Below are 110,793 nucleotides of genomic sequence, written 5' to 3' on the forward strand. Positions count from 1 at the left end.
GGTGGCTACGACGGGATTCGAACCTGTGACCCCATCATTATGAGTGATGTGCTCTAACCAGCTGAGCTACGTAGCCAAAACCATATTTTTGTTCTCAACGCTTTGTTGCCTTGTCGTTGGGAACGGCGCGCATTATGCGAAGTTGAGTGAGATCCGTCAACAGTTTTTTTTAATAAATTTCGGAAAAAACCTCGTTCGCTTCCTTTTTAAACAAAGAGGCGTGTTTATGATCTAAAACTGGAAATAAATTAGCTTGCAGTTGCGTAATTTATTTTTGTTCATTTACTTAAGGTATTAAAAAAGCCAGCTTAACAGCTGGCTTTTAGTGTAAATGAAGTGTTTAGAATTCATTCATTTAATTAAACATTGAAGCGGAAGTGTACAACATCGCCATCTTTTACGATGTAGTCTTTACCTTCTAGACGCCATTTACCTGCGTCTTTTGCGCCATTTTCACCATTGAATTGGATGAAATCGTCGTAACCAACTACTTCTGCACGAATAAAGCCTTTCTCGAAGTCAGTGTGGATCTTACCTGCCGCCTGAGGCGCAGTTGCACCAACAGGGATTGTCCAAGCACGTACTTCTTTAACACCTGCTGTGAAGTAGGTGTGTAGAGTCAGTAGTTCGTAACCAGAGCGAATTACACGGTTCAGGCCCGGCTCTTCGATCCCCATATCTGCTAGGAATTCTTCGCGATCTTCATCTTCTAGTTCAGATAGTTCAGATTCGATAGCTGCACATACAGGTACAACGACATTGTTTTCTTTTTCTGCGAACTCACGAACCGCATCTAGATATGGGTTATTTTCGAAGCCATCTTCGTTTACGTTTGCAATGTACATAGTTGGCTTCAGTGTTAGGAAGTTTAGGTAGCCGATTGCTGCTAACTCTTCTTTAGATAGCTCAACTGTGCGTGCCATGCCGCCTTCAGTTAGTACTGGTAACAGTTTTTCTAGTACGGTTAGTTCAAATTTTGCGTCTTTATCGCCGCCTTTTGCCTTCTTCGCGTTACGTTGAATCGCTCGCTCACAAGAATCAAGGTCAGCCATTGCAAGTTCAAGGTTGATCACTTCGATATCTTCGATAGGTGAAACTTTACCTGAAACGTGAACAATGTTTTCGTTTTCAAAACAGCGTACAACGTGGCCAATCGCGTCTGTTTCACGGATGTTAGCTAGGAATTTGTTACCTAAACCTTCACCACGTGATGCACCAGCAACAAGACCAGCGATGTCCACGAACTCCATCGTCGTTGGAAGAACTCTCTGTGGGTTAACGATCTTAGCTAGTGCGTCTAGACGTAGATCTGGCACAGGAACCACACCAGTGTTTGGTTCAATGGTACAGAACGGGAAGTTTGCTGCTTCGATACCCGCTTTAGTTAGTGCGTTGAACAGAGTTGATTTACCTACGTTAGGTAGACCAACGATGCCACATTTAAAACCCATGATAGTAACCTTATTCAGCTTTGAACGTGTGGAGGCGATTTTGTGCTTTAGATAGGCCATCCTTAATCAGGATATCTAGACAACGAACAGCCTCATCAGCTGCTGCATCTAAAAGCTCTTGCTCTTTAGCTGGCGCTTTACCTAATACAAAACCCGCCACTTTATCTTTGTGTCCCGGATGACCAATGCCAATACGAAGACGATAAAAATCTTTGTTATTGCCCAGTTTGCTAATGGTGTCACGCAGACCGTTGTGTCCACCGTGACCCCCACCTTTTTTAAACTTAGCGACACCTGGCGGTAAGTCTAGCTCGTCATGAGCAACCATGATCTCTTCAGGTTTAATTTGATAAAATTTCGCAAGCGCTGCGATCGATTTACCTGATAGATTCATGAAGGTGGTTGGGATAAGCAAACGGAGATCCTGGCCATTGACCATAATGCGTCCTGTTAGACCAAAAAACTTTGGTTCGTTCTTCAGTGTAACGTTGTGAACGCGTGCTAATTCTTCTACAACCCAAGCGCCCGCATTGTGACGAGTTCTGGCGTATTCTGGTCCTGGATTAGCAAGACCAACAAGAAGTTTGATTTGTTGACTCAAGGTTAGGATCTCTCTGGAATCTCAAAAAGCGCAGTATGATAGCACAGAAAACTCGCGGTGGGCGACCAAGGGATTTTCTAGTTATCAGTACAAATAAAAAAACACCCCAAAGAGGGGTGCTTTTGAAATCAGTGTAACTGAAATGTTCGTATTAGTTGAACATTGCAGAGATTGACTCTTCGTTGCTGATACGACGAATCGCTTCAGCTAGCATGCGAGATAGGCTTAGTGTTGTCACTTTACCTGTTGCAGCCATCTCTTTAGACAGAGAGATAGAGTCAGTTACGATAACTTGGTCAAGAACTGAGTTCTTGATGTTATCCGCAGCGTTGCCTGAGAATACTGCGTGAGTAGCGTAAGCGAATACACGCTTAGCACCGCGCTCTTTTAGTGCTTCAGCTGCTTTACATAGTGTGCCACCTGTGTCGATCATGTCATCAACGATCACACAGTCACGACCTTCAACATCACCGATTAGGTTCATTACTTCAGAAACGTTTGCACGTGGACGACGCTTATCTACGATTGCGATGTCGATGTCGCCTAGTGCTTTTGCTGTTGCACGAGCACGAACAACGCCACCTAGGTCAGGAGATACCACTACAGGGTTATCTAGACCGCGAGCCTGCATATCTTCAAGTAGCACTGGCGTGCCGAAGATGTTGTCTACAGGTACATCGAAGAAGCCTTGAATTTGCTCTGCGTGTAGGTCGATAGTTAGAACGCGGTCAACACCAACGTTAGATAGGAAATCAGCAACAACTTTTGCAGTAATTGGCACACGCGCAGAACGTACACGACGGTCTTGGCGAGCGTAGCCGAAGTAAGGGATAACTGCAGTGATACGGCCTGCTGAAGCACGGCGCATTGCATCAATCATAACAACCAATTCCATTAGGTTGTCGTTAGTCGGTGCACAAGTGGATTGAATGATGAAAACATCGCTACCACGAACATTCTCATTGATTTGAACTGCAACTTCGCCATCAGAAAAGCGAGAAACAGATGCATCACCAAGAGAGATGTAAAGACGATCAGCAATACGTTGGGCTAGTTCAGGTGTTGCGTTACCAGCAAATAGCTTCATATCAGGCACGGTGGAAACCTCGGGTTTGCGTCCAGTTTAAATAGGTCGGTGTGAGGCTGATTGGTATTCAGCCAAAGTCTCTTTTAATGGCGAAATATTGCGCCCTTGAGCGACAAATGCCGAGACTTTATCAGAGAGTTGTGCAAGGATAGTTTCTGCTTCAGATTTGCTCGAAAATTCAGCAAAAACGCAAGATCCTGTCCCCGTCAATCTTGACGGCGCGTATTGTAGCAGCCAAGAAAGTTGCTTATCAACCTCTGGGTAGAGCATTCGTACAATTTTTTCGCAATCGTTTACGCTTGGCGTATTTAAAAGTGTTTCTAGATCTCGTTTTGGGGTGTTTCGCGTCAAATCTGGATGACAAAAAACGTCGACGGTTGCGATAGATACATTCGGTCTGACGACTAAATACCACTTTTCTTCGGGATAAGCAGGAGAGAGTTTTTCACCAACACCTTCAGCAAAAGCTGCAAATCCGCGCACAAATACGGGCACGTCTGCGCCCAGTTTTAAACCAATTTCAGCCAGTTCGTCGTCAGTTAGATTCAGTTGCCATAAGTAATTCAGTGCCACTAATGCTGTAGCTGCATTCGATGAGCCCCCACCAATGCCTCCACCCATAGGCAGCACTTTCTGTAGCTCAATATGCGCGCCAAAAGGGCAGTTTGAGTAAGTTTGAAGCGCGGTTGCTGCTTTCCAAATTAAATTGTCTTGAAGGGGCACACCTTCTATGTCTGGAGAAATCGTAATATCACCAGAATGGTTCGCTTGAATGGTGAGCTCATCGCCGTGATCGACGAATTGGAATAAGGTTTGTAACTCGTGGTAGCCATTCTCTGTACGGCCGTTGATATATAGAAAGAGATTCAATTTCGCTGGTGATGGCCAGCGTGTTGAAAGTTCAATCATTGGGTGATGTTCCATTTTGTGATCACTAGATTTATTTTGACATCAGCTGTGGTGAGTTTCAGCTTATTTGGCAGAGGGAGAGACTGTTCATGCCATTGAACGTCGCCATATCGTTGATAAGCAATACTCCAATCATTTAAACCAATTTGTTTGTTTAACGCTTGCAGTGTATTGGTTGGAGACAGTTGGAATTTGTCGGCATCGGTCGGTAGACCTAATAGCCAGTCAGGCATGTGATCGACGGGCATCATTAACCCTGTAAGACGGTAAATCAGCTGGTTAGCACTGCGAGAAGAAAGGACCTGATCGTCGTAAGTTTCTACTGTGGCGCCTTGTGGGGTGATGGTGAGCTTTAATGCCGTTTGTCCGAGAATCGTTGTTAAACGCAACTGGCTTAGTGCTGAAGAATGTTTCCAGTAGAAGTTTAAATTTTGTCTTTGGTCTGGGCCAATATAACCAAGTTTCCCCGTTGCTTGAAAATCTCGGATGGTTTCGAGTCGCTGCTCATGAGCTTGCCATTCAACGCTGGTAACACTTTCAGGAACGGACGAACAACCAGCGAGCAGTAAGCTCGACAAGAAAAAAAGAATAAAGGAGCGTAACGTCATGTTTGATGGCTTATTAATCAGTTTCATCGGGAATCGCTCACAACTATAGCATTGAAAAGTCGCACTTAGGAAAACAAATCCGGCTTACCCTTTCAATAAATGCGTGCTTACAGTAAAATTCTGGACCTATTTTATAACCTATCCCAGAGATACCACGTTAGATGTCCTTGCTTGCTATTGGAATTAATCACAATACAGCGTCTGTCGACTTGCGAGAGAAGGTGGCGTTTGGTCCGGATAAACTCGGCCCTGCACTCGAGCAACTTAGAGAGCACGAAGCGGTTAACGGCAGTGTGATTGTTTCAACCTGTAACCGAACTGAGTTGTACTGCGATGTTAAGCAAGGAGCGCGAAACAAGTTGATCGATTGGCTTGCTCAATTTCATCAAGTGAGCCGCGAAGATTTAATGCCGAGTTTGTATGTTCATGAAGAACAAGCTGCAATAAAGCATTTGATGCGCGTATCGTGCGGTCTTGACTCTCTGGTGTTGGGTGAGCCTCAAATTTTAGGGCAGGTAAAGCAAGCATTTTCTGACTCGCGAGATCATCAAGCCGTCGATGCCTCGATTGATAAACTGTTTCAAAAGACGTTCTCAGTCGCCAAACGGGTGAGAACAGAGACAGATATTGGTGGTAATGCCGTGTCCGTGGCTTATGCGGCATGTACACTGGCAAAACATATTTTTGAGTCGTTATCAGATTCAACCGTGCTTTTAGTTGGTGCGGGTGAGACGATTGAATTGGTCGCGAAGCATTTAGCGTCCAACGGTTGCACAAAAATGATTGTCGCGAACCGCACTAAAGAGCGCGCGCAAGGCTTAGCGGACCAATTTGGCGCAGAAGTGATCAGTTTGAACGAAATTCCTGAACATTTGGCGAAAGCGGATATTGTGATTAGCTCAACGGCGAGCCCATTGCCTATTATTGGCAAAGGTATGGTCGAAACGGCTCTAAAGCAGCGCCGACATCAACCTATCTTGTTAGTCGATATTGCGGTGCCGCGAGATGTAGAGTCGGAAGTCGGTGAACTGAACGACGCATATCTGTATTCTGTTGATGACTTGCAATCTATCATCGACAGCAACATTGAGCAGCGTAAAGTCGAAGCGATTCAAGCTGAAGCGATTGTTAGTGAAGAAAGCGCTGCGTTTATGACATGGTTGCGTTCACTGCAAGCCGTCGATAGTATTCGCGACTATCGCAAATCAGCCAACGAAATTCGTGAAGAGTTACTGAGCAAAAGTTTGCAATCTTTAGCGGCAGGCGCAGATCCGGAGAAAGTGCTGCGCGAGCTGAGTAATAAACTCACCAACAAACTGATTCACGCTCCAACTCGCGCATTGCAAAGTGCAGCAGAGCAAGGCGAACCAGCAAAATTAACGATTATCCGCCAAACACTTGGCTTGGATGATCTATAACTCACGCTTTTTATTAAGAAAACGACACTATGAAAGCCTCTATTCTGACTAAGCTAGAAACGCTAGTAGAACGTTACGAAGAAGTTCAACATCTTCTTGGTGATCCTGATGTAATTGGAAATCAGGACAAATTCCGTGCTCTATCAAGAGAGTACTCTCAGCTAGAAGAAGTAACCAAGTGCTTCCAAGCTTATCAACAAGCACAAGAAGATCTTGTCGCCGCTGAAGAGATGGCAAACGAAGACGACGAAGAAATGCGTGAAATGGCGCAAGAAGAAATCAAAGAAGCGAAAGCGACGATTGAGCGTCTTACTGATGAGTTACAGATTCTTCTTCTGCCAAAAGATCCGAACGATGATCGTAACTGTTTCCTAGAAATTCGTGCAGGTGCGGGTGGCGACGAAGCGGGTATCTTCGCGGGTGATCTATTCCGTATGTACAGCAAGTACGCAGAAAAGCGTGGCTGGCGCATCGAAGTCATGTCTTCAAACGAGGCAGAGCACGGTGGTTACAAAGAGATGATCGCGAAAGTAAGCGGCGACGGTGCGTACGGCGTGTTGAAATTTGAGTCAGGCGGTCACCGTGTACAGCGTGTTCCAGCAACAGAGTCTCAAGGTCGTGTGCATACTTCTGCTTGTACAGTAGCAGTAATGGCGGAAATCCCTGAAGCGGATCTGCCAGAAATCAAAGCAGCAGACCTGAAAATCGATACGTTCCGTGCATCTGGCGCGGGTGGTCAGCACGTTAACACCACGGATTCTGCAATCCGTATTACCCACTTACCAACGGGTACGGTAGTAGAGTGTCAGGATGAGCGTTCACAGCACAAGAACAAAGCGAAAGCAATGGCGGTTCTTGCTGCTCGTATCGTTCAAGCGGAAGAAGAGCGTCGTGCCGCAGAAGTGTCTGATACACGTCGTAACCTTCTAGGTTCTGGTGACCGTAGTGACCGTATTCGTACATACAACTACCCACAAGGTCGTGTGTCTGATCACCGTATCAACCTGACCATCTATCGTTTGAACGAAGTGATGGAAGGTGACCTGCAGAGCTTGATTGATCCTGTGATTCAAGAGCACCAAGCAGACCAACTTGCGGCGCTCGCAGAGAACGGCTAATCGATGAGCCAAGTTCAATCGATTGAGCAAGCACTGAAAAGTGCGACGGCGAAACTGGCAGAAGGCGGCAAAGAGTCGCCTTCTCTCGATGCAGCTGTACTCCTTTGCCATGTCCTTGGCAAACCACGAACTTATCTACTGACCTGGCCAGAAAAAGCATTAGAAGCAGAGCAACAAGCAAAATTCGACGCTCTACTTGAACGACGTTTAACTGGTGAACCCGTCGCTTATATTATTGGTGAGCGAGAGTTTTGGTCTTTACCGTTCAAAGTTTCTCCCTCTACCTTGATCCCAAGACCGGATACAGAACGTTTGGTCGAGGTTGCACTCGATAAGACCTACGAGCAAACTGGGCCTATTTTAGATCTTGGAACGGGGACGGGGGCAATTGCTATCGCACTCGCATCTGAAATGCCAAAACGTCAAGTGATGGGCGTAGATCTCAAACAAGAAGCGAAAACACTTGCAGAGTACAATGCTGAGCAGCTAAACATCAAAAATGTGACCTTTGCTCAAGGCAGTTGGTTTGAGCCTATTACAGAAGGTACGAAGTTTGCTTTAATTGTCTCCAATCCGCCGTATATTGATGAAAAAGATCCACATTTATCCCAAGGTGATGTGCGCTTTGAGCCAAAATCTGCATTAGTTGCTAAAGAGAATGGCTTAGCTGATATTCGTCATATCTCGGATCTTGCTCGTCAGTATCTTGAAGTGGGCGGTTGGCTGGCATTTGAACATGGTTATGATCAAGGTGAGGCGGTGCGTGAGATAATGCGTGGCTTTGGTTACCAACAGGTCGCTACGGAAAAAGATTATGGCGGTAACGATCGAGTAACGCTTGGTTGTCTGGCCAGTTAATCATGGAAGTCAGCAAACACTAACTAAAAAGAGAAGAAAAATGTACGTAGCTCTAAAACACATACACTTAGTGACGATCGCTCTCAGCGCGACGCTACTATCGATCCGATTCGTGTTAATGATGATGAACTCACCGAAGCGAAATAATCGCTTTTTGAAAGTGTTTCCCCACATCGTTGATACTGCATTGCTAGTGTCAGGTATCGCGCTTATTTTCATTACGGGTTTCATCCCGTTTACCGATGCCGCACCGTGGTTAACAAACAAAATCACCTGCGTACTGGCGTACATTGCGCTTGGATTCTTCTCATTGAAACTTGCGAAAAACAACCTACTGAAGATATTTGGCTTTTTCGGCGCATTAGGTTGGTTGGTCATGGCTGCAAACATTGCTGTGTCTAAGAGCCCTACGTTATTTGGATAGACGTCATGTTAGAGTTTTTTGACGAAGATTTTGACAATATACCGTTGGTGGAGGGTGCGCTTGAGCTAAACAAAGCGATTAACCCAGAAACCAAAGTACATTGGGCGAAACAAGAGTTAGAGCGTCTTTACAAAGATGCAGAAGCCACGCTTGTTCATGAAACCGATGAAGAGCAACGATTTGATGCATTCCTACGACTGTTTTTCCACGAGTGGGGGTTTAAAGGCGACGAGCAGGAATACTTTATTTCGGACAACAGCTTCATCGATAAAGTGTTGGAGCGCAGAAAAGGTATTCCTGTGAGCTTAGGTTCGATTTTGTTATACCTAGGCAAAAAGCTGGGGTTCCCGTTGAAGGGAGTTACTTTCCCTACTCAGTTCCTGTTAAAAGTCGACTGGATGCATAAGAAGCCAGACTACATCAACCCATTTAATGGTGAGTATGTAGGTGAAAGGATTCTTCAAGCTTGGCTTATTGGCCAAGAAGGACCGCTAGCTCAGCTAAAGCCTGAACATTTTGAGGAAGCTGACAACCCAACAATTATTGGTCGCTGGTTGGCGTTGATTAAAAGTGCGATGTTGCGTGAAGAGCATTATACGCTGGCATTACGTTGTACAAATCTTGCTCTAACATTTGTGCCAGATGACCCATACGAAATTCGTGACCGTGGTTTTATTTTCCAACAGCTAGAGTGCCCTCAAGTAGCGGTATCAGATTTTCAGTACTTTATTGACCAATGCCCTGACGATCCGGCTTCCGAGCTACTAAAATCACAAGTTAATGTGATGAGTGAAACGCACGTCACACTTCACTAATTTTATCGATGTGCCGAACGGTGGCGTATCGTGGACAGAAAAAGAGAATCAAAATGGAACAGAAAATCGTTAATATCGGCGACATTCAGGTTGCTAACGACAAGCCATTCACCCTATTTGCAGGTATGAACGTTCTTGAGTCTCGTGATCTTGCGATGCAGATCTGTGAGCACTACGTAAAAGTAACGGAAAAACTTGGTATTCATTACGTATTTAAGGCGTCGTTTGACAAAGCAAACCGCAGTTCTGTTCATTCATACCGCGGTCCAGGTCTGGAAGAAGGTATGAAAATCTTTCAGGAGCTGAAAGACACTTTTGGTGTAAAGATCATCACGGACGTTCACACTGAAGCGCAAGCTCAACCTGTCGCTGACGTGGTAGACGTTATTCAGCTTCCTGCATTCCTAGCTCGCCAAACTGACCTTGTTGAAGCTATGGCCAAAACAGGTGCGGTTATCAACGTGAAGAAACCTCAATTTATGAGCCCTGGTCAAGTGGGAAACATCGTTGAGAAGTTCGCAGAGTGCGGTAACGACAAGATCATCCTATGTGAGCGCGGTTCTTGCCACGGTTACGATAACCTAGTTGTAGACATGCTTGGTTTTGGTGTGATGAAAAATGCTTCGAAAGGTAGCCCAATCATCTTTGACGTAACGCACTCACTACAAATGCGTGACCCATCAGGCGCAGCATCTGGCGGCCGTCGTGAGCAGACAGTTGAGCTTGCAAAAGCGGGTCTAGCGACAGGCATCGCAGGTCTATTTATCGAAGCGCACCCAAACCCAGACCAAGCGCGTTGTGATGGCCCATCTGCACTGCCTCTAGACAAGTTAGAGCCATTCTTAGCACAAATGAAATCGCTTGATGATCTGATCAAGAGCTTTGCAGATATAGATATCAAGTAAACGCCAGATGACTGGTGGTAACAAATACTATAGCCAACCGAGTGTTGGCTATTTTTTTATCTGAAAAGCCGTGAATTCTCAAACTTGTTACTGATGAATTTGTTATTGCTAAACAATGCATCATAATTATTAAATCAATGTGTTAGGGTGCACGTGGTTTTCAAATAGATCGAATGCTTAAAATGTGCTTCAGTAATCCCAATAAGAAAAAGGTAAATAAATGAATCAGCGTCTGATGATCAAAACTGTTTTGAGTGCCGCTATCTTGGCCTCGTTAGCTGGGTGTGCTACGCAACCTGCACCAGAATGGAATGCCGATACAACCTATAAATTGACCGTGTTGCACACTAACGATCATCATGGTCGCTTTTGGCAAAATCGATACGGTGAATATGGCATGGCGGCGCGTAAAACGTTAATCGATGATTTGCGCGAAGAAATACAGGCTGAGGGGGGCAGCGTGTTACTGCTTTCTGGTGGTGACATCAACACAGGAGTACCTGAGTCTGATTTACAAGATGCCGAGCCGGATTTTAAAGGCATGAGCAAAATTGGTTACGATGCGATGGCTCTAGGTAATCATGAGTTTGATAATCCATTGGACGTGCTATTCAAGCAGCAAGAGTGGGCAAACTTTCCGATGTTGTCTGCCAATATTTACGATAAAAATACTGGCAAGCGTTTATTCCAACCATATGCGATGTTTAAAAAGCAGGGCATTAAAATTGCGGTCATTGGCCTTACAACCGAAGACACAGCGAAACTTGGCAACCCTGAATTCATTGAACAAATTGACTTCCGTGACCCAAAAGAAGAAGCCAAGAAGCTGATTGCAGAACTGAAAGAAACAGAGTATCCAGATCTGATTTTTGCTGTCACGCATATGGGACACTATGAAAATGGTAATAGAGGCATCAATGCTCCTGGCGATGTGGCGTTAGCTCGTTATTTGAATGACGGCGATCTCGACATGATCGTTGGAGGACACTCACAAGAACCTGTGTGCATGGAAGGTCCAAACGTTATCAAAAAGAACTTTAAACCAGGTGATGAATGTCAGCCCGATAAACAAAATGGTACCTTTATTGTTCAGGCACATGAGTGGGGGAAATATGTGGGACGCGCCGATTACGAGTTTCGTAATGGCGAACTCTCGATGGTGAGCTACGATCTAATCCCTGTAAACTTGAAAAAGAAAGTTAAAGTTGATGGTCAGTCGCAACGAGTCTTGATCCAAGATGAGATTAAACAAGACGAAATGATGCTTGAGTTTCTTCGTCCTTATCAAGAAAAAGGTCAGGGCAAACTAAACGTGAAGATTGCAGAATCTAACGGTAAGCTTGAGGGTGACCGCAATGTGGTTCGTTACCAGCAAACAAACTTAGGTCGATTAATTGCAACGGCTCACATGGAACGTGCGAAAGCAGATTTCGCCGTAATGAATTCTGGCGGCGTTCGCGATTCGATTGCAGCAGGTGAGATTACCTACAAAGATGTGCTGACTGTTCAGCCATTTGGCAATATGGTCTCTTACGTTGATATGACGGGCAAAGAAGTATTGGATTACCTAAATGTCGTTGCAACTAAACCTGTCGACTCTGGAGCTTACGCGCAGTTTGCCGGCATTGCGATGAGTATCAATAATGGTGAGGTAACCAATGTGTTCATTGGTAATAAGCAACTTCGCTTAGATGGTAATTACCGCTTTACCGTACCAAGCTATAATGCTGCTGGTGGAGATGGTTACCCTAAAATCGACGATCATCCAGGGTATGTAAATACAGGTTTTACCGATGCTGAGGTTTTGAAGGATTATTTAGAAACACATAGCCCTATTGATGTTAATGAGTATGCCCCTTCAGGTGAAATCACGTATTTAGTTGATACGGCGATTGATCAGTAACCCAACAGAGAAAAAGCGATTGACTCAAACTCGCTGATATCATTAACTAAAAGCGCAGATCCAATTCAATCTGCGCTTTTTGTTTTTATGAGGAGAATCTTGATGACTCCGGCCATTAATCTTGCGAAAAAGAAAAAAATTCCACACACGATTCATCAGTATGAGCATGACCCTAGAGCCGATAGTTATGGCTTGGAGGCTGCTGAAGTACTGGGGCAGGATCCGAAAACAGTATTTAAAACCTTGCTGTTCTGCTTGAACGGGGAGCCAAAGAACCTTGCGGTTGCGATTATCCCTGTTGACCAAAAGCTGAACCTAAAACTGGCGGCGAAAGCAGCGAAGGGCAAAAAGGCCGATATGGCTGATCCGGAAATCGCCCAAAAGACCACAGGTTATGTCGTTGGTGGAATTAGCCCACTAGGGCAGAAGAAAGCCTTACCTACTTTTTTGCACGAAAGCGCAGCAGAGCAAGACAAAATCTGTGTGAGTGCTGGTAAACGTGGTTTAGAAATTGAGTTAGCCCCGAGAGATTTGCTGAGCTTAACTCGTGGTCAGTTTGCACCTCTTTGTTTGTAAACTCATGACAAATAAAAAGGACGCTCATGAGCGTCCTTTTTTGATCTTGCCTGTCAGTGAAGCGTTACTTCTTCAGACTCAATGTACCACCAGTGCGTTTAGCTGGTTTGCTTGGTTTCGCGGCATTTGGGTTCATGTAATGCTGCTTAGGCTTACTCAGTGATTGAGGCTTGTTTGCTGAATGCGTATTGCTCGATGCATCTGGTTTACGGTGCGATTTACCATGCTCGCCTTGCGGTCTGCTGCGTTCACCTTGTGATTTCGCTTTGTAATGTTCTTTAGCTGGACGTCCGCCTTCATCATCACGCTGACGACGCTTTTGTTGACCTTTTTTCGAGTTTGGTGCATGACGGAATTCATCAGCATTGTTACCGCGGAAAGTTCGTGTCTTCTGGTTACGACGAGCAGTAGAATCTTGGTTTTCTTCACGGCTATCAAACAGCTTCGCGTCGGTCGCTTTACGAATGTTGCGACCTCTAGAGTCTGTTTTTGATGCTTCTTCTGTACCTACCGAGCCTTCACACATTGCTAGGATCTCTGCCACTTCTTCGTCACTTAGATAACGCCATTTCCCATTGGGAATACCATCAAGAGAGATATTCATGATGCGTACGCGACGCAGCTTGAATACTTCATAGCCCAGCGCTTCACACATGCGACGGATCTGACGGTTAAGTCCTTGAGTGAGCACAATACGGAAAGAGAATTTAGTTTCTTTCGTTACCTTACAAGGTAGGGTGACTGTGTCGAGAATCTTAACGCCACTCGACATCTGTTTGAGAAACTCGCCTGTAATTGGCTTGTCCACGCGTACGACGTACTCTTTTTCGTGGCTGTTGCCTGCGCGAAGGATTTTGTTCACGATGTCGCCATCGTTGGTCAAAAAGATCAGACCATCAGAGGGTTTGTCTAAGCGGCCGATCGGAAAGATACGTTTTTGGTGGCCGATGAAATCAACGATGTTTCCAGGGACGTCTCTCTCAGTTGTACAGGTGATGCCTGTTGGTTTATTGAGAGCGATATAAATCGGCTTCTCTTTTGCTGCCACTGGCTTACCATCCACACAAACATCATCACCAGGTAGCACTTTTGTCCCCATTTCAGGTTTGTTGCCATTAATGGTGACACGGCCTTGCTCAATCAGTCTGTCTGCTTCACGGCGTGAGCAAAACCCCGTTTCACTGATGAATTTATTTAATCGTTTAGCGTTGTCTTGTGACATTTTTGTCTCCTAACGTTTCACAACGGCGAATGAAGCTCCCTTCCTTTAAGGGGAAGGAAGAATAAGGGCGGGCATTCTAGCATTAGGGTGAAATTTAGCCTAACCGTTTTTGGTGACGTTCGCGGGTTTCTAATTTCTTTTCCGCACTTTTTCTAAGTAGGACGTAAACGGCTCCAGTTCCACCGTGAAAGCGTTGCGCACTATGGACGCATTGGACTTCCTTTATTTGTCGTAGCCAACTGCTAACAAAGCTTTTCATCATTGCAGGTGGATTTGAGCGTTCTCCTCGACCATGGACGATAACGACCGTTCTAATGTCCATTGATAGGCATTGCTTTAAAAACGTCACGACTTCATCACGTGCTTCTTTCAATGTTTTACGGTGCAAATCCAAGCGAGCTTGGATTGGATACTTACCAAGGCGAAGTTTGCGGTAAACCCCGTCCTGTACACCATCACGTTTGAACTCAACAAAGTCCTCTGGCTTGAGCATTTCAGCGTGATCAAGTGATAGGTATTCTGGGTCATCTTCCGTTAACCAGATTGCTGCTTCGCGTTTTGCGAGCTGTGCTTCTGTTACTTGGTGTACTTTTTTGTGTTCGGTGGTGTCTTGAGTGATTGGCTTTACATCGCCCATCATCTGTTGAAATAGATCAAAATCGTCGTCGTGAGACATAGCAGTAATCTCATTAAGAACAGGGAAGAATAATAGGATTATATCAATGAGTGGTGCATTGAGATCAAATAAAAAACCGGAGTAGGCAAGTAACCGACTCCGGTGCAAAGCGTTTCTAGAGCTAAGCGAGATCTAGTGAGGAGATTTGTCGTTCATGATCTTGTATATGAAGAAACCGCCGTAAAATAACATCAGACCAATTGCCCCAAAAATTACTATCATTGACGATAGACCCACTGCATTACCAAATAGGAGATCAAGCCAAAAGTCCATACGTTTCCTCCAAGATGTTCCCGACAGGAATAAACTAAATGGCGGTGTCTTGTTGCACACTGATCTGGATCAATTATGTTGCTAAGGTTAATAAACTGTATTTTGTTGTGAGTTATCAGTCACATTTTACGTGCTAGTGTTCAGTTATTCATCAAACGAATTAAGACCTAAGGTTTTTTTGTAAAAAGCACTTGCGCCACAGTTCAGAATCCGTAATATACGCATTCGTTGACGGGGACAATTCCTCAGTTAAACATCTCGGTGAATAGCGCAGCTTGGTAGCGCATCTGGTTTGGGACCAGAGGGTCGGGGGTTCGAATCCCTCTTCACCGACCACTTTTAGAAAGCCTGCTCAATGAGCAGGCTTTCGTCGTTTTTAGCGCTAGTAATTTTAGACTTCAATAGTATCGAATCAAATTGGGGTTCGCCTGATGTTCGAATATGGCACTTCACCGACACGTATTGAGAGGAAGGCTCTACAGAAATGTAGGGCCTTTTCATTTTTTAGAGTGAGTAAATTTATTACTTGATGTCACACGAGATAGTATTGATAGGAGTTTCAGAAGTAGTGAAGCAGACATAAGCGGTCTTTGGGTGATTTGGACCAATCTTGACGTAACCCGCTTTTAAATCGTCTTCATCAAACGTTACTGAGTGAGATTTGCTTGTATTTCCATCATAGTAAACCGCTTCAAAGCCTTGGTTTATCATATGTGCAACGCGATTTCGAGTGTGGGCTGTTGAAAACGTGATGTTCGCGCAACGCATCATTGGTTTTTCGGTAATAAGAAATTGACCACTCTCTTTATCTAAAACACCGCCTTTTACTTCCGGAGTTATATCAATAGCTTGAAAAGCTTCTACGTTGCATGGCGGTTTAGCATAAGACAGCGAAGAAGTGAGCATAATTCCAATCGTGTATAGGAATAAATATTTAAATTTCATATGAGTTGTTTTGTATCCACTTAGCTTAACGGTGTTTTATAAGAAAGTTTGAATGAATTTTTAAATGGTTGTATTTAAATAATTGTATTTAAATGGCATTTTTCAAACAATCACTAGATATCACAATTTGCTTGGCGCGTCTTACCCAGTGGTTTGATGTTAAATCCCCGATTTTTAAGCAGTTCAATCAGGTTATCTTTACCTACTAAATGCAAGCCACCAACAACAACGGTGAAGCGACCCGATTGTTGAGGTAGAACACTGCCAGTGTCGAGTTTTTTAGCCCAATCTCGATTACGCTCGTATAAAAAGGCTTGGTTAAACTCTTCTGTTGTATGATCGGTCAAAGAGGCTTCGACCAACATGCTACCATCACCACTCTTCCAACTCTCTATCAAGCATTGAACCAACTCTTCTCCGCCATCATATTCTTCAATTGACGAGAGAAGTATCTCTTTACCGCCTTCTGATTGACCTGCGATTAAATCGATTTGGAATTGCACTGACTCTAGTGGAATGACCGGGATTTGCTTTTTATCAGCGAGTCCTATTAGGTGCATGTCGACCCCTTTATCAGAGACATACCCCAGTTTGTTGACTAAAGCGAGTTGGATGGTGAATGCAGCCATCCAAGGTGGGGAATTTAGGAGTTGAGTTTCTGGCAAACCTAAATCTTGGGCAATTTCAATTAAGTGGCGACGTTGAGCTCTGTCTAAAACATCTTTAGAAAGAATGGTTGTTTGTGGGTAAACCAAGCCTTCAGAATTCCTGACGTCTGCTTCAATAATCAACCCTGCGCTTTGGCTTAAATACTGGATGACCGTTCTAGGGAGTGGGTACATCGTTTTATCCCCCACATGTACCGAGCCAATAATCATAAGTTCGGTTTCCCCTTTTTTCGCTAACCAATGCTGTGGCTCTGCATAAGATGAAAAAGGCGTTAAAGTAACAAGTAGAGATGATATGAGCGTCAAGAGACGAAACATAGAATGGTCCTCAGATAAGATACCTTGAAACTTTATACGCAAAATAGCGTGAGGTTAAGTGCAATTTCTCCAGTGGTGTATTCGACAAAATCGTCATTTATAAAAATATTGACGAGTTTTGACGACGAATAAATGAGAGTCACTTCACGAAAGGTAAATAGGTAATTCGCTTACTAATGGTTCACAAAATAATTAGGCGTGATCCAAATCTTACAAAATCAGTCGTAACTCATGAATATAAGTGACCTAGATCGCAGCAAACTCGTCAAAACAAGTTGTTCGATTTTGACGTGTATTGTAACTCCATGAAAATTAGGTTTTTATTGTTTTTGCTGAGTGTCATTTTTTGAGCTGGATCACTTCCTATTTCTATTTATTTTACGCTTAGAAATAACAGGTTGTATGTTGAATGTAACGGTTAGGTACCTCGCATTTGAGGGGCCGAGATTTTTATCATTGTCGTTTTGAACCACTGACTTTTTTGGGGAAGTAAGATGTTTAAACCTAGTCTGATTGCTGTTTCTGTTATCACTACATTAGCAGGTTGCTCTGCGCTGCAAAGCTCTGAACAACAAGTTGTAAATTCGTTGGCTAATAATCTTGATATTCAATACCAAGTGTTGACTAACCACGGTGCAAACGAAGGTCTTGCTTGTCAGGACTTAGGGGCTGAGTGGGCGTCTTGTAACAAGGTAAACATGACGCTGGTTAACCAAGGTGAAGCGGTTGACTCAAGAGATTGGGCTATTTACTTCCATAGCATTCGTCTGATTCTGGATGTTGAAAACGAACAGTTTAAAATCTCTCGCGTAACGGGTGATCTACACAAACTAGAACCAACAGATAAGTTTGATGGTTTTGCTGCGGGTGAAGAGGTTGTGCTTCCTCTTGTTGCTGAATACTGGCAGCTATTTGAAACTGACTTCATGCCAGGCGCTTTCGTTGCTGCACCAAATGCAGAGCCTAAGATGATCGCTTCTCTTAACACAGAAGACGTTGCATCTTTCGTGACTGGCCTTGAGGGTAACAACCTAAAACGTACGCCAGATGACAACAACGTATTTGCGAGCGCTGTGTCTCGTTTCGAGAAGAACGAAGATCTAGCAAAACAAGACGTATCAACCACGTTACTACCAACGCCAATGTCTGTTGAAGCAGGTAAAGGTACGGTAGATATCGCGGCGGGTATTGCGCTGCCTAAAGACGCATTCGATGCGGCTCAATACGCAGCAATTCAAGGTCGTGCAGAAGTGGTAGGTGTGGATGTTCGTGGTGATCTTCCTGTAAGCATCACTGTTGTTCCTGCAGACTTCACCGGTGAATTGGCAAAATCTGGTGCTTACGAAATGAGCATCAAAGGCGACGGTATTGCGATTAAAGCGTTTGACCAAGCAGGTGCTTTCTACGCAGTACAATCTATCTTTGGCCTGGTAGATAGCCAAAATGCTGATTCTCTACCACAACTGTCTATTAAAGATGCGCCGCGTTTTGATTACCGTGGTGTGATGGTGGACGTGGCTCGTAACTTCCACTCTAAAGACGCGATTCTTGCAACGCTTGACCAAATGGCCGCGTACAAGATGAACAAACTACACCTTCACCTAACGGATGATGAAGGCTGGCGTTTAGAAATCCCGGGTCTGCCTGAGCTGACTGAAGTGGGTGCTAACCGTTGTTTCGATTTGGAAGAGAAAAGCTGTTTACTGCCTCAGCTTGGCTCAGGCGCAACGACAGACAACTTTGGTTCTGGCTTCTTCAGCAAAGCAGACTACGTGGACATCTTGAAGTACGCGAAAGCGCGTAACATCGAAGTGATTCCTGAAATCGATATGCCAGCACACGCTCGTGCAGCAGTGGTATCAATGGAAGCACGTTACGACCGTCTAATGGAAGAAGGTAAAGAAGCAGAAGCGAACGAGTACCGCCTGATGGATCCTCAAGATACATCGAACGTAACGACGGTTCAGTTCTACAATAAGCAAAGCTTCATCAACCCATGTATGGAATCTTCAACTCGCTTTGTTGATAAAGTGATTTCAGAAGTAGCAGCAATGCACCAAGAAGCGGGCACGCCGCTAACAACATGGCACTTTGGTGGTGACGAAGCGAAGAACATCAAGCTAGGCGCTGGTCTGCAAGACATCAACGCAGAAGACAAAGTAAGCTGGAAGGGTAACATTGATTTGTCTAAGCAAGACAAGCCATTCGCACAGTCACCACAATGTCAGACGCTAATTGCAGACGGTACGGTAAGCGATTTTGCTCATCTACCAAGCCACTTTGCAGAAGAAGTGTCGAAGATGGTGGCAGAGAAAGGCATTCCAAACTTCCAAGCTTGGCAAGATGGCCTTAAGTACAGTGAAGGTGAGAAAGCGTTCGCAACAGAAAACACACGTGTTAACTTCTGGGACGTTCTTTACTGGGGTGGCACATCATCAGTGTACGAATGGTCTAAGAAAGGTTACGACGTTATCGTTTCTAACCCAGACTACGTATACATGGACATGCCGTACGAAGTTGACCCGAAAGAGCGTGGTTACTACTGGGCGACGCGTGCAACAGATACTCGTAAGATGTTTGGTTTTGCACCAGAGAACATGCCTCAGAACGCAGAAACCTCTGTAGACCGCGATGGTAACGGCTTCACTGGTAAAGGTGAAATCAAAGCGAAACCTTTCTATGGTCTATCAGCACAGCTGTGGTCTGAGACAGTACGTAACGACGAGCAATACGAGTACATGGTATTCCCTCGCGTACTGGCAGCCGCTGAACGTGCATGGCACCGTGCTGATTGGGAAAACGACTACAAAGTGGGTGTTGAATACTCGCAAAACTCTAACCTAGTAAACAAAGCTGCGCTAAACCAAGACAACAACCGCTTTGCGAACGTACTTGGCCAACGCGAACTGGCTAAGCTAGAAAAAGCGGGTATCGACTACCGCCTACCTGTACCAGGCGCGAAAGTTGAAGAGGGTAAACTGGCAATGAACGTTCAGTTCCCGGGTGTGAAGCTTCAATACTCTCTAGACGGCAAGAACTGGCTAACTTACGTAGATAATGCTCGTCCAAATGTGAAAGGTGAAGTGTTTATCCGTTCTGTGTCAGCAAGCGGTGAGAAAGCAAGTCGAGTGACCAGCGTGAAATAACTCGATTCTTGTAAGTTAATTTTTTGGCAAAGCCTCAACATCATGTTGGGGCTTTCTTTATTTTTTGAGGAAATTAAGCGTGATCGATGTCTAATTATTTTTCATTGATAAATAAGTTTTTGGTTGTAATGGTCAAGGTTATTGTGAACTTGATCGACTTAATCTGCTAAATATCAATAAATTATCTGTTTACGATCACACTTCTATTTTTTGAATAATTTTATAAAAATACGATAAGTGCCTGTATTTTCCATGTTTTTATCAGGGTTGTTGAGCTTCGGTTTGAACAAGATCACTTTTTAAAATGTTTTATTTTTCATCGCGAATTAATTAAAACAATATTGCGAACGCCAAGGAGGCACATTCCAAAGTTTGCGATAAAAGGGAAGAGATGCCCTCTAAAACTATCGCATAACGTGAATAAATAAAGGCAGTAATTATGAAAAACATTTTTGCACTGAGTGCTCTTTCTCTCGCTTTCGCTTCTAGCGCTTTTGCTGGTTCTTCTTACGTAACAGGTAATGTTCAATTCCACGATGATGGTCGAATTCATGGTTCGGACGTTACGTCTACACTGGAAGCTGGTCATACTTTTGATAACCAATTCGGCGGCTTTACGGTTTACACCGAATTTGATGGTATTCAGTTGGGTAAACTGGAAACAGAAAACGGTGGCGCAGGTAACACAACACCAGCAATCACTGTGGGTGGTGAGCAGTCATTTAATATTACCGATCATTTATGGGTTGCCGCGGGTTACCAACACCTGTTCTCTGCTGGCGAGAATGTACAGTACCGTCCATTGGTTAAGATCGGTTACAACTTCGATAACGGCATCTCCTTAAGTAACCGTACTCGTGCGCACATTGATGCGACAGACGCAGATGCGGATACAGATTACCGCATGGACAACCGCATCGGTTACGTGATGAATGAGGATGTGACGCTAAGCTACAACAACGTCTACATGATTAAAGCGGAAACCATGGACCACGAGCTTCGTGCAACGTGGACTCGTAAAGGTGTTCAACCTTACTTTGAGTTCCGTAGTCAAGCACACGGTGCAGAAAACGCGAGTGGTGACAGCCTAGTGAATAACGCTTTTGTATTTGGTGCCTCTTACGGCTTCTAATTTTATATTTGTCTTAACTGTCCATTAAGAAAAAGCCCAGCGGTTTATCTCGCTGGGCTTTGTTTTTATTGGTCGTTGCCTTCGTGGTGGCTATATTCGAACACTTGGCCTTTTTCGTTAAAGGCGTAAACGGTGTAGCTGTCTTTTTTGTCGCCATATTCCATACCAGGGGAGCCCATTGGCATGCCTGGTACTGATAGGCCTTTTGCGTTACGTGGTGGATTTTTCAAAAACGCTTTAATGTCTTCGGCTGGAATGTGACCTTCAAACAGATAGCCGTTGATCTCTGCCGTGTGGCAAGAGTAAAGCTGTTCATTCTTGATGCCTAGATCGCGTTTGATGGCGTTCATGTCATCGTGCAATTTTTCTTCGACCGTAAAGCCGTTCTCTTCCATGTGTTTTGTCCATTCTCCACAACAGCCACAGTATGGCGATTTATGGTTAATGACATCGGCTGCCAATACGTTGGCGGACACGGTCGCAAGCATTGCAAAGGTCAATAGTTTCAACTTCATAATACCCTCAAAAAGAAGTGGTTATTTTACTGAAAACAGTCGTAGTCGATTTGCATTACTAACGACAGTAATTGAAGACAGTGCCATTGCCGCTCCTGCGACAACAGGACTGAGCAAAAATCCAAACGCTGGGTAAAGCACACCAGCGGCAACTGGAATACCCAACGAGTTGTAAACAAAGGCACCAAATAGGTTTTGCTTCATGTTCTTAAGTGTAGCGCGAGAGAGTTCAATCGCATGTACTACCGCCATTGGTGACGTGTTCAGGATGGTCATTTGCGAACTTTCAATGGCGACATCACTGCCGCTACCCATGGCAATACCTAGGTTGGATAACGCGAGAGCAGGGGCGTCGTTAATGCCATCCCCCACCATTGCCACGACATGTCCTTGAGATTGAAGTTGCTCAATGTGCTGAGCTTTCTCATCTGGCATTACTTGGGCAATCACTTCATCAATACCAAGTTCTTGGCCGATAGCATTGGCAACGTGTTGGTTATCGCCCGTCAGCATTACCGTTTTGATGCCTTGCGATTTTAATGCAGAGAGCGCTTGCTTCGCATCTGATTTGATCGGGTCGGCAATGGCGATCAGACCGATCAGTTCGCCGTTCAATGCCACAGCTACCGGAGTCCACGCATTTTTTGCGCATTCATCGATGGCGGGTTTTAGTGCGCTGGTCTCGACGTTCTCTGCTTGCATAAATTGAAGCGAACCAATGAGCAGCGGTTTATCTTGATACGTCGCCCAAATGCCGCGCCCGCGAACGTTCTCAAACTTGTCTAATGAGACATCCTTTGCGTCGTGTCGTTTGGCGTAATCACATACCGCTTTTGCCAGTGGGTGCTCAGACTGACGCTCTGCCGCATACGCTAAAGCCAATAGATCTTCTTGGCTGGTGGCGTGAGTAAACACTTGCTGAACGCTAGGTTTACCTTGGGTAAGCGTGCCAGTTTTGTCGAATACAACCGTGTCGACTTTGCTTGCCAATTGAAGGGCGTCGGCGTCTTTGATCAGAATGCCGAGCTCTGCGGCTTTACCCACTCCCACCGTGACAGAAAGTGGGGTTGCTAAGCCTAGAGCGCAAGGGCAGGCGATGATCAGGACGGTTGTGGTGACCACCAGCATATAACTCGCTTTTGGCTCTGGACCAACGGCAAACCAAACGAGCGCGGCCAGTATTGCTATGCCAACAACGACAGGGACAAACACCGATGAAATCTGGTCTGCCAGTTTCGCGATGGCTGGCTTACTGCTTTGCGCTGTGCGCACCATGCGGATGATACGAGCCAGCATGGTATTTGCGCCAATGCCCGTTGCCTCAATGACTAATCCACCATCGGTATTTAATGTCCCAGCAGACACTTGAGCCTCTTGCGCTTTTAATACTGGTACTGGTTCACCAGTGAGCATCGACTCATCAATGTATGATTCACCTTGAATCACAACACCATCAACAGGCACTTTCTCGCCTGGTTTGATACGCAGTTTCATGCCTAGCGTGATTTGCTCAACCGCGATTTGTTGGTCGCCTTGTTCCGTGATTACCGTAGCTTGCTGAGGTTGCAGGTTAATCAGAGCTTGTAAGGAACGTGTTGTGTTTGCTTTGGCTTTTGCTTCAATATAGTGCCCAAGAGAAATTAAGCCGATGATCATTGCACTCGCTTCAAAGTACACGTGGCGTGAAGCAAGAGGGAACCAGTCTGGGAAAATCACCACAAGCATCGAATAGAACCACGCTGCGCCAGTACCGAGCGCGACTAACGTGTCCATGGTGGCGCGCTTGTGAGTAGCTGCTAACCAAGCGTTACTGAAGAAGTGTTTCCCTGCTGTGGCAAGAAGGAGTAAACATACGATACCGATCGCGCCCCAAGCTAATTGGTCGTTGGTGTTGCGAATCATCATATTGCCGCCAGCAACGCCCCAAATCATTAAGGGGGCACCGACGACAAGGCCAGCAATAGCATCCAGTTTAAAGCGTTTTTGTTGCTGACGTTGTTGCTGCGCTTGCTTTTCTTGCTGGGTTGCGGCGTCTTGTAGGATCTCTGCTTGGTAACCGGCTTGTTTTACCGATTCAACAATTGCGTTAAGGAGGTCATCAGAGTCTTGGCTTGCGAATACTAGTGCGCTTTGTTCTGCGAGGTTGACCTGTGCTTTCTCAACGCCTTCTACGTTAGTAAGTGCTTTCTCTACTGAAGAGACGCAACTCGCACACGTCATGCCTTGAATCAGCATTTGCAATTGAATACTCGCTGGTGGCACCTGCGTATCTTTAATATTGCTTTGCTTTTCTACCTGTTCGGTCTCTGGTGAGCTTTCGTTCTCTACTTCAACAGAATCAAGGTTGGCGGTATAGCCGAGTGTTGCTATTAAGTCGATCACTTGTTGCTCGGAGAGGAGGGTACGAATCTCTAAGTGCGTTGTTGAAGCCTCAAAAGAAATAACGTCTTGATTAGATTCTAATAAAGATGAAAGTTTTCTGACGCAACCGCCACAGCTTAAGCCTGAAAGGTTTAGTTCGTAGTGATTTCCTGCTTGGTAACCAAGAGATTCAATCGACGAGACGAGCTCTTTAAGAGAAGACTCGGTTTTGACCTCTACTTGCGTCGGGGACAAATTGAGGATCTCCACATCGTGATTCGCATGTAAAGCATTCTCAACTTTTCTCGCACAGCCCATGCAGTTGAGCCCTGATAAAGGTATAACTAACTGATACATAATCTGCACCTCAATAGTAGTGATGCTATGAGCTTAAACCTTCCTGCAAGGGTAAGGTCAATACCCATTTGCTACTCACAACAATTTCGTCAAAATCTCTCGAATCCCACAAGTGCACGGTCATTTTACTTGCGAGTGATCTCAAGGTTTTTTCTCTTTGAATATAAAGTTCCGTTAAAACACCTAAAAGATGAATGAAGTCGCTCACGTTTTTTAGATACTCTCAATGTCTGTTCAGTGTCAAAACGTACTTTTAACGTTTTTTATTTTTTATATTTGATGTTAAGTAATTGTTTTTTATTATTTTATTTTATTTTTGATCTTCTCATTTTGAAGTCGCTCAGATTGCTGTAGGGAAAGTTTTTTAGTGCGAAAAAAGTTTGTCATATTTGCCCCGTCCAAACACTGTTTCAAGTTCCTGCCATGTCCTAGTTAGTGAATTTGAAAATGGAAAAAACTAAAAATATAGGGGTTTATAATGTCTTACCTAAAGAAAAGCCTACTTGCCACGGCAATTACCGGCATGATGTTCAGTGGTGTTGCATTTGCTGATGGTGCAAACAGTGACGCAGCAAAAGAGTTTCTAACCAAAGATTCATTTTCTTATGAAGTTTACGGGATCATCGCGATGCAGGCCGCGTACCGCGATTACGATTCTGGCAGCAAAGCAACGGACGATGATTTGGGTGGCATGCAGCTAAACAACGAATCTCGTATTGGTTTCCGTGGTAAAAAACAATTTGCTAACTTCGACCCTACTTTTATTTGGCAAATCGAAGGCGGTTATGTAGACCCTAGCTTTGGTGGCGAGGGCGCAGGTCTTGGTGAACGTGACACATTCGTCGGTTTTGAAAGTGCATCTTGGGGTCAAATTCGTCTGGGTCGCGTTTTGACACCTATGTACGAATTGGTTGACTGGCCAGCATCTAACCCTGGTCTCGGCGATGTATACGACTGGGGTGGTGCTATTGGAGGCGCCAAGTACCAAGACCGTCAATCAAACACTATCCGCTGGGACTCTCCAATGTTTGCTGACAAATTCTCCCTAGATATCGCAGCTGGTGCAGGTGATAAAGCAGGTCTAGGTGAAGGGGATGACTACTGGGGTGGTATCGCAGCACACTACAAAATTGGTCCTATCCAGTTAGATGCGGCATATGAAGGTAACCGTAATATCAAGATGGAAAGCCAAACGTGGGAAAACAACACGTACTTGGTAGGGGCACAAGGCTGGTTTGATAACGGAATCTCTTTCTTCGCGCAATACAAATACATGGAGGCGGACGCAAGCAATGGTGTGAGTGAAAAGCAAGATGCAATGTCTGCCGCTATCATGTACACCACGGGTGATTGGCAATACAAACTGGCTTACGCCGCTAACTTTGATCTAGAGCGTGATGGTAAGAAAATTAACGATACAGCGGACGATGTGTTATCAGCACAAGTTATGTATTTCGTAGACCCATCGGCAGTGCTGTACGTACGTGCTCGTACTCTAGACTTTGGCGACGGTGCGTCTCAATTAGATAAACCAACAGAAGCACGTTGGAAGTCTGCTGACTACGACGAGTTCTCTGTAGGTGTTGAATACTACTTCTAATTAAAGAAGCAGCTAAAAGGGCGGAAACGCCCTTTTTATCTTGATACTTATTCAAATAAGCCTTTGAAATGACTGGCCTGTAAATTTTAGAGGCTTATCTAAATTGGTATAAAGTGAGAAACCATGATGAAAAAAACAACGACACTTCTCGGACTTTGCGCAATGCTTTCGGCGCCAGCTTTTGCTGCTCAACTCACTCTGCAATCTGAATTAGTTCCTCGCGTTCTCAACGGCGAGTTCGTCTACCCTGAGTGGATATCCAAGAACAACAGCATCGAGTTAAAGGATGGGGAAAACCAATTAGCGGTAACGGTTGGACAAATCGTATTTGAAGATGGAAAGCGCCGTAAATTCGATTCGCAGCCGCTGGTATTAGAGTTTGATGCAGAAAAAGACACCGAGCTTTCTCTGGCTTATCAAACATTCCGTACTATTGAAGAGGCGAGAGCCTTCGAACTCGATCCTAAAGTGGTATTGAAAGACAAAAACGGAAAAGAAGTGGCATTCTCTATGGTTCAACTTCGTAAAGGTGGTTTGCAAGGTTTTCGTGATTACGAACGAGAAGTTGCCGACTATAATAACGCAATGAATAAAGAATCGACTAAGGCAAGCATTGCGTCTTCTCCAGCGGAAACCAAAACAATCAAAGCATCGTTTAATGAATTGAGCCGTGAAGAGCAGCAAGAATTTATGCAATGGGCAATGCGTAACCTGAAGTAATTTCGTCTCGTGCTTTAACAGTAAATAGCAGAGCTGTGCCTTTTTGGTTCTGCCCTGTTTTTATTTCTGGTGTCAAACCGATTGTAGAATTGACTTACGGTGGTAAAATGTCGCCACTTTTATCCTTGACATTACAACGAGAGATCTCTCGTTGCTCATTACCCCTAAGGAACTCAAATGACGGTTAAAACTCGTTTTGCTCCTAGCCCAACTGGCTATCTACACGTTGGTGGTGCGCGTACTGCACTTTACTCTTGGCTATACGCTAAAAACCAAGGTGGTGAATTCGTTCTACGTATCGAAGATACAGACCTTGAGCGTAACTCTCAGGAAGCGGTTGATGCAATTCTTGAAGGCATGGAATGGCTAGGCTTGGAGTGGGATGAAGGTCCTTACTACCAAACTCAACGTTTTGACCGTTACAACGAAATGGTTGATAAGCTTCTTGCTGAAGACAAAGCTTACAAATGTTACGCGTCCAAAGAGCTGCTAGATGAAATCCGTGCAGAGCAAGAAGCAAATAAAGAAATGCCTCGCTACGATGCTAACCATCCAAAAATCAAAGCAGCAAACGAAGCGGCAAAAGATGGCGATCCATGTGTTATCCGTTTCCGTAACCCGAAAGAAGGTAGCGTAGTATTTGATGATCAAATCCGTGGTCGCATTGAAATCCGCAACGATCAAATGGATGACCTAATCATTCGTCGTACTGACGGTTCACCTACTTACAACTTCTGTGTAGTAGTGGATGACTGGGACATGGGTATCACTCACGTTGTTCGTGGCGAAGACCACATCAACAACACGCCTCGTCAAATCAACATCTACGAAGCACTAGGTGCGCCAGTACCTACATTTGCACACTGTGCAATGATCCTGGGTGATGACGGCGCGAAACTGTCTAAACGTCACGGCGCTGTATCAGTCATGCAATACCGCGATATGGGCTACCTGCCTGCGGCACTAAACAACTACCTAGTGCGCCTTGGTTGGTCTCATGGGGACCAAGAAATCTTCTCTCAAGAAGAGATGATCAATCTATTTAGCCTAAACGCAGTATCTAAGTCAGCGTCTGCTTTTAACACTGACAAACTGCAATGGTTGAACAACCACTACATCAAGAACTCAGACCCTGCGTACGTTGCTGAGCATCTACAATGGCATCTAGATCAACAAAAACTAGACGTAACGAATGGTCCTGCTATCACTGACGTGATCAAGCTAGTGGGTGAGCGTTGCAACACACTAGTTGAGCTAGCTGAGCAAATCCGTTACTTCTATGAAGATTTCTCTGAGTTTGAAGCGGGCGCAGCGAAGAAACACCTACGTGGCGTGGCTAAAGAGCCTCTAGAACTTGCATTAGCGAAAGTGGAAGCACTAACTGAGTGGACGACAGCGAACATCAAAGATGGCGTTATCGCAGCAGTATGTGAAGAGTTGGAAATCGGCATGGGCAAAATCGGTATGCCATTACGTGTTGCTGTAACAGGCGGGGGTCAGTCTCCTTCTGTCGATGCAGTAATGGAGCTGGTTGGAAAAGAGCGTTGTATTGCTCGCATTAAGATGGCGCTTGAGTTCATTGCTGAGCGTGAAGCAAACGCATAATTGCTTTGAACTGAACGTTCTTTTGAATAAATAGTCACAAAGCCGCGGTGAGCAACCGCGGCTTTTTTGTATCTTCAATTTAGATAACGAGAAACTTTCTCTCATATTGGTGAATGAAGAGATGGTTTCACCTGTAATTTACCTCAATATGGATAAGATTTTTTAATCCAAATATCGTTGGCATGAATAAAAAACGAGCGATTATATATCAAATATCTGATTGATTTTTATCCATGTTCCTTAAAGTTCCATTTTGTTTGTCTCATTTTTAAGAAAAACCTTTGCTTTAGCTATTTTGTTTCAAAAAACAAAGCAAACGTTTGCGTGGTGATTGCGTGGGGATTTTTTTGCTTAAGATCACATGTTGTCGAGATTTTTGATGACAATAAATTGACAGAATTGGGATTTTTCTCGCGATTTCTTAGCGTTATAGTTCATTCCGTCAGCGATACCGAGATGGCGATATGTATCACTGAACAGGAAATATACGTAAGTTGCTTCCATAAAAAAAAATGCATGTGCATAAAAAGAAGCTGACTAAGTATCTCACTCAAGGAATGAATAAGAAGAATTGAAATACAACGTCAGTCAGACGGCGCATTTCGGCATCTAACAAAAGAACTTCTTTAGAGGAATCAATAATGAAAAAATTAGCAGCGGTAATTTCAGCGTCTCTACTTATGGCTTCAGCAGCACAAGCAGAAGTATACGTTGGTGGTAAGATGGGTAAGTCATGGATGGAAGACGCGTGTGTAGCGGGCCAGGCTTGTGACAAAGACGATTCTACTCTTGGCGCTTTTGTTGGTTACGAAATGAATAAATACTTCGCAGTAGAAGCGGGTTTCGACAACATCGGTGATTTTAACCAAACTTCTTTCGGTGGCCACGTAGAAGCAATCACTCTTGCTCCTAAATTTAGCCTACCAATCACTGAAGACATCGCACTTTACGGTAAAGTGGGTGGCGCTTACGTAATGTTTGATGGCAAAGATGATTACTCTTACCTAGGCGCGGCTGGTCTTGAATTCAACCTAAGCCAAAACGTAACAGCTCGTGCGGAATACCAAACACTGACTGACATCAGCAACGATGTAACTCGTGCGACAGGTAACACTGCAACACTAGGTGTTTCTTTCAAATTCGGCGGCAACGATGAGCCAGTAATCGTAGAAGAGCCAGTTGTTGTTGAAGAAGTGGTTGTAGAAGAAGTGGTAGAAGAGCCAGTTGTAGTTACGAAAACATTCGAAACTCAAACAATTGGTACAGGTAGCTTCGATCTAAACAGCACAACTCTAAAACCAGAGAGCGCTGCAAAACTTGATAACCTAGTTGCTTTCCTAAACGAGCACCCACAAGCGAACGTTGAAGTTGTAGGTTACACAGATACGTCTGGCCCAGCAGCTTACAACCTAAAAGTTTCTGAGAAACGCGCTGAGTCTGTTGCTAACGCACTCGTTGAAAAAGGTATTGATTCATCACGTATCCAAGCTCGTGGCGAAGGTGAAAACAACCCAATCGCTTCAAACGACACTCGTGAAGGTCGTCAACAAAACCGTCGCGTAGAAGTCGTTGTTCCAGAATTTGAATACCAAGTTCAGCAATAAGCTCCTATTCGACCGTAGTATAGAAGACTGAAGCTGAAAGCCCCAAAGAGTTCGCTCTTTGGGGCTTTTTATTTCTCTTTAAAAACTGACTGAAATGTTCAAAGTGGCCAGGTATTATTTAAGATCAATGCTGTTTAAACGCCCCATGAATGTCAGGATCTCCAAGTTATCTTTATGTGCTTCTAACAACGCTTTTTTGGTTTGCATGTAGGCGGCAAGTTTGCCGTACTTACTAATAGAGCGAACCACCGTTTTATATTTATACTCACCGTCATCATTGAACTCTCGCCACTTGGCGATGTAACACGTATCTCGGTTGTCAGGGTTTTCAAGAGTAGGGTTAGGCTTGTGAACGATTTTAGGCTCAACGCTATGTGGAAGCCTGGTCATTAGGTAAGGGTCTTTCAAAAGACGTCGCCAGAATTTGCCCCACATTTGCCGGCCTAACTCGTTTCTCAGCTTAATGGCTTTTTGTAAGCCTTTCTTTTCTCCAATACGAACAAATCCTACCGAGCGGTGTAGTACCGTATCCTCGGGGGTATGGATATGTATCTTAAAGGCTGTCTTGCCTTTAGAAATAAAGCGGTGTCCAGTGTTAGTTATTAAATTGCTCTTAGACATAGTGCTAACTAATAATTTTATTAATAGCTAAAAGGGTAAGCAAAACTCATAGATAATTAAAGTAATAAAATACAAAACTGTAAATAGGGCTTGTTGAAATGATTTCAAGGGGAAGAAGTCAGATCAGTAGAAGGTTTTATCTCGTAACCGAAACACCCGATCCGATCATATTGATTACTGGGAAGATTATCTAACACGATGTACTAGGGGGAGCAATGCGAGGCTTGAAATTGAAGATACAAAAAAGCCTTAGCTCAAGTGGGAGCTAAGGCTATGATATGGCACCCCCAGTAGGATTCGAACCTACGACCTGTCCCTTAGGAGGGGACTGCGCTATCCAGCTGTGCCATGGGGGCGTAATACCAATAGTTGCAGTTCATTGCGCTGTTTTACTGAGTTCAAATCTAGCAATCTACCAGATCTGTATCAGCATCACGTTGAACGATTCGCTACGGTCATTGGTATAATCAAATAAGATGCGCTGCCTATGATATTCAAAAGTGAGCATATCTCAAGACTTAATGTTTGCTTTTATAGGATCTTGTTCATTACGTCGCCAATTTGAACGCTAGACGCTAAATTTGGCTGATCAATCGTCAGTTCCGCTTCGTGTTCGTATATGCGTGATACCGTTAATGTAATTTCGCTTTGCGAGACTTTGTTTCTTGGCAATCCATTTTGGTCGATAAACGACGCGGTGTGCCAAAGCTGTAATTTGTCTCCCTCTTTTACGCCGTGCATACGGCCGAGATCCATCGTTACGGTATTACCGAAGACTGCCACAACCTCTGGCAGTGTAATTTTGCAAGATAGCTCCGACTCCAGATCCAACATAATATTGCGACTAACGCGAAGCATCATCTCGCCATAGGTCGATGCCCAAAAACGTGCACTACGAGTGTCCACTTGACTCGTCTTAGCAAATGGCCAACGCGCGACCTCACGGTAGGCTTTGTTGAAGATTTCATGGCCAGTTTTACCATCAAATACTTTCATTTCTAACGCAAACTGACGATTGATGATGTCATCTTGCAATAGTTGAGATTCGACCGTTGCAGTGAGATCGGTAATGACCCCTCCAATGATGTATTGTGCGCCATTGTCTTGCGCGATCATTTGAGTGCGAGCAGGATAGTTGCTGCTTATTGAGTAGTCCGTTGTACCAACAGACACAAAGCTGCGTGAGGTTTGATCAAGTTGACGGTTCACTACGTGGCTAAAATCGTCACCAACTTGATAAATTTGTCCCATCACTGCTTGTTGTGGTGATGCGACCTCAATATTGCCGACCAGCATTGTCTTTTTGTATTGATCGGTGTGGCAACCCGTTGCCGATGGATAAATATCAACGCGGATTTTTACCTCGACTTTACCGCGACGTTTACGTTCAGACTCGACCAAAATGTAACGGACTTCATGATTGGTAAACTGGTATTCGTTGCGGCTTTCTTCTAATAGCGGCATCAAGTTGCTAATACTGCCAATATCTGCGCCCGAAAAATTGACGGCTTTGAACAGCGCGTCTTCCAACGCATGGAGCCTTGCCGTCTCTTCTGAAGAAACGATGGTGGCAACGCCTGTGACTTCATACCAAGATGCCATTACCTTAAAAGGCACAAGCATCGCTAAAGTGATTGAAAACAGACTGTTTAATATTTTTTTCATTGGTTACAACCGTTCGGGTATAAATATTGCTTTAACAAATTCAGTGAAGTTTGGTGGGTTTTTCTTCGTTAGGCAAACAAAGAAAAGCAAAGACTGTTCCAATATTCACTTTCTTGGAAAGGAATTAATAAAGAACGGTATCACCTAAGATTATCTGGAGAATCAAACCATGAAAAAGTGGCTTGTCGCCGCATCGATGATGACGCTTCTGACATCGTGCGCGTACTCACCGATTTACAATGGTAAAGAACCTTACTCGGGAAGCCAGTTCATGCTGATGGATAGTCCGCGTCATACGATGGACTTTTTCATTGAGAGCATGACAGAAGACCTGATGGTTTCTAATGTGGCAGTATCAGCGCGGACACCGATTGCGATTACCTCGTTTGTTGATCTACAAAATATGGATGCAACAAACTGGTTAGGTAACTCGGTCTCTGAAGGTTTTATCCATCAGTTTCAGCGCCGAGGGTTTAAAGTGGTTGATTTCAAAACTACGGGCTCTATTCAAGTGACGCAGCAGGGCGATTTTGCTTTAAGTCGTGATTGGCAAGATTTAGCTCAAGAGCAGCAAATTCAGTATGTACTGACCGGAACAATGCTGCGCCAAGAGGGCGGAGTGCTTGTCAATGCACGCGTGGTTGGCATGCAAAGCCGTGTAGTTGTAGCGACAGCGCAAGGTTTCCTTCCGGCTGACCGTATTGGGCGTGACTTAGATACGTTAAATAGCATCCGCACACAAGATGGTGTGTTGATTCGTTCTGATCCTACCATTCGTCAGCCGTACACTGTGATTCTCCGTCCATAGGATAGAAGCATGAAGAAGTTATTATTTATTGTTGCCACACTGATATTGGTGGGGTGTCAGCCATTACAACAGATGCGTCAAGATGAAATCTTAGTGGCGGTGGGTTACGCCAGCGTCAGTGAGCAGACAGGCCGCACAGTAGAAGAAAAGCGTGTACGAGCAATGCGCGCATCAAAAATTGATGCTTATCGTGAGCTAGCAGAGCAAGTTTATGGCATGCGTGTTAGTGGACGAGCAGAGCTGCAAGACCAGCGTTTGGGTATTGAAAGCACCACTGGTGCCGTCGATGGTGTAATTCGTGGTGCAGAAGTTGTGCGTAGTTATCTTGTTGAAGACAGTTATGTGACTGAGCTGCGTCTGGATATCCGTAAGATGGATAAGCTACGTGATTATGGAGAAGTTCAGCAGGTGCCTGAGAAGCGTCAGCAAACCTTGTTTTAAACCATTTCACTAGACAGATAATCTTTTTGAGCGGCTGATTGGTAACAATGAGTCGCTTTTTTATATCTACGTGAGCGCGGGAATTGAGGGTAAGAGTGACGTTTAAGCTTTTATATTGGTGCCAAGCGTCGAGATGGTGTGGGTTTTTCCGCCCGCATTGTAGGTCATGCCAACTTTGCCATGAGTTCGCTGGAGCATGTTGTTGAGTTTATTGAAGCTCAGCTGTGCGCGACTAAGCGATTCGCCATTTACTTGGTTAACTTGTTGACAGTCGAGGACGATCGATTGGATTTGAGCAACAACCTGACTTAGGTGCTCATCTTCAGTAAGTTGATTGACGTGCGGGTGAGAGGCGATTCGCTGATCAGTTGTTCTGAGCTGATCAATGAGCGTCATCTTCTGTTTGGCAATGTTCTCAATCTCGGTAGAGACACGCGCCGTTATTGCTTGTGTTTCTTGGCGTAAAACAGCGGAAAGTGCCTTAGCATTTTCTAGCTGGAAATTAACGAGATCGACTAATGCTGCCATAAAATACTTACCTTCGGCCTAAGTCAGTTAGCTTTTGCCTTGCAATTCGTTTTCAAACTTAATCATGTTGTCAGCCAATTTTTCAGGATCGACTTTGTATGAACCGTTTGTGATAGCTTCTTTGATTGCTGCAACTTTGGCGCTGTCATATGCCGGAGAAGCTGCCATATCCTTCTGGAGTTTACTGACGGCTTTACTTTGCTGGCTGAGTGATACTGCGTCTTGTTGCGCTGGCGCCTTTTTTGATTCTGTCGTGCTGGTAGCATTGGAATCGTTACGTGCAGGTGCGCGACTTGTTGTCGTCATCATTTGCCCTGAACGTATATTATCTATACCTGCCATGTTTAACCTTTGCCTTGTATCGTAATACTGGTATCCAGACTATCGACCAGCGCAAAAATAACTTTAGTCATTTTTTGCATTTTTATTGATCAGTTTAAACACGCTACCAGTGGGTATTAAAAATTAACAGTGATTTCCGCAATGTCAGTCACTATGCCTTCTATTATACGTTGCGACTTATCATTTTTCACTCTTACTTGATCGCCAGCTGAACCATCCTGCAATGCTGTGCCTTGCGTTGTGATCGTCATGCCAGAATTCACCGCTTTGATAATGACCTTTTCATTTCGGCATACCACACAAACATCATTTCTCTCTACGACATCGCCTAAGCGAACATTACGCTTTAGCTTTGCCCCAACCACTTGATCGTAGCTAGAAAATCCATCTTTACGAAAGCGCTGTAGCTCGATCATGGAAGTGGTAACATCCGATGCGCTGACGATTTCTCCTCTCCCTAGTGTTCGTGTAGCGACGATCATTGGTACTGATACCGAGATCCTCACAGGGACATAGACTTTCCAGTCATCCGGTTGGCATTCCACTAACACATTGATGTTACTTCTCGTGCTGCTGGTGGAAGAGGCAGATGTATCTAACGGAACAGGGCAATCCGTTGCTTTTATTCTCGAGTCGATCTCTGCCGCATTAACAGATAGCTCGCCACCATCAGGCTGATCGACCGTAGCAAGAATATGTTGTTCTGCTGCTGTTTTTATTTGCTCGATCTGATTATCTGAAGCTGAATGAACAAAAAAGCTAAACATACTGAGCAAAATGCCGATAGACTTAGCGTACTTTGTAATTAGCGCTCTACATATTGTCATAGTCAATGGTGTCGAAGTGAAAGTGAAATACGCCATACTGTCTCCCTGGTATCGTGCTTGCCAGTGGTAGAGTATCATTTAAAAACAAAAAGTTTGAGATGGAGATGAGCATATGACGGGGATTCTTGACTCGGTGAATCAGCGTACGCAACTCGTCGGTCAGAACCGATTGGAATTATTGACCTTTCGACTGATGGGCCGACAGCGCTACGGCATTAACGTATTCAAAGTGAAAGAAGTACTACAGTGCCCTAAGCTGACTTCAATGCCAAATCTACACCCTCTGGTTAAAGGTATCGCTCATATCCGCGGCCATACCGTGTCCGTTATTGATTTGAGCCTGGCAATTGGTGGCCGCCCAACCACTGATTTAGATAAATGTTTTGTTGTTATTGCAGAATTTAACCGTACGATCCAAGCATTTTTGGTATCATCGGTTGAGCGTATTATCAATATGCATTGGGAAGCGATTTTGCCACCGCCAGACGGCGCAGGTAAAGCGCACTACTTGACTGCCGTTACAAACATTGACAATGAGCTGGTTGAAATCCTTGACGTTGAAAAAATCCTGGCAGAAATTGCGCCAGTTGATGAAACGATGGATTCCGCTATTGGCGAAGAAATCGCACAAGCAGAACAAGAAAAGCCTATTGTACGCCGCATACTGATTGCTGATGACTCGACGGTCGCGCGTAAACAGGTAGAGCGTGCGATTACATCCATCGGTTTTGAGGTCGTATCTGTCAAAGACGGCAAAGAAGCGTACAATAAGTTGATTGAAATGGCTCAAGAAGGCAATATCTACGATCAAATTTCGTTGGTTATTTCCGATATTGAAATGCCAGAAATGGACGGCTATACCTTAACGGCTGAAATTCGCAGACATGCCGATTTGAAAGACCTTTATGTTATCCTCCATTCTTCATTAAGTGGTGTATTCAACCAAGCTATGGTTGAGCGTGTAGGTGCCAACACCTTCATTGCGAAATTTAACCCAGATGAGTTGGGTAACGCGGTTAAATCTGCATTAACACAATAAAAGAGACATTAATGACTGCTATTACAATCAGTGATCAAGAGTATCGTGACTTTAGCCGTTTTCTAGAATCGCAATGTGGCATCGTGTTAGGTGATAGCAAGCAATACCTCGTGCGTAGCCGACTGAGTCCTTTAGTGACGAAGTTTAAGCTCGCATCGTTATCAGATTTGCTACGTGATGTTGTTACAGGGCGTAATCGAGAATTACGAGTCGCCGCTGTGGATGCGATGACGACTAACGAAACCTTGTGGTTTCGAGATACTTATCCGTTCACGGTTTTAGCTGACAAATTATTGCCAGAAGTAGCGGCAAGCAAGCGCCCAATTAAGATCTGGTCTGCTGCCAGTTCATCGGGCCAAGAACCGTATTCTATTGCAATGACGATCCTGGAAACGCAACAGCGCAAGCCGGGCTTGTTACCAAACGTGTCCATTACAGCCACAGATATTTCGGCAAGTATGCTCGAGATGTGTCGTGCAGGGGTGTACGACAACTTGGCTTTGGGTCGCGGGCTTTCACCAGAACGTCGTCGCACCTTCTTTGAAAATGCGGACGGTGGTCGCATGAAAGTCAAAGATAACGTCAAGCGTTTGGTGAACTTTCGTCCACAAAACCTGATGGACAGTTACGCACTGATGGGTAAGTTCGACATCATTTTCTGTCGTAACGTATTGATTTACTTTTCTCCAGAAATGAAATCTAAAGTGCTTAACCAAATGGCGAGCAGTTTAAACCCTGGTGGTTACTTGCTGTTAGGGGCATCAGAGTCGCTAACTGGTCTGACTGATAAATTTGAAATGGTGCGCTGTAATCCGGGCATCATTTACAAGCTTAAATAGCGGTATCTCTTCATTGATAGAAAAGCCTGACTTCGTGTCAGGCTTTTTTGTTTGTTACCTTTCTGCGCCGAGCGCTTCATGTATCACTCAATTAGTTGAAGCGCGTTTTTGCCTTGTGCCCTCAACACGGTGTATCTTTATTAAGTGAGCAAAGTGATACGACATGACATTCCAGTTACTTTGGCTCACTTATTGCTATTTCAATTCACGGTAACCACTAGGTTGGTGTAATGCTTTAGGTTTTGGCATGCTAATTGCTTTTTGGTTATCAATCACGGTCAGTTCTTAATTGTAGAGGCAAACATGGCTATATCTTTTGACAATGCACTAGGCATCCACCAGCACACGGTGGGCGTACGTGAGCGCAATGCAGAGGTGATTTCCACCAACATCGCACAAGCAAACACGCCTGGTTACAAAGCAAGAGGTTTAGACTTTGCGAAGGAATTGCAAGCGGCAACATCTGGGGCAAGCATTGGTCTTAGTCGCACAGATGGTCGGCATATTCCTGCCACTACAACGTTGGTTGGGGACAAGTTATATCGTCTTCCTACGCAACCAGATACGGGAGATGGCAACACGGTAGACTTGGATTTAGAGCGTAACTTGTTTATGCAAAACCAAATCAGACACCAAGCATCACTCGACTTTCTAGGCAGCAAATTCAAGAACTTAACCAAAGCAATCAAAGGGGAATAATTTAGATGAGCTTATTTAACGTTTTCAATGTGACAGGTTCCGCAATGAGCGCTGAATCCGTTCGTCTGAATACTACCTCAAGCAACTTGGCGAACGCCGACAGTGTCAGCAGCTCTGCGAAAGACACTTACAAAGCGCGTCATGCCGTGTTTGGTGCAGAGTTAAGTAACGCCATGCGTGGCGGTGATACGGTGCCAGTGAAAGTGATGGGTATTGTAGAAAGTGATAAACCGCTGAGTGCGGAGTACAACCCAGACCATCCCCTTGCAAACGAAGAAGGCTACATCTACAAGCCTAACGTCAATGTAATGGAAGAAATGGCAAACATGATTTCAGCTTCTCGTGCATATCAGACTAATGTACAAGTCGCTGATTCTAGTAAACAAATGCTGCTGCGTACGCTGCAGATGGGTCAATAAGGATAAGGGGGTAGCGTATGGCCGGAATTAACAACGTTGGTCAAAGCGGCTTGTCCTATATCGACCAGCTTAAAAGTCTACAAGAGAGTAACAAGAAAGCGGAAGAGAGCACGGGTAAGCAGGACCTAAAACAGGAAGACTTCTTATCATTGCTCACGAAGCAACTGTCTCAGCAAGACCCTTTTAAGCCGGTAAGTAATGACCAGATGATTGCGCAAATGGCTTCATTTGCGACCGTTGATGGCATTGGCAAGATGAACACTCAGTTTGAGAGTTTGAATTCGTCAATGACATCAAATCAAGCGTTACAAGCTTCCTCTTTGGTAGGGCGTGACGTATTGGTCCCAGGAGCAGCAGGTGTGAAGCAGGACGACGCACCAATGGCGGCAATGGTTAAGCTTTCACAATCTATCGATAATCTGTTTGTTCGTGTAGAGGATGAAGCTGGCCAACTGGTTCGTACCTTTGAGGTAGGGGCGAAACCAGCCGGCGACACGCGTGTGCTTTGGGACGGTAAAGATGAAAGCGGAAATCCACTGCCAGCTGGCAAATACAAAGTGAAAGCGTCTGGCTTAGTTGAAGGGGAGTCGCAAGAGTTCCCAGTATCGACATACGCCAACGTAAACAGCGTATTGCTTGGCAAAGGTGACGGAAACGTATTACTCAATCTGGCTGGTTTTGAATCGCCAGTTCGACTTGCAGAAGTATTGGAAGTCGGCAAAGCGTAGTCATAGCTCGCTAGATTAGGAGATTTTGGAATGTCATATGTATCTTTAAGCGGTTTGTCCGCCGCCCAACTGGATTTGAACACCACCAGTAACAACATTGCGAACGCCAACACTTACGGCTTTAAAGAGTCCCGTGCTGAGTTTGCTGATGTCTACTCTAACTCTTTATTTACTAACGCAAAAACCACACCGGGTGGTGGTGCGCAAGCAAGCCAAGTGGCACAGCAGTTCCATGAAGGCTCTAGCATTTACACCAACAACCCAATGGATTTGCGTGTTTCGGGGACAGGTTTTTTCGCTGTAGCGAAAGAGCGTCTAACTCCACAACAGAATGAACTGACACGTAATGGTGCATTTCACTTAAATAAAGAAAACTACATGGTGACCGCGAACGATGAGTTCTTATTAGGTTACCAAGTGGACCCAAGCTCTGGTGAGGTTTCTTCATACGAGCCACAACCCATCAATATTCCTGCTGAATTTGGTAAGCCAAAACAAACAGCAAACATTGAAGTGGGTGTGAACTTGCCAGCGAACGGCGATTTGAAAGATCCAACGCAGTTTGATTTTTCAGACCCAGATACATACAACCGTTCAACCTCTTCGACAATTTATGACTCGATGGGTCAGTCTTACAAGCTAACGACGTATTACTTGAAAGATCAGACTCAGCCAAATACATGGAACACTTACTACACCGTGACAGATAAAGAAGGTGAAAAGCCTTTAAATGTTGCGGCTGGTGATGCGCAAACGCCAACAGGTCATGTGGGGCATACCATGAAGTTCAACAACGATGGTACGTTGGCGAGCTTGAACAATGGTCAGCCAATCACTTCTGTGGCTCTGGGCGATCCGGCGACGAACACGACACCAGTCGATATGAATGGTGCCGATCCTGCGCAGACGCTTAACTTCGGCTTAGGCTCAGCAACACAGTTTGCGGCTCCGTTCGAACTGACTAAGTTTGACGAAGACGGTGCAACGACGGGCTTCCTAACCAAAGTTGACTTCGATGAAAACGGCAGCGTATTGGGAACTTACTCAAACGGTGAAAACGTTACATTGGGTCGTGTTGCTCTCGTACGTGTTCCAAACGAGCAAGGTCTGGATAAGAAAGGCGGCACTCAATGGGATTCAACGCAGTTCTCTGGTGACAAGATCTGGGGTGAATCAAATAAAGGCTCTTTCGGCACCATCAATAACGGTATGCTGGAACAGTCAAACATTGATATGACGCAGGAGTTGGTGGACCTGATCTCTGCTCAGCGTAACTTCCAAGCAAACTCACGTTCGCTAGAAGTACACAACCAACTACAACAGAATATCTTACAGATCCGCTAGAGCACTAGCTGGGTCATTCGATACTCTGCTTGAGTAAGCAATGGCGTGTGATTGCTTCTTAGTAATTGCCGCTTTGTTCATTTTCATCATGACATTCATCTGATGCTTAGCCTGAATACACCTCACTCAGGCTAAGCATGCTTTGATCTACGATTTGCCGCTGTTGCCGCCGTATGGATCAAAACCTTGCCTCTCGTTACAGTTTTCTGCCTCTATTGACCTCTTTTCATTGTTGATTTTTAATTCAAAGTATTGATTAATAAGTCTATTTTTGTTTTGGCATAACTATTGCTTTTTACTCCGTGTACAGAGAGATTTTTTGGAGTAATTTATGGATCGCGCACTGTTTCTCGCAATGAGTGGCGCCAAGCAAAATATGCAGGCACTACAATTGCGCGCTAATAACTTGGCTAACGTAAGCACGACCGGATTTCGGGCTGATTTAGCACAGGCTCGCTCAATGCAGGCTTATGGTGAAGGCCATCCTTCACGTGTATTCAGCATGACAGAGCGTCCAGGGCATAACTTTGCTCAAGGTAGCGTGATTACAACAGGGCGTGATCTGGATGTGACGATTGAAGGCAGCGGTTGGATATCGGTACTCGATCATACAGGGAAAGAAGGGTTGACCCGTAACGGCAACCTAAAAGTCGATCAAAATGGCATGCTTACCAACGCAAGTGGTCATTTGGTGCAGGGTGAAAACGACGCGCCGATTACTTTGCCTATCCCTCTCTCCAAAATTGAAATCGGTCGGGATGGCACCATCTCTGTACTTCCTCAAGGTGCCCCGGCAGAAGAATTCCAAGCGGTTGATCGCATTAAGCTCGTTAAGCCTAATGATCAAAGCTTGTTTAAAGACACCAATGGCTTATTTCGCCATAAAACTCCAAACCAACCTTACGAAGCAGACGCGACTGTTAGTCTCCAGACGGGAGCGATAGAAGGCAGTAACGTGAATGCCGTAGGTGAAATGACCGCATTGATTGACTTACAACGTCAGTTTGAAATGCAAGTCAAGATGATGAGCACAGCTGAAGAAATGGATAAATCTTCAGATTCACTGCTTCGTATGAGTTAACAGAGTTAGAGGTTCACTATGCATCCAGCACTATGGGTAAGTAAAACAGGTCTAGACGCCCAACAAACCAACATTGCCACGATTTCGAACAACTTGGCGAACGCCTCTACTGTCGGCTACAAAAAGAGCCGTGCAGTATTCGAAGATCTGTTCTATCAGAACATCAACCAGCCTGGCGGCCAGTCATCTCAGAACACGGAACTGCCAAGTGGCTTGATGCTAGGTGCGGGTTCTAAAGTGGTTGCGACGCAAAAAGTGCACACGCACGGCAATGCACAGACAACGACCAACGCACTGGACATGATGGTGGAAGGCGACGGCTTTTTTCAAGTGACATTGCCGGACGGCAACATCGGTTATACCCGTAACGGTCAGTTCACGCTAAATGGTGAAGGCACGTTAGTCACGTCGGGTTCTGGCTACCCTGTAGAGCCTGAAATTGTGATTCCAGAAGATGCGATTTCTATTACTGTCGGTACGGATGGTGAAGTGTCGGTTCGCGTCCGAGGGCAGCAAGACAACCAAGTCGTTGGTCAGTTAACCATTACAGATTTTGTTAACCCGGGTGGCCTAGAGCCAATTGGTCAGAACCTTTACTTACCAACGGGGGCCAGTGGCGATCCACAAGAGGGTGTTCCTGGTTTGGACGGTTTGGGGGAAATTCGTCAATCCATGCTGGAAGCGTCCAACGTGAATGTAACAGAAGAGTTGGTCAATATGATCGAAGCCCAGCGCGTTTACGAAATGAACTCAAAAGTGATCTCGTCAGTCGATAAGATGATGAGCTTCGTTAACCAGCAATTGTAACGATTAAGAGCAAGATTTGAGGAGCTCACGATGAAACGTATTTGCCTACTCGCTTTGATTGCTACGATGTCGGGCTGTGCCATGTTGGAACCGATTGAAACGGATGAAGTGACACAAGCAACCACTGTGGTCGACGCAGTAGAAGGTGATAAATCGAAAGAAGAGAGCAGCGGTATTGTAGATACTTTACGTGGTAGAAGCGATCCGGTTGCTGGCGACCCTGCTTGGGCTCCAATTCATCCGAAAAACAAACCTGAGCATTACGCTGCTGCAACAGGTTCGTTGTTTAGCGCCGAGCACATTACCGATCTCTACGACGATTCTAAACCACGTGGTATTGGCGACATTATTACCGTAACACTTGATGAGACAACCAGTGCGACGAAAAGCGCAAATGCCGATTTATCGAAAACCAATGAAGCGCAAATGGACCCGCTTCAAGTGGGCGGAGAAGAGCTGAAAATTGGCGGAAAATATAATTTCTCTTATGACTTAAACAACTCCAACTCATTTGCAGGTGACTCTTCTGCAAAGCAGAGCAACAGCATCAGTGGTTACATCACTGTTGAGGTGATCGAAGTACTGGCAAACGGCAACCTCGTGATCCGCGGTGAGAAGTGGATGACGCTAAATACGGGTGATGAGTACATACGTTTAAGTGGCACTATTCGTCCGGATGATATTAATTTCGACAACACCATTGCATCAAATCGCGTCTCTAACGCAAGAATTCAGTACTCTGGCACTGGTTTGCAACAAGATATGCAAGAGCCAGGCTTCTTGGCACGATTCTTTAATGTAGCGCTATAACACGCCGTGCTGACGGCAATTTGACTGCAAGAGATAAGTAAGCATGAAAAAACTCCTTTTAGTACTGATGAGCGTTGCTCTGTTTTCTACCGTAGCCCAAGCCGCACGTATCAAAGACGTCGCGCAAGTGGCAGGTGTACGAAGCAACCAACTCGTGGGTTATGGTTTGGTTTCAGGCTTACCTGGTACGGGTGAAGCGAACCCGTTTACAGAGCAAAGTTTCGCCGCCATGCTGCAAAACTTCGGCATTCAGATGCCGCCGGGCACAAAGCCAAAAATTAAAAACGTTGCCGCAGTCATGGTTACGGCAGAATTGCCGCCTTTCTCTAAACCGGGTCAGCAAGTGGACGTGACTGTCTCTTCCATCGGAAGTGCTAAAAGTTTGCGTGGTGGCACCTTGCTGCAAACGTTCCTCAAAGGTCTCGACGGTCAAGTTTACGCGGTTGCTCAAGGTAACTTAGTAGTGAGCGGCTTCAGTGCTGAAGGCGCTGACGGTTCTAAAATCGTAGGTAACAATCCAACCGTTGGTCTTATCTCTAGTGGTGCGACAGTAGAGCGAGAAATTCCAAACCCATTTGGTCGTGGTGATTACATCACGTTCAACTTGCTTGAGTCAGACTTCACAACGGCTCAACGTATGGCGGATGCGGTAAACAACTTCCTTGGCCCACAAATGGCGAGCGCTGTTGACGCGACATCAGTGCGCGTGCGTGCTCCTCGTGACGTCAGCCAGCGTGTGGCGTTCTTATCGGCAATTGAAAACCTAGAATTCGACCCAGCAGATGGCGCAGCCAAAATCATCGTTAACTCTCGCACGGGTACCATCGTAGTTGGTAAACATGTTCGCCTTAAACCTGCTGCGGTAACCCATGGCGGAATGACGGTCGCAATCAAAGAAAACCTGAATGTTAGCCAACCTAACGGCTTTTCTGGTGGGCAAACCGTTGTCGTGCCAGACTCGGATATCGAAGTTAGCGAAGAGCAGGGCAAGATGTTTAAGTTCGAGCCAGGCTTAACGTTGGATGATTTGGTCCGTGCCGTTAACCAAGTCGGCGCAGCGCCGTCGGATTTGATGGCTATCTTGCAAGCATTGAAACAAGCTGGTGCCATTGAAGGCCAGTTGATCATCATTTAATGGTTAGGAGGTAGGTATAATGAACAATCCTAACGACATTGGTTTTATTCATGACATCAGTTCGCTGGATACCCTGCGTCAAAAAGCAGTGAAAGAAGGTAAAGATGGCGAGCAAGAAGCACTGCGTGCAGCGGCTCGTCAGTTCGAATCTATTTTCACCTCCATGATGTTGAAATCAATGCGAGAAGCCAATGAGGGCTTTGAGTCCAACATGATGAACAGCCAAAACGAGAAGTTCTACCGACAAATGTTGGATGAACAGATGGCGAGTGAATTGAGTTCGTCTGGTTCAATGGGACTGGCCGATATGATTGTTAAGCAATTAACGGCTGGGCAAGGGAACGACAAAAAAGAAACGGCTATGCGTGATGCGGCAAACAATGCTGCGGAATATCGTCGTGTTGACCCGAAAAAAGCGCGCGAGATTGAACAGCGCTTGATTGAATCTGGTCAGCTATCTCGACCAAGCAATGAACCCACTCGATTCGATTCACCAGAATCCTTTGTTAACTCGATGAAGCCATACGCGGAGAAAGCTGCGAAAGCCTTAGGTGTCGAGCCATCTCTGCTACTTGCGCAAGCCGCTTTGGAAACGGGGTGGGGACAAAAGGTCGTGAAGAACGCGCGTGGCAGCAGCAACAACTTATTTAATATCAAAGCAGATCGAAGCTGGCAGGGTGACAAAGTGACGACTCAAACTTTAGAGTTCCACGATAACACGCCAGTGAAAGAGACGGCAGCGTTTCGCTCCTACTCAAGTTACGAAGACAGCTTTAATGACTTTGTACGATTTTTGAATGACAACCCACGTTACGAGACAGCATTACAGCAACGCGGGAATTCAGAGTCGTTTATTCGCGGTATCCACAGTGCGGGTTACGCGACCGATCCGAATTACGCAGATAAAGTCCTGCAGGTGAAGGATAAAATCGAAAGTATGTAATGTTTCTGCGACAATTTATGACGTTCTCGAAGGCTTGCCATAGTGCAAGCCTTCACTTTATCTGAACATCTACGCCTTTCTATCACTTGGCACATCTTTTGCTTTTAATGTGTCTAGGTGATCGGTTTTGCCGATTTATATTTCGTTTTCGGGGGCATGTATGGCGTCAGATCTTCTGAATGTAGGTACTCAAAGTGTGCTTACTGCTCAGAGACAATTAAACACCACTGGTCATAACATTTCTAATGTTAATACAGAGGGTTATAGCCGTCAGTCTGTTATCCAAGGCACGAATGATCCGCGCATGTTTGGTGGTTCTACCTACGGCATGGGTGTGCATGTGGAAAATGTTCGCCGCTCGTGGGATCAGTTTGCCGTGAATGAACTGAACCTGTCGTCGACCAACAATGCCAACAAAACGGATACCCAAGACAATCTTGATATGCTCTCTAGCATGTTGAGCTCCGTAGCATCGAAGAAAATTCCCGAGAACCTGAATGAGTGGTTCGATGCGGTAAAAACCATGGCAGATACCCCGAACGATTTAGGGGCACGAAAAGTGGTATTGGAAAAGGCGAAAATCTTCTCTGATACATTAAATGATTTCCACGAAACCGTTCGACTGCAATCTGATGTCACCAATAAAAAATTGGATATGGGCATTGAGCGCGTTAACCAACTTGCGTTGGAAATTCGCGATATTCATCGACTGATGATGCGCACCCCCGCCCCACATAATGACCTAATGGATCAGCATGAAAAGCTGGTTACTGAGCTGTCAGAGTACACCAAAGTTACTGTAACCCCACGCAAAAATGCGGAAGGGTTTAATGTTCATATCGGCAATGGACACACACTTGTTTCTGGTACGGAAGCAAGCCAGCTCAAAATGATCGATGGCTATCCGGATGTTCATCAAAGACGATTAGCAATGGTGGAAGGGAATGGCATTAAAGCGATCAAGTCTGATGATATGGATGGCAAAATCGGCGCTTTACTTGAAATGCGCGACAAACACATCCCACAACTGCAAGATGAAATGGGCCGTTTAGCGACGGGTTTCTCCTACAAAATTAATCAGCTGCAATCTCAAGGTCTGGATCTCAACGGTAAGATAGGTAAAGACGTATTTACCGATGTGAACTCTGAGCTGGTGGCAAAATCTCGAGTTTTTGCTGCGCCTGACTCTCAAGCTGATGTTGCGGTTTACATCGAGGATATTTCCGCGATCAAAGGTGGTGAATATTCGCTGCGTTATGATGGCGACCAATACAGCGTGACAACACCGAAAGGTGAGCAAATGTCGTTGAACATCGACCGTTCGGATTCGTCGTTTGTTCTGGATGGTATGAAAGTGCAAATTGGTGAAGGCCTTGCCGCCGGTGAGCGCGTATTGCTACGCCCAACGAGAAGTGGTGCAGCCATCATAAAGATGGAAACCAATGACGCAAAAGCTATTGCCGCACAAAGTTATGAAGCCTCAACCACTTTTGCCCAAGGTAACGCCAAGTTTAAAATTCGTGAGGCGGGGGATGTTAAAGAGTTTGAGGTTACCGTACAACCAGCCGACGAGAAGCATGATAAGCCGTGGTTAAAGATCACGGATAACAAGGGTAATTTACTATCGGACAAATACTCATACCCGTTAGATAAAGATAACCCGAAGATTGAAATATCAGTGCCGAAAAGCCATCCGCTGTATAAAAACGGCGATGCAACCGTGTTTGAGTTGAGCGAAGGCGCACTGATGAATGATAAATTCACCGCAAACTTGGTGCCTTCTGAAGGTGGTAACGGCAACTTGAGAAAAATGCAGAAGATCCAAACAGACAAGATGATGGATGGAAAATCCAGTACCTTGATCGATGTTTATCATAACCTCAATACTGAAGTTGGACTGAAGTCTTCTACAGCAAACCGTTTAGCCTCCGTCGCTCGTTTAGAGCATGAAGCGGCGCAAGAGCGCGTTGCTTCTATTTCTGGTGTTAACCTCGATGAAGAAGCGGCCAACATGATGAAGTTTCAACAAGCGTACATGGCTTCATCACGTGTGATGCAAGCGGCGAACGATACCTTCAATACCATTTTACAACTGAGGTAAGGAGAAGAGATAAGTGCTAACCCGAATTTCTAGTTTCCATAACTATCAGTCCGTACAAAATGATCTGCGTCGTCAAGAGAATAAGGTTCACCACAACCAAGAGCAGCTTGCTTCAGGGAAAAAGTTACTGAAACCTAGTGACGACCCCCTCGCTGCGCATTACATCCAAAACATTAGTCAGCAACAAGAACAGCTACAACAATATCTTAGCTCGATAGTGTTGGTGCGTAATCGTCTAGAAAACCACGAAGTTAATATCGCCAATGCGGAGAATTTTGCCGACGAGTCGAAGCGCTTAACGATGGAGATGATTAACGGTGCCTTTTCTGCTGAAGACCGACAAGCAAAGAAGCGTGAGCTAGAAGAGATTGCGAACAACTTCCTTAACTTGGTGAACTCGCAAGATGAATCTGGTAACTACGTGTTTGCTGGCACTAAGCCAAAGAGCCAACCATTTTATCGCGATAAAGATGGTAGCGTGCAATACGCTGGGGACGATTATCAGCGCAAAATGAAAGTTTCTAGCATGCTTGAGATGCCAATGAACGATCCAGGCAGCAAGCTGTTTATGGAGATACCAAACCCATTTGGCGATTATCAGCCGAATTACGATCTACAAAACGGTTCTGAGTTGCTATTAAACAGAGCCACTAACGTTGATACGAAGGATGATGCGGCGTATCGCGTGACATTTGTCGATATGAATAACGGCAAATTTGGTTACCAATTAGAGCGTAACGGCAAAGTAGTGGATGCCGATGAGTTTTCTCCAGAGAAAGGGATTGAATACAAAGGCCTGAAAGTGCACGTAAAAGGCCAAATTACGCCTGGTGACAGCATTGAGATCGAAAAGCGGGCAGAGTTCAGCATTTTCGATACCTTCAAGGATGCAATGGCATGGTCAGACAAATCGGTTTCGGATACGTCGGCGACCGCCAAATTGCACCAAATGACAGAAGAATTCCACGCTGCTTTTATCCATTTGAATAAAGCGCGTACAGATGCCGGTGCTCGATTGAGTACGCTGGATATCCAAGAGCAAAATCATGAAGACTTTAATTTGTCTCTCGCAAAAGCGAAGAGCAACTTTGAGGACTTGGATTACTCTAAAGCCGTGATCGAGTTCAGTGAAAACTCGCGAGCATTACAGGCATCGCAACAAGCATTCGGTAAGACCAAAGATCTAACGTTGTTTAACTACATCTAGTATGACACTCATACACATTGTCTGATTTTGATGCCTTATGTGCAAAGCCTTAAGCGCGATAAGTCGACGTAACCTGAGAGTCTGAGATGTCATGCGGCACGATTTTACCCAAAGCGGCAATGATGCGGGAGGCAAGTCGGGCGGCAACAGGGCAGCGTTCAATACCCTTGGGCTAAGATGAGGCTGACAAACCGGAAATAGCTTAATGATAAAGCTAACTTATTGTTTATTTGATTCTTTTAAAAGTAGTTAAATAATTTACGCAAGTTGGCACACAAATTGTATTGAAAATATCAGAACAGATTTAGAGATTCTAAACCCTGCGTTTAAGGCAGATTTAGCAAGTAACTTTTACGGTCAGTGCTTATCCAAATGAGAGTAAAGCTGGCCGCTTCGCAAAAGCTTGCGAACTCAACAGGAGAGCAAAATGGCTGTAACAGTTAGTACTAACGTCTCCGCGATGACCGCGCAGCGTTACCTAAACAAAGCGACTGATGAATTAAACACGTCGATGGAGCGCTTATCTTCAGGACATAAGATTAACAGTGCAAAAGATGATGCGGCAGGTCTACAGATCTCTAACCGCTTAACTGCACAGTCTCGTGGCCTAGATGTCGCAATGCGTAACGCGAACGATGGTATCTCGATTGCACAAACCGCTGAAGGTGCGATGAATGAGGCAACCTCTGTCATGCAACGAATGCGTGACCTTGCGATTCAATCATCGAACGGTACTAACTCTCCAGCTGAGCGTCAGGCGATCAACGAAGAGTCAATGGCATTGATTGACGAGCTAAACCGTATTGCAGAAACCACTTCATTTGGTGGTCGTCGTCTATTGAACGGCTCATTCGGTGAAGCAGCATTCCAGATTGGTGCGAGCTCAGGTGAAGCCATGATCATGGGACTCACCAGCATTCGTGCGGACGATACTCGCATGGGCGGTGTGACCTTCTTATCTGAGAACGGTAAAGATAAAAACTGGAGTGTTGACCCAGCTAAATCTGACTTGAAGATCACGCTACCAGGTATGGGTGAAGACGAAGACGGCAATGTTGATGATCTAGAAATCAACATTAATGCCAAAGCGGGCGACGACATCGAAGAGCTTGCCACTTACATTAATGGTCAGTCTGATATGATTAATGCGTCTGTAAGTGAAGATGGCAAGTTGCAAGTTTTTGTCGCGCATCCAAACGTTCAGGGTGAGATTTCTATTTCTGGTGGATTAGCATCTGAGCTTGGCCTGAGTGATGAACCTATCAGAACGTCAGTACAAGATATTGATATGACCACGGTACAAGGTTCTCAAAACGCGATTTCTGTGCTGGATTCGGCACTGAAATACGTAGACTCGCAACGTGCAGACTTAGGTGCGAAGCAAAACCGTTTGAGTCACAGCATCAACAACTTGGCGAATATCCAAGAAAACGTTGACGCATCGAACAGCCGAATTAAAGATACAGATTTTGCGAAAGAAACCACGCAAATGACCAAAGCACAAATTTTGCAACAGGCAGGTACATCGATTCTTGCTCAAGCGAAACAGTTGCCAAACTCTGCAATGTCACTATTGCAGTAGTTTACTTAGCCTGTACTCAATACATTCAGACGTGGATGGGAATACAGGCTTTTGGCAAGCAACTTTACAATAGAATGAGCGGCTCTCTCATCTCTCACCTGCCAATCATTTTCAATGTAAAGTTGCACTCGGTATGCCGGAAATGTGTTCATTTCTCTTGATCTCCACATAGGCTCTGGCGACCAACCTAGCCCCAGTTCTCTCAAAGGAAAAGGGGCTTTTTCTTTTCTAATTTTCACGTCTATCGTCTGCGAACTTACCTTTAATTGTTTCCTTTTGCTGGTTTTCTATACAATTTAGCCCTCTCGGCTCGATTTGTGGAAACTTGAGCACTTTTTCTTACTTTTCTTCAATTTTATTAGCTAAATCTCGCAATGTTATTTTTTTAAACTTTTTTCTAAAGCTTCTGAATTTGGTGTCGTTAATAGAGGTAACTTTGAGAGAACTACTTGGTTTTCCGAGACGTCGGAAACCGCTACACCGGAAAATCAATTGGAGAAATCACCATGGCAGTGAATGTAAACACTAACGTATCAGCGATGACCGCTCAGCGTTACCTAAACAACGCAAACTCAGCTCAACAAACTTCTATGGAGCGTTTGTCTTCAGGTTTTAAAATCAACAGCGCAAAAGATGACGCTGCGGGTCTACAAATCTCGAACCGTTTGAACGTACAAAGCCGTGGTTTGGATGTAGCGGTTCGCAACGCGAACGACGGTATCTCGATTGCACAAACTGCTGAAGGTGCAATGAATGAGACCACTAATATTCTTCAACGTATGCGTGACTTGTCTCTGCAATCAGCAAACGGTTCAAACTCGAAAGCAGAGCGCGTTGCGATTCAAGAAGAAGTGACCGCGCTAAACGACGAACTAAACCGTATCGCAGAAACCACTTCTTTCGGTGGTAACAAGCTACTAAACGGCACACACGGTGCGAAATCGTTCCAAATCGGTGCAGATAACGGTGAAGCAGTGATGCTTGAGCTAAAAGACATGCGTTCAGACAACAAAATGATGGGCGGTGTGAGCTACCAAGCTGAAAGTGGTAAAGGTAAAGACTGGAACGTTGCTGAAGGTAAGAACGACCTAAAAATCAACCTAACGGACAGCTACGGCCAAGAGCAAGAAATCAACATCAGCGCAAAAGCGGGTGACGATATCGAAGAGCTTGCGACTTACATTAACGGTCAAACTGACCTAGTGAAAGCGTCAGTAGACCAAGACGGTAAACTGCAAATCTTCGCTGGCAACAACAAAGTTGAGGGCGAGGTCGAGTTTTCAGGTGGTCTATCTGGTGAACTAGGTTTGGGCGAAGGCAAAAAGGTAACGGTAGATACTATCGACGTAACCTCAGTTGGTGGCGCACAAGAATCTGTTGCTATCATCGATGCGGCACTGAAATACGTAGACAGCCACCGCGCAGAGCTGGGTGCATTCCAGAACCGTTTCAACCACGCAATCAGCAACTTGGACAACATTAACGAGAACGTGAATGCGTCGAAGAGCCGTATCAAAGATACTGACTTCGCGAAAGAAACAACGGCAATGACCAAATCACAAATTCTATCGCAAGCGTCAAGCTCAATCCTTGCGCAAGCGAAACAAGCGCCTAACTCAGCGCTAAGTCTGCTAGGTTAATCTATTTAACAAAGCAAGAAACCAAAGCCAGGCTCATCCCTGGCTTTTTGCTTATTGGCTATAACGATTCAGATGTGTCCTGACATTATGTTCGATAAGGCATTCATATCGATTAGATGATCTCTTTAAATTCCAATGTTTCTGCGATGGTGGCGCAGAGACACCTGAGTCAAGCAGCTGCGCAAAATGTTGAGTCACAACGCAACCTAACTTCGGGGTTTCGAATAAACTCGGCGAGCGATGATGCGGCAGGTTTACAGATATCGAATACTCTCCATGTACAAACGAGAGGGCTTGATGTCGCCTTAAGAAATGCACACGACGCTTTTTCTGTTGCTCAAACAGCGGAGGGAGCATTGCACGAAAGCAGTGACATATTGCAACGCTTACGCTCTCTGGGGCTTCAAGCAGCAAACGGCAGTTATGACTCAAGTGATCGGCAAAGTATTCAATATGAGGTCGTAGCGCTGCAAGATGAGCTTGATCGTGTCGCGATCACGACAACATTTGCGGATAAAAACCTGTTTGATGGATCTTACGGTTCACAAAGTTTCCATATTGGCGCGAACGCTAATTCAATCTCTTTGACGTTACGTAACATGCGTAGCCATATCCCAGAGATGGGAGGGCAGCATTATGTTGGTGATGCGATCGATAAAGATTGGCGAGTCACTAAAGATAACCAAACCCTAAAAGTCGAATACCAAGACAGTAAAGGGCAAACCCAAACGGAATCCATTGGACTCAAATTGGGTGACCGTATAGAACAGGTCGCCACTTACATCAATGCTCAACAATCGATAGTGAATGCTTCAGTAACGGAAAACAACGAACTGCAATTCTTCGCTTCTACGATGAAGGCGCCAGAGGGTGTGGTTCTCGATGGGAGTTTAGCGGATGAGCTTGATGTGAGCGCTGGTCAATTAGTCACAATGGATGACATCGATATGTCGACGGCAGGTAAGGCGCAGCTTTCAATTGGGGTGATTGATGCAGCGATTAAGTATGTTGATTCTCACCGGAGTGAAATTGGCAGCTTTCAGAACCGTGTAAACGGCTCGATGGATAACTTAAATACTGTGAATCGGAGTGTTACAGAATCCAAGAGTCGAATAAGAGATACAGACTTCGCAAGAGAATCTACGGAAATGGTGCGTTCTCAAGTGCTCCAAGATGCGACAACTGCATTACTCGCTCAAGCGAAGCAAAGGCCGAGCTCAGCACTAGGCTTGCTCAGTTGAACGTGTTTCAGCGATGCACATCGCTCAGAAAAAAGTCAGATAATAAAAAACGCTGCCATTGGCAGCGTTTTTTTCGTGTTCGATTAAGTAAAAATTACTTAGTTACACGTAGAACTGGAGTTTCACCAACAGTTACAGAACCAGAAAGCTTGTTTAGCTCTTTGATTTCGTCCATGTTAGAGATAACAACTGGAGTTAGCGTTGACTTCGCTTTCTCTTCTAGAAGAGCTAGATCGAATTCAATTACAGTGTCGCCAGCTTTAACAGTTTGGCCTTCTTCAGCGATACGCGTGAAGCCTTCGCCTTTTAGTTCAACTGTGTCGATACCGAAGTGAACGAAAAGCTCAACACCGTCGTCAGACTCGATAGAGAACGCATGGTTAGTTTCGAAGATCTTACCGATAGTACCGTTTACAGGAGCTACCATTTTGTTGCCTGCTGGCTTGATAGCAATACCGTCACCAACGATTTTCTCAGCGAAAACAACATCTGGCACGTCTTCGATGTTTACAATCTCACCAGAAAGTGGCGCGATGATTTCGATAGCACCAGCGTCAGCGCTGTCATCAGATACAAGCTTCTTAAGTTTGTCAAACAGACCCATTGTGTCATGCTCCTAAGGTTTGGTTTTATTCTGTCGAATTATAGTATACCAATATAGCTCATTAGACGACTTTTTTCGCCGTCTAATGGCCATTAAGTATTGAATTACTTGGTACTACCGATTACTGAGCTTTCTCAGCAATAAACTTTTCTACCACGGCTTCGATTTCTTCTGCTGTCGGTAGAGAAAGGGCTTCTTCAGCCATTGCTTTCACTTCTGCGAAGTTAGAGTTACGAACTACTTTCTTCACTTTAGGGATTGAAATGCCGCTCATTGAGAACTCGTCCAGACCCATACCTAGAAGTAGAAGTGTTGCACGCTCGTCACCTGCAAGTTCACCACACATACCAGTCCATTTACCTTCTGCGTGAGAAGCGTCGATAACTTGCTTGATCACAGTAAGTACAGCTGGTGATAGCGGGTTGTATAGGTGAGAAATCATCTCGTTACCACGGTCAACCGCTAGCGTGTACTGAGTTAGGTCGTTTGTACCGATAGAGAAGAAAGACACTTCCTTCGCTAAGTGGTGTGCGATCGCAGCAGCAGCAGGAGTTTCAACCATAACACCGATTTCGATGTTTTCGTCGAACGCGTGGCCTTCAGCGCGTAGCTCTTCTTTGTACTCTTCGATCGCTTTCTTAAGCTCACGGATTTCTTCGACAGAGATGATCATTGGGAACATGATACGCAGTTTGCCGTGTGCAGAAGCACGTAGAATGCCACGTAGCTGATCACGAAGGATTTCACGACGATCTAGACTGATACGTACAGCGCGCCAGCCTAGGAATGGGTTCATCTCTTTTGGAAGATCCATGTATGGGAGATCTTTATCGCCGCCGATATCCATAGTACGGATGATCACAGCTTGACCGTTCATTGCTTCCGCAACTTCTTTGTACGCTTGGTACTGTTCTTCTTCAGTTGGTAGCGCAGTACGGTCCATAAATAGGAATTCAGTACGGTACAGACCAACACCTTCACCGCCGTTACGAAGGATACCGTCACAGTCTTTCACTGTACCGATGTTACCGCAAACTTCTACACGGTGACCGTCAGTCGTTTCTGCGTGTAGGTCTTTCAGTTTCGCTAGCTCTTCTTTTTCAGCTAGGAATGCTGCTTTAACCGCTTTCGCTTCTTCTAGCTGAGCTTCTGATGGGTTAACAACAATCTTGTTGTTCATTGCGTCAAGAATCAGCATGTCGCCATTCTTAACTTTCTTCGTGATGTCGTTAGTACCAACGATAGCTGGAAGCTCAAGTGAGCGAGCCATGATTGAAGTGTGAGATGTACGACCACCGATGTCACAAGCAAAACCAAGCACGTAGTCTAGGTTAATTTGTGCAGTTTCAGATGGCGTTAGGTCGTAAGCAACAAGAATTACTTCTTCGTTGATATCGCTAAGCGAAACAATGTTGATGCCTAGTGCGTTCTTAACAAAACGAGAACCGATATCGCGGATGTCAGTTGCACGCTCTTTTAAGTATTCGTCGTCTAGAGACTCAAGAGCACATGCTTGCTCTTCGATCACTGAGTGGATAGCGTGATCAGCAGTCATCTTGTCGTTTTTGATAAGTGCTAGGATTTCCTCTTCTAGCTCTTCGTCTTCAAGAAGCATGATGTGACCTTCAAAGATCGCTTCTTTTTCTTCGCCAAACGTTTCAAGCGCTTTTTGCTTGATAGTTTCTAGCTGAGCTGCAGATTTGTTACGAGCGTCAAAGAAACGCTGAACTTCAGCTTCTACTTGATCGTCAGAAATAGTGTTTGTGTTTAGGACAATTTCATCTTCTTGAAGTAGTAGTGCTTTACCGATTGCAATACCAGGAGATGCTAGGATGCCTGAAATCATAGCCTTACCTTAAGTTTGGTCAACTTTATAAAACGGGAGAATAATGGGTGCGCTAACGAATAGTTTTAGCTTAGTTTTGAGCCTATTTCCAACGAAGCCATTTTGCTTTCACAAAATGGCTTCTGGAGTAGGAGACCGGATTAGTGTAGTTGGTCCATTAGAGCAACTAGGTGGTCAACTGCTTGCTGAGCTTGTGGGCCTTCAGCAGAAATAGTAACTTGAGTACCTTTTACTAGGCCTAGTGTTTGTAGTTTGAACAGGCTCTTAGCGCTAGCGCTTTTACCGTTAGAAGTCACGGTGATGTCTGCGTCGAATGCTTTTGCTTCTTTAACAAACTGTGCAGCTGGACGAGTGTGAAGGCCGTTTTCTGCTGTGATTTCTACTTGCTTCTCGTACATGTGATATACCCCAATAAATGTATTTTTTTGTTAGTTTGTGACCAGATTTTAGCTTAACTGCTTTACATCTTGTGCGCTAGCACGGGAAGAGTTCAAAGCGCGTCAGTTCTGATACTAGTCAAAAGTTTGGTAACTACGCAACTGTTTGCGTGCGTAATCACTTTGAAACCTTTTTGTGTTCTGCTTCTTTATTTTGAAGCTAGAAATAAAACACCCTGATATTACCAAAGGTAGGGCAGGGATCAACAAAAAAGCCCCTAAACGGGGCTTTTTTAAACTAAAAATTGATTTGAACACATATTATTGTTGGTTCTCTTTTTCGGTAAAGATACCTGCAAAGAGTGCTGTACTTAGGTAACGCTCACCGGAACTTGGCAAGACAGTTACAATTGTTTTTCCTTCAAATTCAGGTAGTTCCGCAAGTCGGTTCGCTGCAACAACCGCTGCGCCAGATGAGATACCAGCTAGGATACCTTCCTCTTCCATTAGGCGACGAGCCATCTCAATCGCTTCTTCTGAGGTAACTTGCTCAACACGGTCAATAATGTCTAAATCGAGGTTACCAGGGATGAAACCAGCACCGATACCTTGAATTTTGTGTGGGGCAGGCTGGATTTCTTCGCCAGCAAGTGCTTGTGCAATAACCGGAGACTCTGCTGGCTCAACTGCAACAGAAGTGATGGCTTTGCCTTTTTCACCTTTGATGTAACGGCTAGTACCTGTAATAGTACCGCCCGTACCAACACCAGCAACGAATACGTCGATTTCACCGTCTGTCGCTTCCCAAATCTCAGGGCCCGTAGTCTTTTCGTGGATTTCTGGGTTCGCTGGGTTGTCAAATTGTTGAAGAAGTAGGTACTTCTCAGGATTGCTTGCTACGATTTCTTCTGCTTTAGCAATCGCCCCTTTCATGCCTTTCGCCGCTTCAGTCAGCTCAAGGTTCGCCCCTAGTGCTTTTAGTAGCTTACGGCGTTCTAGGCTCATTGATTCAGGCATGGTCAATGTTAGCTTGTAACCGCGAGCAGCCGCTACGAATGCTAGAGCAACACCAGTGTTACCACTGGTAGGTTCTACAAGCTCTACACCTGGCTTAAGAAGGCCCGCTTTCTCTGCTTCCCAAATCATGTTTGCACCGATACGGCACTTAACACTGAAGCTAGGGTTACGCGCTTCAATTTTTGCGAGAACTTTGCCTTTACTTACTTTGTTTAGACGAACGAGAGGTGTATTACCAATAGTAAGAGAGTTATCTTCGTAGATTTTGCTCATAGTGATGTTCCTTCATTACACGTTGTGTGAATATGGATAGAAGAATATGCGGTATGAAAAAAAGGGAAAAGGATTAAAAAGTTATATCTTATTAGGTTGGCCCAGAACTTGATAAAAGAAAAGTGAAAAGCTGGCGCTGATCCCTTTCCTTAATCTCTAATCGACTATCGTTGGTGCTTAAACTCCGCGACCCACATAGCGGTTGCACCACATATTGCTACAGGCATGACAATGAGGTTCAAAATTGGGATCGTCGTAAATACAGACACCAATACCCCAAAGCCATAGGCCTTACCTTGCTTTTGTTTCAATTTGTAACGCATGTCGTTAAATGGGATTTTGTGGTTATCAAACGGGTAGTCACAATATTGAATCGCGAGCATCCAGGCGGTAAAGATAAACCATAAAAATGGTCCTACTGTTTGTCCAAGGGCAGGGATGAGCAATAACAGGAATAGGCCTATTGCTTTAGGTAAAATGTAAAGGAGCTTTCTCCACTCACGAGCTAAAACGCGAGGAACATCTTTCAGGACGGCAGTGAAACCATCATCATTTACTTTTTGTCCCGTTAAGTACTCTTCCACTTTTTCAGCCAAGAGGCCATTGAATGGCGCGGCGATAAAGTTCGCGAGCGTGCTGAAAAAATAGGAGAAGGTAGCGAGTATCGTCAGAGCGAGTAAAGGCCAAAGAATGTAAGTTAACCAGGATAAAAACTCAGGCAGCTGCCCAATCCAGCCTTCTATCCATATATTAAGGTTTGAAAATAGATAGAAGATGGCACCACCTACAAGCAAGATATTTGCAAGTAGAGGTAAGATGACAAAGCGCCTGATTTTAGGGGCAAGTGCCAATTGTATCCCGTATAGAAAATAACCGAACCCGGTTCTCTGCTGATTGTTTTGCTTCATGTCTATTTTGGCTTCGTGTAAATGAAAACTCATTGTACCTGTGAGGACTTTTCTTTCAATGCCCTGACAAATGACGTCTTGTTAAGTGGAATCGTGGCAAGAATCACAACAAAAAACGGAACTTCTTGCATTAAGTTGTTCTAAATCTACATATAGTTTTGGTAAAGTAAACGTATCATTCAGATTTATTGCACTTGGGTTGCTGCTCAAGGAACTGCGAGTAGTAAAAACAAGTATATTGAGAGTAAATAATGCAGGAATTGCGATTCGTACTCATTGTTGTTGGCGCATTAGCCATCGCGGCATTACTGTTTCATGGTTTATGGAGCAGTAAAAAAGAAGGCAAAGCAAAGTTTGGCAACAAGCCACTTGGTAAGCTGGATGTTGACCAAGAAGACAAAAATGATCTTGTTGAGAAAGAACGAGACTTCGCTCCCGCTCCTGAAGATGACTTTGAGATCATTCGCAAAGATCGCAAAGAACCAGATTTTGGGATGGCGAGCTCTTTCGACAACAAGTTTGAATCTGACCCGTTATTCGGTGGTCCATCTGAAGTCAAACAGACGCAGCAGGAGCCGGATGACATCCCTTCATTTGTTGCAGAAAAAGATAAAGAAGAGGACGTTGAGCCTGTTGTTCAAGCAACAGTAGCTGAAGAGCCATTTCAGCCTGCTGTGGAAGAAGACGTTATTCCCGCCGCGTTTGATATTACGGAGAAAGAACAGCAAGTCGAAACGGTTAGTGAGCCTGTCGTTGCAGAGCCTAAGGAAGAGCCAAAGCCAGAACCTGAAATGCAAGTGATTGTATTGAATGTGCACTGTGCTGGTGAAGAGCCATTTGTTGGTACTGCTTTGTTTGAAAGTATGCAACAAAACGGTCTAATTTATGGCGAGATGGATATTTTCCATCGTCATGTTGACTTGTCCGGTAACGGCAAAGTGCTGTTTAGCGTCGCTAATATGATGCACCCTGGTACGTTTGAGCATGCTGATCCTGCTGAGTTTACAACTAAGGGTATTTCATTCTTCATGACATTGCCTTGTTATGGCGAGGCTGAACAGAACTTCAACTTAATGCTCCGAACTGCGCAGCAAATTGCTGATGACTTAGGTGGTAACGTACTTGATGACCAGCGCAACTTAATGACGCCAGATCGTTTAGCATCTTATCGACGTCAAATAGTTGAGTTTAATGCCGCTAACGCATAATCTTAACAGCAAATAATAATAGGGCTCCGGATGGAGCCCTTTTTCTTGGATTTCCCAACCTCACCGATTGAAAATACACGGGGCTTTACTATGTCTGAATCAGTACTTCAGCGACTAGAAGAACTAAAAGAGTCGTTGCATTACCACGCTGTGCGTTACTACGTGGAAGATAACCCAGAGATCCCTGATGCCGAGTACGACCGTTTAATGCGAGAGTTACTGGATATTGAAGCTGAGAACCCTGACTTAATAACCGTAGACTCGCCAAGCCAACGTGTCGGTGGACAACCTCTTTCTGCGTTTAGCCAAGTGACACATGAAGTACCGATGCTTTCGCTTGATAACGCGTTTGATGATAGTGAACTTGATAGTTTCCACAAGCGCGCACAAGAGCGCGTGGGCAGCCAGAGTGTGAAAGAATACTGTTGTGAGCCTAAATTGGATGGACTCGCCGTAAGTTTGTTATATGAGAATGGCGTGTTAGTTCAGGCGGCCACTCGAGGCGATGGTACTACGGGTGAAAACATCACAGAGAATGTGCGTACGATTAAAGCCATTCCTTTAAAACTCAGGGGTAATGACTGGCCAAATCGTCTTGAAGTTCGTGGTGAAGTCTTTATGCCGAAAGCTGGGTTTGAAAAGCTCAATGAATTAGCAAGGAAGAAAGGCGAGAAAATCTTTGTTAATCCACGTAACGCTGCGGCAGGTAGCTTACGACAATTGGATTCACGTATTACGGCTTCTCGTCCGCTTAGCTTCTATGCATACAGTGTAGGCGTGGTGCAAGGCGCAGAATTGGCAGCAAGTCATTACGAACGCTTTTTGCAAATCAAATCTTGGGGGCTGCCAATGTGTCCGGAAACTAAGCGAGTTGAAAGCTTGGCGGATGTAAAAGCTTACTACCAAGATATATTGCAGCGTCGTGATGCCCTCCCTTATGAGATCGATGGTGTCGTTATTAAAATTGACGATATTGCCGTGCAAGAGCGTCTGGGGTTTGTTGCTCGCGCTCCACGTTGGGCGATTGCCTACAAATTCCCAGCTCAGGAAGAAATGACGACACTGAATGAAGTGGAGTTCCAAGTCGGTCGCACTGGTGCGATTACACCTGTTGCTAAACTAGAGCCTGTATTTGTTGGTGGGGTAACGGTAAGTAATGCGACGCTTCATAACGCAGATGAGATAGAACGTCTGCAAGTCAAGATTGGTGATCACGTTGTGATCCGCCGTGCTGGCGATGTTATTCCGCAAGTCGTTTCTGTCATCAAAGAGCGTCGACCAGAAACAGCTCGAGATATTGTTTTCCCAACTCAGTGTCCTGTTTGTGGTTCGCATGTTGAGCGGATCGAAGGAGAAGCGGTAACACGTTGTATGGGGGGCTTAGTTTGCCAAGCCCAACGCAAACAAGCGCTAAAACACTTTGTTTCTCGTAAAGCGTTAGACGTTGACGGTTTAGGCGATAAAGTGATCGAGCAGCTTGTTGACCGTGAGATGGTGAAAACTCCTGCTGACTTATTTAAGTTATCTGCGGGGGTTTTAACCGTACTAGATCGCATGGGGCCAAAGTCTGCGCAGAATATTGTGAATGCGTTAGAAAAATCCAAAGAAACGACTTTACCTCGGTTTTTGTATTCACTGGGGATCCGTGAAGTTGGCGAGGCAACCGCAGCAAACTTAGCAATGCACTTTAAAACGTTGGGAGCGATCCAAAATGCTACCGAAGAGCAGTTGATTGAAGTGCAAGACATCGGTGCTGTGGTTGCTCAACATATTACGACTTTCTTTAGTGAAGAACAGAACCAAGCGGTGGTTAAAGATTTGCTTGAACAAGGGATCCACTGGCCAGAGATTAATACTACTGAGCAGGTGGGGGAATTACCATTAGAAGGTAAAACAGTAGTATTAACGGGAACACTTTCTCAACTGGGGCGTACAGAAGCCAAAGAAGCCCTCCAAGCACTGGGGGCTAAAGTGACGGGTAGTGTTTCTAAGAAAACCGATATTTTGTTTGCTGGTGAAAATGCAGGTTCGAAGCTCGCAAAGGCACAAGAACTGGGTATCGAAATTAAAACAGAACAAGACTTACTCGAATTGATGAATTAAGTCTTCTCAAAAAAGCTAAAAAATAACTAAAAGCCCCGTATGGTAAGCATGCGGGGCTTTTTCTTGTTCATAATTAAGTGTTTTTTTATTGAGTAATTGATGCCTTTGTTCTTTTCAGTGATCAAGATCGAACCTTGGGTTATTGGTTTTTTTGGCTTTTTTAGTCTGCGAGTGACTTCAAGTTGATACTTTCAGGCTAAATTTAAATGTTTGATTTTAAATGATATTTTGTTGAGTTGTGTTGGTGTTGTTAAAAATAAGATCTGGATCAATAAGTTATATGGAACTTTGGAGTGGCTCATATTTTTTTAGAAAAAAAATAAGTTCCATTTGGATGTTTTTAGCTGCGAAGTTAGTCTTAATCACGTGGATACACGGTGTGTATGCAGGAACTAAAAAAAGCCAAATTAGAAATAATGAGGTTTGATCAGGAATTTACTTCTCTCCTTCGGCGGCCAACTAAAGGTGAGATAGAAAAATACAGCTATATCCATTTTTAGGAGTTTTTCCATGGACAAATTTTTTAAGGTTTCAGCGTTAACCGCAGCAATGTTTGGTGTTGTTGCTGTCGCTCCAGCTACAGCGTCTACTGAAAGTGCAGCAGGTGGCGAGTACGTAGAGAAAGTGAACGAATTTATGCAAGACTCAAGTCTGAATGCATTATTCATAGTTGATACTCGTTCACGAACTCGTACAACAGGTAAGCCCGGCGGTGAAAATGGTGACCGTTGGAGTCGTCTAAACTACTCTTCTTACAACGCAATTTTAGACTTCACTTCTGGCTACCACGATGGTTGGGTGGGCGCAGATGTTGCGGCTTACTACTCTGGCGATCTTTACAACGATAGTCTTTACAATTCAAACGAAGGCTACCTATGTAACGAAATCTCAACTTGTAACAACCTAGACTGGGGTGCAGGTGATGGTCAGCAGCTTAAAGTTTACAAAGCAGCGCTGAAATTCAAAGCAAACGAAAACTTTAATGCTCGTTTCGGTATGTTACAGGCTGGTGGTAACGGTACAATCGGTAACGTTTGGAGCTTTGTACCTGGTACTTACCGTGGTTTCGAACTAAACGCTAAACTTGGTGATTTCAACCTAAGCTACTTTGGCGCAGACCAATTTACAGCACCTTGGCTGCTTCACGAAGATGATTACGCACCAGCGCTTTGGTCTGACACTTCATGGAGCTACCTACACTCTCTAGGCCTAAACGGTAACCTAACTGACAGCTTGTTTATGCAACTTGGTTTGGGTCAAGCTACTGGCGTTCAATATGCAAATGGTGTTGACTGGGGTGCAGGTCAAGTAACTAGCTACCACAACGAGACTGATAACACATCTTACAAAGCGTATTTGAAGTACACAGTGAGCGATCGTACAACTCTAGCATTTGATTTCTACGGTGTTGATGACGATGTGAAATACGATGGTCTAGGTTTCCACACTGGTCTGTCTTTGAATCAATCTTTCGGCAAGCTAGCTTGGATGTCTGAGTTGCGCTACACAGACACAGATAACCGTGCGGACTTCGTTCCTCGTACTATTCATACATATGGTATGAACAATGGTACTTGGTCTCAGTGGTGGGACGCGCTGTCTGACTGGAACAAAGCGGGTGAGCTAGCATGGTACAACCGTCTATCTTACAACCAAGGTAACGGCTGGAACTACTACCTAGGCTTTGGTTACGGTACTGGCGCTGACTCTGCAGCAAGCGGAGCATCAGGTGACTGGGATTACGAAAGCGAATACGCAGTTAACGCAACAGTATCTTACTCACTACAAAGTGGCGCGCTTAAAGGTTCTACCATTCGTTTACACGGTACAATCCTAGAACGTGATGAGTACGCAGGTGCTGGCGATGCGGATGAAACAGACTTACGTCTACAAGTTCTTATCCCTTACAGCTTCCACTAATACTTAATTAGATAATAAAAGGAGCCGCTAGGCTCCTTTTCTATTTCACTTCTCGGCCGTCGTATATTTTGCAATATAACGGTGGCAACATATGTACATTACCGTTTGGCAACTCACACTTTATCTCTGGGCCTAACGTACGACCACCGGATGCACCATTAGCATGAGTGGTTAACGGAATTATGGCAAAAGATATTACTAATAGACCAGATAAAAATCTCATAATAATCACCTTAATATAAACTTTAAATATCTACGTGCTTGTATAAACCGTGACTACGCAGAAAGGCAAGGTTGAATAGGGCTATTATATCAAACTAAGCTCTTACTTCTTTACTATTCCCATTCCCCACCTCTAAATCGACACATTTCACTTGGAATATTCGTAACGTCGCCACTTGGCATCTTACATTCGACTATAGGTCCCAAATTAGTTGTACCGCCGTTTCCGTTGTTGTAGGCAAAGGAAGAAAAAGAAAAAATACCGCACAACATTAAAAAGAGAAGCTTATTCATAGTACATCCTCTTACTTACCAAATAAAAAGCACTCAACTTAAATGCTTATGCGTTAAGTATGTATCCGAGGATAAAAAGATCAAAAAATAATTCAATAAAGTTTTATTTTTTAAAATAAATTTAGATCGATAATTTACCTAGATATATTTCTATCTTATTGATTGTCGTGTGTTGAATAATTAAATAATAGGAAATGGTAGGTAGGGTATTAATAATATTACTAATACTTATTTTTTTCTCGATTTTAATTAAGGTAATGAAATGAAAGCAGTTGTTTAGATTAAAGTAATGGAGCATGATTTGCCCCATTACTTTGGCATAAATTAATTAGAATCAGGCTCAATGATTAAAATAATACCTTCAACATCGGTGATTCTTACGCGGGTACCGGCTGGAAGTGCTTGATCCGATTGTGCGGACCATGTGGTATCGGCTACCTTGATGCGATTGAGCCCGACGGAAAAGTCTTCTTCAAGGATAAGAGTACGCCCAATTAACTGCTTGTACTTTTGGTTCAGATCTCTTTCTTGGTCTTCTTGCTTGTCTTTAGACCATTGTCGTCGCCACCAAAGCCAGGTGGTGATTAAGCTGAAGCTTGCAAAGCAAAGCCATTGCAATTGCCAGCTCATTGGCAAAACGGTCATGAGTGCTCCAACGATAAGTGCAGACATCCCGAGCCAGAGAAAATACCCTGCGGTACCAAGTAGCTCAACTGCTAAAAGAGCAAAGCCAAACGCTAGCCAATGCCAGAAAGAGATACCTTCCAACAAACTAAAAAAGTCCATAAATTATTCTTTATCTTGCTGTTTAAACATTTCTGCTATCCCTGCAACCGAGCCCATTAGTCCGGTTGCTTCTAATGGAAGCATAATGATTTTACCATTTTCGGCTTGACCAATGCTCTTGATCGCTTCGGTATAACCCTGTGCAATGAAGTAATTGACGGCTTGCATGTCACCTTTTGCAATGGCTTCGGAAACCATGTAAGTCGCTTTTGCTTCTGCTTGCGCGGCACGCTCACGTGCTTCTGCATGGAGAATAGCAGACTGCTTTTCGCCTTCAGCTTTTAATATCTCTGATTGTTTATGACCTTCGGCCTTTAATATCTCAGCTTGGCGAACCCCTTCTGCTTCAAGAATTTCCGCACGCTTATTACGCTCGGCTTTCATTTGCGCATTCATTGCAGCGGTCAGATCGGCTGGTGGCTGGACATCTTTAATCTCAATTCGTGTGACTTTTACGCCCCAAGGGTTTGTTGCTTGGTCAACAATCGCCAACAGCTTAGAGTTGATCATGTCGCGTTGGCTCAGCATTTCGTCCAGTTCCATTGAACCTAAAACGGTACGAATGTTCGTAAGGGTCAAGTTTCTAATAGCGTGTTCTAAGTCGTTGACTTCATAAGCCGCTTTTGCAGCATCGATCACTTGAACAAATCCGACAGCGTCAATAACCACGTTAGCGTTATCTTTTGAAATGACCTCTTGCGCAGGAATATCGAGAACGCGCTCCATCATGTTTACTTTTTGACCAACTTTATCAACGAATGGAATGATCAAGTTTAAACCCGGCTTTAATGTGTGGGTGTAGCGTCCGAAGCGTTCAACTGTCCAGTTGTTTCCTTGCGGAACCGTTTTAATGGCTGAAGATAAGATAACGACAGCAAGAACGACGAAAATACCGATGGTGATCAGTGAATCAATTGGCATGAGTTATTCCCTTAAGTGCATAATGTTCGATCCATTTTTACCTATTTATAGACAATAGACAATTGAAGTTCTGAGACCTTTGAGAGGTTATTGGTTTTTTATATGACAAAGGCCGGAAATCCCGGCCTTTGTTGTCTTATTCTTAGAAGAATGCGGCGCTTAGTACAAAATTGAGTAAAGCTGGCGACGATATTTGCTTGCTAATGCGTTACCTTGACCTAGCGCACTGAGAATATCCATAAAAGTCTTCTTCACTTCACCGTCTTGGGCGCCCAAGTCTTTTTTAAGAATATTCCACAGCAGTTCCAACGCTTCTTCATCCCGACCAACTTGGTTGTATTGTACCGCCAATTCACAAGCGAGTTCGAAGTTTGCCATGTCTGCTGCGTATGCTTGTTCTAGTCGCTGTAACTCAGGGCTATCTGCAGCCTGCAAATGCAGCTCGAGCTTGGCTATTAGGCTCTTGTAGTAGTTATCTTGATACTCGAGAGGGATAGCGTTCAGTAGTTCTTGGGCAATATCAAATTGTTTGGTTTCTAGCAAACAATCAGCCATCGCGAGTTTCACATCACCACGCTCTTGCAGCTCTGGCGGCAAAGTGTGGATGATGCTCAAAGCCTGAGCATGCTCACCTTGCTGAAGAAGTTCACTGACTTGTTTTAATAGTTGTTCATCTGGGCTTGGCAAATGCTTTTGTAGCATGGTAGCAATGGCATCAATTGGCTGGGGGCCTCCCAGACCATCGACGGCTTGACCATTTATAAACAGCGCGATAGTTGGCAATACTTGCACGCCAAATTGAGACGCTAAAGCGGGCTGATCTTCACAATTTAGTAGAGCAAGCGTAAATGCACCGTTGTACTGTTGAGCAAGAGATTGCAACTCAGGGAGTATCTGTGCGCTTTCTGGCTGAGCGTTGGCCCAAAAGTGGATCAAAACGGGCGTGTTCATTGATCCTTCAAGCGTTTCGCGAAAGTTCTGTTCTGTTATCTCAACGATAAATGGGGATTGCATCAGAGTATCCTTGCCTTGTGTCTTGTCGTTGATATTAGATATGGAGTTGATTTAGGTGAAATTCAAGCGACATTCACCATCAATAATGAATCATTCTATTTTGAGAAAACGTGAGGTAATAGAGTGAGGTTATTGCTGCTCAGGTGTTAGATAAAAAGAAAACGCTGCCGAAGCAGCGCAATTCTAATGCTATTTGTTAGTGCGGTATCAAAATAGGATGAACATGGTCAACACTACACCCACACTAAGCCAGTTAAGCTGATTTAATGTCATTGTTGCCTCGCAGTAGTATAAACATTGCTACAAAACGTAATGGGTGGCGATACCAAATCTAAGCAACTCAATCACTTTGGGCGAAAGAATCCCCGCTGAATTGCGTAGAAATTGATTCGTTTAGTTGAGGTTTTTTTAACCTACATGTTCATAATGACATCACATTGTTACGGTGAAATTACATTTCGACAAAACTTTTTTATGCAGCCTGTCGCAAAATTTTATCAAGTACACGGGTTGGTAATAGTCTTTTCAAGACTGCGAATAATTTAGTCGGTGTAGTAATTCGATAACGAATTTTCGGTGAAACGCTAGTTAATGCATGAAGAACTGGTGCGATGCAAGACTCTGCAGGCAAAACAAATCGATTATTAGACTTGTCGTTGTTGAGTCGCTCTCTTTGTCCTTCATAAGCATGACGATGGGGGCTAGATTCAATATCAACCCACTTCTCAAAGGCTCGTAATGCATTGTTTCTAAATTGAGTTTCGATCGGTCCTGGTTCTATCAATGCCACTTTGATATTCGTATCCGCAAGCTCTAGCCTGAGCGTATCTGTCCAGCCTTCTAAGGCAAATTTTGATGAATTATAGGCGCCACGGTATTTCATTGCGGCAAAACCAAGAACAGAGCTGTTTTGTATGATGCGTCCTTCGCCTTGCTGGCGCATATGAGGAAGCACCTCTCTGACCAACTGGTGCCAACCAAAAAAGTTGGTCTGAAATTGATCTTGAAGAGCCTCGGTGGGTAAGTCTTCCAGTGCTCCGGGCTGACCATAGGCACCATTATTGAACACTGCGTAAAGCTTACCTTCTGCTAACTCTAGCGCTTGCTTCACGCCCGAAGAAATGCTTTCTGGGCTATTTAGGTCTAGATTGATGCAGGTTAGCCCTTCATTAATTAGGCGCTGGACATCTTGTTCTTTCCTACAAGATGCAATGACATTAAATCCCTTGTTTTGTAAGGCGTGAGCGCACACGTAACCGATGCCGGTTGAACAACCCGTAATAAGAATCGACTTTTTCATAATTTAATTTAAGACTCAGAAACCTTGATTAGAGCCATCATTCATCAGCTCCGGTCATGAAGCAAGTGCTTGAGTGCTGGCTCTATTCTGGAGTAGCTAAATTTAAAGCCCAGTTCGGTGAGTTTTTTGGGTTTGGCTCTCATGCTATCAAACAATAAGCAGGAAGATTCTCCCATTAGGAGTTCCATCGCCCATTTAGGCGTGAACAAGATATGCGGACGTTTTAGCGTTTTAGCTAGTGTGCCGCTGAATATACGATTAGTCACAGGATGGGGGGCGCACATATTGAATGCACCGTGGGCATGTGGTGTTTCAAGCAAGTACATGATGGCGCGGACCATATCTAGGATGTGAATCCAAGGCATGTACTGATTACCGTTCCCAAGTGGGCCGCCTACGCCAAGCTTGTAAGGTAATAGCATTTTTGCCAACGCACCACCATTAAGGCCGAGTACCACGCCAGTTCTCAGTAGACAAACCCGTGTTTGTTCCGACTCTGCGCGCTTGGCTATTTGCTCCCACTTTGCACAAACCTCGTGAGGAAAGTCGTCGCTATTAACATGTAAGCACTCATCAAACGGATGATCTTGTTGATCACCATAGTAGCCAACTGCCGAGCCACTAATAAAAACAGAGGGAGGTTCGGTACTTGCGTGGATCAGCTCAACAATTTGCTCGGTAATTTTCCAACGACTTTTGCAGATTTTTTCTTTTTGCTCGCTGGTCCACCTTTTATCCGCAATAGGCTCACCTGCAAGATTAATGACGGCATCAACGTGATTGAGATCGGCGAACGATTCGAGCGAGTCAAGGTATTCGATATTACCCAGATCAGCATGCTGTAGGCGTTGTTTTGCTCGCTCTGGAGAGCGTGTAAGTAGCATAACTTGGTGAGTTGATAGCAGCTTGAGCAACTCCGAGCCAATAAACCCAGTGCCACCTGTGAGTAATATCTTCATGTTATCTCTTTGAATGTACACGTATTAGAACATTATAGTCGTTTTGTGCTTAGCTTGATCATCTCAACACCATTATTTCTGGGATAGTGACAAGCTGGCAGAGATACTATTAACTTCACATATTAGAAAATATGTAACTAAATGTTATAGATGGCGCTAGTGCATTCACGGTAGAAGAGTGAAATCTATGCCAGACTAGAAGTTATCGCTCATTGGAATGGCGTAATCAGTTTGCACAATCAAGGAGGATAGGCATGGAAGCATTTGTTGCGCTTTTTCGAGCGCTCCTCAATAGTGCTCGTGACTTATTACCCATCATCATTGTTATCACTTTTTTCCAATTAGTCGTTTTGCAAGAGCCGCTGCCCAACCTGGTCTCCATTCTTTTTGGCTTGTTGCTTGTCGTTTTAGGATTAACCTTTTTTATCTTTGGCCTAGAACTTGGTCTTTTTCCTATCGGAGAGAGTATGGCTCAAGCCTTTGCAAAAAAAGGCAGCGTGTTTTGGTTATTAGTCTTTGCGTTTTGTTTGGGGTTTGGCACCACGATAGCTGAACCTGCATTGACCGCGGTAGCGGAAGAAGCCTCAGAAGTTGCGGCAGAGGGCGGAATGATCGCTAACTCAGAGCAGTCCATGCAGGATTACGGAGAAGGACTTCGAGTAACAGTAGCTCTCTCTGTGGGGATAGCCATCGTTATCGGCGTTTTGCGTATCTTAAAAGGGTGGCCGATTCATTACATGATAATTGGTGGCTATGTAGGCGTTGTAATACTGACGTGGTTTGCACCTGAAGCCATTATTGGCGTCGCTTACGATTCAGGAGGTGTAACAACGTCCACCATAACAGTACCTTTGGTCACTGCACTGGGCGTCGGTTTAGCGTCTTCTATTAAAGGGCGCAACCCTATGGTGGATGGCTTTGGTTTAATCGCTTTTGCCTCGCTGTTACCGATGATGTTTGTGATGGTTTACGGAATGGTCGTAACATGATTTCAATTGATCATTTCCTAGACACTTTATTATCGACCGTTCGAGACGTCGTTCCCATCGCCAGCATTATTTTTGGTTTTCAGTTAGCGGTGTTAAGGCGTCCTGTTAGCAACCTTAAGAAAGTTTTGCTTGGGTTCGTTTATGTGATTCTCGGGCTAGCTCTTTTTTTACTTGGATTAGAAATGGCGTTGTTTCCACTTGGGGAGACGATGGCTGTGCAATTAACGGAGCCGGAGTTTTTACAAGAGTTCAAAGTATCTGTAGGGAAAGCCTTAATGTGGGTCGACTACTATTGGGTTTACACCTTCGCCTTTTTTATAGGCTTTAGTACCACGATTGCAGAGCCTTCTTTAATCGCTGTAGCGATAAAAGCAAACCAAGTCTCTGGAGGCAGTATCAGTATTAACGGCTTGCGCGTAGCCGTTGCGTTTGGGGTGGCAATTGGTATTGCATTAGGGAGTTACCGGATTGTCGTGGGCGATCCCATTCATTATTACATCATCGCGGGTTACATCGTCGTTGTGATTCAAACGTTTTACGCTCCTAAGCTTATTGTTCCACTCGCCTACGATTCTGGAGGCGTAACAACTTCTACCGTCACTGTCCCACTTGTAACTGCATTAGGGTTAGGGCTTGCTTCGACCGTCCCTGGAAGAAACCCAATGATTGATGGCTTTGGCTTGATCGCGTTTGCCAGTCTATTTCCTATGATCTCTGTGATGGGCTATGCGCAAATAACCCAGTGGCTGAATAAAAACGTCTCGGAGGAAGAAGAAAATGCGCTTTAAATTGATACTTGCGTTTGTTGAAGACAGCAAAACAGACAAGGTGTTGGACGCTGCACGCGATGCTGGTGCGACCGGTGCAACAGTGATTAACAATGCTCGCGGGCAAGGTTTAAATCAAAAGCGAACGTTTTTTGGTTTAACGCTAGAAGTGCAAAAAGATGTGCTGCTGTTTGTGGTCGAGGAACATCTATCTCGACACATATTAGAGACCATTAATGAGGTTGGTGAATTTGACAGAGAGTCGGGACAGGGGATTGCTGTTCAGATCGATATTGAAGATGCAGTCGGTGTCGCGCATCAAGTCGAGACATTGACCAAAGTAGTCGAGGATGAATTATGAGTGATCAAACGATAATTAGAGTTCGAGATGTTATGGCGGCAACGTATGTAATGGTTGATGGACTGATGACCGTATACGAAGGCATAACGCTAGCGAAAAAATACCAAGTCAAAGCGCTGGTGGTGAAAAAGCGAGATGATAATGATGAATATGGCATCGTGTTGATGAATGATATCGCCAAAAAGGTGCTGGCGAATAATCGTTCTCCTCAGCGCACAAATATTTATGAAATCATGACCAAGCCCGCTTTGTGTGTCGAACCAGATATGAACGTAAAATATTGTGCCCGTTTGTTTGAGCGATTTGGCATAAGCAGAGCGCCGGTCATTGAAAGTGGCGAGGTCATTGGGATGGTGAGTTATAACAATATTGTCATCAATGGTATGGTGCGAGAAGAAGTGTAATAGGTTGATATAAATGAAAAATCAACGAATTTTTTCTCAAGTCAGCGACTGTTACAAAGAACTAAAATATTTAATATATGTTAGGTTGCATATGTGTTAATTCACCATTATTCTTTGCGCCCTAAGCCTAATGTCGAGGAATCTGTATCATGCCTTTAGTCTCTTGCCCCGTGTGTGAGAAACAAATCTCAAAACGCGCTCATGCATGTCCAGGATGCGGAGAGCCCGATCCGCTGCACCATCTAGCCAAATCAAAATTTATGTCGATGGTGTTTTGGATACTGGTGTTGGTTGGAACAGCGTATGCAGCATGGTTCTATGTTTTGCCTATGGTCATTGAATCATTGCGCTATCAGTAGTATTCAAACCGTCGTAGGTTGAGCTGCTAAAAAAATGCCGTAGAATGACCTCATACTTTTTGAGGAGACGATGTCGTGAAACTATTTTTTGCCTCAGACCTGCATGGCTCTTTGCCAGCAACTAAAGAAACCATTGATCTATTTTTGGCTTCTGGTGCGCACCACCTGATTTTGCTAGGAGATACGCTAAACCATGGGCCGCGAAACCCTATTCCGGAAGGCTACAACCCTCCACAGGTAGCAGACTTATTGAACCAATACAGTGATCAAATTATTTCTGTACGTGGCAACTGTGATAGTGAAGTAGACCAAATGCTATTGAAGTTTCCAATGATGATGGATTACTCATGGGTGCTACTTGAATCTGGCAAGAGAATCTTTTTGACTCATGGTCACTTGTACAACTCTGAAAAACGGCCGCCACTGCGTGAAGGTGATATCATCGCCCACGGTCATACACATGTTCCCGTCGCAGAGATGCAAGACGGAGCCATTATATTCAACCCAGGCTCGATGACATTCCCACGTAATGGCTTACCGAGAAGCTTTGGTACTCTAGAAGACAATAAGCTAACGGTAAAAACGCCAGAAGGCGAAGTATTAGCACAAACCATGATTTAACGGTTTTACTAAGTAAAAAAATAGGGAGCGAATTGCTCCCTATTTTGTGTCTGAATGTCCTAAATCGCGTTCTGGGTCGATAATGTCTCTAACGCGCTGTTTTAGCACCTTGGCTTCAGGAAAGCCGCTGTCTTTTTTCCGTTCCCAAATTTGTTGGCCATTACAGAAAATTTCGAAGCGACCACCTGTGTCTGGGTGTAAGCTGATTGTTTCTATTTCTTCGCTAAAAGTATGCAGTAATTCTTGCGATAGCCAAGTTGAACGCAACATCCAGTTGCACTGGCGGCAGTAATAAATATCAATGATTGCTTTATCCATGAAACTTTCCTTTTAATCTTTTTAAACCAGCAACTTGATGCCCACGGCAAACGTGAGAATTTCGAATGCAACTTTAATCACTCTGTTACTGTATCGAGTCGCGGCCCATGCGCCTAAACTGCCGCCTAGAAATGAGCTTAACAATAAAACAGGCAGCCAAGCCCAGTGAATAGGGGTCCCTGCCTGTGCGACGGCAATGCCTCCAATGCCATTCCAAAACAGGCCGACACAAATCATGGTGTAAGCAACGGCTTGTTTGTAGTCGTAACCAAACCAGCGCACCAAAAATAGTGTCACGAGCAAACCAGAACCTGCGGTAAGAGATCCGTTAATGATGCCGATAAACAGTAAGCCAATTCCACCAATAACCCAACCAATAGGATGATGGTTGCGTATTACTTCAGCTTGGCCTAGCGATGTCTTAAATCGCGAGTAGATACCTAGCGCTAGGATCATCGTACCGAGCATCTTTTCCGCGATACCATCAGGGATCTGTACAATTAAGTTAGCCCCTAAAATCACGCCAATACTACCGGACAAGATAAGGTAGAGCGCGATTTTCCATTTAATAGTGCCTGATCTTAAATGCGTGCTTGCTGCGCCTAAGCCTAAAGCGACCGAAGCCACTTTATGTGTGCCTAGCGCAACGGAGAACGGTAAGCCGAGAAAGATGAGTAAAGGGAATTGAAGCAAGCCTGCTCCGCCACCGGAAAGTGAAGCCAGCGTGTTGGCGATTAGTGAACCGAAAAAAAGGGTAAGGGTATCTAGCCAATCCATAAGCAAAACAAAGGGGGCGTCTTGCCCCCTTATCATCCAATCAAAATTAGTTTTTAAACAGTACCGAAGAACCGTGGTTCAAGCTAGTGAGCAATAGTGTTTTTTCGTTCACGACGTCAATACGACGACTTTGCTCCGCATCTAGCTTAAAAATTTGAGTAATCAAACGTAGCTGTGCTTCGGAAAAGTCTTTTGATTGAGAAGATGAAATATCTTTAAACTCCGAAGGCGAGACCAACAAATAGTTGTCACTTACTTCCCAGCGGCCTTTTTCCGAGATATTTATCGTTGATTCTGCGGTTGAACCTTGAGCGAATAGTTTGATATTTGCTACGCGAATATAGTCACCATTAGGGAGATATTTCACGTTTGATTCAACATTAACTCGGCGTAGTGGGCCGACAGTATCGTCAGGCAAGCTGTCTGTAATGACTGTCACCATGGTCGACTGCCATTCGTTTGCTGTGAGGAGCTGCTCCACTTTTAGGTCACTTCCCCAATACAACCAACTACTGAAAAGAACGGATACGGCCAAAACCGCAGATGCTAATTTAATCTTCATATTGGCCTCCTTTATTTGCAGATGTCTGTTGGATCGTTTTGACCTGCGAAAATACGCAGTGTTACGTTCTCGTAAGAGTGGTTACTGTCATGAATGTAGTTCAGAATCAGCTGGTTATTTTGTCCACCAGTGGCAATCACTTCCACTGGCAACGAGTCTTCTGCATGGTGCTTCACGTAGCGCTCAATGCATTGCTCTATTGAAGGCAACCAGTTGTTGATTTGAGGGTGATTTACAGGTGTCATCACCGGTACACTTTGATACTCACCAATCTGACGGAATTGGGATTCCGCAGGGTTCGTGAATAACAATACGCAAACAGGAAGCAGCAGAGACAAAAAGATAATGACACGCGGTAGCCAGTTAATCGTGTTAGATGCTGGCTTCGGCTGAGTTTTAGTCGGCTCTACTTGAGGCTCAATATCAGCAGTAGTATCGGTCACTATCTCTGTTGGTGGTGTATCGCTCGCTTCTAACTCCACTGCTGGCGCTTCGTGTTCAGAAGCGGTTTCTTCAACGTCAGTGTTAGAGTCAGTAGAAAATGGGCTCAAGCGTTCCACTGAACAAATGAGTTGGTAGCCACGTTTAGGTACCGTTTTAACAAACTCTGGAGATTTTGTTGAATCCTTCAACATCTTACGCAGAGTAGAAATCGCTTGAGTCAGGCTTGAGTCATCCACCTCAAAACCTTGCTCACGCCAAACAAACTCGTGAAGCTCGTTACGGGTTAAAACTTCGTTTGGTCTCTCTGCCAACATCAGAAGTATACGGCTTTCGTTGCTTCCTAATCGTACAACGTCGTTGCCGTTTTGTTGGTCAGCGAGCGAATTACTATTTGGATCAAAGGTGAACCTTTGAGCAAGTAGAAATTTGGTGCCAATGTTAGTCATTTAGTTCTTCTTAGATGGATGATGTTGTAATTATGGTGATTTATGTCACAAAATTACCGGGGCGCTTGGAGTGCGCACGACATTTTAGATGCTTTTAGACGGGTAGGATAATTAAAATTTTCTAAAAAAACACCGTTTTTAGCAATATTGACCTTGAATTTACATTTGTCAGCCACATGTTAAATGACATCTCGGTAAGGTGATTTCAAGGGGAAAGTCACAAACTTGTCCCTATGAAAAAGCCAATTAGTTTAGATGTTATGGAGCACACATGAGCGAAACCGTATCTCAAAATAAAGAAACTCGTGGTTTTCAATCAGAAGTAAAACAACTACTGCATTTAATGATCCATTCTCTTTATTCAAATAAAGAGATCTTTTTGCGCGAGCTGATCTCTAACGCATCAGATGCATCAGACAAACTGCGCTTTCAGGCGTTATCTAACCCAGATCTATACGAAGGTAATGCAGACCTTTGCGTGAAACTGTCGTTTGATGAAAGCGCAAATACCTTAACCATTTCTGATAACGGTATCGGTATGAGCCGTGATGATGTGATTGAGCACTTAGGAACAATCGCAAAATCTGGTACAGCTGAGTTTTTCTCAAAGCTATCTGAAGAGCAGAGCAAAGACTCTCAGCTTATTGGTCAGTTTGGTGTTGGTTTCTACTCGGCATTTATCGTTGCTGACGCCGTTACCGTGCGCACTCGCGCTGCGGGTCTAGCCGCTGATGAAGCGGTACAATGGCACTCAGCGGGTGAAGGTGAGTACACCATCGAAAACATTACCAAAGAGTCACGTGGTACCGACATCATTCTTCATATGCGTGAAGAGGGTAAAGAGTTTTTGAATGAGTGGCGTCTACGTGACGTTATCAGTAAGTACTCTGATCACATCGGCATTCCTGTTTCAATCCAAACTGTCGTTCGTGATGACGAAGGCAAGGAAACAGATGAGAAAAAGTGGGAGCAAATCAACAAAGCCCAAGCACTGTGGACGCGTAACAAATCTGATATTTCAGAAGAAGAGTATCAAGAGTTCTACAAGCACGTATCACATGACTTTGCCGATCCATTGGTCTGGAGTCATAACCGTGTAGAAGGTAAAAACGACTACACGAGCTTACTATACATCCCATCGAAAGCACCTTGGGATATGATGAACCGCGACCACAAATCAGGCTTAAAACTTTACGTACAGCGCGTATTCATTATGGACGATGCAGAGCAATTTATGCCGTCATACTTACGCTTCGTACGTGGTTTAATAGACTCAAACGATTTACCGCTAAACGTATCGCGTGAGATCTTACAAGACAATAAAGTGACTCAGTCTCTACGTAATGCTTGTACTAAGCGCGTGCTAACGATGCTCGAGCGTATGGCCAAGAATGACGAAGAGAAATACCAATCATTCTGGAAAGAGTTTGGTCTTGTGATGAAAGAGGGCCCTGCGGAGGACTTTGCAAACAAAGAGAAAGTTGCAGGTTTATTGCGCTTTGCTTCAACTGAAGTGGACTCTTCTGAGCAAACTGTGGGCTTGGCGTCTTACGTTGAGCGCATGAAAGAAGGTCAAGATAAGATCTACTACTTGACGGCAGACAGCTATGCAGCTGCGAAAAACAGCCCTCACTTAGAACAGTTCAAAGCGAAAGGCATTGAAGTTATCTTGATGTACGACCGCATTGATGAGTGGCTGATGAACTACTTAACTGAGTTTGATGGTAAACAGTTCCAGTCAATCACTAAGGCTGGGCTTGATCTAAGTCAGTTTGAAGATGAAGCAGAAAAAGAGAAGCAAAAAGAAACCGAAGAAGAGTTCAAGTCGGTTGTAGAGCGCACGAAGTCTTACCTAGGCGATCGTGTGAAAGAAGTTCGTACGACCTTCAAACTCGCATCTACGCCTGCTGTTGTGGTAACGGACGATTACGAAATGGGCACTCAAATGGCGAAGCTTCTTGCGGCAGCTGGTCAAGCTGTGCCGGAAGTGAAATACATCTTTGAGCTAAACCCTGAGCACGAATTGGTTAAGCGTATGGCTGACGAAGCCGATGAAGAAGCGTTTGGTCGCTGGGTTGAAGTTCTGCTTGGTCAGGCAATGCTAGCGGAGCGAGGCTCTATTGAGGATCCAACAGAGTTCTTAGGAGCCGTTAATCAACTTTTGACTAAGGTGTAATAACCTCTGCAAATCAAAAAGCTCGCATTTCGCGAGCTTTTTGTTTGTTGTCGCAAAATTTTGCATCTCAAGTGCTGAGTTAATAATCAATAGGGCGTGAAAGAGGGTACTGTTAACATTCTTTAGTCTTAATACACTCTTTGCTCAGAGAACCTGTGATAGAATCTGCGACTTGAATGTGAGTAATAAGGCGTGTATTTTTGCTCGCCTATATACGTTATACCGAAACTTATCGTTGCAGGTGCTTCTCAGGTTTGATGTCTAAGAGGTCAGCTATTGTGAGCTTCGGTATAAATCTTAAATATTAAAGAGGATAAATCATGCGCATCATTCTTCTAGGTGCTCCAGGTGCAGGTAAAGGCACACAAGCAAACTTCATCATGGAAAAATACGGTATTCCACAAATCTCTACTGGTGATATGCTTCGTGCTGCTATCAAAGCAGGTACAGAGCTTGGTAAACAAGCTAAAGCTGTTATTGACGCTGGTCAGCTAGTTTCTGATGAAATCATCCTTGGTCTTATCAAAGAGCGTATCGCTCAAGAAGACTGTGCAAACGGTTTCCTACTAGATGGTTTCCCACGTACTATCCCTCAAGCTGACGGCCTAAAAGAAATGGGCGTAGACGTAGACTACGTTATCGAATTTGACGTTGCAGACGATGTAATTGTTGAGCGTATGGCTGGTCGTCGTGCTCACCTTCCTTCTGGTCGTACTTACCACGTGGTTTACAACCCGCCTAAAGTGGAAGGTAAAGATGATGTAACTGGTGAAGATCTTGTTGTTCGTGATGACGACAAAGAAGAAACAGTACGTGCTCGTCTAGGTGTTTACCACGAGCAAACTGCACCGCTAATCAACTACTACGGCAAAGAAGCTGAAGCAGGCAAGACTAAGTACCTTAAGTTTGATGGTACTAAGCAAGTAGCTGAAGTTAGTGCGGATATCGAGAAAGCACTATCTTAATTTGCTGAAGTCAAAAATTTAATATTTTGATATATTGAAAGCGGCCCAAGTGGTCGCTTTTTTTAGTTTACTCGTAAACATATATCTAATTAACTTCAGCTCGGCTATTCGTTACTTCGAGGTTACTTAAATATATGAACCAAGCCGTTTACCATGAATAGGATGTTATGAAAGAGAATAATAAACAGGGTGTACTTCTAGTTAACCTGGGAACTCCTGACGCACCAACCGCTCCTGCCGTAAAGCGCTTTTTAAGTCAGTTTCTTCATGATCACCGAGTGGTAGACATGACTCGATGGCTTTGGTGTCCACTATTGCACGGCGTTATCCTTCCTATCCGAGCTCCTAAAGTTGCCAAACTCTATCAATCAGTATGGATGGAAGAGGGCTCGCCGTTGATGGTGTACTCTAAACGCCAAACGGAAAAGTTAGCACAAAAGCTTGATATACCTGTAGAGCTTGGTATGACGTATGGTAACCCAAGTTTGCAATCAGGCTTTGAAGCCCTATTGGCGCAAGGCGTTGATGAAGTCATTGTTTTACCTTTGTATCCGCAATACTCGGGCACAACAACGGCAGCGGTTTCTGACGGAATCACTAAAGCATTTAAGAACCTGCCTGTGATGCCAGGCTTTAGCTTTATTCGTGATTATTACAATCACCCGAAATACATTGAAGCGTTAGCGCATTCAGTTCGTGAACATTGGCAAAAGAATGGTCAGGGAGATTACCTGCTGTGTTCTTATCATGGTATTCCAAAACGCTATGCTGACAATGGTGATGTTTACCCACAGCATTGTGAAGAGACGACTCGCTTGCTTGGGAAAGCGTTAGGTTTAAGCGAACAACAAATTGGCATGACGTATCAGTCCCGATTTGGGAGAGAAGAGTGGCTTCAACCTTATACCGATAAGACCCTAGAGGCACTTCCTGCAAAGGGTGTGAAAAATATTAATGTTGTGACCCCTGCATTTTCGTCAGATTGTTTAGAGACGTTGGAAGAGATCTCGGAAGAGTGTAAAGAGATTTTCCTTGAAGCTGGTGGCGAAAACTTTACCTACATCCCTTGTTTGAACGATAGTGAACTTCATATCGAGATGATGGTTGAGTTAGTTCAATCTAAACTTTAGATACAAAAAAGGGTCGCAATAGCGACCCTTTCTACGTTTAGTTGAGCGATCAAGCAACTTGTACTTGCTGCTCTTCTACTTGCTCTGCCGTGCTGTGCGTATTTTCAGCGCCATGCATCCAGCGAACGAGTGTATTAGAGAATAGGAGCAAAATTACGCCACTTACGGTTGCGCTGACCGCAATACCACTAAAGATAGCCATAGCGCCTAACTCGCCTACGTGAGAGCCCACATAGCCCGCAACATAGTTAGCAATCGCATTACAGCCAAACCATGCACCCATCATAAGTGAAGCTAAGCGAAGCGGTGCTAATTTAGTTACCAATGAAAGACCAATTGGTGATAAACACAGCTCGCCTAATGTGTGGAAGAAGAAAGCGCCGACCAACCATAACATCGATGTTTTTACTGTTGTATCTCCACCTTGTTCTAGCACTGCGCCAACCATACAAAGGAAACCAATCGCCAAGAAAAATAGTGCCATCGCAAATTTCACTGGCGAAGTAGGTTCACGTTTACCCAATTTTACCCAAAGGACAGCCAGAACTGGCGCTAGAGTAATAATGAAAAATGGGTTTAGTGATTGGAACCACGCAGCAGGAACTTCGAAACCACCAATCATGCGATCAGTATATTGTTGAGTGTAGATGTTCATCAGACCACCAGCTTGTTCAAAGCCTGCCCAGAAGACAATAGTGAATAAGCTCATGACCAGAATTACTTTTAGTCGATTCACTTCTTCTTTGGTGAGTGGCTGCTTCGTGGTGGCGTTTTTGTTGTTTAGATCTCGTTTCGCCGCTGGTTCGCGACCAATATCACCAAGCCATGATTGAGCCAGTACCATTTGCATCACTAGGCTAACCAGCATACCCACACCAGCGGCAACAAAGCCAGCTTTCCAACCGTAAGAGGTTGTCACAGAGCCAGAAACGACGCCGGCAAGTAATGCACCTAAGTTGATACCCATATAAAAGATAGTGAATGCACCGTCACGACGGTTGTCACCTTCTTGATAAAGGTCGCCAACCATGGTTGAGATATTTGGCTTAAAGAGACCGTTACCAGTGATAAGTAAACCAAGGCCTAAATAGAAACTGTGTAGCGAACCAATACCTAAAGCATCAGCAGGAAGTGCAAGAGTAAACTGGCCGATGGCCATTAACGCGCCACCAAGCAAAATTGAGCGACGTTGACCTAAATAGTTATCTGCTAGGTATCCACCGATAAGAGGCGTGATATACACAAGCCCTGTGTATATGCCGTATAGGTCTAATGCGTCTTTGGTTGACCAGCCAAGGCCGCCATTCATTGTTGTATCAGTAAGGTAAAGCACGAGAATGGCACGCATTGCGTAGTAAGAAAAGCGTTCCCACAGTTCAGTACCGAATAATAAGAACAGGCCACGTGGATGACCAAAATATTGATGTTGGTTTGACATAAGCTCTTCTAATAATAGTTATTACATTTTTTAACGACTTCTACGTATACAATGCAATTCAATGAGTGACAAATAATAAAACTTTGCCATTCGACTATTTTTGTTTGTTAAGTGGCTGTTTTTGATTGGATTTGCAGATTATATAATGGTGTATTGGTTGTGTTACAAACTTAATTTCCATTTTTGCCTATGGACTTCTTTATCGTAAGTTGCTGAAAAAATGTCGTTAATGCGAGCGATGTATAATCATACTTTTATAGATAAACTGAATATCAATGACTCAACTTTGGCTTAATGCTAGGATAAAAACAAAATAGAATTGGCTAGTAAAAAGATGAAACGTTGGTATCTACTTTATTGTAAACGTGGGGAGCAGGTTAGGGCGAAACAACACCTTGAAAATCAAGGTGTAGAGTGCTTTTATCCAACTGTAGAAGTTGAGAAGATTTTGCGCGGGAAAAGACAAAAAGTCGAGGAACCGCTGTTTCCTTGTTACGTATTTGCTTACTTTGATTATGAGCAAGGGCCAAACTTCACCTCAGTCCGCTCTACTCGAGGTGTTGTTGACTTTGTGCGTTTTGGTGCTCAACCGAAAGAAGTTCAAGGTGACTTGGTCTTCGAATTGATGCAGCTAGAAAAGTGTTGTAATGACAATACCGTTTCTGAATGCATGCCAAAACCAGGCGATCAAATTAGAGTTAAAAGCGGTCAATTTGCGGGCATAGATGCCATCTTCCAAGAACAAGATGGTGAGAAACGCTCAATTATGCTAGTTCAGATGATCACCAAGCGTGTGCCTGTCAGCATAGACAATAGTGATTTAGATTTAAAATAGCCTAATTCCATCAAACATAAAAAGAGGTGCAAAAGCACCTCTTTTTGATCGTATCTAATTGATCGTATCTAATTTTTTGTCTGTTTTAAAAGGGTTGGACGAACCAACCCTTATCTTTATCGTAGAGAATTAGTATGAATCGTTGTGAACGGTCTGTACTGCACGACCTGATGGGTCAACACAGTTTTGGAACGATTCATCCCATTCAATCGCCTTCGCTGAAGAACACGCTACTGAAGGGCCTCCTGGTACACACTCTGCTGCTGATGGAAGTGGGAATAACTCTTCAAAGATTTCACGGTACACGTAGCCTTCTTTTGTCGTTGGCGTGTTGTATGGGAATCGATATTGAGCTGTTTCCATCTGCTGGTCTGTCACTTTCTGTTCCGCTACTTCTTTCAGCGTATCGATCCAGCTGTAGCCAACGCCATCAGAGAATTGCTCTTTTTGACGCCATGCGATCGATTCTGGCAGGTAGTGCTCGAAGCACTCACGAAGGATGTGTTTCTCCATTTTACCGTTGCCACACATCTTGTCTGCTGGGTTCAAGCGCATTGCTACATCTATGAACTCTTTATCTAGGAAAGGTACGCGTCCTTCAACTCCCCATGCTGCCAGCGACTTGTTAGCACGAGCACAGTCGAACATGTTCAGAGCAAGCAGTTTACGCACAGTCTCCTCGTGGAACTCTTTCGCGTTTGGCGCTTTGTGGAAGTAAAGGTAGCCACCAAAGATTTCGTCAGCGCCCTCACCAGACAATACCATCTTGATACCCATCGCTTTGATCTTACGACCCATTAAGAACATAGGTGTTGATGCGCGGATAGTCGTCACGTCATACGTTTCAATGTGGTAAATCACGTCACGAATCGCGTCCAAACCTTCTTGAATCGTGTACGTCATTTCGTGGTGAACGGTACCAATTTGGTCGGCAACTTCGCGAGCGGCTTTCAGGTCAGGCGCGCCTTCTAGGCCAACAGCAAAAGAGTGCAGTTGAGGCCACCAAGCTTCAGACTTTTCATCATCTTCAATACGCATCGCTGCAAAGCGTTTTGCTACCGCAGATGTAATAGAAGAATCTAGACCGCCCGAAAGAAGTACACCGTAAGGCACGTCAGTCATTAGTTGGCGTTTAACAGCCGCTTCTAGCGCTTCCGTCAATTCTTCTTTGCTAGTGCTGTTACCTTGTACTGCTGCGTACTCGTTCCAGTCACGAACATAGTAACGTGTTGGCTCAGTATCTTTAGAGCTGTAATAGCTACCAGGAGGGAATTCACTTACTGTTTTACATACTGGAACAAGAGCCTTCATCTCTGATGCCACATAGTAGTTACCATGCTCATCGTGACCTTGATAAAGAGGGATAATACCAATATGGTCACGTCCGACTAAATACTCATCTTTTTCTTCGTCGTAGAGCACAAAAGCGAAAATACCGTTTAGTTCTTCAAGGAGATCTGCACCCATATCTTGGTAAAGTGCAAGAATGACTTCACAGTCTGAATCGGTTTGAAATTCGTACTTTCCTTCGTAACGAGCACGAATTTCTTTATGGTTGTAGATTTCACCATTGACGGCAAGGATGAGCTTCTTATCAGGGCTGTATAGCGGCTGTGCACCACTATTTAGACCAACAATCGCCAAGCGCTCGTGCGCTAAAATAGCACGCTCTGAAGAGTAAATCCCAGACCAGTCTGGGCCACGGTGACGAAGTTTTTTCGACATCTCTAATGCGATAGGGCGCAATGCGGCCGCATCGCTTTTAATGTCTAAAATGCCAAATACTGAACACATACTACATCCTTACTAAACTAAACAATTTCTAATCGGTATGGTTTAAATTTGCCATTACTAATAAAAAAAGCAACGTTTTGTGATTAAAAAAATGATAAAAGGCCTTGTTGTATGGAAAATATTTAACTCAACCGTTGTTTTGGTGAATGAGATCAAGGTTTGGTATAAAAACTATACAAAAAAGGCTTTCTATCAATAGAAAGCCTTCCGAAAAATATCAGTGCTGTTGCTTATTTAATTGGTGTGAATTTAGGTTGAAGTTGTTTACAGACGTGTCGAGCAAAACCGCTACCAGCTTCACTATAAATATTGAATGCTGCGTCAACGCCATTTTCAAGTAAGCCTTCCAATTGATCTGGGTATTCGGCGATAGCGGCAATTTGCCCCTTATATTTTCTGCGTTTAAGCTGCTCAAGTGCTGTTTGGTTACCTTGATGATGTGGCATTGCAAGCAGAACCAGTTTTACATGACCTGTATCTAAAATTCGCTCCCAGAAATCCGGGTCGGTGGCATCACCAGAAATCACATTTCTTCCTTCTGAACGATGATGATGTGCAGCGTCTTCACGAATTTCTATACCCAATGAAATTTTGCCATAGCGTGAACGTAGCTCATCATAAGCGCCCGTTCCAATACGCCCCATACCTAAGATCAATACTTGGGCATGACCTGGGTTGATGAGTTGGTCGCGTTGATTGAGCTTTTCTACCGCTGTCTCTTGCAGCCACTTACCTGAATGTTGATAAATTTTATGGCTAAGGCGGTTAAGTGGCGCGGAAATTACAAAGGATACCGACACCGCAACCGCAATCGCAGCAAGCATATCACTTGGCATCCAGCCCATTTTATAGGCCAACCCAGCAACAATAAGACCAAACTCACTGTAGTTAAATAGTGATAAAGAGGCGAGCAAAGAGGTACGTACTCGAAACTTAAAATGATTAATAGTGACGAAGTACAAGAGTCCTTTGATTGGTAGCAGTAAGATAAATAGCAGGGCGAGAACGACGCCATTCACGCTCAATGAGGCGGATAAACCAATGTTCAAAAAGAAGCAGACTAAAAAGAGCTCCTTCATATTGAATAATGACTTGGATAGTTCTGAGGCTTTTGGGTGACCTGCGAGTAGCATGCCTAAAATTAGCGCGCCCAAGTCTGGTTTCATCCCAACCAACTCGAATAGCCCAGCACCGACAACAAGCGCGAAGAAAATACCGAATAGCACCAGCATTTCGCCGTGGCCAACTTTATCGAGCAGCTTATAGAATAGGGGACGAAGGAAAGGCAGTGCGAACAAACCGATGGCATACCATTCTGGGACTTTTCCGGTTGAAGCAGTCAGGAATACTACGGCAAAAATATCTTGCATAACCAAGATACCGATCGCGAGTGTGCCGTAGGTCGCGTTCATTTCGCCTTTTTCTTGCAATGCTTTTACGGCAAAAACGGTACTAGAGAACGATAGTGCAAAAGCTAAAAGCAGGATTTGGCTGCCGTCCATACTGGCTAGCGAAGTCAAGCCCAGTAGTTTTAAGCCGGATAACGCTAGGGCAAAAAAAGCGGTAGAGAGTATGTTGTGGGCGGTTGCCCCTCCCCATATTTCTTTGGACAGCAGGGTTTTTACATCGAGTTTGAGTCCAATAGTAAACAGAAGAAGAGTAACACCAAGATCTGCGAGAGTGACAATAACGTCATTGCTTTGGTAACCAAATGCATGCAAGCCAAATCCAGCTAGTAGAAAACCAACGAGGGGAGGGAGGCTGCATTTAAGCGCAATAAAACCAGCTAAAAAAGCGGCTGTAATTAGAATAATTTCCATACTGTTGAGCTGTATTCCTGATATACAAAAACGGGCTGTGAAAACACAGCCCGAGATTGTAACTCAATTGGTTGTATAAACTTAGTCTTCCAGTAACTTTTGTAACAAAACTCCGTTTAGCATAGCGCGTTTAATCATCGCAAATGCGCCCATCGTTGGCTGCTTATCAATGTGAGAAGCCACGATAGGGAGGTCGTTATGGAAAGTTTTAAGAGATTGATTCTCTACGTTGCGTTGAATTGCAGGGAAAACAATATCTTGTGCTGCAGTAATATCGCCAGCAATTACAATTTTCTGTGGATTAAATAAGTTAACCGTAATCGCAATCGCTTTACCTAGCTGGTTGCCCACTCGCACTAAACTCTGTTTCGCAAGTTCATCACCATTCATTGCGTGCTGACATACCGATTCAATTGTGATGTTTTCAAGGTCGGTTAAGCTTGATTCGTATCCTTGAGTAATCAGTTGCTTCACTCGTTGAATAATCGCTGGGTTTGCAGCTACGGTTTCTAAACAGCCAAAGTTTCCACATTGGCATTGCTCACCAAGCGGGTCGATTTGGATATGACCAATTTCACCGACGTTGCGGTTAAAACCAAGAAAAACCTGGCCGTTAACGATAATACCTGCGCCAGTACCGCGGTGGACGCTAACCAAAATAGAATCCTGGCAGTCTTGGCTTGCTCCAAAGTAGTGCTCAGCCAACGCCATGCCACGTACGTCGTTGCCAACAAAGCATGCTGTATTAAACTTCTCTCCAACAATTTCACCGAGAGCAAGATTATCGATATCGGTATTAGGCATGTATTCGACCACGCCAGTTGTTGGGTTAACAAGGCCCGGTAAAGTGATGCCGATAGCGATGAGTTGATCAATTTTGTCTTCGCAACGGCTTACGAAATCTTTTAATAAATCGATAAGTCCTGCGATTAAGTCTGCTTGGTTAGTGTAGTGCAGTTCATGCTGATCTTCTGCCAGCGCGGTACCACCTAAATCGTATAAACTGAACTGTACGTAATCTCGACCTAAGCGAACGGCAATCGAATGAAAAGGTTTGACTTCAGTAGTCAAAGAGATCGCACGACGACCACCAGTTGAAGCTTGTTGGGCGACCTCCTTAATAAGGCCGCGCTCTAAAAGTTGGCGGGTTATTTTGGTAACACTAGCAGGCGCGAGCTGACTCACGTCCGCGACTTGAATACGGGAGATAGGACCTTGCTGATCAATCAGCCTATATACCGCAGCGCTGTTAAGCTGTTTTACTAAATCTACATTACCAATCTGTCCGCCATTCATGCTTAATTTTGCTCGTATTGTCCGTTAACAACCGTCGCTTTTACTTTAAAGTCACGATCGAAAATAGTCAGGTTTGCAACCATCCCTTTTCGAACTCGGCCAAGGCGATCCTCAACACCAATTGCTGTTGCTGGGTATAACGTGGCCATTCGTAGAGCTTCGTCTAAAGCGATCCCCGCGTGCTCAACTGAATTCTGAACTGCTTCAATCATTGTCAAAGCTGAGCCGCCTAGCGTGCCATTTTCATCAACACACTTACCATCTCGGTAATATACTTTCTTACCGACAAAAATAAAGTGATCAATGTTAGCACCTGCTGGAGCTGTGGCATCCGTCACCAAAACAAGCTTGTCACCTTTGATTTTATGAGCAATTCGGATGTTTGCGTAGTCGACGTGAAAACCATCAGCAATAATGCCAGCGTATACGTCAGGAGTATCGTAAATTGCACCAACAACTCCTGGTTCACGACCAACCATTGGTGTCATTGCATTAAAGAGGTGTGTAGCAAAAGTAATGCCTGCTTCAAAGCTTTTACGTGCTTCGGCGTAGGTTGCATTTGTGTGGCCAATTGAAACCACGATGCCAGCAGCCTTTAATCGCGCAATATGCTCTGGGTCGTTATGCTCAGGTGCTAGTGTTACTTTCGCTACGATATCGGCGTTTGCGCAGATAAGGTCGATCATGCTTTCGTCTGATGGGCGAATAAAATCGACGTTATGGATGCCTTTTTTCGCGACGTTAAGGTAAGGACCTTCGAGGTGTAAACCAAGCGATTGATTTTGATATTTGTTGTGGTACTCACGAGCTGCGGCAATTGCAGCTCGCATATCTTCATCAGATGATGTAATGAGTGTTGGCAGGAAGCTAGTACAGCCAGATTTGAGGTTTGCCTGGTGCATGATTTGCATGGTTTCAGGGGTAATTGCATCGTTTAGCATTACACCGCCACAACCGTTCAACTGCAGATCGATAAAGCCTGGACTTAGATTAGCGCCTGCAAGGTCTTTTACTTCGATGCTTTGAGGTAGCTCAGAAACCGGCACAATAGATTGAATAAGATCGTTTTCGATGATGACCGCATGATCGGTAAGAACATCACTACCGGTATAAATTTTACAGTTACTTAGCGCGTACATAGTCAGCTAGTCCTTATAGATGAGAATTCAATTTCTATATCGTTATCTAAGTAGAGACTGCTTCAGTCATATGGGTACTTAGTTTGTATCACTGAATTAGATAACGAGTCACATACAGCAAGTCGCGTTTTATCGATGTTATTGTCATAGTAACTAACTGAAAAGTAATAATTGTATGGTTTTTTATGATTCTTTTTCAGAGCAAAGTTACAGTGATTTACCCGCCTAGATACCAAAATAACACTGATTCTGCCTTGCATAAAGTGCGAGAATATTATCTTTAAAACGCCATTTTTTCGTATAATAAAATAAGTTTTATGATCTCGCTAGCAAAAACCTTCCGAAAGGGCAAATTGTGGTGATTATGATCACAAACGGTGAGCTTTTAATTTGCGGAGCAAAATTAATATCATAAACTTAGGATGACTAAATTGGACGGCTGAAATAAGTCATTCAACATAACATCTAATCCTATAGGGGGAACTTAAGGTGAACATTCTCGGATACTTCCAGAAGGTGGGTAAGGCGCTTATGGTGCCGGTTGCCACACTTCCTGCAGCAGCAATACTCATGGGTATTGGCTACTGGATCGACCCAAATGGCTGGGGCGCAAACAGTGCACTTGCTGCATTTCTTATTAAAGCTGGTGCAGCGATCATTGACAATATGTCAGTATTGTTCGCTGTTGGTGTTGCTTACGGAATGTCTAAAGACAAAGATGGCGCCGCTGCACTTTCAGGTTTCGTGGGCTTCTTAGTTGTCACAACGCTTTTGGCCCCTGGTGCAGTATCACAAATTCAAGGCATTGACCCAAGTGAAGTACCTGCTGCATTTGGTAAAATCAATAACCAGTTCGTCGGTATCTTGGTTGGTATTGTTTCTGCTGAGTTGTACAACCGTTTTTCTCACGTAGAGCTGCACAAAGCACTGGCGTTTTTCTCTGGCAAGCGTCTTGTACCGATCCTAACGTCTTTTGCTGGTATCGTTATTGCGTTCATCCTGATGTACGTTTGGCCATCAGTTTACGGCGGTCTGGTCAGTTTTGGTGAAAGCATTCAAGGTATGGGTGAAGCAGGTGCAGGTGTTTACGCATTCTTCAACCGTCTTCTAATTCCTGTTGGTCTGCACCATGCACTAAACTCAGTGTTCTGGTTTGATGTTGCTGGTATTAATGACATTCCAAACTTCCTTGGCGGTGCGAAATCATTAGCTGAAGGCACGGCAACGGTAGGTGTTACGGGGATGTACCAAGCGGGCTTCTTCCCAATCATGATGTTTGGTTTACCAGGTGCTGCTCTAGCGATGTACCATACTGCGAAATCAAAGAATAAAGAGAAAGTGGCATCTATCATGATTGCAGCTGCGTTTGCTTCATTCTTTACAGGTGTAACAGAACCACTTGAATTTGCATTCATGTTCCTTGCTCCAGGACTGTACGTTCTTCACGCAGCGCTGACTGGTCTATCAGTTTATATCGCGGCATCAATGCAGTGGATTGCAGGTTTCGGTTTCTCTGCTGGTTTAGTCGACTTAGTATTGTCGACTCGTAACCCGCTAGCGGTAAATTGGTACATGCTCATTGTACAAGGTCTTGGTTTCTTTGCGGTTTACTACTTCGTGTTCCGTACCGTGATTGTTAAGTTTGGCCTTAAAACACCGGGACGTGAAGATGATGAAGAAGCTTCATCTAACGTGGCTGGATCAAGCAATTCTTCAGAGCTTGCTCGTCAGTACTTGAAAGCACTTGGCGGTCATGACAACCTAAGTTCTATCGATGCCTGTATTACTCGTTTGCGCCTTTCTGTGAAAGATATGAGCGTTATCAATGAGAAAACTCTGAAAGATCTTGGAGCTATGGGAGTTGTGAAGCTAGGTACAAACAACCTACAAGTTATTCTTGGTCCACTAGCAGAGATTGTTGCTGGTGAGATGAAGAATGTATCTAAAGATGAAGACTTAAGTGGTGTTCAGCTACCAGCTTAACTGTTTAATAGTGGTGTGATTGTTTGTTATTGGTATTGCAAACAATTGATACTACAACATCGCAAAAGGCCTCCGCAGGAGGCCTTTTTTCGTTTAAGCCCTTTGAATCTGCTTTGCTTTCACGCTAACTCGATAAATATTGTCGTTTTAGAGCGAGTTCTTGTTGTCTAATTGCTCAGAATTGTGGATCATTAGGAACAATGTACTCTGTGAAACCATACTTGGATACAGGGTTCCGTTTTCTCTGACAATACTAATATTTTTGAGGTGCTATAGATGAGTGAAGCTGATGCTCGTCCATCAAACTTTATTCGCCAGATCATTGATAAAGATCTAGCGGATGGTAAACACACTAGCGTGCATACTCGATTCCCGCCGGAGCCAAATGGCTACCTGCATATCGGTCATGCTAAGTCTATCTGTTTGAACTTCGGTATTGCTCAGGACTACCAGGGTCAATGTAATCTGCGTTTCGACGATACAAACCCTGAAAAAGAAGACATCGAATACGTTGAGTCTATCAAGAAAGATGTAAACTGGTTGGGCTTTGAGTGGAGTGGTGAAGTATGTTACTCATCAAACTACTTCGATAAGCTTTACGAATATGCAATTGAATTGATTAACAAAGGCTTAGCGTATGTAGATGAGCTAAGTCCAGAGCAAATTCGTGAATACCGCGGCACACTAAAGGCGCCAGGTAAACCAAGTCCATACCGTGACCGTTCTGTTGAAGAGAACTTGGCGTTGTTTGAAAAAATGCGCGCTGGTGAATTTGAAGAAGGTAAAGCGTGTCTTCGTGCTAAAATCGACATGGGTTCTTCATTCATGGTCATGCGCGATCCAGTTTTATACCGTGTGCGTTTTGCTACGCACCACCAAACTGGTGATAAGTGGTGCATTTACCCAATGTACGACTTTACGCACTGTATTTCTGATGCATTAGAAGGCATTACGCACTCTATTTGTACGCTTGAATTCATGGATAACCGTCGTCTGTACGATTGGGTTCTAGACAACATCACGATCGAAAGCCGTCCACATCAATACGAGTTCAGTCGTTTAAACCTTGAATACACAGTGATGTCTAAGCGTAAGCTTAACCAGCTAGTTACTGAAAAACTGGTTAATGGTTGGGATGATCCACGTATGCCGACTGTCTCAGGTCTGCGTCGTCGTGGCTTCACACCTGCATCTATTCGTGAGTTTTGTAAGCGTATTGGTGTAACGAAGCAAGAAAATATGATCGAGTTTAGTTCATTAGAATCTTGTATTCGTGATGACCTAAACGAGAACGCTCCGCGTGCAATGGCTGTACTGGATCCTGTTAAAGTTGTTATCGAAAACTTTGAAGCAGGCGCAGTAGAAAACTTGACAGTTGCCAACCACCCACATAAACCTGAAATGGGCGTGCGTGAAGTGCCATTCACGCGTGAATTGTGGATTGAGCGTGAAGACTTCCGTGAAGAAGCGAACAAAAAGTACAAGCGTTTAGTGCTAGGTAAAGAAGTTCGTTTACGTGGTGCTTACGTGATCAAAGCTGAGCGCGTTGAAAAAGATGCCGAAGGCAACATCACAACGATCTTCTGTTCTTACGATGCAGATACGCTAGGTAAAAACCCAGCAGATGGTCGTAAAGTGAAAGGCGTTATTCATTGGGTGTCAGCTGATAAAGCTCTTCCAGCGGAAATTCGTCTGTACGATCGTTTATTTACGGTGCCAAACCCAGGCGCAGCGGAAGATTTTGCTTCTACTATCAATCCTGAATCATTAGTTGTGATCAATGGCTTCGTCGAGCCTAGCCTAGCTTCTGCAGAAGCAGAAAAAGGTTACCAGTTTGAACGTATGGGTTACTTCTGTGCAGACTCGAAAGACTCTTCAGCAGATAATCTAGTATTCAACCGCACGGTTGGTCTACGTGATACCTGGGCAAAAATTGAGAATCAATAATCTCAATTAATGCTGAGAAAAATGCCAGCAAACGCTGGCATTTTTTATACCTAATCCCACAGAGTGCTATATAGATGTGCAAAACTGTGGAGAAAAAAGATGGGTGTTTAGTAGCTTTTGTTCTGTAACCAAAGTACTGACGTCTAAGGTACTGACTTCTAGAAACAAAAAACGCCAGCATGTGCTGACGTTTACTTTTTAAATTAACAAACCCTTATTTTTTCGGTTTGTGTGCATCTGGATTGTCTTTACAACCACCATCGCTACACTTGCCGTACAAGTATAAGCTGTGGTTTGTTAGTGTGACATTGTACTTAGCTGCAATCTCTTTTTGACGTTCTTCAATAAGATCGTCAGAAAATTCAATTACCTCACCACAGTCTAGGCACACTAGGTGGTCGTGGTGATGTTGAGTCGATAATTCGAAGACTGACTTTCCACCTTCAAAGTGGTGACGAGTTACAATACCAGCATCGTCGAACTGGTTTAGAACTCGGTAAACAGTTGCTAGGCCAATTTCTTCACCTAGATCAATCAACTTTTTGTACAAATCTTCAGCACTGATGTGCTGGCAGTCTGGCTGCTGAAGTACTTCTAGAATTTTTAGCCTCGGAAGGGTTACTTTTAAACCCGCATCCTTCAGCGCCTGATTATTATCTGACATATACTTTCCCGTTGGATCATCTGCAGCGATTTAACAGAATTCAATCTTCCTACCATTATAGGATAAGCGTTCGGAACATTAAACCACGAACTTCAAAGGGTTAATAGAATCTTTTTGTAAATTAGAAACAGGTCCATTATATTACAGCTCTGACCAGTTACAATTGTGTAACATTAAGCTTGGAGAGGGCAGGGATAGCGATGAATAGGCGACTAGCGAAGATATACAAACCAGGAATTGTAAAGTTCGCACTCAATATTTGGCCTCCTTTTTGGGGGGCGGGTATTAAAATCTTACATATTTCTCAAGACTTCCGTACTGTAAAGGTACGTTTAAAGCTTCGCTGGTGGAATAAAAATGCCAATCGCACCCAATATGGCGGCAGTATTTTCTCTTTAACTGATCCTATTTACTCGTTGATGCTGATGGGGATTCTACGAGAGGAATATTATGTGTGGGATAAAGAGGCAAGCATTAACTTTATTAAGCCGGGGCAAAGTGATTTGTTTGCAGAATTTGAGGTCACTGAAGGGATGCTGGAAAACATTTATCAAATGACACGGAATGGAGAAAAGTGTTTTCCTGAGTTTATTACTCATGTAAAAGATAAACAGGGGAATGTGGTTTCAGAGGTTCAACGCAAGCTTTATGTAAGAAAGAAACCTCAGTATCGCGAAGAGGAAGTACTTACCGATGCTGTGTGACAATACATACAAAAAGACCTCCAAGTGGAGGTCTTTGTATCATTCAATTTGATTAGCCTTCTAGCTCAGCTAAACACATCTCTTCATAGATCTGTTTAACCCAGCTTTCAACACGCTCGTCAGTCAATTCTGGTTGGCGGTCTTCATCAATACATAGACCTACGAATTGGCTTTCGTCACCTTCAACAAGTGCTTTAGACGCTTCAAATTCGTAGCCTTCTGTCGAGGTATGGCCAAGAATTGTGCCGCCTTTAGATTCAACGATATCACGGACTGTGCCCATCGCGTCACAGAAGTATTCTGCGTAGTCTTCTTGGTCGCCACAGCCAAAGATAGCCACTAGCTTAGTAGAGAAGTCGATTTGCTCAAGCTCAGGGAAGAAGTCATCCCAATCACATTGTGCTTCGCCGTAGTACCAAGTTGGGATACCTAGAAGAAGAAGATCGAAGTTATCAATGTCTTCTTTGCTGCTTTTCGCGATGTCTTGAACGTGAACTAGATGTTTACCTAGTTGCTTTTGAATCATCTTTGCAACGGCTTCAGTATTACCTGTGTCGCTACCGAAGAAGATACCTACACTTGCCATAGAGTCTATACCTTTACATTGTTTGTTATTGGCGATGCTACTAAGGGTTTAACCTAACCCTGAGCCTTCCCAAGTTAGCTGAATTACACCTTTTGCAATAAAGCCAGCACAGCCTAGGAAAAGGACTAACCACACAATACGACGACCAAAAACAGGTACATTGCCTTGCTTTAGTACATCTTTTATCGCCATCCCGATGAAAAAAAAGATAGCAGCAAAAAGAAGATCGAGTCCAATAGACTCGAGCATATCCATATAGTCGTAAAGCATTTTAGCCCTTCATGCCGAAAAATCTTGGGCGCACTATACCACTGTTAAACGGTAAAGTTAATGCACTACAAGAAGGGTTATTTCAATAATCTAGTGTTGCTTTTCGAATTTGTTAACTCGAAATGTATTTTCGAATGACTCTCATTACTTCTGTCGGTTTCTCGGCGTGTAACCAGTGACCAGTGCCAGCGATAATGTGTGCTTTAGCATGGTTAAATTGTCGCTTCACTGCTGGCTGATGTTCTGGCATTAAGTAGTCAGAGTCGCCGCCTTTGATAAACAAAGTTGGGATATCTGTTGGTGTGATTTCTTGCCAGCCAATAATTTGGTCATAATTCTCAAAAAGGCTCGGTACATTAAACCGCCAATCCATCTTATCGCCATTTTTGTACAGTGATTTAGAGAGAAATTGTCTTACACCATCGAGTTCAATATGTTGAGCTAGGATATCCATGGCTTGCTGTCGATTTGCTGGTTTTTCATTAATAACAGCATGTAAGCCGTTAAAAACATTATCGTGACGGTTCGTAGTGTAGGCAACAGGCGCCATGTCGAGAACCACTAACTGCTTGACTACATTTGGCGCAATGTCCACAAGAGCCATCGCGACTTTTCCGCCCATGGAGTGACCAATAACAATAGATGGCTCAACGTTTAAGTGCTGAAGGAGCTGAGCCACATCTTTTGCCATATCGGTATAGTTATGGACTTCGGAGTGGAAAGAGAGGCCGTGATTTCTCAGATCAATACTGATCACCGTGTGATCTTTAATAAGATCGCGGGCGAGTAGACCCAGATTACTTAAACTACCAAACAATCCGTGAATCAAAACAACTGTTTGGCCTTGGCCTTCCTGCTTATAGTTGAGTAATGCTGACATTTTATCTTATTCGTGATGGGTTTAACGTGGAGTATCCGCGTGGATCTCGTTATAATCCCCCAGAGTTTAAACATTGAGAATGTGAAAAGCGAATGAAAACAATTGAGGTTGATGAGGATCTATACCGTTATATAGCTAGTCAAACTAAGCATATCGGTGAAAGCGCCTCGGATATTTTGCGACGCCTTTTAAACCTTGATGGTCAGTTGCAGGAAGCTAAAGCCGCGCCTGTAGTAGAGAAGCCACAAGGGATTGTAGTAAGTAAAGATGCGGGTAAAACGGAATCTGTTGATGTAGTGAAAGAAATGCGTTCGCTGCTTATTTCTGATGAGTTTGCCGGTCTAAAAAAAGCGATTGATCGCTTTATGTTGGTATTATCGACCTTACATAAATTGAATCCAGAAGGTTTCGCCCAGGCTACGAATGTAAAAGGACGCAAACGCGTGTACTTTGCAGATAATGAAGAAACCTTGCTAGCAAACGGTAATACGACCAAGCCAAAAGCCATTCCTGGCACACCGTTTTGGGTTATCACGAATAACAATACAAGTCGTAAAAGACAGATGGTTGAACAAGTGATGGCACACATGGGGTTCCAACCTGACTTAATAGAAAAAGTAACAGGTTCAATCTAAGAAACCTGATAGAAGCCTCATAATGCGTCGCAGTGAGCGGATATTATGAGGCTTTTTTAATTTTATTTGTATTGAAAGAAAGGATGTCAAACATGGCTATGCACCCTCGTGCTGGGCAAAAAGCGCAGCAGGAAGATCTTCACAATATCCCAGCACTCGTTGCTAACTACTTCTTACTTCAACCAGACGCGGCAAACGCAGAACACAAAGTTCAATTTGGTACTTCTGGCCACCGCGGTACTGCAGACAAGCACACTTTTAACGAAAACCACATTTTAGCGATCGCTCAAGCGGTAGCAGAAGTTCGTGCTGAGCAAGGCACAACTGGCCCGTTGTTTGTGGGTAAAGACACGCATGCGCTATCTGAGCCTGCTTTTTCAAGTGTGATTGAAGTATTGATTGCAAATGGTGTGAAAGTGATTGTCCAGCAAGACAACGGTTACACGCCAACACCGGGTATTTCACACGCGATTCTGACTTACAACATCAAACACGATGAAAAAGCAGACGGTATCGTTATTACCCCATCACATAACCCACCACAAGACGGCGGAATCAAATACAATCCGACACATGGTGGTCCTGCAGAAGCTGAGTTGACTCAAGCTATCGAAGATCGTGCGAACGAATTGATTGCTGAAGGTTTACAAGGTGTTAAACGCCTACCACTAGCAGAAGCAAAAGCATCGGATCTGTTTGTAGAGATGGACTTGGTGAAGCCATACATTGATGACCTGGTGAACGTTATCGATATGGAAGCAATCCAAAAAGCGAACCTGAAGATTGGTGTAGATCCATTGGGTGGCAGCGGTATCGATTACTGGCGTCAAATTGGTCAGGCATACAACCTAGACCTAACGCTAGTAAGTGAATCGATCGATCCTTCTTTCCAATTCATGTCGCTAGATAAAGACGGCGTTGTGCGTATGGACTGTTCTTCTCCTTACGCAATGGCGGGTCTATTGGCACTGAAAGACGAATACGATTTAGCATTTGGTAACGATCCTGACTACGACCGTCACGGTATCGTTACGCCAAAAGGTTTGATGAACCCGAACCACTTCTTAGCCGTTTGTATTGACTACTTGTACCGTCATCGTGACGCGTGGGGTAAAGACGTCGCTGTTGGTAAAACACTAGTTTCAAGTGCGCTGATTGACCGTGTTGTTGCGGATCTAGGTCGTGAGCTATGTGAAGTGCCTGTTGGTTTCAAATGGTTTGTAGACGGTCTGTACACTGGTAAGTTTGGTTTCGGCGGCGAAGAAAGTGCTGGTGCGTCTTTCCTTCGTAAAGATGGCACGCCTTGGTCAACAGACAAAGATGGCATCTTGCTATGCCTTCTAGCAGCAGAGATCACTGCGGTAACGGGTAAGAACCCTCAAGATTACTATGAAGAGCTAGCGGCGAAGCACGGTGAGTCGAAGTACAACCGTATTCAAGCTGTAGCAAATGGCCCACAAAAAGACGTATTGAAGAAGTTGTCACCAGAAATGGTTGCGGCTGAAACTCTAGCAGGTGATGCTATCACTGCTCGTCTAACGCATGCACCAGGCAATGGTGCTCCGATTGGCGGCCTTAAAGTAACGACAGCTAACGGTTGGTTCGCTGCTCGTCCATCAGGCACAGAGGACATCTACAAGATTTACTGTGAAAGCTTCAAAGGTGAAGAACATCTGAAACAAATCGAAGCTGAAGCACAAGAGATCGTTAATCAAGTGTTTGCAGCCGCTGGTTTGTAAAACATCCAATGGTCAATGTATCTAGCAAAGGGTTGATGTGAAAACATCAACCCTTTCATGTTTAAGTGCCCCGAACCGCTTTATCTCCGGGCCATGAATCTGGTACCACAAACCAGAATTGACCGTCCTCCGTTTGTGCATGTACAAATCGGTCTGAAGGCTTTTCAATGGGTCGAGATAAATCGTCCATACCAATCGCCCAGCATGGTTTGTGTAAATGATAAAGTGGCTTACCGATTAACTCCCATTGGCTCTGGTAGCACCAGTAACCACTAATCTGACTTGGATTTAGTTCATAACCCAAGCACTCGCTAGGAGTTGGCTCTGGAGTAAACGGATTAATATAGAGTCGTCCTTGCATCAATAGATGCTCTTGTGGGGCGTCGTTTAACGGAATTATTTTTTGAAATTCCGGGCGATCGCTCATTTTCAATTGATGAGTAAGCATTCTATTCAGTTTTGTATGCAGCTGGTCGTGAGCATTCGGACCATACCAAACGCCGTTATAAAGAAGATAAAACTTAATCGCCACTTCCCAGTGTTCTATTTGATTTGATTCTGTATTCCGCAACACCAAATCTATAGCACCAATGGTCTTACCTTCGATGTCGTTTAACTGAACCTCTTCCGCGATAACCTGATATCGTTCTGAACTAGAGAGAACTGCAGTGCATAAGTGCTGATATAAAAAGCCCAATCTTGGATTACCATTGTATTGCTCAGTGTTCTTTAAAGGCGTTACCGTAAGATCCTCTAAGGTTGCAAACGGAGGGCGTAACTTGAAAAGAGGAGGTGAAGTGGCGATCCATTGGTAAAAGCGTTGCAGTTGGTTCATCCGTATCCCTAAATGTATGGTGAGGCGACAAGCTTTGTTATTGTAACTAAATTTGCTTTTGAGGGTAGGGTGGCTAGCATCGATATTAGGGTTCGAGATACACTTTAAATACCTAAATGATATCAAGGTGCCAGATGTCAAAACGTTGTTGTATCAACTAGGTTGCACACTCTCGGTCTGATTTCATCGAGAGGTTATTTAGGTTTACATGCGCTAGAAATTGGAAGTAATAATGAATAACTTAAAGCTAGAACAGATTCTTAATGACAAACTGTCACCGCAGTTAATTAAAGATTACGCACCAAACGGGTTACAGGTAGAAGGGACGCCAGCCGTAAAGCGTATTATCACTGGCGTAACCGCCTCTCAAGCCTTAATCGATAAAGCGATTGAGCTTAATGCAGACGCATTGCTTGTTCATCATGGCTATTTTTGGAAAGGTGAGCCTGAGCCAATTCGTGGCATGAAAGGTAAACGAATTCGTAGCCTGATCAAAAATGATATCAACTTATATGGTTATCACCTTCCTCTAGATATTCATCCAGAGCTAGGCAACAACGCTGAATTAGCTCGCTTACTTGAAATCGAAGTAGAAGGTGGGCTTGAAGGGCACCCTCAGTCAGTTGCTATGTTTGGGCGCTTGAAAAAGCCGATGTCTGGTGTTGAATTTGCGAGTAAGATCAACCAAGTTCTTGAAAGAGAGCCTCTGCATATCGCTCCAGAGAATACTGATAAGATGATTGAGACAGTCGGCTGGTGTACTGGTGGAGGGCAGGATTTCATTGAACTTGCTGTACAGCACGGGCTGGATGCATTTATCTCTGGAGAAATTTCAGAGCGCACCACTTATACTGCTCGTGAAATGGACATTCATTACTTTGCTGCAGGTCATCATGCTACTGAGCGTTATGGTGTTCAGGCCTTAGGCAAATGGCTAGCGGATGAATATGGCCTACATGTGGAGTTTATCGATATTGATAATCCGGTTTAGCGTTCTCCATTAATAACGTTAAACGCAAAAAAGAAAAAAGGGTTGAGACGAAAATCTCAACCCTTTTGTTTGTCTATCTTCGTACTAAAAGATCATTCACGTTCGTGAAGTGGAGAAAACTCACGTTGTGTTTCGCCAGTGTATAGCTGACGAGGACGACCGATGCGGTTCAGTGGATCGCTGTGCATTTCGTTCCAGTGAGCAATCCAGCCGATGGTACGAGAAATCGCGAAGATAACCGTAAACATAGAAACTGGAATACCAATCGCTTTAAGAATGATACCTGAGTAGAAGTCTACGTTCGGGTACAGCTTCTTAGACACGAAGTACTCATCAGAAAGTGCAATGCGCTCAAGTTCCATTGCAACGTCTAGCAGAGGGTCTTGAATGTTTAGCTCTTTGAGAACTTCATGACACGTTTCGCGCATTACTGTCGCACGTGGGTCGTAGTTCTTGTAAACGCGGTGACCAAAGCCCATTAAGCGGAATGGGTCATCTTTGTCTTTCGCGCGGTCTACATATTCAGGGATGTTATCGACGCTGCCAATCTCTTCTAGCATTCTCAAGCAGGCTTCGTTTGCGCCACCGTGAGCAGGCCCCCAAAGGGATGCAATACCAGCGGCAATACATGCAAATGGGTTCGCACCAGAAGAGCCAGCTAGGCGAACAGTTGATGTCGACGCATTCTGTTCGTGATCCGCGTGTAGAGTGAAAATCTTATCCATCGCACGGGCAACCACAGGATTTACTTCATACTCTTCGCAAGGGTTTGCGAACATCATATGCAAGAAGTTCTCTGCGTAGCTAAGGTCGTTACGAGGGTAAATAAATGGCTGACCGATAGAGTATTTGTAACACATCGCCGCCAGTGTTGGCATTTTTGACAGCAGACGGTACGCTGCAATTTCGCGGTGTTCGTCGTTGTTAATGTCAAGAGAGTCGTGATAGAAGGCTGCAAGTGCTCCAACTACACCACACATTACCGCCATTGGATGAGCATCGCGTCGGAAGCCATGGAAAAAGCTTGCGATTTGCTCGTGTACCATTGTGTGACGAGTAACGGTCGTTTTGAATTGCTCGTATTGTTCTCGGGTAGGGGCTTCACCATAAAGAAGGATGTAACATACTTCTAAGTAATCTGCGTTATTGGCTAATTGATCAATCGGGAAACCGCGGTGCAAAAGAATACCTTTGCCGCCATCGATGTACGTGATTGATGATTCACAAGATGCAGTGGCAAGAAAACCTGGGTCAAAAGTAAAGTAACCATTGGCTCCCAGCTTACGAACGTCAATTACAGGTGTACCTAGCGTACCGTCCATAATTGGCAGTTCGATTGGCGCTTGACCTTCAACATGAAGGGTCGCTTTCTTATCCGCCATAACAATCTCCTTTGTTTATTATTTAATCCGTCCAGGATGTTTATGTGCCATTTTTGTACTGTTGTTAAAGCTTAAAGTCAATTTTTCTCCATCTTTGTGTGCACTTGTTATGATTTTTCTCATGAAAATCGTTAAAAATCTGTTCTATGTAGCATAATTTGTTACACCAATTGTATTAGAATGTTGCTCGCCGTATATTGGCAAAGAAAATTTTAGTTAAATCCTTATAAATTCGGGGCTAGAAACAAAGAGTGAGGTTTGTTGCTGGATTCCGTTTGTTAACAACTTGTTTACAATTATCTGAGTGGTTACTCGTGATATTTGTTAAATAGATGTTAACTTTTGTACGTTTGGAAGCTGAAATTGGTTATAACAATAAATGCTCAATGGAGCTGAGTGAGCAAGCCCGTGAAAGAAAGAAAGTCAAGACCTGTTAATTTAGATTTACAGACCATCCACTTTCCTATCACAGCAATCGCATCCATCCTACACCGTGTGTCTGGGGTAATTACGTTTGTTGCGGTGGGTATATTACTGTGGTTACTATCCATTTCTCTGTCATCCCCAATGGGTTTTATGGAAGCCGCTGACATCGTCGATAGCTTCTTCGTAAAATTCATCCTGTGGGGAATTCTTACTGCACTTGCCTACCACATCGCAGGTGGTATCCGTCACTTATTGATGGATCTAGGTCACTTTGAAGAACTAGATTCAGGCACGATGAGCGCTAAAGTCGCGTTTGGTGCAACAGCAGTATTATCATTATTGGCGGGGATCTTGGTATGGTAAAACACGTATCTTCATTTGGTCGTAATGGTGTACACGATTTCCTACTAATTCGTGCAACTGCAATCATTATGACGCTATACACGATTTATCTGATTAGCTTCTGTGCATTTTCAGATATCTCTTACGCATCTTGGACCCAATTCTTTGGTGGTACCTTCACTAAAGTATTCACCATGTTGGCACTTGTCTCGATCCTGATTCACGCTTGGGTTGGTTTGTGGCAAGTATTAACTGATTACATTAAGTGCGCGAAACTACGTGGCGCACTACAACTTGGTGTTATTGCCGTGCTATTCGGCTATGTCTTCTCTGGTCTATTTATTCTGTGGGGTGCGTAAGTGTCTATTCCAGTTCGTGAGTTTGATGCCGTAGTAATCGGCGCTGGTGGTGCAGGTATGCGCGCTGCACTACAAATTTCAGAGCAAGGCCTATCATGTGCTTTGTTGTCAAAAGTATTTCCAACACGTTCTCATACTGTGTCTGCACAGGGCGGCATTACCGTTGCTCTGGGTAACTCGCACAAAGACGATTGGCAATGGCACATGTACGATACCGTTAAAGGTTCCGACTACATCGGTGACCAGAACGCGATTGAATACATGTGTAAAAATGGTCCTGAGTCAGTTATCGAGCTTGAAAAAATGGGTCTTCCATTCTCTCGTTTTGATAACGGTACCATATACCAACGTCCATTCGGTGGCCAATCTAAAGAGTTTGGTGGTGAGCAGGCTGCTCGTACAGCCGCTGCTGCAGACCGTACTGGTCACGCACTTCTTCACACGCTTTACCAGCAAAACGTAAAACACAAAACAACCATCTTCTCGGAGTGGTACGCTTTGGATCTTGTGAAAAACCAAGACGGCGCAATCATGGGTTGTACTGCGATTTGTATGGAAACGGGTGAAATCTGTTACTTCAAATCGAAAGCAACCATTCTAGCTACAGGTGGTGCAGGTCGTATTTACGCATCGACCACTAACGCGCACATCAACACGGGTGATGGCGTTGGTATGGCACTTCGCGCAGGCGTTCCAATGCAAGACATGGAAATGTGGCAGTTCCACCCAACAGGTATTGCTGGCGCGGGTGTTCTAGTGACGGAAGGTTGTCGTGGTGAAGGTGGTTACCTTCTAAATAAAGATGGTGAACGCTTCATGGAGCGCTACGCACCAAACGCGAAAGACCTTGCTGGTCGTGACGTGGTTGCTCGTTCAATGATGATTGAAATTCGTGAAGGCCGCGGCTGTGATGGTCCTTGGGGTCCACATATCAAGTTGAAACTTGATCACCTTGGTAAAGAAGTACTTGAATCACGTCTACCAGGTATCTGTGAACTGTCTCGTACATTTGCACACGTTGACCCAGTGAAAGAGCCAATTCCAGTAATTCCAACTTGTCACTACATGATGGGTGGTGTACCTACTCAAGTCTCTGGCCAAGCAATTAAGCAGAAGGCCGACGGTAGCGAGATGGAAGTACAAGGCCTTTACGCATGTGGTGAGATTGCTTCTGTATCGGTACACGGTGCTAACCGTCTGGGCGGCAACTCATTACTAGACTTGGTCGTATTTGGTCGTGCTACTGGCTTGCACCTTGGCGAAACGCTAGCAGCGCAAGCAGAAGCTCGTCCTGCAACAGAATCTGATATTGAAGCGTCTCTAGCGCGTACTATGCGTTGGGAAAACAGCACTGGTGGTGAAGATCCAGTTCAGATTCGTAAAGACCTACAAGCATGCATGCAAAACAGCTTCTCGGTATTCCGTGAAGGCGATGCGATGGCAACCGGTCTAGAAGAGTTGAAAGTGATTCGCGAACGTTTGAAAGATGCGCATCTAGCGGACAAGTCTTCAGAGTTCAACACGCAGCGTATTGAGTGTCTAGAACTTGATAACCTGATGGAAACCGCGTTTTCAACTGCCGTTGCAGCAAACTACCGTACAGAGAGTCGTGGCGCACATGCTCGTTTCGATTTCCCTGAGCGTGATGATGAGAACTGGCTATGCCACTCTATCTACAATCCGGAAACAGAAGCGATGACTAAGCGTGATGTGAACATGACGCCAACGCATCGTGAAGCTTTCCCGCCGAAAGTACGTACATACTAAAGGGAGGATACGACTATGAAATTAAACTTCTCTTTATACCGTTACAATCCGGATGTGGATACCAAGCCTTACATGAAAGAGTATACCCTTGAGGTAGACGAAGGCTCAGACATGATGGTGCTTGATGCATTGATTCTGCTAAAAGAGCAAGATCCAAGCATCGCGTTCCGTCGCTCATGCCGTGAAGGGGTATGTGGTTCTGATGGTTTGAATATGAATGGTAAAAACGGCCTAGCGTGTATCACACCGTTATCTGCTCTACAAGGCGATAAGATAGTTATTCGTCCACTACCAGGGTTACCTGTCGTGCGCGATCTTATCGTTGACATGACGCAGTTCTATGATAACTATGCGAAAGTTAAACCATTCTTGATTGATGATGGTGCATTACCACCATCACGTGAGAACCTACAATCGCCTGATGATCGTGCGCATTTAGATGGATTGTACGAATGTATCATGTGTGCATGTTGTACAACGTCTTGCCCATCATTCTGGTGGAACCCTGATAAATTCATCGGCCCAGCTGGTCTTCTCGCAGCGTACCGTTGGCTAATTGATAGCCGCGATACGGCAACAGATGAACGTTTGTCTGATCTTGATGATGCATTTAGCGTTTTTCGTTGCCATGGCATCATGAATTGTGTAAGTGTTTGTCCTAAGGGATTAAATCCGACGAAAGCCATCGGTCACATTAAGTCGATGTTGGTTAATCGTTCGGTTTAATTTACTCGCTCTTAGGAATGTCGCAGTGTTGCGGATCACCCGATATGACCGCTTCACTGCTTCAGTAATATTCGAGTAAAGAATACAAAAATTGCCGACCGTATTTTTAGTCGGCTCTTATAGCTCGGCAAAGACCGAAGCAAACGTGAAAACTACTGGTTAAGGGAAAATATGCACAACGGCGTGATGAAGGCATGGCTCGAGTCTTCACACTTGGCTGGCGCCAATGCAACGTATGTAGAGGACCTCTACGAACTGTATCTAAGTGATCCCGATCTGGTAAGTGAGGAGTGGAAACGTGTTTTTGAAGGCTTGCCTAAGCCATCAGAAGAAGTGGCAGAACAACCACATTCACGTGTCCGTGACTACTTCCGACGACTCGCTAGAGAAACAAAGCATTACAATGTCCAAGTTAGTGACCCAGATGTCGATGCAAAACAAGTAAAAGTTCTACAGCTAATCAACGCATACCGTTTCCGCGGGCATGAAGCTGCAGAATTAGACCCACTAGGTCTATGGCAACGCCCAACAGTGGCGGAGTTAGACCCTGCTTTTCATAATCTTACCGAAGATGACTTCGAAGAAACTTTCAACGTAGGTTCTTTTGCTGTTGGGCAAGAAACCATGAAGTTGAAAGATATCTATGAAGCCCTCAACAAAACTTATTGCGGTTCCATCGGTGCTGAATACATGCACATGACTGACACAGAGCAAAAGCGTTGGATTCAGCAACGCCTTGAGTCTGTCGTAGGCCAGCCATCATTCAACAAAGATGAGAAGCGCACATTCCTAGAAGAGCTAACAGCCGCTGAAGGTTTGGAGCGTTACCTCGGGGCGAAATTCCCAGGTGCAAAACGTTTCTCTTTAGAAGGTGGTGATGCGCTGATTCCGATGACGAAAGAGTTGATCCGTCATGCGGGTACAAGTGGAATGCGTGAAGTGGTTATCGGTATGGCTCACCGCGGTCGTTTGAACATGCTGGTGAACGTACTTGGTAAGAAACCTCAAGACCTGTTTGATGAGTTCGCCGGTAAACACGACGAAACTTGGGGTACGGGTGATGTGAAATATCACCAAGGTTTCTCTGCTGATTTTGCGACTCCTGGCGGTGATGTTCACTTAGCACTTGCATTTAACCCGTCGCACCTAGAAATCGTAAACCCAGTAGTCATGGGCTCAGTTCGAGCACGTCAAGATCGCTTGGGTGATAATCAAGGTAGCAAAGTGCTTCCTATCACCATCCACGGTGATTCTGCAATCGCTGGTCAGGGTGTGGTTGCCGAAACGTTCAACATGTCTCTTGCTCGTGGGTTCCAAGTTGGTGGTACGGTACGTATCGTCATCAACAACCAAGTAGGCTTTACGACGTCTAATCCTCGTGACACGCGTTCTACGATGTACTGTACCGATATCGCGAAGATGGTGCAGGCGCCAATTTTCCATGTAAATGCAGATGACCCAGAAGCAGTTGCTTTTGTTACTCGCATTGCATTGGATTACCGTAACGAGTTCAAGCGCGATGTCGTGATCGATCTTGTATGTTACCGTCGCCACGGCCACAATGAGGCGGATGAGCCAAATGCGACTCAGCCTTTGATGTACCAGAAAATCAAAAAGCATCCTACACCACGCAAATTGTATGCAGATGTTCTGATCGATAAAAATGAATCAGATATCGAGACAGCGACTCAGTTAGTCAATGAGTATCGCGATGCATTAGATCGCGGTGAAGTGGTTGTTAAAGAATGGCGTCCAATGGCGTTGCACTCTGTAGACTGGTCCCCTTACTTAGGGCACGAATGGGATATGGAGTGGGATTCAAAATACGACAAGACACGCCTTATTGAGCTAGGCAATCGTCTGTGTCAGTACCCAGAAAGCCATAAACTGCAAAGCCGTGTTAATAAGCTATACAACGATCGTCTAGCAATGATGACCGGTGAAAAAGCCATTGACTGGGGTATGGCTGAAACATTGGCGTATGCTACATTGGTTGACGATGGCAAGCGTATTCGTCTTTCTGGTCAGGACTCGGGTCGTGGTACTTTCTTCCACCGTCACTCGGTTCTTCATAACCAAACCGATGCAAGCACTTACATTCCATTAGCGAATATTCATGACAACCAAGGGCCATTCCAAGTCTTTGACTCAGTATTGTCAGAAGAAGCTGTGTTGGCGTTTGAATACGGTTACGCAACAGCCGAACCAGGTGGTTTAACTATCTGGGAAGCACAGTTTGGTGATTTTGCCAACGGTGCACAAGTTGTTATCGACCAGTTTATCTCGTCAGGCGAGCAAAAGTGGGCGCGTTTGTGCGGTCTTACTATGCTTCTACCTCATGGTTATGAAGGTCAAGGCCCTGAGCACTCATCTGCACGTTTAGAGCGTTACCTTCAGCTTTGTGCTGAGCAAAATATGCAGGTTGTGGTTCCTTCAACACCGGCTCAGGTGTACCACATGATTCGTCGTCAGGTTGTACGCCCAATGCGTCGACCTCTCATTGTTATGTCGCCGAAATCTTTGCTGCGCCACCCTCTATGTACTTCAACGATTGAAGACTTGGCGGATGGTACATTCCAATCTGCAATTCCAGAAGTAGATGATTTAGAACCAAGCAAAGTGAAACGTGTCGTGTTCTGTGCTGGTAAGGTTTACTTTGACCTACTAGAGCAGCGCCGTAACAACGAGCAAGACGATGTTGCTATCGTGCGTATTGAACAGCTTTACCCATTCCCAATGGAAGAAGTACAAGCAGCAATTGCTCAATACACTAACGTTGAAGACTTCGTGTGGTGTCAGGAAGAACCTCAGAACCAAGGTGCTTGGTACTGTAGCCAACATAACTTCCGTGCCGCTATTCCTGCAGGTGCAAATCTTAAATACGCAGGTCGCCCAGCTTCTGCTTCGCCAGCAGTTGGCTACATGTCGGTGCACTTGAAACAACAAAAAGCGTTGGTTGAAGACGCTCTGAACGTGAACTCAAAAACTTCGAATTAAGAATTAGAAGTTAAAGGAAGAAACAGATATGACAATTGAAATTCTGGTTCCAGATTTACCTGAATCAGTTGCTGACGCAACCGTAGCGACATGGCACAAACAACCAGGCGACGCAGTAGAGCGTGACGAGGTTTTGGTTGACATCGAAACAGACAAAGTTGTGCTAGAAGTTCCAGCTCCGGAAGCTGGCGTTTTAGAAGCTATTGTTGAAGCAGAAGGTGCGACAGTACTTTCTAAACAAATCATTGCTAAATTGAAGCCAGGCGCAGTTGCAGGTGAACCAACTGCAGACAAAACAGAAGGTACTGAAGCATCTCCTGATAAGCGTCACAAAGCTGCGCTTAGCGAAGAAAGTAATGACGCATTAAGCCCAGCAGTGCGCCGTTTGTTGGCTGAACATGGCTTAGAAGCAAGCCAAGTGAAAGGCACTGGTGTTGGTGGTCGTATTACGCGTGAAGATATTGAAGCGCATCTTGCGAACGCTAAATCTGCGTCAAAAGAAGACTCGCCAGCAGTGGTTGACGTGCCGGCAGCGGCTCGCAGTCAGAAGCGTGTTCCAATGACTCGCCTTCGTAAGACAGTCGCTAACCGTCTGCTAGAAGCGAAGAACAACACGGCAATGCTAACGACGTTTAACGAAGTGAACATGAAACCAATCATGGACCTTCGTAAGCAGTACAAAGATCAGTTCGAAGAGCGTCACGGTATTCGTTTGGGCTTCATGTCTTTCTACGTGAAAGCAGTAACAGAAGCGCTTAAGCGTTACCCAGAAGTAAATGCTTCGATTGATGGCGATGACATTGTTTACCACAACTACTTCGACATTAGCATGGCGGTATCAACTCCACGTGGTCTAGTTACACCTGTCCTAAAAGACTGTGACAAGCTTGGTTTCGCTGATGTTGAAAAAGGCATCAAAGAGCTGGCTATTAAAGGTCGTGATGGCAAGCTAACGGTAGACGAGCTAATGGGCGGTAACTTCACTATCACAAACGGTGGTGTGTTCGGTTCACTAATGTCTACACCAATCATCAACCCACCTCAATCAGCGATTCTTGGTATGCATAAGATCCAAGAGCGTCCGATGGCAGTGGATGGCAAAGTTGAAATCTTGCCGATGATGTACCTAGCGTTATCTTACGATCACCGCCTAATTGATGGTCGTGAATCAGTTGGCTTCCTAGTAACGATTAAAGAGTTACTAGAGGACCCAGCACGTCTCCTATTAGACGTTTAATATCGCTAAAACGTCTAGTTATCGTAGGTAGCTAGACGTTAAAAATTTCAATGGCTAGACTAGCTCAACGTTTGGCCTTCATTTGAATCCTTCAGTATGAGAACTCATGATGAAGGATTGATTTGAGAAGACCCTACAGACGTACAAGCAGCCAAGACTGCAGCGTTATGGAAATAATAAATCCCTTAAGGGAAAAACAAACGGAATATCGAAATGAATTTGCATGAATACCAAGCCAAACAGCTGTTTGCAGAATTCGGTTTGCCTGTGCCAGAAGGCTACGCGTGTGATACACCACAAGAAGCTTTTGAAGCCGCAGGCCGTATTAGTACAGCCAAGAAAGTAGTTAAATGTCAGGTTCACGCTGGTGGCCGTGGTAAAGCGGGTGGCGTAGAGCTACACGATACAAAAGAAGGCGTTAAAGAGTTTGCACAGAAGTGGTTAGGTAAAAACCTAGTGACTTACCAAACTGACGCTAACGGTCAGCCAGTAACAAAAATCCTTGTTGAAGAAGCTTCAAATATTGCGAACGAACTATACCTAGGTGCGGTAGTTGACCGTGCTAGCCGTAAGATCGTTTTCATGGCTTCTACCGAAGGTGGTGTGGAAATTGAAAAAGTTGCGGAAGAAACGCCGGAACTCATCCACAAAGCAGCAATTGACCCACTAGTAGGTCCACAAGCTTACCAAGGTCGTGAGCTAGCGTTCAAACTTGGTCTTGAAGGCGACCAAATCAAACAATTCGTTAAGATCTTTATGGGTCTTGGCACTATGTTTTCTCAGTACGATCTTGCTCTGCTAGAGATCAACCCACTTGTGATTACTGGTGAAGGCAACTTGCTATGTCTTGACGGTAAGATCAACATCGACTCAAACGCACTGTATCGTCAGCCTAAGCTTCGTGAAATGCACGATCCTTCACAAGAAGATGAGCGTGAAGCACACGCAGCTCAGTGGGAGCTGAACTACGTAGCACTAGACGGTAACGTTGGCTGTATGGTTAACGGTGCAGGCCTAGCAATGGGTACGATGGATATCGTAAACCTACACGGCGGCAAACCAGCTAACTTCTTAGATGTAGGTGGCGGCGCGACGAAAGAGCGTGTTGCTGAAGCATTCAAGATCATCCTATCTGATGACAATGTGAAAGCGGTACTTGTTAACATCTTCGGTGGTATTGTACGTTGTGACATGATCGCAGAAGGTATTATCGGCGCGGTTAAAGAGGTAGGCGTAAGCGTACCTGTTGTTGTTCGTCTTGAAGGCACTAACGCTGACCTAGGTCGCGAAGTTCTTGCTAATTCTGATGTTGATATCATTGCTGCTGAGTCGCTAACTGATGCTGCTCAGAAAGTTGTTGCTGCTGCGGAGGCTAAATAATGTCTGTATTAATTAACAAAGACACTAAAGTAATCTGTCAGGGGTTCACTGGTGGTCAAGGTACTTTCCACTCAGAGCAAGCTATCGCATACGGTACGCAAATGGTTGGCGGTGTGTCTCCAGGTAAAGGTGGCCAAACTCACCTAGGTCTTCCTGTATTCAACACAGTTCGTGAAGCAGTAGAAGCGACTGGCGCAACAGCGACAGTCATCTACGTACCAGCACCTTTCTGTAAAGATGCAATCCTAGAAGCGATTGACGCGGGTATCGAGCTAATCGTAACGATTACTGAAGGTATCCCTACTACAGATATGATCGACGTAAAAGTGAAGCTAGAAGAAACTGGCGTTCGCATGATTGGTCCTAACTGTCCGGGCGTTATCACTCCTGATGAGTGTAAGATCGGTATCATGCCTGGTCACATCCACAAGAAAGGCAAAGTAGGTATTGTATCTCGTAGCGGTACTCTAACTTACGAAGCAGTTAAACAAACCACTGACGAAGGTTTCGGCCAGTCTACTTGTGTTGGTATCGGTGGTGACCCAATCCCGGGTTCAAACTTCATTGATATCCTAAAACTGTTCCAAGAAGACCCTGAGACAGAAGCGATCGTTATGATCGGTGAGATCGGTGGTACTGCAGAAGAAGAAGCAGCAGCATACATTAAAGAAAATGTAACGAAGCCAGTGGTTTCTTACATTGCTGGTGTAACTGCGCCTCCTGGTAAGCGTATGGGCCATGCTGGTGCGATTATCTCTGGTGGTAAAGGTACTGCTGAAGACAAATTTGCTGCACTAGAAGCGGCTGGCGTTAAAACTGTGAAATCTCTAGCAGAGATTGGCCAAGGTCTACGTGAAGTGACGGGTTGGTAATCGACCACACTACTTAATAAGTATTAAAAAGCCTGCGATTTCGCAGGCTTTTCTTTTTCCGTTTCCGTGGATTTATGTTTGTTGTTAGCAAGGTCTTTCGCGTTTAATGCTCAATGCGATTATGCTTTGCTTTTAATCAGCTGGCTCAGCATAAATAAGGATGTTGCGCTGATCACTACGGAAGGGCCGGCCGGTGTATCGAAGTGCCATGATAGGCTAAGCCCCATCAGTACTGCCACTGAGCCAATAATGGATGCGAACAATGCCATTTGCTCTGGTGATGAAGAGACTTTACGTGCTGTTGCTGCTGGGATAATTAGGAGCGAAGTCATGATCAACGCGCCAACGAACTTCATACCTACTGCGATTACTACACCCACCATTAGCATTAACACCAATCTAACTAAGTCTGTATTCACGCCCTCAACAGCGGCAAGTTCTTCACTAACAGTACTAGAAAGCAGTGGGCGCCAGAAGACGTACAAACACGCACTTACCGCAACAACACCTGCGTAAATAAACATCAGATCTTGTGGAGAGACGGCAAGTAAGTCCCCAAATAGGTAGCTCATTAAATCGACGCGCACGTTTTCCAAAAAGTTAACCGATACTAAACCGATAGAGAGTGCACTGTGTGCCAAGATACCTAACAACGTGTCTGTAGCCACAAGTTGTTGCTTTTGCAGAGTGACAAGCAAAACGGCCAGAGCTAAACAGCAGACGAGTAGGGCAAGGTAGAGATTTACATTGAGCAAAAAACCCAGCGCTAGGCCCATTAATGATGCATGAGCTAGGGTATCTCCGAAGTAAGCCATTTTACGCCAAACGACAAATGACCCAAGCGGACCGGCAATGATCGCGATACCAATACCAGCAAGAATAGAAGGTAGGAGAAACTCAATCATGATGGTGATGTCCGTGTTTATGGTGGGAGCATGATACTGAGGGATCCCCTCATAATTTCCCCAAAGCACAACCATGTTTGAATAGATTTTGAGCAAGCAGGGTTGCAGCCG

102 protein-coding genes and 3 tRNA genes are annotated in these 110,793 nt (G+C 44.5%); 60 read left to right on the forward strand and 45 right to left on the reverse strand.

The window, feature by feature from the left end:
- Nucleotides 1–2: 2 nt before the first annotated feature.
- From R8N47_RS17995 to lolB, 6 genes are all read right to left on the reverse strand, one after another.
- Nucleotides 3–76 (reverse strand) — tRNA-Met (locus R8N47_RS17995).
- A gap of 283 nt (nt 77–359) precedes the next feature.
- Nucleotides 360–1,451, reverse strand: a complete 1,092-nt coding sequence (gene ychF / locus R8N47_RS18000; RefSeq protein ID WP_005393178.1) for a redox-regulated ATPase YchF — start codon at nt 1,449–1,451, stop codon at nt 360–362.
- A gap of 10 nt (nt 1,452–1,461) precedes the next feature.
- Complete coding sequence (pth, locus tag R8N47_RS18005) at nt 1,462–2,052, reverse strand: aminoacyl-tRNA hydrolase (protein WP_005384112.1); 591 nt, start codon at nt 2,050–2,052, stop codon at nt 1,462–1,464.
- A gap of 151 nt (nt 2,053–2,203) precedes the next feature.
- Nucleotides 2,204–3,148 (reverse strand): ribose-phosphate pyrophosphokinase, encoded by a 945-nt coding sequence (locus R8N47_RS18010; RefSeq protein WP_005393176.1) that lies wholly within the window; start codon nt 3,146–3,148, stop codon nt 2,204–2,206.
- A gap of 27 nt (nt 3,149–3,175) precedes the next feature.
- A complete protein-coding gene (gene ispE, locus R8N47_RS18015) occupies nt 3,176–4,048 on the reverse strand; it encodes a 4-(cytidine 5'-diphospho)-2-C-methyl-D-erythritol kinase (protein ID WP_021034139.1) in 873 nt (290 codons plus the stop codon).
- On the reverse strand, nt 4,045–4,683 hold the full coding sequence (gene lolB, locus R8N47_RS18020) for a lipoprotein insertase outer membrane protein LolB (RefSeq protein ID WP_017819988.1): 639 nt from the start codon (nt 4,681–4,683) through the stop codon (nt 4,045–4,047). Before lolB ends, ispE begins: the two co-directional genes overlap by 4 nt.
- Before the next feature lie 134 nt (nt 4,684–4,817).
- On the opposite strand from lolB, the gene hemA reads away from it, so the two are divergent.
- The 8 genes from hemA to ybaK all read left to right on the forward strand — a co-directional run bounded on the left by hemA (nt 4,818) and on the right by ybaK (nt 12,673).
- The gene (hemA, locus tag R8N47_RS18025; protein ID WP_005384104.1) at nt 4,818–6,074 is read left to right on the forward strand and encodes a glutamyl-tRNA reductase; all 1,257 of its coding nucleotides are present in this window, start codon (nt 4,818–4,820) and stop codon (nt 6,072–6,074) included.
- A 29-nt stretch (nt 6,075–6,103) separates the two neighbouring features.
- On the forward strand, nt 6,104–7,192 hold the full coding sequence (gene prfA / locus R8N47_RS18030) for a peptide chain release factor 1 (RefSeq protein WP_005382222.1): 1,089 nt from the start codon (nt 6,104–6,106) through the stop codon (nt 7,190–7,192).
- 3 nt (nt 7,193–7,195) lie between these two features.
- Nucleotides 7,196–8,050 carry a peptide chain release factor N(5)-glutamine methyltransferase gene (gene prmC / locus R8N47_RS18035; protein WP_064353686.1) on the forward strand — a complete coding sequence of 285 codons (855 nt, stop codon included), beginning with the start codon at nt 7,196–7,198 and terminating at the stop codon, nt 8,048–8,050.
- A gap of 40 nt (nt 8,051–8,090) precedes the next feature.
- Nucleotides 8,091–8,474, forward strand: a complete 384-nt coding sequence (locus tag R8N47_RS18040; protein WP_005382225.1) for a SirB2 family protein — start codon at nt 8,091–8,093, stop codon at nt 8,472–8,474.
- Between the two features lie 5 nt (nt 8,475–8,479).
- Nucleotides 8,480–9,289, forward strand: a complete 810-nt coding sequence (locus R8N47_RS18045; protein ID WP_005384098.1) for a SirB1 family protein — start codon at nt 8,480–8,482, stop codon at nt 9,287–9,289.
- 53 nt (nt 9,290–9,342) lie between these two features.
- Nucleotides 9,343–10,194, forward strand: coding sequence for a 3-deoxy-8-phosphooctulonate synthase (gene kdsA, locus R8N47_RS18050; protein WP_064353687.1), 852 nt, complete (start codon nt 9,343–9,345; stop codon nt 10,192–10,194).
- Between the two features lie 220 nt (nt 10,195–10,414).
- Nucleotides 10,415–12,097: a bifunctional UDP-sugar hydrolase/5'-nucleotidase UshA gene (gene ushA, locus R8N47_RS18055; protein WP_005382230.1), complete on the forward strand. Its 1,683-nt coding sequence runs from the start codon at nt 10,415–10,417 to the stop codon at nt 12,095–12,097.
- Between the two features lie 102 nt (nt 12,098–12,199).
- Complete coding sequence (gene ybaK, locus R8N47_RS18060; protein ID WP_005384092.1) at nt 12,200–12,673, forward strand: Cys-tRNA(Pro) deacylase; 474 nt, start codon at nt 12,200–12,202, stop codon at nt 12,671–12,673.
- Between the two features lie 64 nt (nt 12,674–12,737).
- On the opposite strand, the gene rluF is transcribed toward ybaK, so the two are convergent.
- The 3 genes from rluF to R8N47_RS18075 all read right to left on the reverse strand — a co-directional run bounded on the left by rluF (nt 12,738) and on the right by R8N47_RS18075 (nt 14,844).
- Complete coding sequence (rluF, locus tag R8N47_RS18065; protein WP_017634839.1) at nt 12,738–13,895, reverse strand: 23S rRNA pseudouridine(2604) synthase RluF; 1,158 nt, start codon at nt 13,893–13,895, stop codon at nt 12,738–12,740.
- Nucleotides 13,896–13,989: 94 nt separating this feature from the next.
- Nucleotides 13,990–14,571 carry a DNA endonuclease SmrA gene (gene smrA / locus R8N47_RS18070; RefSeq protein ID WP_005382233.1) on the reverse strand — a complete coding sequence of 194 codons (582 nt, stop codon included), beginning with the start codon at nt 14,569–14,571 and terminating at the stop codon, nt 13,990–13,992.
- 132 nt (nt 14,572–14,703) lie between these two features.
- A complete protein-coding gene (locus R8N47_RS18075; protein WP_005382236.1) occupies nt 14,704–14,844 on the reverse strand; it encodes a DUF3149 domain-containing protein in 141 nt (46 codons plus the stop codon).
- Nucleotides 14,845–15,103: 259 nt separating this feature from the next.
- On the opposite strand from R8N47_RS18075, the gene R8N47_RS18080 reads away from it, so the two are divergent.
- Nucleotides 15,104–15,180, forward strand: a tRNA-Pro gene (locus R8N47_RS18080).
- 186 nt (nt 15,181–15,366) lie between these two features.
- Here R8N47_RS18080 and R8N47_RS18085 read toward each other — a convergent pair.
- Nucleotides 15,367–15,750, reverse strand: a complete 384-nt coding sequence (locus tag R8N47_RS18085) for a hypothetical protein (RefSeq protein ID WP_375792880.1) — start codon at nt 15,748–15,750, stop codon at nt 15,367–15,369.
- A 152-nt stretch (nt 15,751–15,902) separates the two neighbouring features.
- Nucleotides 15,903–16,775, reverse strand: coding sequence for a TraB/GumN family protein (locus tag R8N47_RS18090; protein WP_064353689.1), 873 nt, complete (start codon nt 16,773–16,775; stop codon nt 15,903–15,905).
- Nucleotides 16,776–17,269: 494 nt separating this feature from the next.
- Here R8N47_RS18090 and R8N47_RS18095 point away from each other — a divergent pair, with 494 nt between their 5' ends.
- Nucleotides 17,270–19,921 carry a beta-N-acetylhexosaminidase gene (locus tag R8N47_RS18095; protein WP_064353690.1) on the forward strand — a complete coding sequence of 884 codons (2,652 nt, stop codon included), beginning with the start codon at nt 17,270–17,272 and terminating at the stop codon, nt 19,919–19,921.
- Between the two features lie 439 nt (nt 19,922–20,360).
- A complete protein-coding gene (locus tag R8N47_RS18100; RefSeq protein ID WP_064353691.1) occupies nt 20,361–21,053 on the forward strand; it encodes an oligogalacturonate-specific porin KdgM family protein in 693 nt (230 codons plus the stop codon).
- Between the two features lie 65 nt (nt 21,054–21,118).
- On the opposite strand, the gene R8N47_RS18105 is transcribed toward R8N47_RS18100, so the two are convergent.
- Nucleotides 21,119–21,568: a DUF411 domain-containing protein gene (locus R8N47_RS18105; protein ID WP_005382005.1), complete on the reverse strand. Its 450-nt coding sequence runs from the start codon at nt 21,566–21,568 to the stop codon at nt 21,119–21,121.
- 21 nt (nt 21,569–21,589) lie between these two features.
- Nucleotides 21,590–24,286 (reverse strand): heavy metal translocating P-type ATPase, encoded by a 2,697-nt coding sequence (locus tag R8N47_RS18110; protein ID WP_064353692.1) that lies wholly within the window; start codon nt 24,284–24,286, stop codon nt 21,590–21,592.
- A gap of 478 nt (nt 24,287–24,764) precedes the next feature.
- Between R8N47_RS18110 and chiP the strand changes: the two genes are divergently transcribed.
- The 4 genes from chiP to R8N47_RS18130 all read left to right on the forward strand — a co-directional run bounded on the left by chiP (nt 24,765) and on the right by R8N47_RS18130 (nt 29,815).
- Nucleotides 24,765–25,886: a chitoporin gene (chiP, locus tag R8N47_RS18115; protein ID WP_017819978.1), complete on the forward strand. Its 1,122-nt coding sequence runs from the start codon at nt 24,765–24,767 to the stop codon at nt 25,884–25,886.
- Between the two features lie 123 nt (nt 25,887–26,009).
- Nucleotides 26,010–26,606: a DUF2057 domain-containing protein gene (locus R8N47_RS18120; protein ID WP_031780870.1), complete on the forward strand. Its 597-nt coding sequence runs from the start codon at nt 26,010–26,012 to the stop codon at nt 26,604–26,606.
- 177 nt (nt 26,607–26,783) lie between these two features.
- Nucleotides 26,784–28,211, forward strand: a complete 1,428-nt coding sequence (gltX, locus tag R8N47_RS18125; protein WP_005384075.1) for a glutamate--tRNA ligase — start codon at nt 26,784–26,786, stop codon at nt 28,209–28,211.
- A gap of 641 nt (nt 28,212–28,852) precedes the next feature.
- The gene (locus R8N47_RS18130) at nt 28,853–29,815 is read left to right on the forward strand and encodes an OmpA family protein (protein WP_005382010.1); all 963 of its coding nucleotides are present in this window, start codon (nt 28,853–28,855) and stop codon (nt 29,813–29,815) included.
- Nucleotides 29,816–29,929: 114 nt separating this feature from the next.
- Here the strand turns inward: R8N47_RS18130 and R8N47_RS18135 are convergent, their stop codons facing one another.
- From R8N47_RS18135 to R8N47_RS18145, 3 genes are all read right to left on the reverse strand, one after another.
- On the reverse strand, nt 29,930–30,436 hold the full coding sequence (locus R8N47_RS18135) for a hypothetical protein (RefSeq protein WP_005382011.1): 507 nt from the start codon (nt 30,434–30,436) through the stop codon (nt 29,930–29,932).
- Between the two features lie 279 nt (nt 30,437–30,715).
- A tRNA-Arg gene (locus R8N47_RS18140) sits at nt 30,716–30,792 on the reverse strand.
- A gap of 175 nt (nt 30,793–30,967) precedes the next feature.
- On the reverse strand, nt 30,968–32,101 hold the full coding sequence (locus tag R8N47_RS18145) for a flagellar assembly protein FlgT (protein WP_017634835.1): 1,134 nt from the start codon (nt 32,099–32,101) through the stop codon (nt 30,968–30,970).
- Nucleotides 32,102–32,270: 169 nt separating this feature from the next.
- Here R8N47_RS18145 and R8N47_RS18150 point away from each other — a divergent pair, with 169 nt between their 5' ends.
- Complete coding sequence (locus R8N47_RS18150) at nt 32,271–32,909, forward strand: FlgO family outer membrane protein (RefSeq protein ID WP_005382013.1); 639 nt, start codon at nt 32,271–32,273, stop codon at nt 32,907–32,909.
- Nucleotides 32,910–32,918: 9 nt separating this feature from the next.
- Nucleotides 32,919–33,350 carry a flagellar assembly lipoprotein FlgP gene (gene flgP / locus R8N47_RS18155; RefSeq protein WP_005382014.1) on the forward strand — a complete coding sequence of 144 codons (432 nt, stop codon included), beginning with the start codon at nt 32,919–32,921 and terminating at the stop codon, nt 33,348–33,350.
- Between the two features lie 102 nt (nt 33,351–33,452).
- On the opposite strand, the gene R8N47_RS18160 is transcribed toward flgP, so the two are convergent.
- From R8N47_RS18160 to flgA, 3 genes are all read right to left on the reverse strand, one after another.
- The gene (locus R8N47_RS18160; RefSeq protein WP_005382015.1) at nt 33,453–33,878 is read right to left on the reverse strand and encodes a flagella synthesis protein FlgN; all 426 of its coding nucleotides are present in this window, start codon (nt 33,876–33,878) and stop codon (nt 33,453–33,455) included.
- 27 nt (nt 33,879–33,905) lie between these two features.
- Nucleotides 33,906–34,220: a flagellar biosynthesis anti-sigma factor FlgM gene (gene flgM, locus R8N47_RS18165; RefSeq protein WP_005382018.1), complete on the reverse strand. Its 315-nt coding sequence runs from the start codon at nt 34,218–34,220 to the stop codon at nt 33,906–33,908.
- A 116-nt stretch (nt 34,221–34,336) separates the two neighbouring features.
- The gene (flgA, locus tag R8N47_RS18170; protein WP_005382020.1) at nt 34,337–35,083 is read right to left on the reverse strand and encodes a flagellar basal body P-ring formation chaperone FlgA; all 747 of its coding nucleotides are present in this window, start codon (nt 35,081–35,083) and stop codon (nt 34,337–34,339) included.
- 76 nt (nt 35,084–35,159) lie between these two features.
- Between flgA and R8N47_RS18175 the strand changes: the two genes are divergently transcribed.
- From R8N47_RS18175 to R8N47_RS18250, 16 genes are all read left to right on the forward strand, one after another.
- Complete coding sequence (locus R8N47_RS18175) at nt 35,160–36,086, forward strand: chemotaxis protein CheV (protein ID WP_005382022.1); 927 nt, start codon at nt 35,160–35,162, stop codon at nt 36,084–36,086.
- A gap of 11 nt (nt 36,087–36,097) precedes the next feature.
- Nucleotides 36,098–36,925 carry a CheR family methyltransferase gene (locus R8N47_RS18180; RefSeq protein ID WP_005382024.1) on the forward strand — a complete coding sequence of 276 codons (828 nt, stop codon included), beginning with the start codon at nt 36,098–36,100 and terminating at the stop codon, nt 36,923–36,925.
- A 303-nt stretch (nt 36,926–37,228) separates the two neighbouring features.
- Entirely contained in the window at nt 37,229–37,624 is a 396-nt protein-coding gene (flgB, locus tag R8N47_RS18185) for a flagellar basal body rod protein FlgB (RefSeq protein WP_005382026.1), read from the forward strand.
- 5 nt (nt 37,625–37,629) lie between these two features.
- Nucleotides 37,630–38,043 carry a flagellar basal body rod protein FlgC gene (flgC, locus tag R8N47_RS18190; protein ID WP_005393132.1) on the forward strand — a complete coding sequence of 138 codons (414 nt, stop codon included), beginning with the start codon at nt 37,630–37,632 and terminating at the stop codon, nt 38,041–38,043.
- Between the two features lie 17 nt (nt 38,044–38,060).
- Nucleotides 38,061–38,771, forward strand: coding sequence for a flagellar hook assembly protein FlgD (gene flgD, locus R8N47_RS18195; RefSeq protein WP_005382029.1), 711 nt, complete (start codon nt 38,061–38,063; stop codon nt 38,769–38,771).
- 30 nt (nt 38,772–38,801) lie between these two features.
- The gene (gene flgE, locus R8N47_RS18200; protein ID WP_005382030.1) at nt 38,802–40,115 is read left to right on the forward strand and encodes a flagellar hook protein FlgE; all 1,314 of its coding nucleotides are present in this window, start codon (nt 38,802–38,804) and stop codon (nt 40,113–40,115) included.
- Nucleotides 40,116–40,446: 331 nt separating this feature from the next.
- Nucleotides 40,447–41,196: a flagellar basal body rod protein FlgF gene (locus tag R8N47_RS18205; protein ID WP_064353693.1), complete on the forward strand. Its 750-nt coding sequence runs from the start codon at nt 40,447–40,449 to the stop codon at nt 41,194–41,196.
- 18 nt (nt 41,197–41,214) lie between these two features.
- Nucleotides 41,215–42,003: a flagellar basal-body rod protein FlgG gene (flgG, locus tag R8N47_RS18210; RefSeq protein ID WP_005382032.1), complete on the forward strand. Its 789-nt coding sequence runs from the start codon at nt 41,215–41,217 to the stop codon at nt 42,001–42,003.
- A 30-nt stretch (nt 42,004–42,033) separates the two neighbouring features.
- Nucleotides 42,034–42,813, forward strand: coding sequence for a flagellar basal body L-ring protein FlgH (gene flgH / locus R8N47_RS18215; RefSeq protein ID WP_017634834.1), 780 nt, complete (start codon nt 42,034–42,036; stop codon nt 42,811–42,813).
- Nucleotides 42,814–42,856: 43 nt separating this feature from the next.
- Nucleotides 42,857–43,948, forward strand: a complete 1,092-nt coding sequence (locus R8N47_RS18220) for a flagellar basal body P-ring protein FlgI (protein WP_005393118.1) — start codon at nt 42,857–42,859, stop codon at nt 43,946–43,948.
- A gap of 16 nt (nt 43,949–43,964) precedes the next feature.
- Nucleotides 43,965–44,891, forward strand: coding sequence for a flagellar assembly peptidoglycan hydrolase FlgJ (gene flgJ / locus R8N47_RS18225; protein WP_025768948.1), 927 nt, complete (start codon nt 43,965–43,967; stop codon nt 44,889–44,891).
- Between the two features lie 160 nt (nt 44,892–45,051).
- Nucleotides 45,052–46,992, forward strand: coding sequence for a flagellar hook-associated protein FlgK (gene flgK / locus R8N47_RS18230; RefSeq protein WP_025768947.1), 1,941 nt, complete (start codon nt 45,052–45,054; stop codon nt 46,990–46,992).
- A gap of 13 nt (nt 46,993–47,005) precedes the next feature.
- On the forward strand, nt 47,006–48,199 hold the full coding sequence (gene flgL / locus R8N47_RS18235) for a flagellar hook-associated protein FlgL (protein ID WP_047102907.1): 1,194 nt from the start codon (nt 47,006–47,008) through the stop codon (nt 48,197–48,199).
- Nucleotides 48,200–48,626: 427 nt separating this feature from the next.
- Complete coding sequence (locus R8N47_RS18240) at nt 48,627–49,781, forward strand: flagellin (protein ID WP_005382038.1); 1,155 nt, start codon at nt 48,627–48,629, stop codon at nt 49,779–49,781.
- 506 nt (nt 49,782–50,287) lie between these two features.
- Nucleotides 50,288–51,421 carry a flagellin gene (locus tag R8N47_RS18245; protein ID WP_005380447.1) on the forward strand — a complete coding sequence of 378 codons (1,134 nt, stop codon included), beginning with the start codon at nt 50,288–50,290 and terminating at the stop codon, nt 51,419–51,421.
- 116 nt (nt 51,422–51,537) lie between these two features.
- Nucleotides 51,538–52,662 carry a flagellin gene (locus tag R8N47_RS18250; protein WP_064353696.1) on the forward strand — a complete coding sequence of 375 codons (1,125 nt, stop codon included), beginning with the start codon at nt 51,538–51,540 and terminating at the stop codon, nt 52,660–52,662.
- A gap of 94 nt (nt 52,663–52,756) precedes the next feature.
- Here R8N47_RS18250 and crr read toward each other — a convergent pair whose 3' ends face one another.
- The 5 genes from crr to cysZ form a co-directional block, all read right to left on the reverse strand.
- The gene (gene crr, locus R8N47_RS18255) at nt 52,757–53,266 is read right to left on the reverse strand and encodes a PTS glucose transporter subunit IIA (RefSeq protein WP_005382041.1); all 510 of its coding nucleotides are present in this window, start codon (nt 53,264–53,266) and stop codon (nt 52,757–52,759) included.
- 121 nt (nt 53,267–53,387) lie between these two features.
- On the reverse strand, nt 53,388–55,112 hold the full coding sequence (gene ptsI / locus R8N47_RS18260) for a phosphoenolpyruvate-protein phosphotransferase PtsI (protein ID WP_064353697.1): 1,725 nt from the start codon (nt 55,110–55,112) through the stop codon (nt 53,388–53,390).
- A gap of 140 nt (nt 55,113–55,252) precedes the next feature.
- On the reverse strand, nt 55,253–55,510 hold the full coding sequence (locus R8N47_RS18265; protein ID WP_005382043.1) for an HPr family phosphocarrier protein: 258 nt from the start codon (nt 55,508–55,510) through the stop codon (nt 55,253–55,255).
- 300 nt (nt 55,511–55,810) lie between these two features.
- Nucleotides 55,811–56,779 carry a cysteine synthase A gene (cysK, locus tag R8N47_RS18270; protein WP_005382045.1) on the reverse strand — a complete coding sequence of 323 codons (969 nt, stop codon included), beginning with the start codon at nt 56,777–56,779 and terminating at the stop codon, nt 55,811–55,813.
- Nucleotides 56,780–56,943: 164 nt separating this feature from the next.
- A complete protein-coding gene (gene cysZ / locus R8N47_RS18275) occupies nt 56,944–57,687 on the reverse strand; it encodes a sulfate transporter CysZ (protein WP_025998633.1) in 744 nt (247 codons plus the stop codon).
- A 251-nt stretch (nt 57,688–57,938) separates the two neighbouring features.
- Here cysZ and zipA point away from each other — a divergent pair, with 251 nt between their 5' ends.
- The 3 genes from zipA to R8N47_RS18290 all read left to right on the forward strand — a co-directional run bounded on the left by zipA (nt 57,939) and on the right by R8N47_RS18290 (nt 62,918).
- Entirely contained in the window at nt 57,939–58,895 is a 957-nt protein-coding gene (zipA, locus tag R8N47_RS18280; protein WP_042523140.1) for a cell division protein ZipA, read from the forward strand.
- Between the two features lie 90 nt (nt 58,896–58,985).
- A complete protein-coding gene (gene ligA, locus R8N47_RS18285; RefSeq protein ID WP_064353698.1) occupies nt 58,986–60,998 on the forward strand; it encodes an NAD-dependent DNA ligase LigA in 2,013 nt (670 codons plus the stop codon).
- A gap of 510 nt (nt 60,999–61,508) precedes the next feature.
- A complete protein-coding gene (locus R8N47_RS18290) occupies nt 61,509–62,918 on the forward strand; it encodes a hypothetical protein (protein WP_005382055.1) in 1,410 nt (469 codons plus the stop codon).
- A gap of 840 nt (nt 62,919–63,758) precedes the next feature.
- Here R8N47_RS18290 and R8N47_RS18295 read toward each other — a convergent pair.
- From R8N47_RS18295 to R8N47_RS18315, 5 genes are all read right to left on the reverse strand, one after another.
- A complete protein-coding gene (locus R8N47_RS18295; RefSeq protein ID WP_017634826.1) occupies nt 63,759–64,220 on the reverse strand; it encodes an NfeD family protein in 462 nt (153 codons plus the stop codon).
- Nucleotides 64,221–64,223: 3 nt separating this feature from the next.
- A complete protein-coding gene (locus tag R8N47_RS18300; protein ID WP_005382060.1) occupies nt 64,224–65,141 on the reverse strand; it encodes an SPFH domain-containing protein in 918 nt (305 codons plus the stop codon).
- 159 nt (nt 65,142–65,300) lie between these two features.
- The gene (locus tag R8N47_RS18305) at nt 65,301–66,155 is read right to left on the reverse strand and encodes a co-chaperone YbbN (protein ID WP_054578026.1); all 855 of its coding nucleotides are present in this window, start codon (nt 66,153–66,155) and stop codon (nt 65,301–65,303) included.
- 472 nt (nt 66,156–66,627) lie between these two features.
- Complete coding sequence (locus R8N47_RS18310; protein WP_064353702.1) at nt 66,628–67,455, reverse strand: SDR family oxidoreductase; 828 nt, start codon at nt 67,453–67,455, stop codon at nt 66,628–66,630.
- Between the two features lie 44 nt (nt 67,456–67,499).
- Nucleotides 67,500–68,414, reverse strand: a complete 915-nt coding sequence (locus R8N47_RS18315) for a TIGR01777 family oxidoreductase (RefSeq protein WP_005382076.1) — start codon at nt 68,412–68,414, stop codon at nt 67,500–67,502.
- Between the two features lie 254 nt (nt 68,415–68,668).
- On the opposite strand from R8N47_RS18315, the gene R8N47_RS18320 reads away from it, so the two are divergent.
- The 6 genes from R8N47_RS18320 (at nt 68,669) to yfcE (ending at nt 71,915) form a co-directional block, all read left to right on the forward strand.
- Nucleotides 68,669–69,403 carry a DUF1538 domain-containing protein gene (locus tag R8N47_RS18320; RefSeq protein ID WP_005382077.1) on the forward strand — a complete coding sequence of 245 codons (735 nt, stop codon included), beginning with the start codon at nt 68,669–68,671 and terminating at the stop codon, nt 69,401–69,403.
- Nucleotides 69,400–70,191 (forward strand): DUF1538 domain-containing protein, encoded by a 792-nt coding sequence (locus R8N47_RS18325; RefSeq protein WP_064353703.1) that lies wholly within the window; start codon nt 69,400–69,402, stop codon nt 70,189–70,191. The genes R8N47_RS18320 and R8N47_RS18325 overlap by 4 nt, the downstream gene beginning before the upstream one ends.
- Nucleotides 70,181–70,531 (forward strand): P-II family nitrogen regulator, encoded by a 351-nt coding sequence (locus tag R8N47_RS18330; protein WP_054578025.1) that lies wholly within the window; start codon nt 70,181–70,183, stop codon nt 70,529–70,531. Before R8N47_RS18325 ends, R8N47_RS18330 begins: the two co-directional genes overlap by 11 nt.
- A complete protein-coding gene (locus R8N47_RS18335) occupies nt 70,528–70,935 on the forward strand; it encodes a CBS domain-containing protein (protein WP_005382085.1) in 408 nt (135 codons plus the stop codon). Before R8N47_RS18330 ends, R8N47_RS18335 begins: the two co-directional genes overlap by 4 nt.
- 149 nt (nt 70,936–71,084) lie before the next feature.
- Nucleotides 71,085–71,294, forward strand: a complete 210-nt coding sequence (locus R8N47_RS18340; protein ID WP_005382086.1) for a hypothetical protein — start codon at nt 71,085–71,087, stop codon at nt 71,292–71,294.
- 75 nt (nt 71,295–71,369) lie between these two features.
- The gene (yfcE, locus tag R8N47_RS18345) at nt 71,370–71,915 is read left to right on the forward strand and encodes a phosphodiesterase (protein WP_005389637.1); all 546 of its coding nucleotides are present in this window, start codon (nt 71,370–71,372) and stop codon (nt 71,913–71,915) included.
- 39 nt (nt 71,916–71,954) lie between these two features.
- Here the strand turns inward: yfcE and R8N47_RS18350 are convergent, their stop codons facing one another.
- Genes R8N47_RS18350 through R8N47_RS18365 form a run of 4 tightly spaced genes read right to left on the reverse strand, consistent with a single transcriptional unit; the run spans nt 71,955 to nt 74,462 of the window.
- A complete protein-coding gene (locus R8N47_RS18350; protein WP_005382088.1) occupies nt 71,955–72,233 on the reverse strand; it encodes a SelT/SelW/SelH family protein in 279 nt (92 codons plus the stop codon).
- 21 nt (nt 72,234–72,254) lie between these two features.
- On the reverse strand, nt 72,255–73,010 hold the full coding sequence (locus R8N47_RS18355; protein WP_064353704.1) for a sulfite exporter TauE/SafE family protein: 756 nt from the start codon (nt 73,008–73,010) through the stop codon (nt 72,255–72,257).
- A gap of 46 nt (nt 73,011–73,056) precedes the next feature.
- Nucleotides 73,057–73,572, reverse strand: a complete 516-nt coding sequence (gene toxS, locus R8N47_RS18360) for a transmembrane regulator ToxS (protein WP_005382091.1) — start codon at nt 73,570–73,572, stop codon at nt 73,057–73,059.
- 11 nt (nt 73,573–73,583) lie between these two features.
- Nucleotides 73,584–74,462: a transcriptional regulator gene (locus tag R8N47_RS18365; RefSeq protein ID WP_064353705.1), complete on the reverse strand. Its 879-nt coding sequence runs from the start codon at nt 74,460–74,462 to the stop codon at nt 73,584–73,586.
- Nucleotides 74,463–74,733: 271 nt separating this feature from the next.
- Between R8N47_RS18365 and htpG the strand changes: the two genes are divergently transcribed.
- From htpG to hemH, 3 genes are all read left to right on the forward strand, one after another.
- Entirely contained in the window at nt 74,734–76,638 is a 1,905-nt protein-coding gene (gene htpG / locus R8N47_RS18370; protein ID WP_017819957.1) for a molecular chaperone HtpG, read from the forward strand.
- 320 nt (nt 76,639–76,958) lie between these two features.
- Nucleotides 76,959–77,603, forward strand: a complete 645-nt coding sequence (adk, locus tag R8N47_RS18375; protein ID WP_005382094.1) for an adenylate kinase — start codon at nt 76,959–76,961, stop codon at nt 77,601–77,603.
- A 167-nt stretch (nt 77,604–77,770) separates the two neighbouring features.
- Complete coding sequence (gene hemH / locus R8N47_RS18380; RefSeq protein WP_064353706.1) at nt 77,771–78,733, forward strand: ferrochelatase; 963 nt, start codon at nt 77,771–77,773, stop codon at nt 78,731–78,733.
- A gap of 49 nt (nt 78,734–78,782) precedes the next feature.
- Here the strand turns inward: hemH and R8N47_RS18385 are convergent, their stop codons facing one another.
- Complete coding sequence (locus tag R8N47_RS18385; RefSeq protein WP_005382097.1) at nt 78,783–80,171, reverse strand: peptide MFS transporter; 1,389 nt, start codon at nt 80,169–80,171, stop codon at nt 78,783–78,785.
- A gap of 334 nt (nt 80,172–80,505) precedes the next feature.
- Between R8N47_RS18385 and rfaH the strand changes: the two genes are divergently transcribed.
- Nucleotides 80,506–81,006 (forward strand): transcription/translation regulatory transformer protein RfaH, encoded by a 501-nt coding sequence (gene rfaH / locus R8N47_RS18390; RefSeq protein WP_005382098.1) that lies wholly within the window; start codon nt 80,506–80,508, stop codon nt 81,004–81,006.
- Between the two features lie 129 nt (nt 81,007–81,135).
- Here the strand turns inward: rfaH and asnB are convergent, their stop codons facing one another.
- The 4 genes from asnB to nagA all read right to left on the reverse strand — a co-directional run bounded on the left by asnB (nt 81,136) and on the right by nagA (nt 87,055).
- Nucleotides 81,136–82,800 (reverse strand): asparagine synthase B, encoded by a 1,665-nt coding sequence (asnB, locus tag R8N47_RS18395; protein ID WP_005384979.1) that lies wholly within the window; start codon nt 82,798–82,800, stop codon nt 81,136–81,138.
- Between the two features lie 230 nt (nt 82,801–83,030).
- Complete coding sequence (locus R8N47_RS18400; protein ID WP_005384981.1) at nt 83,031–84,620, reverse strand: cation:proton antiporter family protein; 1,590 nt, start codon at nt 84,618–84,620, stop codon at nt 83,031–83,033.
- 81 nt (nt 84,621–84,701) lie between these two features.
- Nucleotides 84,702–85,916, reverse strand: coding sequence for a DNA-binding transcriptional regulator NagC (gene nagC / locus R8N47_RS18405; protein WP_017634816.1), 1,215 nt, complete (start codon nt 85,914–85,916; stop codon nt 84,702–84,704).
- Between the two features lie 2 nt (nt 85,917–85,918).
- Nucleotides 85,919–87,055, reverse strand: coding sequence for an N-acetylglucosamine-6-phosphate deacetylase (gene nagA / locus R8N47_RS18410; protein ID WP_064353708.1), 1,137 nt, complete (start codon nt 87,053–87,055; stop codon nt 85,919–85,921).
- Nucleotides 87,056–87,544: 489 nt separating this feature from the next.
- On the opposite strand from nagA, the gene nagE reads away from it, so the two are divergent.
- A complete protein-coding gene (gene nagE / locus R8N47_RS18415) occupies nt 87,545–89,038 on the forward strand; it encodes an N-acetylglucosamine-specific PTS transporter subunit IIBC (RefSeq protein WP_005384985.1) in 1,494 nt (497 codons plus the stop codon).
- A 276-nt stretch (nt 89,039–89,314) separates the two neighbouring features.
- Nucleotides 89,315–90,985 (forward strand): glutamine--tRNA ligase, encoded by a 1,671-nt coding sequence (glnS, locus tag R8N47_RS18420; protein ID WP_064353709.1) that lies wholly within the window; start codon nt 89,315–89,317, stop codon nt 90,983–90,985.
- 214 nt (nt 90,986–91,199) lie between these two features.
- Here glnS and fcrX read toward each other — a convergent pair whose 3' ends face one another.
- Nucleotides 91,200–91,649 carry a ferric iron uptake transcriptional regulator FcrX gene (gene fcrX, locus R8N47_RS18425; RefSeq protein ID WP_005382141.1) on the reverse strand — a complete coding sequence of 150 codons (450 nt, stop codon included), beginning with the start codon at nt 91,647–91,649 and terminating at the stop codon, nt 91,200–91,202.
- A gap of 200 nt (nt 91,650–91,849) precedes the next feature.
- Here fcrX and R8N47_RS18430 point away from each other — a divergent pair, with 200 nt between their 5' ends.
- Entirely contained in the window at nt 91,850–92,353 is a 504-nt protein-coding gene (locus R8N47_RS18430) for a DUF4442 domain-containing protein (RefSeq protein WP_005382144.1), read from the forward strand.
- A gap of 52 nt (nt 92,354–92,405) precedes the next feature.
- Here the strand turns inward: R8N47_RS18430 and fldA are convergent, their stop codons facing one another.
- From fldA to R8N47_RS18445, 3 genes are all read right to left on the reverse strand, one after another.
- Nucleotides 92,406–92,939, reverse strand: a complete 534-nt coding sequence (gene fldA, locus R8N47_RS18435) for a flavodoxin FldA (protein WP_005382146.1) — start codon at nt 92,937–92,939, stop codon at nt 92,406–92,408.
- 48 nt (nt 92,940–92,987) lie between these two features.
- A complete protein-coding gene (locus R8N47_RS18440; protein WP_005393038.1) occupies nt 92,988–93,209 on the reverse strand; it encodes a DUF2788 domain-containing protein in 222 nt (73 codons plus the stop codon).
- A gap of 112 nt (nt 93,210–93,321) precedes the next feature.
- Nucleotides 93,322–94,089 carry an alpha/beta fold hydrolase gene (locus tag R8N47_RS18445; RefSeq protein ID WP_017819953.1) on the reverse strand — a complete coding sequence of 256 codons (768 nt, stop codon included), beginning with the start codon at nt 94,087–94,089 and terminating at the stop codon, nt 93,322–93,324.
- A gap of 92 nt (nt 94,090–94,181) precedes the next feature.
- On the opposite strand from R8N47_RS18445, the gene seqA reads away from it, so the two are divergent.
- Entirely contained in the window at nt 94,182–94,724 is a 543-nt protein-coding gene (seqA, locus tag R8N47_RS18450) for a replication initiation negative regulator SeqA (protein WP_005382149.1), read from the forward strand.
- Between the two features lie 92 nt (nt 94,725–94,816).
- Entirely contained in the window at nt 94,817–96,463 is a 1,647-nt protein-coding gene (gene pgm / locus R8N47_RS18455; RefSeq protein WP_318070331.1) for a phosphoglucomutase (alpha-D-glucose-1,6-bisphosphate-dependent), read from the forward strand.
- Between the two features lie 61 nt (nt 96,464–96,524).
- Here the strand turns inward: pgm and R8N47_RS18460 are convergent, their stop codons facing one another.
- On the reverse strand, nt 96,525–97,298 hold the full coding sequence (locus R8N47_RS18460; RefSeq protein WP_025766985.1) for a DUF1853 family protein: 774 nt from the start codon (nt 97,296–97,298) through the stop codon (nt 96,525–96,527).
- Nucleotides 97,299–97,530: 232 nt separating this feature from the next.
- On the opposite strand from R8N47_RS18460, the gene R8N47_RS18465 reads away from it, so the two are divergent.
- Entirely contained in the window at nt 97,531–98,289 is a 759-nt protein-coding gene (locus R8N47_RS18465) for a Nif3-like dinuclear metal center hexameric protein (RefSeq protein ID WP_025766984.1), read from the forward strand.
- A 92-nt stretch (nt 98,290–98,381) separates the two neighbouring features.
- Here the strand turns inward: R8N47_RS18465 and R8N47_RS18470 are convergent, their stop codons facing one another.
- On the reverse strand, nt 98,382–99,671 hold the full coding sequence (locus tag R8N47_RS18470; protein ID WP_005382163.1) for a citrate synthase: 1,290 nt from the start codon (nt 99,669–99,671) through the stop codon (nt 98,382–98,384).
- Nucleotides 99,672–100,067: 396 nt separating this feature from the next.
- Between R8N47_RS18470 and sdhC the strand changes: the two genes are divergently transcribed.
- The 8 genes from sdhC (at nt 100,068) to sucD (ending at nt 109,777) form a co-directional block, all read left to right on the forward strand.
- Nucleotides 100,068–100,460, forward strand: a complete 393-nt coding sequence (gene sdhC / locus R8N47_RS18475; protein WP_017634811.1) for a succinate dehydrogenase cytochrome b556 subunit — start codon at nt 100,068–100,070, stop codon at nt 100,458–100,460.
- Entirely contained in the window at nt 100,454–100,798 is a 345-nt protein-coding gene (sdhD, locus tag R8N47_RS18480; RefSeq protein WP_005382169.1) for a succinate dehydrogenase, hydrophobic membrane anchor protein, read from the forward strand. The genes sdhC and sdhD overlap by 7 nt, the downstream gene beginning before the upstream one ends.
- Nucleotides 100,799–102,565: a succinate dehydrogenase flavoprotein subunit gene (sdhA, locus tag R8N47_RS18485; protein WP_005382172.1), complete on the forward strand. Its 1,767-nt coding sequence runs from the start codon at nt 100,799–100,801 to the stop codon at nt 102,563–102,565.
- Nucleotides 102,566–102,580: 15 nt separating this feature from the next.
- Nucleotides 102,581–103,291 (forward strand): succinate dehydrogenase iron-sulfur subunit, encoded by a 711-nt coding sequence (locus R8N47_RS18490; protein ID WP_005382174.1) that lies wholly within the window; start codon nt 102,581–102,583, stop codon nt 103,289–103,291.
- 171 nt (nt 103,292–103,462) lie between these two features.
- Nucleotides 103,463–106,288 carry a 2-oxoglutarate dehydrogenase E1 component gene (gene sucA, locus R8N47_RS18495; protein ID WP_005382176.1) on the forward strand — a complete coding sequence of 942 codons (2,826 nt, stop codon included), beginning with the start codon at nt 103,463–103,465 and terminating at the stop codon, nt 106,286–106,288.
- Nucleotides 106,289–106,316: 28 nt separating this feature from the next.
- The gene (gene odhB / locus R8N47_RS18500; protein WP_005382177.1) at nt 106,317–107,525 is read left to right on the forward strand and encodes a 2-oxoglutarate dehydrogenase complex dihydrolipoyllysine-residue succinyltransferase; all 1,209 of its coding nucleotides are present in this window, start codon (nt 106,317–106,319) and stop codon (nt 107,523–107,525) included.
- A 213-nt stretch (nt 107,526–107,738) separates the two neighbouring features.
- Nucleotides 107,739–108,905 (forward strand): ADP-forming succinate--CoA ligase subunit beta, encoded by a 1,167-nt coding sequence (sucC, locus tag R8N47_RS18505; protein ID WP_005382179.1) that lies wholly within the window; start codon nt 107,739–107,741, stop codon nt 108,903–108,905.
- The gene (gene sucD, locus R8N47_RS18510) at nt 108,905–109,777 is read left to right on the forward strand and encodes a succinate--CoA ligase subunit alpha (RefSeq protein WP_005382181.1); all 873 of its coding nucleotides are present in this window, start codon (nt 108,905–108,907) and stop codon (nt 109,775–109,777) included. Before sucC ends, sucD begins: the two co-directional genes overlap by 1 nt.
- A 119-nt stretch (nt 109,778–109,896) precedes the next feature.
- On the opposite strand, the gene znuB is transcribed toward sucD, so the two are convergent.
- Complete coding sequence (gene znuB / locus R8N47_RS18515) at nt 109,897–110,682, reverse strand: zinc ABC transporter permease subunit ZnuB (protein ID WP_064353710.1); 786 nt, start codon at nt 110,680–110,682, stop codon at nt 109,897–109,899.
- Nucleotides 110,683–110,793: the final 111 nt, after the last annotated feature.

This window comes from Vibrio sp. 2132-1, from assembly GCF_033344315.1.

Bases quoted from the DNA above. Each gene is read 5' to 3' on its own strand.
- R8N47_RS18090 (WP_064353689.1), bottom strand. From the start codon at position 16,775: ATGTTTCGTCTCTTGACGCTCATATCATCTCTACTTGTTACTTTAACG.
- R8N47_RS18350 (WP_005382088.1), bottom strand. From the start codon at position 72,233: ATGGATAAAGCAATCATTGATATTTATTACTGCCGCCAGTGCAACTGG.
- R8N47_RS18130 (WP_005382010.1), top strand. From the start codon at position 28,853: ATGAAAAAATTAGCAGCGGTAATTTCAGCGTCTCTACTTATGGCTTCA.
- R8N47_RS18470 (WP_005382163.1), bottom strand. From the start codon at position 99,671: ATGGCGGATAAGAAAGCGACCCTTCATGTTGAAGGTCAAGCGCCAATC.
- adk (WP_005382094.1), top strand. From the start codon at position 76,959: ATGCGCATCATTCTTCTAGGTGCTCCAGGTGCAGGTAAAGGCACACAA.
- R8N47_RS18325 (WP_064353703.1), top strand. From the start codon at position 69,400: ATGATTTCAATTGATCATTTCCTAGACACTTTATTATCGACCGTTCGA.
- sucC (WP_005382179.1), top strand. From the start codon at position 107,739: ATGAATTTGCATGAATACCAAGCCAAACAGCTGTTTGCAGAATTCGGT.
- R8N47_RS18295 (WP_017634826.1), bottom strand. From the start codon at position 64,220: ATGGACTTTTTTAGTTTGTTGGAAGGTATCTCTTTCTGGCATTGGCTA.
- sdhD (WP_005382169.1), top strand. From the start codon at position 100,454: ATGGTAAAACACGTATCTTCATTTGGTCGTAATGGTGTACACGATTTC.
- R8N47_RS18150 (WP_005382013.1), top strand. From the start codon at position 32,271: ATGAAAAAGTGGCTTGTCGCCGCATCGATGATGACGCTTCTGACATCG.
- R8N47_RS18365 (WP_064353705.1), bottom strand. From the start codon at position 74,462: ATGACTAACATTGGCACCAAATTTCTACTTGCTCAAAGGTTCACCTTT.
- R8N47_RS18310 (WP_064353702.1), bottom strand. From the start codon at position 67,455: ATGAAAAAGTCGATTCTTATTACGGGTTGTTCAACCGGCATCGGTTAC.
- flgE (WP_005382030.1), top strand. From the start codon at position 38,802: ATGTCATATGTATCTTTAAGCGGTTTGTCCGCCGCCCAACTGGATTTG.
- prfA (WP_005382222.1), top strand. From the start codon at position 6,104: ATGAAAGCCTCTATTCTGACTAAGCTAGAAACGCTAGTAGAACGTTAC.
- R8N47_RS18100 (WP_064353691.1), top strand. From the start codon at position 20,361: ATGAAAAACATTTTTGCACTGAGTGCTCTTTCTCTCGCTTTCGCTTCT.
- ispE (WP_021034139.1), bottom strand. From the start codon at position 4,048: ATGATTGAACTTTCAACACGCTGGCCATCACCAGCGAAATTGAATCTC.
- seqA (WP_005382149.1), top strand. From the start codon at position 94,182: ATGAAAACAATTGAGGTTGATGAGGATCTATACCGTTATATAGCTAGT.
- R8N47_RS18445 (WP_017819953.1), bottom strand. From the start codon at position 94,089: ATGTCAGCATTACTCAACTATAAGCAGGAAGGCCAAGGCCAAACAGTT.
- flgG (WP_005382032.1), top strand. From the start codon at position 41,215: ATGCATCCAGCACTATGGGTAAGTAAAACAGGTCTAGACGCCCAACAA.
- flgM (WP_005382018.1), bottom strand. From the start codon at position 34,220: ATGGCAGGTATAGATAATATACGTTCAGGGCAAATGATGACGACAACA.
- kdsA (WP_064353687.1), top strand. From the start codon at position 9,343: ATGGAACAGAAAATCGTTAATATCGGCGACATTCAGGTTGCTAACGAC.
- R8N47_RS18095 (WP_064353690.1), top strand. From the start codon at position 17,270: ATGTTTAAACCTAGTCTGATTGCTGTTTCTGTTATCACTACATTAGCA.
- sucA (WP_005382176.1), top strand. From the start codon at position 103,463: ATGCACAACGGCGTGATGAAGGCATGGCTCGAGTCTTCACACTTGGCT.
- flgH (WP_017634834.1), top strand. From the start codon at position 42,034: ATGAAACGTATTTGCCTACTCGCTTTGATTGCTACGATGTCGGGCTGT.
- R8N47_RS18180 (WP_005382024.1), top strand. From the start codon at position 36,098: ATGACTGCTATTACAATCAGTGATCAAGAGTATCGTGACTTTAGCCGT.
- flgP (WP_005382014.1), top strand. From the start codon at position 32,919: ATGAAGAAGTTATTATTTATTGTTGCCACACTGATATTGGTGGGGTGT.
- glnS (WP_064353709.1), top strand. From the start codon at position 89,315: ATGAGTGAAGCTGATGCTCGTCCATCAAACTTTATTCGCCAGATCATT.
- pgm (WP_318070331.1), top strand. From the start codon at position 94,817: ATGGCTATGCACCCTCGTGCTGGGCAAAAAGCGCAGCAGGAAGATCTT.
- R8N47_RS18290 (WP_005382055.1), top strand. From the start codon at position 61,509: ATGGACAAATTTTTTAAGGTTTCAGCGTTAACCGCAGCAATGTTTGGT.
- R8N47_RS18135 (WP_005382011.1), bottom strand. From the start codon at position 30,436: ATGTCTAAGAGCAATTTAATAACTAACACTGGACACCGCTTTATTTCT.
- R8N47_RS18335 (WP_005382085.1), top strand. From the start codon at position 70,528: ATGAGTGATCAAACGATAATTAGAGTTCGAGATGTTATGGCGGCAACG.
- zipA (WP_042523140.1), top strand. From the start codon at position 57,939: ATGCAGGAATTGCGATTCGTACTCATTGTTGTTGGCGCATTAGCCATC.
- R8N47_RS18045 (WP_005384098.1), top strand. From the start codon at position 8,480: ATGTTAGAGTTTTTTGACGAAGATTTTGACAATATACCGTTGGTGGAG.
- flgB (WP_005382026.1), top strand. From the start codon at position 37,229: ATGGCTATATCTTTTGACAATGCACTAGGCATCCACCAGCACACGGTG.
- R8N47_RS18320 (WP_005382077.1), top strand. From the start codon at position 68,669: ATGGAAGCATTTGTTGCGCTTTTTCGAGCGCTCCTCAATAGTGCTCGT.
- nagC (WP_017634816.1), bottom strand. From the start codon at position 85,916: ATGAATGGCGGACAGATTGGTAATGTAGATTTAGTAAAACAGCTTAAC.
- R8N47_RS18105 (WP_005382005.1), bottom strand. From the start codon at position 21,568: ATGAAGTTGAAACTATTGACCTTTGCAATGCTTGCGACCGTGTCCGCC.
- R8N47_RS18440 (WP_005393038.1), bottom strand. From the start codon at position 93,209: ATGCTTTACGACTATATGGATATGCTCGAGTCTATTGGACTCGATCTT.
- R8N47_RS18040 (WP_005382225.1), top strand. From the start codon at position 8,091: ATGTACGTAGCTCTAAAACACATACACTTAGTGACGATCGCTCTCAGC.
- toxS (WP_005382091.1), bottom strand. From the start codon at position 73,572: ATGAAGATTAAATTAGCATCTGCGGTTTTGGCCGTATCCGTTCTTTTC.
- flgC (WP_005393132.1), top strand. From the start codon at position 37,630: ATGAGCTTATTTAACGTTTTCAATGTGACAGGTTCCGCAATGAGCGCT.
- R8N47_RS18265 (WP_005382043.1), bottom strand. From the start codon at position 55,510: ATGTACGAGAAGCAAGTAGAAATCACAGCAGAAAACGGCCTTCACACT.
- ushA (WP_005382230.1), top strand. From the start codon at position 10,415: ATGAATCAGCGTCTGATGATCAAAACTGTTTTGAGTGCCGCTATCTTG.
- hemA (WP_005384104.1), top strand. From the start codon at position 4,818: ATGTCCTTGCTTGCTATTGGAATTAATCACAATACAGCGTCTGTCGAC.
- R8N47_RS18085 (WP_375792880.1), bottom strand. From the start codon at position 15,750: ATGCTCACTTCTTCGCTGTCTTATGCTAAACCGCCATGCAACGTAGAA.
- odhB (WP_005382177.1), top strand. From the start codon at position 106,317: ATGACAATTGAAATTCTGGTTCCAGATTTACCTGAATCAGTTGCTGAC.
- R8N47_RS18385 (WP_005382097.1), bottom strand. From the start codon at position 80,171: ATGTCAAACCAACATCAATATTTTGGTCATCCACGTGGCCTGTTCTTA.
- R8N47_RS18400 (WP_005384981.1), bottom strand. From the start codon at position 84,620: ATGGAAATTATTCTAATTACAGCCGCTTTTTTAGCTGGTTTTATTGCG.
- rluF (WP_017634839.1), bottom strand. From the start codon at position 13,895: ATGTCACAAGACAACGCTAAACGATTAAATAAATTCATCAGTGAAACG.
- ligA (WP_064353698.1), top strand. From the start codon at position 58,986: ATGTCTGAATCAGTACTTCAGCGACTAGAAGAACTAAAAGAGTCGTTG.
- R8N47_RS18205 (WP_064353693.1), top strand. From the start codon at position 40,447: ATGGATCGCGCACTGTTTCTCGCAATGAGTGGCGCCAAGCAAAATATG.
- flgK (WP_025768947.1), top strand. From the start codon at position 45,052: ATGGCGTCAGATCTTCTGAATGTAGGTACTCAAAGTGTGCTTACTGCT.
- asnB (WP_005384979.1), bottom strand. From the start codon at position 82,800: ATGTGTTCAGTATTTGGCATTTTAGACATTAAAAGCGATGCGGCCGCA.
- R8N47_RS18300 (WP_005382060.1), bottom strand. From the start codon at position 65,141: ATGCCAATTGATTCACTGATCACCATCGGTATTTTCGTCGTTCTTGCT.
- flgA (WP_005382020.1), bottom strand. From the start codon at position 35,083: ATGGCGTATTTCACTTTCACTTCGACACCATTGACTATGACAATATGT.
- R8N47_RS18110 (WP_064353692.1), bottom strand. From the start codon at position 24,286: ATGTATCAGTTAGTTATACCTTTATCAGGGCTCAACTGCATGGGCTGT.
- R8N47_RS18315 (WP_005382076.1), bottom strand. From the start codon at position 68,414: ATGAAGATATTACTCACAGGTGGCACTGGGTTTATTGGCTCGGAGTTG.
- nagA (WP_064353708.1), bottom strand. From the start codon at position 87,055: ATGTACGCGCTAAGTAACTGTAAAATTTATACCGGTAGTGATGTTCTT.
- R8N47_RS18240 (WP_005382038.1), top strand. From the start codon at position 48,627: ATGGCTGTAACAGTTAGTACTAACGTCTCCGCGATGACCGCGCAGCGT.
- cysZ (WP_025998633.1), bottom strand. From the start codon at position 57,687: ATGAAGCAAAACAATCAGCAGAGAACCGGGTTCGGTTATTTTCTATAC.
- sucD (WP_005382181.1), top strand. From the start codon at position 108,905: ATGTCTGTATTAATTAACAAAGACACTAAAGTAATCTGTCAGGGGTTC.
- lolB (WP_017819988.1), bottom strand. From the start codon at position 4,683: ATGAAACTGATTAATAAGCCATCAAACATGACGTTACGCTCCTTTATT.
- ptsI (WP_064353697.1), bottom strand. From the start codon at position 55,112: ATGATTTCAGGCATCCTAGCATCTCCTGGTATTGCAATCGGTAAAGCA.
- R8N47_RS18175 (WP_005382022.1), top strand. From the start codon at position 35,160: ATGACGGGGATTCTTGACTCGGTGAATCAGCGTACGCAACTCGTCGGT.
- R8N47_RS18330 (WP_054578025.1), top strand. From the start codon at position 70,181: ATGCGCTTTAAATTGATACTTGCGTTTGTTGAAGACAGCAAAACAGAC.
- R8N47_RS18220 (WP_005393118.1), top strand. From the start codon at position 42,857: ATGAAAAAACTCCTTTTAGTACTGATGAGCGTTGCTCTGTTTTCTACC.
- ychF (WP_005393178.1), bottom strand. From the start codon at position 1,451: ATGGGTTTTAAATGTGGCATCGTTGGTCTACCTAACGTAGGTAAATCA.
- R8N47_RS18355 (WP_064353704.1), bottom strand. From the start codon at position 73,010: ATGGATTGGCTAGATACCCTTACCCTTTTTTTCGGTTCACTAATCGCC.
- fcrX (WP_005382141.1), bottom strand. From the start codon at position 91,649: ATGTCAGATAATAATCAGGCGCTGAAGGATGCGGGTTTAAAAGTAACC.
- R8N47_RS18075 (WP_005382236.1), bottom strand. From the start codon at position 14,844: ATGGACTTTTGGCTTGATCTCCTATTTGGTAATGCAGTGGGTCTATCG.
- R8N47_RS18490 (WP_005382174.1), top strand. From the start codon at position 102,581: ATGAAATTAAACTTCTCTTTATACCGTTACAATCCGGATGTGGATACC.
- cysK (WP_005382045.1), bottom strand. From the start codon at position 56,779: ATGAGCAAAATCTACGAAGATAACTCTCTTACTATTGGTAATACACCT.
- R8N47_RS18305 (WP_054578026.1), bottom strand. From the start codon at position 66,155: ATGCAATCCCCATTTATCGTTGAGATAACAGAACAGAACTTTCGCGAA.
- R8N47_RS18340 (WP_005382086.1), top strand. From the start codon at position 71,085: ATGCCTTTAGTCTCTTGCCCCGTGTGTGAGAAACAAATCTCAAAACGC.
- R8N47_RS18245 (WP_005380447.1), top strand. From the start codon at position 50,288: ATGGCAGTGAATGTAAACACTAACGTATCAGCGATGACCGCTCAGCGT.
- R8N47_RS18120 (WP_031780870.1), top strand. From the start codon at position 26,010: ATGATGAAAAAAACAACGACACTTCTCGGACTTTGCGCAATGCTTTCG.
- chiP (WP_017819978.1), top strand. From the start codon at position 24,765: ATGTCTTACCTAAAGAAAAGCCTACTTGCCACGGCAATTACCGGCATG.
- hemH (WP_064353706.1), top strand. From the start codon at position 77,771: ATGAAAGAGAATAATAAACAGGGTGTACTTCTAGTTAACCTGGGAACT.
- R8N47_RS18430 (WP_005382144.1), top strand. From the start codon at position 91,850: ATGAATAGGCGACTAGCGAAGATATACAAACCAGGAATTGTAAAGTTC.
- htpG (WP_017819957.1), top strand. From the start codon at position 74,734: ATGAGCGAAACCGTATCTCAAAATAAAGAAACTCGTGGTTTTCAATCA.
- R8N47_RS18460 (WP_025766985.1), bottom strand. From the start codon at position 97,298: ATGAACCAACTGCAACGCTTTTACCAATGGATCGCCACTTCACCTCCT.
- crr (WP_005382041.1), bottom strand. From the start codon at position 53,266: ATGGGTCTGTTTGACAAACTTAAGAAGCTTGTATCTGATGACAGCGCT.
- R8N47_RS18145 (WP_017634835.1), bottom strand. From the start codon at position 32,101: ATGAAAAAAATATTAAACAGTCTGTTTTCAATCACTTTAGCGATGCTT.
- flgD (WP_005382029.1), top strand. From the start codon at position 38,061: ATGGCCGGAATTAACAACGTTGGTCAAAGCGGCTTGTCCTATATCGAC.
- gltX (WP_005384075.1), top strand. From the start codon at position 26,784: ATGACGGTTAAAACTCGTTTTGCTCCTAGCCCAACTGGCTATCTACAC.
- R8N47_RS18160 (WP_005382015.1), bottom strand. From the start codon at position 33,878: ATGGCAGCATTAGTCGATCTCGTTAATTTCCAGCTAGAAAATGCTAAG.
- znuB (WP_064353710.1), bottom strand. From the start codon at position 110,682: ATGATTGAGTTTCTCCTACCTTCTATTCTTGCTGGTATTGGTATCGCG.
- prmC (WP_064353686.1), top strand. From the start codon at position 7,196: ATGAGCCAAGTTCAATCGATTGAGCAAGCACTGAAAAGTGCGACGGCG.
- R8N47_RS18250 (WP_064353696.1), top strand. From the start codon at position 51,538: ATGATCTCTTTAAATTCCAATGTTTCTGCGATGGTGGCGCAGAGACAC.
- rfaH (WP_005382098.1), top strand. From the start codon at position 80,506: ATGAAACGTTGGTATCTACTTTATTGTAAACGTGGGGAGCAGGTTAGG.
- smrA (WP_005382233.1), bottom strand. From the start codon at position 14,571: ATGTCTCACGACGACGATTTTGATCTATTTCAACAGATGATGGGCGAT.
- R8N47_RS18465 (WP_025766984.1), top strand. From the start codon at position 97,531: ATGAATAACTTAAAGCTAGAACAGATTCTTAATGACAAACTGTCACCG.
- ybaK (WP_005384092.1), top strand. From the start codon at position 12,200: ATGACTCCGGCCATTAATCTTGCGAAAAAGAAAAAAATTCCACACACG.
- fldA (WP_005382146.1), bottom strand. From the start codon at position 92,939: ATGGCAAGTGTAGGTATCTTCTTCGGTAGCGACACAGGTAATACTGAA.